The organism is Candidatus Chloroploca sp. Khr17, from assembly GCF_004138165.1.
Lineage (GTDB): Bacteria > Chloroflexota > Chloroflexia > Chloroflexales > Chloroflexaceae > Chloroploca.
Genome location: NZ_RYFF01000016.1, coordinates 1 through 114,067 on the forward strand (window position 1 = coordinate 1; position 114,067 = coordinate 114,067).

Here is a 114,067-nt window from a genome sequence, read left to right on the forward strand (position 1 = left end):
GGGGGGGGGGGGGGGGGGGGCAGCGGGAGTTGCGCCTGACAGTTTGGAGGCATTGGCCGCCTTGATCGCTGCGAGCTTGGCCGCCTTCTCTTCAGGGGTCAGCTTACGGGCCTCGGCGGGTGGGGCAGCGGGCGGCGCAGCAGGGGCTGTCGGTGGCGGGGCCGCCGCAGCGGCAGCCGCGAGCTCGGCCCGGCGCGCAGCGATACGGTCAACGAGGTGCGGCGCAATGCCAATGACATCGGGGCGGCGCTTGATATTGCCCTGAAGTTTCTTGTACGCCCCGGCCTTCGCCTCTTCCCACAGCGTTGGCGCAATGCTTTGATAATAACTAACCGGGCGATTAAGCTCCTGCTTATACACCGTCAGACTGGCATGGTCAGCCGTGGACAACTCGAAATGGTGATCCATCTTGATTGCATCAAACGGACAGACTTCGGCGCAGAAGCCGCAACTCATACAGGCATCATACTCGATAATGAACTCGGCGACGGAAGGAACAGCTTTACCGGTCGTCGGATCCTTGGCCTGGGTCATATGAATAACCTGAGGCGGACAGATCCGCTGACACTGGAAACACGACGTACAGAACTCGTGCCCGGTCTCATCATCAAAGAGCAAGATCGGCATATTGCGATACGCCTCGGGCAAATTGGGGCGTTCATCGGGATACTGTTCGGTAAACGTCCCGTGAATATCGCTAAAATCGCGATTCTGGCGAAACGACTCACGCCAGTGTTTCCAGACAACCCCAAGGCTATCGAGCAACCCCATACCGGGCACAGCGCGGCGGCGTTGCGAACCACGCGCAACCTCAACAACCTCGCCACGTTGGATCGTAATGGTCATGAACTATCGCTTTCCAGTGGTCAGGCGCAGCAACACCCTACCGATCGACTTCACCCATCACAATATCAATGCTCCCCAGAATCACCACAACATCGGCGACCTTATAGCCACGACACATATCACCGAGGGGGGTCAGATTGATAAAAGAGGGAGCACGCACCTTATAACGATAGGGTTTGCCACTGCCATCGCTAACCAGATAAAACCCGAGCTCGCCCTTGGGCGACTCGATCCGGGCATAGACATCGCCAACGGGGGGGCGCACATTCTGGCGGGCTTTAGGATTAATATGGCCGCCCTGCGCATCGGGCAATTGTTCGAGCACCTGTTCAAGAATGCGTCGGCTCTGACGCATCTCTTCGATACGAACGAGGAAACGGTCATAGACATCGCCGACGGTGCCGACGGGGACATCAAAATCAAAGCGATCATAGACACTATAGGGTTGGGCCTTGCGCACATCATAGGGAATACCCGAACCACGGAGGACAGGACCCGAGACACTATAGGCAAGCGCAAGGTCACGGGGCAGGATACCGATTCCCTCGGCGCGTTGCATCAGGATCTCATTTTCACGCAAGAGGCGTTCAAGTTCATCAACAAACGCGGGCATCGCCTGCAGCAACTCCTTCAAACGCGGGATAAAATCGGGCGGAAGATCGCGCACGACACCCCCAAAGCGGAAATAGTTGCACATCAAGCGGGCACCCGAGGCTGACTCAAAGAGATCGAGGATCTTCTCGCGTTCACGCATCCCAAAGGCGAGCTGAGTCTGCCACATCCCCATATCATTAATCAGAAAACCGAGCGCACCGGCGTGATTAAGAATACGGGTCAACTCAACCATCATCACCCGCAGATACTCGGCGCGTTCAGGCACCTCAATGCCGACCAGTTGCTCAACCGCCATCGCATACGCCTGATTATTTGCCATTGAATTAAAATAATCAAGGCGATCGGTATAGGGCATATTCTGAAGATAGGTATTTTGCTCAGCAATCTGCTCGTGATTGCGATGCAAATAACCAAATACCGGCTTGAGATCCGTAATCGTCTCACCATCAACGGTAACGATCATACGGAAGACCCCGTGGGTCGAGGGATGTTGCGGCCCAATATTAATCTGGAGTTCTTCGGTCTTGAGCATAGCAGTTCTTTGCTTGGAGATCGGCCATCAGCGCCCAACCAGGGGTTACTCATCGGCACCGATATACTTATCGCCCTGTTTCGGAAAATCCTTCCGCATCGGAAAGCCCTCGAATTCATCCCACATATAGATACGTCGCAAAAAGGGATGGCCGACAAAGACAATGCCGTAGAGATCAAACGCCTCGCGTTCGTGGAAATTCGCCCCGGGCCAAGCGGGGGTCAACGAAGGCACCTCGGGATGATCGCGGGGAATACGCACCTTGAGGGTCAGGCCCTCACCGCCTTCGACATGGTAAAAGCGATAGACGAGTTCAAAGAGATCATCGGCGAGGTAATCAACCACGGCGATATCAGAGAGATAGGCATACCCGAGCAGATCGCGGAGATAACAGGCGGCCTCGACCAAGCGACTGGGCGCAACGAGCGTATCACTAGTCATGAAAGCGCCAGGTTGGGGCCCATGGGGGGGTGCAGCAGCAACCTGCAACGGAACTACTTCGAGCACAGCACCGGGGAGATCGCGGGCCATACGCTCACGCAATTCTGCAGCATCAAGCCTCGGCATTGCCCACCTCACCACGTTTCAGGTCATCGGCGGCGATTTCGGGGGCCATGCCACGCGCCTTGAGCGGATGTTCCAATTCCACCGAGGGATCCATAATCGGAAAATGGCGGACAATCTCGGGATGCTCGAGGCGGCCACTCTTCATTTCACCAAACTCAGGCGCGGTATACGAACTCACCAGGGGCAAGCCACCAACGGGATCAACGAGGTGACCATCGATCTCGAGGCCCTGAGCACCAAAGGTAGGCACAGGAAAATCGGTGGTCTGGGGCTTGGCACCTTGGCCATACCAGCGCACACGCCCGAGTTTTTGGCGATCAATCTGATCCTGCAGGGTGATCAACGCGTGGAGCAGAGCCTCGGGGCGAGGAGGGCACCCAGGTACATAGACATCAACAGGGACGAGCAAGTCAATCCCGCGCAAAACATTATAGCCATCGCGGAACGGCCCACCAGAGGTTGCGCAGGCCCCCATCGAAATCACATAGCGCGGCTCGGCCATCTGGTTATAGAGGCGCACCACCTGCGGAGCCATCTTCTTGGTGACCGTCCCGGCGACAATCATCAAATCGGCCTGGCGAGGCGAAGCGCGAAACAACTCGGCCCCGAAACGGGCGACATCATAGCGACTCAACCCAAAGGCCATCATCTCGATCGCGCAGCAGGCCAACCCAAACGCCATAGGCCAGATCGACGAACGCCGCCCCCAATTATAGAAGCGGTTGACCGTAGACAAAAAGACACCTTGTCGCTCAAGATCGAGTTGCAACTCGTGCTCATTGGTCATAGGGAAAACGATTTCCAGGGGCATCACCCGGCGCGGTGCCGGAGCGCGAACCCAATGTTAGATCCACTCAAGAGCGCCTTTGCGCCACTCATAGACCAGACCAGCAAAGAGCATCAACAAAAAGACGGTTGCCACCAGAAAGCCATAGAGACCCATCTGGTTGAAGGCCACAGCCCAGGGGTAAAGGAAAACAACCTCAATATCGAAGATCACGAAGGCAAGGGCATAGAGATAGTATTGCACCTTGAACTGGACGCGAATATCGCCAATTGCCTCAAGGCCACACTCATAGGTAGCCTGTTTAATCGGGGTTGGACGTTTTGGACGGAGCAAAAATGCGAGCACCAGTGGTGCGAGAGGAAAAGTCACCGCTGCGACAAAAAACAATCCGATGAAGGCATAGTTAGCAAGCACGGTCGCCACCTTCCCTAGTATTGCCCTCTCCGGTGAAAACTAGCGCAAGTATAGCACAGATTGTCATTGGGCCGCAATGGAGGCCTGCAACGATCCATGGCATTAGAATGCCCTAGAGGTACGATAGCCGCTTTTATATTTTTCTGGAATGATATTGATATTTTATTATAGGCTTAAGCGAGCTGTAATTCAATACGGCCAACCCGTACCACATCGCCCGGATGGAGTTCAGTTGCAGCGCGGACTTCGAGGCCATTGAGGAAGGTACCATTGGTACTATTCAGATCCTCAAGCGACCAGACATCACCCTTAAGGATGAGGCGGGCATGCTCACTAGAAAGAAAGGTATCGTTGAGCGAGATATGCGCATCAGTACTACGCCCAATAATGGTCGTCGGGCTCAGGGAAAAGCTCTTGCCAACGGGCACTCCCGGCTGACTCGAACTACTCACCACCAGATAGCCATAGCGTGAGGGGGGCAACGAGCCAACCGACGTACGCACCTGCAAATCGCGCGTGACCACACGGACAACCTGCCACAGAAAAAGATAGAGCAGGAAGACCACGGCAAAGCGTAACAGAAAGATGATCACACTGATTGAGATATTCGCAAAATCAAACATAGCGGGTAGAGAACAACCTCAGATAAGCAATGGCGCACACATTCCGCTTGCAGGCAGCCCTGATGGAACAGCAAACTCAGGCATCACGGAAGGTCAATTCAAGCCCGCCAAGCGAAATGACATCACCATCACGTAGTTCTTTTTCAGCAACGCGTTCGCCATTGACAAAAGTACCATTCGTACTCTCGAGATCAAGAAGCCAGAAACGGCGCTGACGATAGCGCAGTTGCACATGATGGCGTGAGACTCGGGCATCTTCAAGGATAATATCATTATCTAGGCCGCGCCCAAGCGAAACACCGGTACTCTGGATTTCGATTGGTTGAGGGCCATGCGGCGACTGAAGCAAGAGCAACGCGTGAGTACGGCGCTGGCCTGCGGGGCCAACCCCACTGATAATCTGGGTCGTCTCGGCACTTTGACTGGTTGCCATTTCGGCGACCACCTGAATACTGCGGCGGGGGACAGCCTGATCCTCAGCGAGCGACACCCTGGGATGTTCAAGCATCGCAAAATTACGTTCCTGGGCAAGTTCACTCAAATAGCTTGCCATCTCTTGTTCGAGTTGGGCCTGAACGGGTTGAAAAGCGGCAAAATCCTGAGGATTGAGATAGGCTTTATAAAAGCTCGGTACAATCACCCGGCTAACACTGATCGTTTGCTGGCTCTCCATAGCGCGTTCGAGGCGGCGGGCAATCTCCACCGGCTGGACAGCACTCCGAAAGAGGCGCGCCACCGACCCCTCGACCATCTGCTCCATAAACTGTTCAAAGCGACTGAGTGCCGACATCGCATGATCCTAGGCTCTGACAGGTTCACCGAGATAAAAAGGTTCAAGGGTAAGTGGATCGTCATAGGCACCGGCCAGATGGCGTTGCCAGGCAAGCTCGGCGAGATAGCCCGGACGGCGGAGGGCCGCCGCCGGTTCGACGAGCCAGGCATCATCACCAAGGGCCTGGCGAAGAAACGCCACACTCGTAGCATCAAGATCGCCACAGAAGAGAGTCGGGCCTTGAACCTGGGCGCAGAGCTCGGCCAATGAGCGGTTGGTATCGGGTTCCTGGCGCAGAGAACCACTCGCATCAGGCACAAAGCGTGCCGTCGCAAAACGGTCGCGCCCAAGGCGGATCAGAGGGCAGGTTGGCAAGGCAAAATAGGCATACTGATAGGCGAGCAGATCGAGGGTACCGAGCCCGATCAGGGGCAAGGAACGAGCGAGCACAAAGCCTTTCGCGAGGCTCAACCCAACGCGCAGCCCGCTCCAGCTACCGGGGCCAAGGGCAACCGCGATCACCGACAGGGCAGAGGGCAGCATCCCTGCATGGCGGAGGAGCAGATCCAATTGGGGCAACAACTGGGCGGTATGATTGCGTCCCGACTCCCAGACGCACTCGGCACGGAGACCGTGCTCATCATAGAGAGCGAGGCCCGTCAGGGCAGTTGAGGTATCAAGAGCTAAAAGCATAGGTACATCAGCGCGGTGCGGAAGCAGATCCAGCACAGCATGGCCTAACTAAATGTTGTTTCCTTAAAGGCATTCAGCAACTCAACATAGCGTTGACCAAACGGAGCCATCCGAAGCTGGCGTTTTGTCTCACTCAGATGTTGCAAAAAGATCGCCAGGTAGGTCTGGGGGAGCATAGGAGCGGCGGGTTCAGGCCATTCAATCAAGCAGACCCCCTCACCGGACCAGAGTTCATCGAGGCCAAGCGTCGCCAATTCGGCGGTTTCAGCGATCCGATAGAGATCAACGTGATAGATCGGCAGACCGGCAAAGCGCGGACTGGCGCGATACTGATTCACCAGGACAAAACTCGGACTGGTGACCAGATCATCAGAGCCAAGGCCACGGGCAACACCGCGTACCAATTGGGTTTTGCCTACACCAAACGTCCCAAGCAAGAGCAAAAGATCGCCGGGCAGGAGCAATTCACCAAGGCGCAGACCAACACGTTCGGTTTGCGCCGGGCTATGACTAATAAAATCAACCTGATTAGCGGCCTGGATAGCCGAAAGACGATGATCGCTCATTGGCTCTATTGTAGCACGAAAGCGACCTTGATGGCTCACCTGGCGTCTTTAGCAGCAGGGATGCTGCTAAAGACGCCTTCGTCGGTGGGGCGTGGAGCGGCTGCGCCGCTCCACGCGAGTTTTAGGTTCGTTTTGGCGGCGAAGCCGCCAAAACGAACCTAAAACTGGGGTTTACTGCCAGCGCCCTCGCTTTAGCAACCAAGCCAAGCTTACCGAAGCCGCCAGCGCAAAGGAGGCAAAAGCGCGGCCAAGAGAGCGGTCGCGACCACAAGTTGGGTCGTGGCAGCGATCGTCTCTGCGGTACGAGGGAGTTGAAAAAAAAACAGCGGAATAAACCAACTGAGCGCAAGTGGATACCAAGGCGTCTGGGGGCGCCAGCGCATGACGACGGGGGCAACACCAATAGCAATGTAGATCACCGACATTGGATAGATCAGCGTATTGACGAGCAGGGCGAGACCAACCGGGTCGCCACGACCATACCGATACCAGAGGAAGCAGGCCATCCCGCCAAGGAGCCACCCGGCAGGTGGAAAAAGAAGTGGACGATCGGGCAAAGCGGCACGATAGGCAGACAGACCATTGAACCAGGCGCTATAGATCTGCGGCCCAGCGACAAACGCAATGCCGCTCCAGAGTATGATGGTGATGAAGGCAAAGGTGCCAAGCACGTACCAGCGATGATCATAGAGCGCCATAGCCAGCAGGCAGAGAGCAGGCAACACGACAACCTGAGGCTTGAGGATCGCGCAGGCCAGCAAGAGACCGGCAAGGCGATCGCGGCCATGTTGATAGAATGTTGCGCCCCACAAGAGCAGCACCAAAGCCAGGAGCGTCGTCTGACCAATGAGGAGACCCTGGACAAAAGGGAGCCAGAGGACAAACCAGGGCAGGCTCATATGCCCAAGCACATAGCGTGACCAGTATTCAAAGCCAGCCACAGCAAGCAACTGGAGCAGGATACCACTGAGCAAGGAAGGTACGAAGGCGAGAGGCCAGACCAGTAGCAGCACTGGCGGTGGATAGGCAAACCAGCCTGCTTCATAGGCCGAGCCATCAGCCATCACAAAGGCACCATACGGGTCACCACCAGCAAGCCAGTGTTGCACAGCCCCCATCAGTGAATGCCAATCACCCAACAGATTATTCATACTTGCCTTTGCAATGATGTATAGCAACCCTAACGGTCTTGTAAAAGCATTTATGTGCTTACTCGCGGTTACGCCGCGAGTAAGCACATAACACCTTCATATGAGGTCATAGTAGGAGACACCGATAGTCACAGGTTCGCGTAGGACTAGCGCACTATAGGCTAGATCTTGCGAGTGCGAGTATACTAAGAGATGATGCTTGTTTGCTCGGAGCAACTCCGTCGCGGCAACTCTGAGTCTGGCCCGCGGATCGGTAGAGAAGGCTCACGTTATGCGATTTTTACTTGACCAGCGATCATACGAAGAGATGCAGGCACGGCGCTATCACTCGCGAGATTGTTATGTGCGCGGGCAGGAATACTTGCACCATCTTTATATTGACGGTGTCAAGTATACCATTGCCCGAGCTGTCTATGCCTGTTACACCGAAGCACAGAATCGCCAGGATCAGGATGCGATCCTGCATCTAGCGATGCACATCAGTGAACTTGAGCAACTGATCAACGAAATCCGAACGCGTGGCGACACCGTAACCTCACTACGCTCGATTGGTGACTCTCCGCCAACTGAGGATGAGGCTCGTCCACAACTAAACAACTCCTTCTTGCCTCCCGAGCCACAGAATCTTGAAGAGACCGGCCTCAACCGCACATTTCTGACCGAGCACTTTTTGCGCATTCTCTACAACAAAGGCCGGATCACCGGGCGGGATCTTGCTGACAGCATGTGTTTGACCTATCACATTGTGGAAGAGATCATTCTCGATCTGCGCAAAGTAGAACACATTGACATTATCGGGCAACGAGGTTTTGGCGACATCAACTACGAATACATTTTGACCCCACGCGGTCAAGAGGCCGCGATGTCGGCGATGGCCAAGGTGCAGTATGTTGGGCCAGCGCCGGTAGTGCTCGCAGACTGGGTTGCCTCGGTGAAAGCCCAGACGGTGCAGAACGTCAAAGTGACCCGCAAAAACATCCGCGATGCTTTTCAAGGGCTCGTCATTGATGAATCGATCCTCAACTCGGTCGGGCCAGCCGTCAATTCAGGCACCTCGGTCATGCTCTTTGGGTATCCAGGGAATGGCAAGACCACCATTGCCGAGCGCATCACCAAATTAATGGGTGACGACATCTTTATCCCACAAACAATCTATTCCGATGGGGCCGTGATCAAGATGTACGATGCCATTGTGCATGAGCCGCCAAAGCATCCTTGGGATGACACCACAGAATATGATCGACGCTGGGTACGCATCAGCCGTCCGGTCGTCATTGTTGGTGGCGAATTAACGCTTGACCAATTGAATCTGATCTACAACGAGACCTCAAAGCTCTACGAAGCACCGTTTCAGATGAAAGCGAATTGTGGCATCTTTTTGATTGACGACTTTGGACGGCAGCAAGTGCGCGTTTTTGACCTGCTCAACCGGTGGATCGTACCCTTGGAAAAACGCTACGACTTTCTCAACACCGTCACCGGGCAGAAGATTCAGATCCCCTTTGACCAGTTGATCATGTTCTCGACCAATCTCGACCCCAAAGATCTTGGGGATGAGGCACTCTTACGGCGCATCAAATACAAATTCGAGATCATTGACCCAACGGAAGATCAATTTCGTGAAATCTGGAAGATCATGTGCAAGGTACGCAAGGTGCCATATGATGATCGGAGTATTGACTATCTGATTGCGAAATGGTACAAACCTGATGAGCGGCCATTTCGGATGTGTCAACCACGTGACATTCTTGATCAGATCGTCTCGATTGCGCGCTACAATATGGAAACGCCAACCTTGAGCGCGGATCTGCTAGATGCAGCGTGTCTGACCTACTTCCCCAGCAAAGAGAAGAAGAGCTTTGGGGCGAAAATTCGGCTGGATCTGTAAGTTAGGCGTCAAGATACCGTTTCATTGTCATGCTAAGCCCCTACCCGAGTTCTTTGTGCCAGAAGATACAAATTTCATATAGCTTCAAGATCCTGACGTTCTAGAAGGTTTTTCGGGCTATCTAATGCCGTGTGATGGCTTTCACAAGCCAAATCTAACTGATCACAAGGTTCGACAAGTGCCGATCTTTCAGTTATAATTCCCTCACAGAAGCGTGTTTGATACGTACGTCCCCACTCCAATGCTAACAAAATAGCCCAGACGTGGCTGTTATGCAACCAGAAGAACCTGGTTGTGCCGTAGCAGCATCGTCGCTTCAACACCTGTGCAACAGGCTAGAAAGCAATATAGCCTCCGGTGTACTCCGAAATAGGGAGATGATAGTGTGTCTGCCGTGTTTGAGTGTGCATTATAACGGAAGGACGGGACGATGACAGGGGTTCTCACGCTCTATCGGACGTCGGTTGGAAAAAAGGTAATCATGGCCCTGACGGGGTTCATTCTGGTTGGCTTTGTGGTTTTCCACATGTATGGCAATACCAAGATGTACCAGGGGCCCGAAGCATTTAATGCCTACGCTGTCGGGTTGCGTGAACTGGCCTATCCGGTGTTTGGCTATGAGCATCTCTTGTGGATTGCCCGTCTGGTGCTGATTGGGGCCGTGATTCTCCACATCTGGTCGGCAACAGCATTGACGATGCAGAGCCAGAAGAGCACGAGTGCAAACGCGGTCAGCGGGACACGGCGGTACGGTGAGCAGAAGCGCCAGACAAGCTATGCGGCCTATACAATGCGCTTTGGTGGCATTGTGTTGCTGCTCTTTATCATCTATCACATTTTGCACCTGACCTTCGGGATGGTTGGCTACGGACCGGGTGAGTTTCAGCATCCCAATTATCTGGGTGCCCATCCTGAGTACTTTGTCTACAACAACGTTGTCGTGGGCTTCCAGAATCCCCTCATCTCGGGCTTTTATATGCTCGCAATGGTGTTTCTGGGGATGCACCTCTATCATGGGGTATGGAGCATGTTCCAGACCTTGGGGCTGAATAGCGTGAAGTATACAGGCGTACTACGTGGGCTGGCGGTCCTGGTTGCGGTGGCTGTCGTCATTGGCAATCTCTCATTTCCGATTGCCGTAATGGCAGGCATTGTCGGGCCGGCAGTCTAAACCTATATACGGTGAGGAGTTTCTTTCGATGAGCGATACGAAAAACGAGACGACGACGCGTACAGGGGTACGTCAGATCGAGTTTGTGAAGGGTCTCGAGTCTGGTGCGCCCGGTGGGCCGATTGAGCAGCGTTGGGATACGCATCGGTTCCAGATGAAACTGGTCAATCCGGCGAATCGCCGTCGTTATAGTGTGATTGTTGTTGGTTCAGGTCTCGCGGGTGGTGCCGCCGCTGCGACGCTTGGTGAGCAGGGCTATAATGTCAAGTGCTTCTGCTATCAGGATAGCCCGCGGCGTGCCCATAGCATCGCTGCGCAGGGCGGGATCAATGCGGCCAAGAACTACCGCAACGATGGTGATAGCATTCATCGGCTCTTTTATGATACCGTCAAGGGCGGTGACTTTCGTGCCCGTGAGTCGAATGTTTATCGACTGGCCCAGGTGTCGGTAAATATTATTGACCAGTGTGTGGCCCAGGGTGTGCCTTTTGCCCGTGAGTACGGTGGCTACCTCGACAACCGTTCATTCGGTGGGGCGCAGGTATCGCGCACGTTCTATGCACGAGGGCAGACGGGGCAACAGTTGTTGCTTGGGGCGTATCAAGCGCTTGAGCGCCAGATTGCGGCTGGCGCGGTCAAGATGTTCCCCCGCAACGAGATGCTTGATGTTGTGGTAATTGATGGCTATGCCCGCGGCATCATTACCCGTGATATGGTCACCGGCAAGATCGAGCGCCATGTGGCCGATGCGGTGGTGCTCGCAACTGGTGGCTATGGCAATGTCTTTTACCTCAGCACCAATGCCAAGGGCTGCAATACGACGGCGATCTGGCGCGCCCATCGCCGGGGGGCCTTTTTTGGCAATCCGTGTTTTACGCAGATCCACCCGACGTGTATCCCGGTGACGGGCGATCATCAGAGCAAGTTGACCCTGATGAGCGAGTCGCTGCGCAATGACGGGCGGATCTGGGTGCCCAAGAAGGTCGGTGAGACCCGCGATCCGCGTCAGATCCCCGAGAATGAGCGCTACTACTACCTCGAAGAGCGCTACCCAAGCTTTGGGAACCTGGTACCGCGTGACGTAGCTTCGCGCAATGCCAAGCAGGTCTGTGATGAAGGGCGCGGCGTTGGCCCTGGTGGGCTCGGCGTCTACCTCGACTTCTCGGATAGCATCAAGCGTCTTGGCAAAGCAAAGATTGTTGAGCGCTATGGCAACCTGTTTGATATGTATGCGCAGATTACCGGTGAAAACCCCTACGAGACGCCGATGCGCATCTATCCGGCGATCCACTATACGATGGGTGGCCTCTGGGTTGACTACAATCTGATGAGCACCATCCCCGGTCTCTTTGTGGCTGGCGAAGCAAACTTCTCGGATCACGGGGCCAACCGCCTTGGCGCGTCGGCACTGATGCAGGGTCTCGCGGATGGCTACTTTGTGTTGCCCTACACGATTGCCAACTTCCTGGCCGGCATTAAGCCAGGTGGCATCGATACCAATCACGCCGCTTTTGCCAAGGCCGAGGCCGAGGTGAATGACCGCGTCAAGAAGTTCCTGTCAATCAATGGCAAGCGTACGGTCGACGACTTCCACCGTGAGCTTGGCAAGATGATGTGGGACGAGTGCGGTATGGCGCGCAACGAAACTGGCCTCAAGAAGGCCCTTCAGCGTATTCCCGAGATTCGCGAGGAGTTCTGGCAAAACGTGCGGGTGCCAGGGGAAAGCAACGACCTCAACCAGGAACTGGAGAAGGCCGGTCGTGTGGCCGACTTCCTTGAACTGGGCGAATTGATGTGCATTGACGCCTTGCAGCGCAGCGAGTCGTGCGGTGGTCACTTCCGCGAAGAGAGCCAGACGCCTGATGGTGAAGCGTTGCGCGACGACGAAAACTTCAGCTATGTCTCGGCCTGGGAATACACGGGGACCCTGTCGAAGCCCGAATTGCATAAAGAACCGCTGGCGTTCGAGTATGTGAAGCCGTCCCAGCGCAGCTATAAGTAAGAGGGGATTTCTGATGAAGGTTACGCTCAAGGTCTGGCGTCAGAAGAATGCCAAGACGCCAGGCGAGTTCAAGACATACCCCGCCAACCATGTGAGTCCAGACATGTCGTTTCTTGAGATGCTGGACGTGGTGAATCAGGAGTTAATCCTAAAGGGCGAGGAGCCAATTGCCTTTGATCATGACTGCCGTGAGGGTATCTGCGGTATGTGTTCCTTGATGATCAACGGTATTGCCCATGGCAAAAAAGCCGTGACGACATGCCAGTTGCACATGCGCAGCTTTAACGATGGGGATACGATCACGATCGAGCCATGGCGAGCCATGCCGTTCCCGATCCTCAAGGATCTCGTGGTTGACCGGGGCAGCTTTGATCGCATCATCCAGGCAGGGGGCTTTATCAGCGCCTCGACCGGCTCGGCACCTGATGGCAATAGCATTCCCGTTGCCAAACCAGACGCCGACAAAGCTATGGATGCAGCGGCGTGCATTGGTTGTGGTGCGTGTGTCGCCGCTTGCCCGAACGGCTCGGCCATGCTCTTTACTGCCGCAAAGGTGACGCACCTGGGCTTTTTGCCCCAGGGCCAGACCGAGCGCCACCAACGCGCCGTGAACATGATCGCGGTGCATGATGCCGAGGGCTTTGGCAACTGTACGAACATTGGCGAGTGTTCGGCAGTCTGTCCCAAAGAGATCAGCCTCGATACGATCTCGCGGCTGAACCGTGATATTGTGGTCGCAGCCCTGAAGGGCATTGAACCAACCGTGGAGACTGCGGCCGCAAAAGCAAGTTAGCTGAACAGTGCATAAAACAGCGACGGCGGGGTGTTCCCCGCCGTCGCTGTTTTATGTGCTTGCGACTGCTTCCAGGATCGCAATGGTTTCACGGGCGACCTGACGATACGAAAACCGTGCGGCCTGGGCCAGGCCTTGCGCCGACAGTTCGGTACGCAAACGGTCATCACCAAGCACACGGGCAAGGGCAGCAACCCAGCCAATCACATCATCGGGGGGCACCCGAATGGCCGCCGGGCCAACAACCTCGGGCAGGCTACTGGCATTGCTGACCACCACAGGGGCACCGCAGGCCATCGCTTCAAGCGGCGGGAGACCAAACCCTTCGTAGCGCGAGGGAAACGCAAAGACCGTACAAGCCTGATAGAGCAACGGGCCATCTTCCGTTGGCACATCAATCCGGCGTACGGACGTTGTCAGTTCGAGTTCGGCGATCAGGCCATCTAGATCAGGAAAGAGGCGGCGATCGTGGCCGAGCAGACGCCCGGCAATCGCCAGAGTGGCGCGCACACCGCGTGCGCGGAGCAACGCAAAAGCTTGCAACAGCACGGTCAGATTTTTGCGGGCATCCAGCCCCCCCACATAATAGATGAATGGTTCGGTCAACCCATAGCGTCGGGCAACCTCTGTTCGGGCCGTTTCTTTATCCCCAGGTTGATACTGATCGCCTGCCGCCAGCAAGACCGGTGTTACCCGTGCAGAGGGCATGCGCAAGTGCGTTACAATATCATCGCGGCTGCGCATGGAAAAGGTGAGGACATGCTTGCTCTGGCGCACGGTGCGTTTCACCAGTGACATATAGGCACGCACATGCAACCCGCCGCGATACTCGGGCAAGATCAGCGGAATGATATCACCTACCGTTGTCACAACTGGCACCGAAGCATAGAATGGTGGCGCAAAATAGGGCACAAAGAGCACAGCAGGTTCACGGCGATCGGCCAGGCGCTGAACCGCCCAGGGAAGAGTCAGTTGCTCAAAGGCAAGTTTCGCAAGATTAGCTCCCAGACGCGTGGAGGGCGGACGGACACGCAACAGCTTTACACCATGTGGGGGCAAAGGCACAGCGGAAGCAGGCGAAGGGGTGAGCAGGATATAACGATGCTGCGGGGCGACCTGGGGTAGCCAGCGCACCAACCCGTGCAGGTACTGACCACTCCCCACATTTGGTTCGGCCCAGAAGCTCCCGTTAATCAACACCTGCACAGACATTGCTCCTGGGGAAACGGGCAAGCCCGTGCCTCAATAAGCCTGAACATCTCATCACATCTCATCTGGCACAAGGATACCATACTATGCAACAGATGCCCTCATACCAGGCACTGCTCAACCGCATTGATCTCCCCCGTCTCATCACATGGGCATTGCCCCTCTGGGGGTTGGTCGTGATGCTAGCTCTGGTTGATTACCCAGCGATGCATCGTGATCTCTGGGCTGACGAAGCATTTTCAGCGAGTTACACGTTTCATACAACGATTCGGGAGGTGTTGGATGACGTGCGCAAGAATGAAGCAACCCCGCCGCTCTATTTTCTGCTGCTCTGGGGATGGGCTCAGATAGTTGGGCATGACGAGGCGAGTCTCAGGGCTTTTTCACTGGCGGCCGCAGCGATCGCAACGATGCTCTTTGCTTTGCTCGCACGGCGACACCTCGCCTTGCCGGCCAGTTTTTTGAGCGTGACCGCGTTTGCGCTCGCCCCGATCTTACAGAACTACGCCCTTGAAGTCCGTGGCTACACGCTGACGATTCTACTCGGTGTGGTCAGCCTCATCACCTTCGAAAACCTCTGGCGGCATCCCGAGAGTAGTCGTGCGCAGGCAAACTATCTGGCCAGTGCCCTGGCCCTTTTTTTTACCTCTTACTTTAGCCTTGCACTCTTAGCTGCACAATGGCTCTGCTGGTTCTGGCAATTGCGTCCACCTGCCACGCTGAAACGTCGGCTCACCGACTGGGCTGTCTTGCATCTCGTCATGGCGTTGGGCATTGCCTGGTGGTTGCCGAGTCTGGCGTACCAACTTGCGGTAGCCCCTGATGTAACTGCCGACTGGAGTAGGGGGCCAGGCGATTATTATATGCTGCTGCTCAGTCTTGTTGTGGGCAGTCCTCAAGCAGGGAACTGGTTCATCTTGTGGCTGCTCGGTGCAGCTGCCAGCATCGTACTTATCCTGGCCGGCGCTTCGCATCATGATCAAGCCATCAGAGGAGTGGTCTTTCGGGCAACAGTGCTGCCGACTCTTCTGCTCTTCGGCTTATGTGTCACCCTTGAAGTAACAGCCTACCGCTATCTAAGCCTTCTCTTGCCTGGGGCGATGCTCGCGGTTGGGGCGGGTTTCAGTGCCTTGCGCACCCGTCGCGCCCTGCTGGCCTGGAGCCTTCTGAGTCTTGTTGCGATCGCGCTGCTTTTGCCACAATTCATCCCAACGACACAGGCAAGCCAACCACTAAAGCCCTGGCAAAAACTGAGCAGCATTGTTGAACAGAATCTTGCGCCAACAGGTGATGTCGTCATCTTTCATCCGCCGTGGGATCAGCGCATTTTCACCTACTACGCCGGTGACGTGGAGGCACCCTTGCTTGGCGCATATCACTACGATGAGTTCTATCACATCCAGGGTTACACACTGCGCCAGACCTGGCGAACCGAGCAAGCAGTGCCACTGATCGCGTCACACCGGCGGGTATGGGTTTTTTACAACCAGATGTTTCACACCATACCGCCGCTCGATCTACCCTATCGTGAGGCAAGAAGATGGCGTGAAGGCAAGTTGGAACTCATCCTCTACGTTGTTGATGAACCTTAGCTTGGATTTTAGATCGATCACCGCAAACGGTCAAGCTCCTTTGAAACAGGTCTTACGCACGAGAAAGGTCTGTTTGCCTGATCCGGTGCTGGCTCGCACGCAGGGTGCCAAGTTCATGGGCGGCATACTCCGTGGCACGGAGGATGCGATCAAGCCCGGCCCGCACTTCGAGGTCAAGATTTTCTTCTTGCAAGAGCTGCGTTTCACCCATAATAACGGTGAGATGCTGGCTGATATGATGTGCCGACGCACGCATCGCCTCTTGCTGCAGGCGGAGACGCTCACGTTCGCGTTCGGCTTGCAAGAGACAGGCGTAGTCATTGGCGCGAACAAGCATCAGGTGTAACAAGTCTGCGTTGATGGGCCTGGAGAGATAGGCGAAGGCACCTGTGCGCAATGCTTCGAGGCCGAAAGCATCCCTTTCAGGGGCATCAAGAACCAGCAGAGGCACGGCGGGAGAGCGTTCCTGTTGCAGGGTGCGCAAAAACGCCAAGCCACTCCCATCAGGAAGCATCTGGGCAATGAGGATAACGGCGGGATGCTGCTGTCCCAACTGTTCACGGGCGTCAGCCTGGCTATGAGCAACGAGAAGAGCAAAACCTTCTTCATCTGCGACCGTGCTTCGTGATAGCTCGATAAGGGAATCGTCTCCGACCACGAGCAGTTGTGCCTGCATGATGCTTCCTTTCGCCGTAGGACGTGATGAGGGGCTAGGATGGCGAGATTGCTTGAGCGTACCACGCTTATATTACCAGAAAAAGACGAGGGTTAAGAAGTTTTTACAATTCAGGCAGTAACTGACATACCGGGCAAAAGAAGGTACTGCGCTGGGCAATGACCACGCGTTCGATGGTGGTTCCGCAGCGCTGGCAGGGTTGTCCAGCGCGATCATAGACAAGAAAATAGTCCTGTTGCTGTCCACGACGGCCATAGCCATTGCGGTAATTGCGCAACGAACTGCCCTCGTGTTGAATAGCCTGGGTAAGGATGTCACGGATCGCCTGATGCAAGGCTGCAACGCCATTGGCATCAATCGCAACAGCAGGCATCAAGGGGTGCAGGCGGGCAAGCCAGAGGGCTTCGCTGGCATAGATATTGCCCATGCCAGCAATGAGGCGCTGGTCAAGCAGCAAGGGCTTGATTTTGGTGCGGCGTCCGGCCAAGATATGGGCAAGCGTTGCCGCCGTAAAGGTCTCTTCGAGTGGCTCGGGGCCATGAGCCGCATCGAGTGCGCCCAAGCCAGCAGGATCAAGCAGGCGCACCCGACCAAATTTGCGCTCGTCATCAAAAAAGATCCGCCGCCCATCATCAAGGCAGATGATCAAATGCACATGCGTACGCGCCGGTTCTGCGGGATCATGGACCGTCAGGTTGCCCGACATACGCAGGTGGATCGCCATTGTCAGATCGTTCGCGAGGTGCAGCAAGACCCATTTGGCACGTCGAGCGACCTGCATAATGCATTGCCCGCTGATCATCGCAGCAAAAGCTTCAGCAGACAACGGCTCAAGCATGCGCTCCCAATCGAGGCGTTCAAGGCCAACGATGGTACGTCCTGTGACCTGTGAGGCGAGGGAGCGGGCGGCAATTTCTACTTCGGGTAATTCTGGCATAACCTTCCTCTCACTACTCACGCCACTCGACGTCACCGTCGGCCCAGTGTTCTTGTTTCCAGATCGGTGCAATCGCCTTGATCCGATCCATGATATACTCGGCGGCCTCGAACGCTTCGTGGCGATGCGGTGCGGCGACAACCACGAGCACCGCAGTCTCACCAATGGTGAGTTTGCCTACCCGGTGATGCACGGCAATGTGACCGACCTTCCAGCGGCTTTTTGCCTCATCAGCAAGCTGGGCCAGCACCGGCACAGCCATTTCGGCATACGCTTCGTAATAGAGCCAGGCCGTGGGCCGACCGCCAAAATGATTGCGCGCCACACCAGCAAACGTGACGACGGCACCATCTTCGGGTGTCGTCACATACGCCACCAGTGGGGCAGGCTCAAGTGGTTCAGCAGTAATAAGGAACGGCTGCATTGGCATCCTCTGTGCCACCACTGACGGGTGGAATAAAGGCAACTTCATCATCCTGATGGAGTTGCGCAGACGGCTCGACGAAGGTCTGATTCACCGCAAAGAGCAGGCGACCGGTATAGCCAACCAGGCGGGGATAGGTCGTGACCAGGGTTTGCCAGAGCTCGGCGACCGTGGCGTGATCAGCGACCTCGTAGGTTTGTTCAGCCTGGCCCACAATATCGCGGTGACCGGCGAAAAAGCGTACACGCACCGTGATCATGGCGATTGCTCCGCATATGCTTGGGGGCCAGAACCTGTTGGGCGCAGCGCCTCGGTCTCGACCCGACGCCAGAAGGCGCTGAAACGTCGCGGGGCTGCACCACGCCAGGGTACCAGAGGCTGAGGTTGATAGACAACAACCTTGAACTGACTGCGCAACTGCTGGACATACTGCTTAAAACGAGGGGCAACGCTCGTGGTCACGTGGATCTCATCGGCGGCGTGGGTCACACAAAACGTACGGATCGTCGCAACGACCTCACCCCGATAGATAAACCCATTCCGGCCTTCAAGCGCCTCAAGCGCCGACTCGTAGAGAAAAAAGAGCCGCTTGAAACTGAGGCGGGCCTCACGCAGGAAGGGTTCATCAAAGACAAAGATCGCCGGTGCCTCGGGACGGGCCACAAGCGCCGGATCAACCGAACTGAGGCTATCACCATGCAACCAGACAATGGCATTCGTCATAGACATCCTCACTCAGCAAAGAGGCGAGCCGCGAGTTCTTCATAGCTTGCATCAAAGGGACAGCCCTCGCGAGCAAGGTGGCAGGTAGCGCAGTAGGCCCCACCACTGAAGCGCTCGACATTCTCGCGGTTGAAGAAATAGGGCTTGTGGCTAAAGGTACTGGCGATCCATTGCCACGAGAGACTATTGGAGGCAGGGTCGCCGTCGAGCAAATGACGGTAGAAGAGCGCGGCTCCATCGCGCCAATCGATGCCACGCCAATGTTGCAGATAGGCGGCGACCCACATCCGGGCATGATTATGCATATAACCGTTGGTATAGAGCTCACGCAGCGCTGTATCAAGGCAGACCAACCCGGTCGCAGCCTGTTCGACATCGGCAGGCACACCTCGCTCACGGCGCAGGGGCACTTTAGCTGGCTCAAGATCCTCGTGAACGGCCTCGCCTTTTTCGGCATACACGAGTTGCCAGAAGGCACGCCAGGCCAATTCATTGACAAACTTGGCGAGACCGGGGCCGGGGGCAAAACGGGTCACCAGGTAATCACGCACCTCGGCGAGCCCAAGGATACCGTGGCGAAGATAGGGCGAGAGCAAGGAGACGCCACGACGGACGACATCATTGCGGGTACGGGCATAATCACGCGGATCAAAGCTACTCAGGCGATGCAGCGCAGCACGACGACCGCCAGGGGTAGCCGCAGGCTCGGCTGGGCCATCATAGAGGCCAGCGAGGGCTTCGGCAAGATAGGCGGCACGCTCAGCGCGGGTTGGGTGCTCGGTTTGCAGACGCATCATAGTAGCAGGATACCATACTTCAAGGTTGAGGCAGTGATTGCCTTGCTTGATTTGATACGTGCGCATCTGGGCTGCCGAAATCAGGACGGGCAAAGAGATGGCGCTGGGTCGCGAGCTGTTCAGCATCAAAGGGGCGCAAGGTCGCAATCAACGCAAGCAACTCGGCCCGCGTAAAACCCGTGGCCTCAATGAGCGTAAAGGCGGTTGGATCAATAAGATTGGGCGGTATGGCAACATTGGCTGCCTCGGCGTCACTAACAGGATCAGGGTCACGACGGAGCGCGACGCGATACCGTTGGTTGAGTCCGGGTTGCAGCGTGACTTGCCAGGGGCCTACCGTTACCTCTTCACCTGTCAACATCTCGTCATAGCCAAAAAGCAGCATCAAACGCTGCGCTTCGCCAAGATAGATCAGCGCAATGGGCATATCGATGAAATCCGTACCAGTCAACCACAACAAGAGCGCCCGATCCACCGCTGGAGGCGAAGTTGGCAACCAGGGCGGCGTAGCGATTGTAAGCATACGGTCAGGATCGGTGACAATCCGTTCTTGAATCAAGGGCAACGCGGGATCGGCACTTGCGAAACGTGGCGCTTCGCTAAACTCACCAATGCCAGTCCATGCTCGTTCAATCGCAAACGCGGCACGAATCTGCTCGGCATTGAGGATAAAACCCTCATCGATGAGGCGCCAGGTCACGCGACTCGTCTGGGTTCCACCAGCGGGGCCAAGCAACTCGGTCGCGCTCCGCAACAGGCCGTGTTGCAGATCAAAAGCCAGCAAAATGACCACCTGATGAGCACTCTCGGCGTCATCGGCAGGCGGCAAACCAAGTGGGCTCGTGCCAGAAAAACTGACAATCTGCACCATCCGCCCGCCGTCTTGTTGCCGTCCAAGCAAGCGCAGATCAGGCGAGGTTTGGGCCTGACGTAGATAATGAAGCGGGATCAACCATGGCCCGGTGAGGAGGCGCTCATCACGGGCACGCACCTGACCCGCCGCATCAACATCCTGATCAAGCAAGATCGGATATTCTTCACTCCATCCTGAAACCAACGACCCATAGAGTGCAGGCACATAGGCTGGATCAATGGCATAGGAAAGGCGGCGCGCCCCGTCGCCAATCTGAAGCTCATACGGTGCCCCACCGTCGCGGTGGCTCAGCTGCAAACGATGACGGGCCGGCAGGCGGGGATCAAGCCACATCTCGGCACGCATAGGGGCGACGAGCTGATCACTGAAATACCAGAGCGTTTCGTACCGTGCATACCAGACCCCATTCTGTTGTTGCGGGGTTGTATACCGTTCGATGGCCCGACTAATGAGGGCCTGAACATCAACTGGCTCGCGCACGGTACGCTCAACGACCTGCACTGGTTGGCGGAGGAAGCCGGGCAAGACCAGGATCGCAATGAGCACAAAGACACTGACAGGCACCAGAGCCATCCGCGACGCACGCCAGTTGAAGGCATGGCGCTCTGCGGGTGGCGTCGCCATCTGCACAAGTTTGTGGGCCAGCGCAGCAGGCAGGATCTGGTCACGCAGCGCTTCGCGGAGGGCCGCTTCGAGGGTCGGCAACAGCTTGCCCCAGGTCTGATCAAACGTGCGGCAGAACGCACAGGTCGCGAGATGCCCGCGCACCGCCCCTGTCTGGCGTGAACCAACCGACGGATCAGCCAGCACCACCCGCACCGGCGCGCACAACTCACTGCTGACCCGGTCAGTCAGCGACATCCCGGCGGCAGGCCCGAGCGCCCGTGCGGCGGCAATCAGGGCCTCGCGTGCGGCGGCTGGTTCCATCCCCAGCACCGTTGCAAGCCGAGCGCCATCATACCCACGCAACAGATAGAGCGTCAACACCATCCGTGCTTGCAATGGCTGACCAAGCAGACTCCGATAGAGGGGTGGCAGATCGACAGGCAAACGGAGTGGGCGCTGCTTTTGTGGTCGGGCCTGCTCACGGTCGGCCACGATCAGCACACGCGCCAGGAGCGCTGGCTCATCAACGGGCAAATCAGGCGGATCAGCCAGGAGATCCTTGATCAGCGCCTTGAGCAGCCTGGACGCCTGACGCTCATCGCCAGCCGCAACAAGGGCCACCTGATAGAGCGTATGCCCATAGAGCGTCAGCGTCTCTTCGATAAACTCAGCAGCGATAGTCATGATCAACGACTCAAGACTGCACCAGCGCGGTCAAAGCGGCGCCCCGAACGGGCCCCTGGCACCGGTACCGAAGCCAGGATCTCATCGAGAATCGCCGAAGCAGTCACACTCCGCACTCGTGCAGACGGACTAACAATCATACGATGGCCGAGAACCGGACCGACCAGGGCCTTGACATCATCGGGCGAGACAAAATCGTGGCCGCGCATCGCTGCCCTAGCCTGGGCCGTACGATAGAGGGCCAGCGAACCACGGGCACTCGCCCCGAGATAGATATCATCGTGATGGCGGGTCGCCGTCACGAGCGCGACAATATACTCCTCGATGAGATCATCAACATAGACCTCTTTGAGCGCCTGCTGCAACGCAATCAACTCATCAATCTCGGCAACAATCGGCAGGTTCTCGAGGGGATGCATCTGACGTTGGCGTTTCAAGATCGCGATCTCATCAAGCCGATCAGGATAGCCAAGATGGAGACGGAGCAAAAAACGATCCAGTTGAGCCTCGGGCAACGGAAAAGTACCTTCATACTCGATCGGATTCTGGGTGGCAAGCACAATGAAGGGCGAAGGTAAGGGATGGGTCTCACCATCGACCGTAATCTGGCGCTCCTCCATCGCTTCGAGCAGAGCGCTCTGCGTCTTGGGTGTCGCCCGATTAATCTCATCAGCGAGCACAATCTGGGCGAAGACCGGGCCAGGACGAAACTCAAAGTCGCGGCTTTGCTGATTAAAAATAGACACACCCGTCACATCAGAAGGCAGCAGATCGGGTGTAAATTGGATACGCTTGAATGTCCCGCCAATCGAGCGGGCAATGCTCTTGGCGAGCACGGTTTTACCGGTACCAGGCACATCTTCGAGGAGCACGTGGCCCCGGCAGAGCAGCGCGACAAGCACCAATTCAACAGCCTGCTGCTTGCCAATAATGACGCGCTCGACATTCTGAAAGATACGCTCGGCAAACTCCTTAATGATGACCATGTAGCCTCAAAATTCGCAAAACATCTTCACATAGGATGCACAGGGGTCTCCATGCAGTATACCACAGTGGGATTGGCGCTGCGGGGTATGCGGTGTGAGGGCATTAGCCCTCGCAACGCATTCCTATATAGGCGAGATGCCTGAACCAGAAGCTTAACGTAAGACAAGGACATCTCGCACAAGCGCTTCGGGCACATCATCGCGGATGACGACGTGGCCGATGGCCGTAGGCAAGACCCAGCGAACCCGGCGAGCCTGGACTTTTTTGTCACGGAGGGTAAGGGCGAGGATAGCCGAGGGATCAAGTTCAGGGGGCATGGTGGTAGCGAGACCATAGGCGCCGAGGACGTTTTGCTGGCGCTGGACGAGATCGGCGCTACAGAGCTTCATCGCAAGCGCAAGGCGGGCAGCGGCGTGCATGCCCATTGCCACAGCCTCGCCGTGCAGCAAGGTGCCATAGCCCATCAATGCTTCGACGGCGTGACCGATGGTATGGCCGTAGTTGAGGGTAATGCGTTCGCCCTGTTCGCGTTCGTCGCGGCTCACCACGCCAACCTTCACCGCCACGGCCCGCCGAATGATGGCGGTCAGGCGCATCGTCAGGTCGGCATCATCAGGCGTCCAGCAGCCTCCAGGTGCCGCCACACTCCAACCACGCTCAGCAGCAAGCGCTTCGAGTTCAGCAAAGAGTCCGGCGTCGCTGATCACACCATGCTTGATCACTTCGGCCCAACCGGCACGCAACTCGCGGGGGGCAAGCGTTGCCAGGGTTGCTGTGTCGGCGAGCACAAGCTGTGGTTGATGAAAGGCCCCAATCAGATTTTTGCCAAGTGGGTGATTGATCCCGGTCTTGCCACCAACGGCGGCGTCAACCATTGCCAGCAGCGTCGTCGGTAGCTGGATCACGGCAATGCCACGCAGCACACTGGCGGCGGCAAAACCGGCCAGATCGCCGAGCACCCCCCCGCCCAACGCCAGGATGGCATCACGCCGCTCGACACCGCCACCGATCAACCAATCGTAGAGCAACCCCAGTTGCGTACTACTCTTACTGGCCTCACCCGAAGGAACGGTCGTGAAGTTCACGGCGAAGCCTGCCGCACGCAACATCGCCACCAGGGGCATCCCATACGGTTGCGCCACCACCTCATCACAAACCAGCCAGAGCGTCCCACGCAAACCGAGGTTCTTCAACCGTTCAGGGAGGAGCGTCAACGCCTGGGCTTCGACCACCACCGGATAACGGGCATGTTCCATCGTCACCATCAACGTCTCGGCAGCATTATCCATAGACTGTTCAACCAGCAACTTTCTCTATACAAAAGGGACGGATGCTACGACACTACTCATTGTACAATGAGTAGCATGACATGGCGCAGGCCCTTGAACATAACCGCGAGCAAACCTGTAGGGCGATTGCCTCATACGAAACCGGATACAACAAGGCGCTCTATCAGGGCACCCGCAAGGGGTGCCCCTACAGGCCGGGGGCCGGGCCCGGTGTACGGGCACCCCTTGCGGGTGCCCTGGCGGGTGCATACACGCAAGATGCAATCGCCCTAGCAAACCTGCCAGGTGTGCACCGCCGCGATCCTTGGGGGAACGGCACCGGGTCCCGCCGCACACCTGGCAGGTTTGAATCAGATTTGAGGGCGCAGCCCTCAAGCATGCATGTTAGGGCACGAGCCCTGAAAAGGAACCTCCCATGAGCACCACCACTGAGGTGATCGAGGTGCCCATCTGCGGCATGGATTGTGCCGATTGCGCGGCGCATGTGCAGCATGCACTGGCGGCCATGCCAGGCGTGGAACATGCCACGGTGCTGCTATCGGCAGAGCGGGCGGTTGTTCGCGGTGATCCGGCGCTGGTCACGTTGCCGGCGCTACGGGCGGCGATTGAGGCTGCGGGGTATAGCGTGCCTGATCCCGAAGCTGCCGGTGAAATGAGTGCGGTGCGTGCATCTGGGGCAACGCTGACACGCCAGGTCTTCACCATCTTTGGCCTGATCTTCGGTGCCGTGGTGCTGATCGTGGTGGTTGGTGAATGGCTCGGTCTGCTCGAGGCCGTAACCGAAGTCGTACCTTTCTGGCTCGGAGCGAGCCTGGTACTCGTGGCTGGTTGGCCGGTCTTTGCCAATGTGCTTCGTGCGGCCTGGCGTCGCCAGATCATTGCCCATACGCTGATGACCGCCGGAGTTATCGCGGCCCTTGCGGTTGGTCAGTGGGCAACGGCGGCTGTCGTGGTCTTTTTTATGCGGATCGGCGATTATGTCGAACATCTGACCGCTGAGCAAGCCCGTCGAGCGGTGCGCAAACTCAATGAACTAGCCCCACAGATGGCGCTCGTTGAACGCGACAACGGAGAAGATCAGGTTCCTGTGGCCGAGGTGCGTCCAGGTGACATCGTTATCGTCAGACCCGGTGGGCAAATTCCGGTTGATGGTATTGTTGTGAGTGGTCAAGCACTGATCAATCAGGCCGCGATCACGGGCGAGGCGATGCCGGTCGAGGTCGGGCCTGGGGTGCAGGTCTATGCGGCGACGATTGCGCAACTCGGCAGCCTGCGGGTGAAGGCGCTGCATGTCGGGGCAAACAGCACCTTTGGGCAGGTCATTCGGATGGTCGAAGAGGCCGAGGCAAACCGGGCGCATGTGCAGCGCCTGGCGGATCGCTTTGCGGTCTGGTTTCTCCCAGTGGTGCTTGGCCTCGCCCTCCTGACGTTGCTCGTGCGGCGTGATCCGCTGGCAACGGCGGCCGTCCTTGTTGTGGCCTGCTCGTGCTCGTTTGCCCTGGCGACCCCCGTCGCAATGCTGGCCTCGATCGGCAATGCTGCACGACGCGGGTTATTGATTAAAGGAGGCCGCTCCATCGAATTGCTCGCCCGCGCCGATGTGCTGCTGGTAGATAAGACCGGTACGTTGACGATGGGGCGTCCGACGCTGACCCACATTGTGCCTTGCCACCCCGCGTGGAACGAACGTGATCTGCTGGCGCTCGCCGCCACGGCCGAGCGGTATTCAGAGCATCCGCTGGCCGAAGCGGTACGCGAAGCGGCACGCCAGCGCAACCTGCCCCTCGCAGCCCCAGACAATTTTAGCGTTGTGCCAGGGATTGGCATCAAGGCAACGATCAACGGGCAAGAGGTCATGATCGGCAGTGCCCGTACGCTCGTTGGTGAACAGAGGCTGACCCCCGAAGTAGCACGGCGTGAGGCTGAAGGCGGCAGTTTGCTCTATATAACCCTGGACGGTGAATTCATTGGGGTACTGGTCGCCACAGATACCGAACGGCCCGACGTGGCGCTGGCACTGACAACCTTGCGACAGATGGGGCTGCGCGAGATCGTGATGTTGACCGGCGATCGTGAAGCAACGGCAGCAACCCTCGCCGCGCAGCTTGGCATTGCCTACCGAGCCCAGTTATTGCCTGACGACAAGCTCGCACTGGTGCGAAGCTATCAAGCCGAGGGGCATACGGTCATCATGGTTGGTGACGGCATCAACGATGCCCCGGCGCTGGCGCAGGCCGATATTGGGATCGCGATGGGCGTGACCGGGATTGACATCGCGATTGCAGCCGCCCCGATTACCTTGATGCGTGACGATTGGACATTGCTTCCCGAATTGCTCGCCCTTTCACGACGGACGATGGGCATTGTGCGTGGCAACCTCGGGTTTACCGTAGCCTACAATCTGCTTGGCCTAAGCCTAGCGGCCCTGGGCTTCTTGCCGCCAATTGTTGCCGCCGCAGCCCAATCGTTACCTGATCTAGGCATCATGGCGAACTCGGCCCGGCTCCTCCACAAAGACTCAGCACATAACGTTCATACGGCTGTTCAGGACGAATATCAACCGCACCCAGGGCCACAATCCGCCCATAGATAGCAACAACATACTCACGGCAGATTGCGATCGCCCGCGCCGCCTGAGCATCAGTCAGGCCGATCGCCAGCGTGCAGTGGGGGATCCACGTCTCGGGGGCATAGTGGCTGCCCACTGACATACCGGTAGCAACAACCGTCTGATAGAGCGTCTGTTGGATTTGCAAGAGGGCAAGCGTGGGTGTAGGGGCAAGAAAGACAATGCCATCACGAGCGAGAAAGGTCGCCGCCGTAGCAAAACTGATCTCGAACGGGGCAGTGGTAGCTGCGATGGCGCTAAGGAGGGGACGTAGCGTATAGGTATGCAACTGAGAACCGGCAAGGACTGTGACATGAGGACGCATACCATACGCATCAAGTCGAGGCGTACCAAGCAAACGTGACAGCGTTGCCCACAAGTCACGTACCGCAGCCTCGGCGTGGCTATCCAAAAAAAGCTCGATAACACCTGTGTGCATCGCCTTACATTTCAGTTGGTGGCATAGGGAACTTGCCGCTGTACGCATATTATACCCGCCAGCGTCAACATCGGATAGTTGCAAAATGACAGGGATGCGCTACAATACGCACGTGATCAAAAACAAGTCACTCACTTGCTGAATGGGCGACGCAGATGCGTTCGGCCCAATTAGTGTTGATAGCCACTGTTATCCTTCATACGATCCAGACGTAGCAGAACACGATGATCCTGGGCCCAGGATCATGGATCAGAGCGAGCAGAGACAACGAGAGCGCTATGCAGAAATCAGAGCCGTTGATCATCCAGCCGCGGGTACACCTGATTGCGGCGGGTACGAATTATGGACGTTTTGCGATTGAACCACTCGAACGTGGTCATGGGAGTCCTCTGGGCAATGCATTGCGACGAGTTCTTTTTTCGTCGATCCCAGGGGCTGCCATCACGCGGATGAAACTGGGCGGGGTCATTCACGAATTTTCGACCATCCCAGGGGTCATTGAAGATGGCACGCAATTGGTCTTGAATGTCAAGGGCATCCGCCTGCGCTCATATTCTGAGCGTGCCGTCACGATGCAACTGGTCAAGCGCGGCCCTGGCCCAGTGTTTGCGAGCGATATTGATGCACCGAGCACCGTCGAAATTGTCAATCCTCAGCATTATCTGTGTACGATTGACGATGAGGCAATGCTTGAGATGCAGTTGACCGCTGAGCGTGGGCGTGGTACCAGCCTTGCCGATAATAATAGTGGTCTCAGTATTGGCGAAATTGCGATTGATGCGCTCTTCAATCCTGTCCCACAGGTCAATTTTCTGGTTGAGCAGGTAGGGGAGAGCTTTGACACCATCTATGACCGGTTGATTCTTGAGATCTGGACAGATGGCACCATCAAGCCCGGTGATGCGCTGGGACATGCTGCGCAGGTGTTGACCCAGCATTTCGGGCGCATTGCGATCTTTGATCAACCTGAACCATCGGCTGAAGTGGTCGCTCCTGTGGGCCGTGCGATCCCTGCTGATGTGTATAATCGCACGATTGACGAACTAGGGTTGAGTACGCGTACGTATAATAGTCTGCGTCGTGCTGATATTACGACGATCGGGCGCCTGCTTGAACTTGATGATCGCGCCCTCCAGGGTATTCGCAACCTGGGGCCGAAGGGTGTCGAAGAGATTCGGCTGCGTCTCGCCGCCTTTGGCTACCTTGAGACTGGCGATCAATTTGCCCTCGAAGGCAGCGAACACGAGGGACACGAGTTTTTGTCTGACCATACCGAACCATCTGAAACCTCGTGAGTCATCATTCCCGATCCGTTTAGCCAGATTTTCGCGGAGAGGATGCCTTCCTCTCCGCCCCTTATGCACAGCATAAGCATAACCAGGAAGCACACGACACCGTGGTGCTCCTATTTCCCTCACCAGTGCGTGCTACTACCTGCTCGTGTATCCACATCGCAGTCTCGTACACTCCATCGTGTGCGTTTTGTCTGGTGTTGTCCAGATGAAAGGAGGAAAGAGCGCCTATGCCAAGAGGATCAAAGAAGGGGGTTGTGCCTGACGAAAAGGAGGCCCAACTGCCAACGCCGCCTACCCAGGCGAGTGAACAGGCTGGTGGGCCAGAGCTAGCGGCAACCACAGGCGGCAGTGGGGTGCTGGAGATTGGCCCCGAAGGGTTTGGTTTTTTACGCGGCCCGCGGTTGCTGCCCGGTGGCAACAATGATATCTACGTGGCCCAATCACAAATCCGGCGCTTTGCCTTGCGCACGGGCGATGTCATTGCGGGACGCGTCCGGCCCCCGCGTGAAGGGGAGCGCTATCCCTCGTTGCTCTGGGTCGAGCATGTCAATGGTGTCTCAACCGAGGTAGCGCAACAGCGCCCGATCTTCGAACGGCTCACCCCGATCCATCCCCACGAACAACTGATGCTTGCGACGGAACCTCAGATTCTCTCAACGCGTTTGATCGATCTGATTGCCCCGATCGGGCGCGGTCAGCGGGGTTTGATTGTTGCCCAGCCCAAGGCCGGCAAGACAATGCTGCTCAAAGCTATTGCCAATGGTCTCACGACCAACCATCCCGATTTGAGCTTGATTGTCCTGCTCGTCGGTGAACGCCCCGAAGAAGTAACTGATATGCGGCGCTCGGTCAAGGGCGAGGTCATTGCGGCAACCTTTGATGAGCCGGTCGAGGATCATATTCGGGTCGCCGAGTTGACCCTCGAACGCGCACGTCGCCAGGTTGAGCATAAACGCCACGTGGTCGTTTTGATGGACTCGCTCACCCGGCTTGCCCGAGCCTATAATATCGCGATGCCGTCGAGCGGGCGGACGCTGTCGGGGGGGATTGACCCGGTCGCCCTCTATCCACCCAAACGCTTCTTTGGTTCGGCACGGGCGATCGAAGAGGGTGGCTCGTTGACGATCCTGGCGACCTGTCTGGTGGATACCGGAAGCAAAATGGATGATGTGATTTTTGAGGAGTTCAAAGGCACCGGCAATATGGAACTTAATCTCGACCGGAAGCTGGCCGAGAAACGCATTTTCCCTGCGATTGATATCAATCGTTCGGGCACGCGCCGCGAAGAGTTGCTGCTCGATCTGACCACGCTGCGTCAGACCTATGCCCTACGCCGGATGGTGAGCATGATGGGCGACAATGATGGCACCGAGTTGATGCTCACCCGCATGGCGAAAACGACCTCGAATGCCGATTTTCTTGCCACCCTCGGCAAACGCGATTAACGACGTCTACAATTTCATGTCATGGTGAGAAAACCCTTTCCAGTGCGCTCTGGCTTGATCCTGTGTCTCCTGATGAGCTTGATCCTGGGTGCGTGTGGTCTAGTGCCTGCATCCGGCGCTCTTCCTATGCCAACTGAACCGCCTCGGCCCACCGCCGCAGCATTGCCGAAGCACAGCCTGCCTGTGATTGAGCCAGCCGTGCAGGTGCCAACGGTGACCGAGCGGCCCACGGCAACGCCCGTTCCTACGCGGGTGCCGCCAACACCAACGGCGACACCTCAACCTGACATACGTCCTGTCGTGGGCTTGCAAGTTGGGCATTGGAAGATCGAAGATCATCCTGATGAGCAGGCTGCCCTGCGCAAGTTTTCTGGAGCCTATTACCGCGGCTACGATGAGTGGGAAGTCAATTTTGTCATCGCCGAGTTGACCCGCGATCGCCTTGAGGCTGAAGGGGTCGTTGTCGAGTTGTTACCTGCAACCGTACCGATTGGCTATGAAGCTGATGTCTTTGTGAGCATCCACGTTGATGGGGTGACCGGGGCGCAGGCGGCGACACGCCGGGGCTGGAAGGTGGCAACACCCTTCCGGGCTTCCCTCGCCTCACAACGCCTTGAAGCAGCCATTGCGACAACATATCCTGCGGCGACAGGCTTGCCGGCTGATCCGCTTGGGCCATCGTATGATATGCGGGCCTACTATGCCTTTGCCTATTATCGCTACTGGCACAGCCTTGCCCCAACAACGCCAGCCGTCTTGTTGGAGGGAGGGTTTATGACTCATCCTGATGACCGGGTGCTGATCTTTCAGCAACCCGAACGGATGGCAACAGGTCTAGCCAAGGGCATTCTGGCGTACCTGGAAGCGTACCACCCGGCCGATCCAGCCGATCGAGCCTCGATCGGGCCAGCCCTGTTGCGTCCGATCGCCGCCGATACGCCGATCTTCCCGCGGGCCGACGAACGCCAGACACCGCTTCTGCGCGTTGGCCCTACGCAGCCACTCGTCCAAGTTGCCCAGAGCCGCGAAGCTGACTGGTATCTCGTCTTTACGCACGGCGGTGCCTGGGATCTCGGCTGGATCAGGGCTAGTGCCGTCCGCGACACCGGCGAACCACTTGAACCACCCCACCCACGTCCGTGAGCCACCGTATGGAAGCTTATATCTTCCACATAAAAAACAGCCAGCAAAGCTGGCTGTTTTTATGTACAAAACAACAACAGCTTACGCACAAGCCGCGTCGTACAACTCGGCAACTTTCGCCCAGTTCACTACATTCCACCAGGCATCAACATAGCCGGCACGCTTGTACTGATACTTCAGGTAATAGGCGTGCTCCCAGACATCCAGACCAAGGATCGCCTTCTTGCCCTCCATCACCGGGGTATCCTGATTCGGCGTGCTTGTAATCGCAACCGTGCCATCAGGATTGACAACCAACCAGGCCCAGCCTGAGCCAAAACGACCGATGGCAGCAGCCTTGAACTTCTCTTTGAACTCACCAAAACCACCAAAAGCCGCTGCAATTGCGGCACCAAGCGCACCAGTCGGCTCACCACCAGCATTTGGCCCCATCGTCTCCCAGAAGAGCGTATGGTTCCAGTGGCCGCCACCATTGTTGCGTACCACCATACGAATAGCCTCGGGCAGCGCATCGAGGTCGCCAATCAACGCTTCCAGACTCTTGTCCTGCAGATCGGGATAATGAGCAAGCGCATTATTCAAATTGGTGATATACGTATTATGGTGGTTATCGTGGTGAAAATGCATTGTCGCCTCATCAATATGAGGCTCAAGTGCAGTATAGGCGTAGGGCAAAGCGGGCAATTCGAACGGCATAGATTCATTCCTTTTGATATTCAGAAGAGATTACACAGGGATACGATAGCGGCAGCAATGTTCACCGCAGGCAATCGAACTTTCACGGACAAGCGGCACACCAAGGAGGGTCTCGTAGAGGCGTTCTTCCTGGAGACAGATCTGGCTGTACTTGCGGGCAACACAGTCAATCGGGCAATTGTACTCGGTCAACACGAAAGAGCCATCATCTTCTTCGACCCACTCACACATATAGCCCTGCGCAGCAAGCAGGTTGGCTAACGTTTCGACCTTTTCACGCCGACTCTTATCAGCAAGGTGGGGGCCAAGCTCGTGCAACATCCTCTCGTGACGTTGTTCAAGCACCTCTTCGAGCACCATCGCGCCACCGATATGTTCGAGATATTGCAACAGATCAAGCACCAGACGGTCGTACTGTTTGGGAAAGCGCGCTTCGGCTTCGGGTGTCAGCACATAGAGATTAGAAGGCCGCCCGATCTGACGACGCAAGCCCGAGACAGACACGAGCTTGTCACGCTCGAGAATGGCAAGATGCTGGCGGATGCCAACTGCGCCGATGCCCAGGTGCTCGCTCAACTCCAGCGCAGTCATCTCACCATAACGACGTAGCAACTGGAGAATGCTTCGTCGTGTGGAACCCTGCTCTTTACGCTCAGTCGTGATGGTGTCCATTGCTCTACGGCTTTCATGCTGATGCACTGTCGCTGAAACGTGACTGGCACCGCCTACCATGCATTACGAAACCTATAACGAGTATAACATTGTCATTTTGGCACTGTCAAGGTTGAGGTGCGCAGCGAAACTTGCCGCATAAGGATGGGGTTTGTATAATGAACGCGATGGATAACGATCAACCAAACTCCCCTCCACATGCCTCTCGGCTAGCAGGTTCAAGGCCTGCCTGGCTGACGCGCCTTTTGCTGTTGCTCATTCTGTTGCTGGGAGCCTATTTTCGCACCCTTAGCCTCACCGATTGGGATGCGGGTACCGGGCAGCATCCTGATGAGCGCTTTTTTGCCGATGTCACCTCCAATGTCCGTTTGCCGGCGAGTCTCGGTGAGCTCTATGATTCGTCGCGGTCGCCGCTGAATCCGCGGAATAATGACCGCTTTCCGTTTTTTGCCTATGGCCCCCTGCCTGTCTGGATGGCCCGTACGGCTGCCGTTGCCCTGACACCCGCTGCGCGCCCCGATGGAACGCCTAATTTTCCGGCGCAAGTGCCGAGTATCAATGGGCCACCTCGTGCTGGCCTTGATCCAACGCGACCACAAGAACGCCGCACCGATCTCGGCCCCCTCGTTGATAATCCCGAGGCAAGCTTTGTTCGCCTGACCCCGCTGATTGCCCTGGTCAACCCCGAGGGGCGCAATCTGACGATGTATGGCGATATCCAGAAAGTTGGGCGGAGCCTCGCGGTGCTCTTTGATCTCGGTTCGCTGCTCCTGATCTATTTGATCGGGCGGCGTCTCTTTGGGGTGCGCGTTGGTCTGCTTGCGGCCCTGCTTGGGGCGATGGCCGTGATGCCGATCCAGCAGGCCCATTTTTTTGTTGATCCGATCTTTTCGACCTTTTTTGCGCTGTTGAGCATCTACTGGATTGTGCGGATGGCCCAAGGCGGTGGCCCGCTCGTGGCAACGCTCGTTGGTTTCAGTATCGGCGCGGCGATGGCCAACCGGATCACGATGGCGACCCTCGGTGGTCTGGCGATCGTCGCCGCACTGATTTCGGCGGCCCGCTTTGTGCAGACGCAACGCAGCCAGGCGGGTCAAGCCACGTATCTCCCGTCACTTGTGTGGCCTCTCTTGACCCGCTTTTGGCGACGCGATTTTCCGTTGCTGGTGCTCGCCGGGGCGATGACGCTGCTCAGTTTTCGGACGCTTTCGCCCGATGCGTTTACCGGGTCGCGCCCCGATTCGCCCGTGGTGGTGAGTGATGGGCACGGTGGCGCGGGGTTGCTGCAGGGGGCGGGGTTTCTTGATGTGCGCCTTGAGCCGCGCTTTCTGTCGGGGCTCAGCAGTGTGAGCGGCCTTGTGAGCGGCGAAGTCGATTTTCCACCGTCGCAACAGTGGGTTGCCCGCACGCCGTACCTTTTTCCCTGGAGCAATATGGTGCTCTGGGGGATGGGGCCAGCGCTGGGCCTGGCCGCCTGGGGCGGCTGGCTTGCCTTTGGGCTTGGCGGGTTGCGCCGGGTGCTCTGGCCGCGCCGCGACGATCCGCTGCTCAGTGCGGCATGGGTGCCGTTTGCCTGGGTGACCTTCTATTTTCTCTGGCAGGGTGGGCAGTTTGTCATTACGCTGCGCTATCTCTTGCCGATCTATGGGCCGCTGATCATCTTTGGCGCCTGGGGCCTCGTGCGCCTCTGGTCGTTCCGGCACACGCCGCTTACGCTGCCCCGACTTCCCGTGGCGCTGCAACGCCAGGTGCCACCTCTGCTGCTCTTCTCGGTCATCCTGCTGACGCTGGGTTGGGCCTATGCGTTTACGCGCATCTATGCCCAGCCTCACTCGCGGGTGATGGCGGCGCGCTGGCTCGCTGATCATGCGCCGCCCGGTTCGTATGTGATGTCGGAGACCTGGGACGATGGGTTGCCCCTCCAGGTTACGCGGGCCTCGTGGGGCCAGACCTTCCAGGGCATTTCGTCGGCCCCGTATGCCGAAGATGAGTTGCGCAAATATGTCGGTGGCCTCGGCAGCGATGGGCGCTTCGAGCCGGGTCTGCTTGATCAACTCGATCAGGCCGACTATATTACGCTCACCAGCAATCGTGTCTATGATAGTACGTCGCGCCTACGGATGCGCTACCCCGCCTTGATGCGCTACTATCAAGCGCTCTTCAATGGCGAACTTGGCTTTCGCCTCGTCGCTGAAGTCACGTCCTACCCACGGATCATGGGGATCGAAATCCCTGACCAGGCCGCCGAAGAGGCGTTTCATGTCTATGATCATCCGAGGGTGCTGATTTTCGCGAAGACGCCGGCCTATTCACGTCAGCGGGCCGAAGCCTTGCTGATCAACGATGTGCTTTGGGGTGAGGTCTACAAGTCGTCGGTACGGGTGGCCGACCGCAATGTGACGGCGGTGCGCCTGACTGATGCGCAGTGGCCGCGCTATGCCGCAGGTGGTACCTGGGCCGAGTTTTTTCAACGGCCGGCGTTATTCACGGCGCTCGCGCCGCTCTTCTGCGTCATCATCTTGCAACTGCTCGGGCTGGCGACCTTTGCGCTCGGCTTTCGCTGGCTGCGCTGGCTGCCTGATCGCGGGTATAGTCTGGCAAAGATCGTCGGCTTGCTGCTCGTTGCCTATACCGCCTGGTTGATGGGGAGCCTAGGCAATCGTCCTAGCATCCCTGGGCGTGGTGGCGAGGATGCGCTCGGCTGGGGACCCTTTCCGCTCGCCTTTGGCCCAACGACGCTCTGGCTGGTCGCGACGCCGCTGCTGGTCGCCGGGGCGCTGGCAGCCTGGTTCAACCGGGCGAGCCTGGCCGACTTCTGGCGGACGCGCCAGAGTGCCATTCTTGGGGCTGAGTTGGCCTTCCTGAGCTTTCTGCTGCTCGGCTTGCTCCTGCGTTGGTTCAACCCCGATCTGTGGCACTACGCCCGCGGTGGCGAAAAGCCAATGGATTTTGCCTACTTCAATGCAGTGCTCAAGAGTGCGGCTTTTCCACCGTATGATCCCTGGCACGCCGGCGGGACGATCAACTACTACTATTTTGGCTTTGTCCTTGTGGGTGCCTTGACCCACCTGAGTGGCGTGGTGCCGAGCATTGCCTACAATCTGGCGGTGGCGACGATCTTCGCGCTCACGGCGGTCGGGGCCTGGGGGCTTGTCTATAACATCCTGGCCCAACCCGCCTCGGTGTCAGAGGACGATCATCTGGCGAAGACCGGGGAGCGACGCGCCATCGTCGCGGCCCTACTTGCCCCGATCTTGCTGCTGGTCCCGGGAAATCTCGCCCAGGCGCTCTGGTATCTCAATGGCTACGCCGCTGAGCAGGCGACCAGGGGGCGCGGCGAATGGGCCTACTGGGACGCAACGCGCATTGTTGAGGGCACCGTCAACGAGTTTCCCTTTTTCACCTTTCTCTTTGGCGACCTGCACGCCCATATGCTTGTGATGCCGTTGAGCATGGCGCTGCTCGGGCTCGCAGTGGCCTATCTGTTGATGCTGCCACGTATGCAGGTCGTGACGAGCAAGCCTGTTTGGCGCGATCTGGGGGGCGTGGTTGGCCTAGTGGTGCTGATGGGCCTCTTTGCCGGGGTCATCAGGGCGACAAATACCTGGGATTATCCCTCGTTTGTCGGGTTGACCGGTTTGATCATGGCGGGGGCCGGCTGGCGGGCGAGTCGCGCTCAGTTGCGTGGCGAGCAGGCACGGTGGCTCTGGACCCTGATCTGGGTTGCAGTGCCGCCGTTGCTGATGGTGATTGCAGGCAATCTCTTGATCATGCCCTTCACCTCGAATTTTGCCACCGAATCTTCCGGGGTCGCCCTATGGCGCGATGATCGTCACGCCAGCCTGCTGCTGCAGGTCGCACTGGCACAGCGCACGACGCTCGGCGAATTCTTGTTGCTCTATGGGCACTGGCTGGTCGTGACGCTCGTGGCTGGCGCGATGCTCGCGCGGCGCTGGCTCAAGCCTGTGCCGCTTGCCATAAGCGCCGGGTTGCTTGCGGTGCTTGTTGTCGTGATGGTCAGCCTCAACCTGCCTGCGATCCTTTTGCTCGGGCCACTGGTTGGCATGGGCATCTGGATGCTCTGGCGGATGCGCCGGGCGCCCTACGATCTCGTATTACCGATGCTCTGGCTGGTTGCCGCACTTGGGCTTGGCGTGCTCGTCGAGGTCGTGGTAGTCAAGGGCGATGTCGGGCGGATGAATACCGTCTTCAAATTTGGCCTGCACGCCTGGATGCTCTTTGCACTTGGCGTCGCCGCGCTGATGCCACGTCTATGGGAGCCTGGGCGCAAGGCGAACCGCGCAACGGCGTTGATCCGAGGCACCTTCGTGGTACTCGGCGCGGCGGCGCTGGTCTATCCGCTGACAGCGACGCCAGCACGGATCGGTGATCGCTGGAACCCCGAAGCCCCCCGTGGACTCGACGGCGCAGCGTTTCTGCCGTGGATCACCGCCGAACGCCACGGTAGCGCCTTCGCCCTCAACGAAGACGCGGCGGCCATTGCCTGGCTCCAGACGCATGTCGCCGGAACACCGGTGATCCTGGAGGCGCATCAACCCTCGTACCAATGGGCCGGGCGCGTCGCAACCTTCACCGGTCTCCCCACGATCCTCGGCTGGGAATGGCACCAGATCCAGCAACGCAATGCGGTCAATGCCAACGCCGCGATTGCCTTCCGCCAGCAAACGATCGAGACCATCTACACAACCACTGACGCGCCCGCAGCGCTGGATCTTCTCCGTGACTACGGCGTGAGCTACGTCTATGTGGGCAGCGTCGAACGCGACCGCTATGACACCGAGGGCCTGGCAAAATTCGCGACGCTGACGGCCTCTGGCGAGCTTGAGCGGGTCTTTGCTGAAGGCCAGACGGCGATCTATCGCGTGGTGAGCCCTGGGACACCTCAGATGCTGACGAGCGACCGCGTGCTGGATCCTCCAGTAATGGATCTCACCCCGCCGCTGCTGCTGGATACCTCGGTCAATCAGTTACCTGCGGTTGATGAATTTGCCTGGAACCCTTTCGTCCGCGAGAGCTCGGTGGCCTCGTTGTTGCTCTGGATCGTGGTCTTCTATGGCATAGCGCTGCTCGGTCTGCCAACGGCGGTGATCATCTTTGGGCACTGGCGCGACGGCGGGGTTGTCTGGGCGCGCGTGCTCGGCGTGCTCTTGCTTGGATACGCCGTCTGGCTACCGACCAGTTTGGGGCTATGGAGTTATAACTACCAGGGCGTCCTTGGCGGCCTGATCCTTGTCGCCGGCGTCAATCTGGGCTTGCTCGGGTGGCTTGGGCGGGGCACTGAAGCAACCCTGAGCGGTCGCATCAGGGCAGGGCTACGGCAAATGCTGGCGATCCTGCGGACAAAGCGCCGCGGCATTTTCTGGAGTGAAGGGGTTTTTCTGGGTGGTCTGCTGGCGCTAGCGCTGGTACGGGCGTTCAACCCGGATCTTTGGCATCCTATCTGGGGTGGTGAGAAACCGATGGAAGCCGGCTTTCTCTATGCGATCTTGCGCAGCCCGGTGATGCCGCCTTTTGATCCGTTTTTCAGTGATGGATACATCAATTATTACTATTACGGCTTCTACCTGCTCTCACTGCCGATCAAGCTCACCGGCACAGCCCCGGCGATTGGCTTCAACCTGGCGGTCGCGACGCTCTTTGCGTTGACCGTAGCGGGAGCCTTTGCCATCGTCACCGAGTTGACAGGGCGGGTGCGCTACGGATGGCTAGCCGTGGCACTCGTCGGCATCCTGGGCAACCTGGCGAGCTTTTTTGCGACAGGCTGGTCGCGAGGCGCAGCGGCGGTGTGGCAGGTCTTCCGTGGTGGCAGCCTGTCTACCTTCGGGGAGCGCCTAGGCGATTGGTACATTGGGCCGAGCCGGGTGATTCCCAATACCATCAACGAATTTCCTGCGTTTACCTTTCTCTTCGCCGATCTACATCCCCATATGATCGCGCTGCCGATTGCGTTGCTGCTTGTGGCGTGTGCCTTTGAGTTAAGCCGGTATCGCCCTGGGCATCCTGGGGCAGAACGCTTCCCGCAGGCTCTGCGGCTGGCGTGGTACACGACGCTGGTGGTGAGCGCGTTGAGCCTGGGCACGCTGGCGGTGACGAATGCATGGGACGTGCCAATCTATGCGCTGCTGCTTGGTCTAGCGCTGCTAGGTGGCGCGTGGCGCTCGGTGGGGCGGGGCGAACGAGGCATGCCGTGGGCAGCACTGGGGCAGGCGCTGGTCGTCGCGGTGCTGGTCAGCGTAGGCGGCTTGCTGCTCTATGCACCCTTCTTCGACCACTACTGGGCTCCGGTCGGCGGGATAGGGGTGGTGGAATGGGCTGATGGCACGCAGATCCGCGACTACCTGGTCATCTACGGCTTCTTTCTCGCGACGCTGATCCCCGTCTTGCTCGGTGGCTTGCAACGAGTCTGGGGGCACCACCGGGTTGCCCGTGATCGCCCGGTGGTGCCAGCCCTTGGCCTCAGTCAGCGCCTCGCGATCGGCATCTCCGCCAACTCGCTGCTCTATCTCGTAGGCCTGTTGCTCCTCATTGCGGCTCTTGTGCCGCCGCTGGGGTTGCGCGCAGCACTGGCATTGCTCTTGCTGGTTGGCCTCTTCCTACTCGGGCAGCGCAGGCTCACCAACGCAACCTGGTACGGCTTTGGGCTAGCCTGGGTTGGCCTGGCTGTCTCGCTGGGTGTCGAACTGGTCTATATTCGCGATCACCTTGCCGGGGGCGATTGGTATCGCATGAATACGGTCTTTAAGTTCGGGTTTCAGGTCTGGATCTTGCTTGCGCTCGCAACCGCGATCAGCCTGCCCAACCTGTTGCGGGCGTTACGGCGCCTGGGCGACAAACCAGCACAGACGGCGGCGCTGGCAGTGCTGGGGCTCTTGCTAGCCATGATGGCGGTCTACCCGCTGGCTGGCATTCCCTCGCGCGTTGCGAACCGTTTTGACGTACAGACAGGGCTGACCCTTGATGGCAGCGCCTTTTTGGCGCAGGCCGGATTTGGGTATAGTTGTGCCTCATTTGGCGGCTGCGCCCCTGGCATGAACGAGGCCTTTATTGATCTTCGAGGCGACGCCGAAGCGATTGCCTGGCTCAACAAAGAGATCAGTGGCACACCAATCGTCGTGCAATCAAACCTCTCTTTCTACCGGGGCTATGGCATTCGCATCGCCGCCAATACAGGCCTGCCGACTGTCGTCAGTGCCTTGCATGTCAACGAGCAGCGTGATCCACAGGTTGCCGCACGGCGCGATGCCGAGGTCGAGCGCTTTTACAAAAGCCCCGATGTCGAAGAGGCGTTACGCTTCCTGGCGCGCTACAACGTTGACTATGTCTATGTGGGCGGGGTCGAGCACGCGATCTATCCTGTCGAGGGGCTGAGCAAATTCAAACAGATGGAAGGCATCTACCTCGACCCGGTCTTTGCCACCTCAGCCGTGCAGATCTATGCGGTACGAGGCGTACCATCAAGCTATGCGCGCCCCGAGGCCGAAGTTAACAACAGTGGGGCAACTAGCCAGCCTGGAGTGCCGATCACAGCGCCTGGGTCAGATCTAGCCCAGCTTGAAGCAGCGCATCGCGCCAACCCGACCGATGGCCCCACCGCGTTTGGTCTTGCTGAACGCTACCGCAATCTAGGGCGACTCGACGAAGCTGCGCGCATTCTGGAGGCACCCGCCCTGGCGAATCCTGACGACATTGGCGTGCTGCACCTCTGGGGCGATATTCTGGCGGACGCCGGACGCTACCGCGAGGCCGAAGAAGCATACCTGCGGGCGGCGCGCCGTCAACCAACCGGAGGCAACTGGAACAAGCTCGGTGCGGCTCTGTTGAGCTGGGGTGAGTTTGACAAGGCCGAGATCGCGTTGAGCCAGGCGGTGGCAGCAAACCCGAATGAGCCTGAACCCTATTTTCGCCTCGGCCAACTCTTTCGCGAAGTAGGCGACCGCGACCGCGCCCGGGCCATGCTTGAAACCTATCTCCAACTCGCGCCCGATGGCCCCTGGGCCGCCGAAGCGCGCCAGTTATTGCAGGTTGAGTGACCGTGCTAGACATTCTTATCTGGTGGATCACAATTCAATTGATCGGGTTGATCGGTCTGCCGATCACCGGAAGCATATTCCGAGTCCTGCCTGATCGTGGCTATGCCTATGCCAAAGCCCTAGGGCTGTTGCTCGTCGGCTATCTCGCCTGGCTCTTGGCGATGCTGGGTCTAGCCCAGTTTGGCAGGCCCGTGCTGGTCGTTGCAGCACTCGGTATTGCCATCGTGGGCATCTGGCTCCACGGGGGGGTTCGGGCTGCATTGGAACGAGCCAGGAGCTTTTTCGCAGCGCGTTGGCAGGCGGTGCTCGCTTCTGAGGCCATCTTTCTTGGCGCACTGCTCGCGACGGTCTGGATGCGCATGCACGACCCGACGCCCTTTGGCACCGAGCGCCCGATGGATTTTGCCTTCTTCAACGCGATGCTGCAAAGTGGCAGTTTCCCGCCGGTTGATCCGTGGCTGGCCGGGTTTAGCATCAACTACTACTACTTTGGCTATCTGTTGATGGCCGCGATGGCCGCGCTGACCGGTCTCGCGCCCGGGGTTGCCTATAATCTAGCACTGGCCCTGATTGTCGCGTTGACAGCCCAGGGCGTCGCCGGTACCATCGCCAATCTGATCATCCTGGCGCATCCAGATGCGCAAGACGATGCGCCTCGCCGCACATGGCCGCGCCTGCGAGCGCGGATCGTCTTCCCGCTGCTCGGCGTGATCTTTGTTTTATTGGCAGGCAACCAGGCCGGGGCGGTGCAGGTGCTGCTCGGGGACGAACGCACCGTCGCCCTCGACAGTCAGCAACTCGGCTCGGCACTTGGTCAGGCCATCGGCGGCAGCGACGAGATTCGCCTGACTACGCCGGTGGTCACAGGTGAATTCGGCTCATTTGATCAATGGCAACGCAACGACAAACTCGCTGACTTCAACTGGTGGTGGCCGTCACGAGCGCTCTGGGACGAGTACGGCGACGCGGGAGGCGTGCGGCGCTACAATATTACCGAGTTTCCCTTCTTTAGCTTTCGGCTCGGCGATATGCACCCCCATGTGATGGCGCTGCCCTTTGGCGTCCTGGCAACTGCACTCGCCCTGGCGACCCTGTTGCGCCCCGGTTTACCAGGAATCACGCGTAGTGACCTGGGCATGCTCGCACTCAGCGGCCTGATCCTCGGCAGCCTCTACACCATCAATAGCTGGGATCTTCCAGCCTATCTGTTGCTCTACGCTGGCGCAACAACGCTGGTGGCCCAACGGCAACCGGGGCCACTGCCGTGGCTGGCGCTGGGACGAACCTTGCTCGTGGTGAGTTTCGGTGCGTACCTGCTCTTTCTCCCATTTCACCTGACGCTGCAACCCCTCGTTGGCAGTGCGGCACCGCTCATTGATTTTCCCGTGATTGGGCGCATCACAAGCATCATTGCGCCCTACACCGCCGGGCGCAGCGGGCTCCACGCCTTCGTCATCAGCTTCGGGCTCTTTGCCTTACCGATGATTGTTTTTCTGTATCAGCGTACATTGGCGTTCCAAAAAGAGCAAGCCGATCCGCTGGCTACGGCTAAAGCAAACCCGCCCCTGTTGCCACGGCTGCTCTTTTGGCTACCGCTGATCCTGGTGCCCATCGGTCTCATTGCGCGTTTTCCGTTGCTCCCTCTGGGCGGACTGGCCGTACTGGCGATGTGGGCCGCAATGCAGCAAACCCGCCGCCCCGCCGCGAGCTTCGCGCTCCTGGTGACGGCCCTCGGTTGCGCGATCATTTTTGGCACCGAGCTCATCTTTATCCGCGATGTCTTTGGCAACCGGATGAACACCATCTTCAAGTTCTATTATCAAGTCTGGCTGCTCTGGGGAACGCTGGCCCCGTTTGCGCTCTGGTGGATCGTGCGCGAGGCACACGGGGCGAGCCGCGTGGTCGCCTGGACAACGGCGGGTCTCACCGGAATCTTACTTGCCGGGGCACTGGTCTACCCGACACTGAGCCTGCGCGACCTGGGGCGCGGCCCCCTAATCGGGCTCGAAGGGCGCACCCCACGTGAACAGAGCGAGGCCGGCTTGGCCTCGATCCGCTGGTTACGCCAGCACGTACCGCGGGGCAGTGTCGTACTCGAAGCAGCGGCGGTCGAAGATCTGGCGACCCAGCGGTGTGGCGGCTCGTACGACGTGCGTAGTGAAGGCTGGGGCGGGGTCGCTTCGACCACCGGGCATCCGACAATTCTGGGCTGGGTTGGGCATCAACAGCAATGGCGCGGGGGCGATCCGCTTGCGATGGCCGAGTTAGGGCCGCGCTGTGTTGATGTCGACACGATCTTTCGCACCACCGACACCACCACGGCCCACGATCTGCTCACCCGCTACCACGTCACTCACGTCTACCTCGGAGCGCTGGAGCGCCGCCTCTACCCCTCCGAGAGTCTGGCCAAATTTGAACTGCTTGGCGAAGCAGTCTTTCAGCAAGACGAGGTCAGCATCTACCAGATCCGCTAAAGCGCTTACATCTCGCCATACAACTCGAGCAACTCACGCCACTCGCCGTTCAACTCCTCGCGCCGGGCGGCATAATAAAAATGCACCTCGCCCTGTTCATCAACAAAGACGAGATCGACCTGGCTACGCATCGGGCGGAGGTAGCCCAAATTGCCCCACCAGCGGATCTTCTCTTCATCGAGAGGCAGATCCTGCTGATACATCCGTGCGGCATACTCCCGCACCGTACCGGGTTCAATATCCTGCAGGCGCCAGGGCACGCCACTGACATCGCCGGTACGCAGATTGCGAAAGACATACTGCCACTCACCATCTTCGCTGCGGGTCGCACTGATGACCTCAATCCCGGTGCGCGGGCGAGCAATGCGAATCAAACCGAGCCATGCATCAGTCAACTTCTCAAGCGGCACACCAGGATAACTCTGCTGACCGGTGCCGTCCTTATCCTTCATCATCAGGTCAAAACTCGGCTGCCCATAGGCATCGCGATGAATACCGGCCAGACCGCCGCGACCCTTCCAGCGGATCCGGCGTTCGGCCCAGATATCGGGTTCAAAAAGCACAGTGCTATCAGTGAAAAGGGGCTCATCACCCACCACAAGTTGTTGCGGGACATCATCAGCCGGATCAAAGGCCTGCGTCTCTTGTTCAATCGGCTCACCAGTACGTTCCGAAAGCAACGCCATCCAGCCATCACTAAGGCCCCAATCGCTCACCCCAAAGAAGACATGGTCAATCACGCCATTGGCATCGCGATGCACCAGATCATACTTGGTACGGCTGCCCTGACGATACGCCCGCCAGAGCCCGAGCCGCCCCCGCCAGCGCACCTGGCTCTGCAGGTCAACGCGACCATCGCGCAGATCTTCGTGGCGACTGATCGCATACGCCCAGAGGCCCTGAGCGCGGTCGCGGGTCACCCCGGCGGTCGTGCGCAAATCACGCACCTCATAGAGCCAGACGCCACCACGTTTCTGGCAGGTAACAATCTCGACGCCCGAGCGGGGCAGATCGAGATCCTGCCCATTATCGAGAGGGGACGAAGCGCCTTCAGCGAGCGCACGCCGACAGAGTTGAATAATCTCACTGCGATCGGCAATCGTCGTCTCGCCATCACGACGCACATAGATCGTGCCATTGAGTCCGACATAGGGAGGAGGTTCGCTCGCCTTCACTTCGACGCGCATAACATCCTGGCCCTCGTAACTCATCAACTCAAACGACAAATACGGATGTGGGGTCACCTGTTCGACAACGCTCTTGCGGAGCATCTCGCTCACATAATCGGGGCGAGCCACGCCAAGCACCTTGCCTCCGGGCTCACAGCCAAGCACAAGCACACCGCCACCGGCATTCGCCAGGGCAGCCACATCAGTCCAGAGCAAGGCTAACGTCGCAGGATCATCACCGATAGCCCGCAACACCTGGCGTTCGGTAGAACCACCGAAGCGCACCGCATCAACCGCCCACTGCTTCTGATCGCGCTTGGGCACGCGCACACGGTCAAAATCCTGGCTCGCAAAGAGGTCGCGCAGCGCCTCAAAGCTATTGTTGGGCAAAAGCAACTCGATATAGCGGTCGCCAATGCCGTGTTTATGCACCACCTGCCCATCACTCTGCGGCAAGCGACGCAGGCGGTGGGCATCGCTCCCCTGAATGCAAAACATACGCCGGTCATAGTGTTCTGTTTTGCCATTGTAAAAGCCCGGCGACGTGAACTTCTCGTGATCAGTATAAAAATTAACAAACTCGAGGGCATGCAAATGCAGACTCTGCGAGACCGCAATCCGCGACTGCCCACTCGTACCCATCCGCAGCGTCTCAGTCACCACACCATTGGATCCATTGATATGGGGGGCAATGACAATCCCGCCTGCCCGTGCAATAATCTCGTAGGCATCGGTCACATGGCGGGTATTCGAAATGCCACAGACGCCACCCTTCAGCTGTTCAGCCGGAACACCGAGTTGCAAAAGCGTCGTCTCGATCAGGCTAATCGGGCGATTCGGGGGAAAGATGCCCAACACATGCGCCCCAAAGTGGGACGTAAACTCGAAGCCCGGCAGCACCGTGATCTTTTTGAGCAAACGGCGATATTCATCGATCCGCGCTTGTTCATCGGCGGTCAGGCGTCCGGCTGTCTCAAGGGCACCCAAAAAATCAAGCTCGCGCTGAAACTGCTCGTACCCGTGAACGGTATTGTGATCCGTGAACGCAATAATCTCTAATTCACGGCGCTCAGCTTCCTGGAGAATATCGAGATACGTAACTTCAGGCTCTACATAATCTTCTGATGCTGGGGTATGAATATGCAAATCCGCACGCATCCAGCGCATACCACTACGAACTTCGGTAGGGAGACTCATAAGTTTTTAACTCCACAATTAATCTCTTGCTTCTCTTCAACTCTTCACCTTCGCCAGCCATCTTGCCTCGCGCCCCATCATTTTGTTTCATCAGGTGGGCACCCCGGCTTCTGGTTTGTGGCTCTTTTTGCTGCAGGTTTTGCTTTCGGGCCTGTACCGCAAAGGGATAAAGACGGTACGACCAGGAGCCTCCTTTCTGGTGGTTTTGTGACGACAAGGGTCGTTTTATGCTTGCAACCATATTTTGCTTCTCACGTATCATACCCGAAAGCTTCACGAACGACAACATGCTATAATTCTTTCTATGATATGGTTCAAGCAGATGGTACAGCCTGACCTGATCACCCGCGAGTCTGGCCCAACGTCACGCCCGGGGGCCTTGACGATGTTGCGCAACGGTCTCTGCTGGTCTGGTGGTGCGGCATGCCTTGCGAGCTTGATCTACTGGCAAGTAATCCTGGCTGAAGGAGCCTATTTCGGCCCACGTGCGGTTCAACTGATCTATCGTTTTGGCGCACGACACTATGATCGCGTCCGCGCCTCGTGGCAACCCGAAGCAGATGCCCGGTTGCAGCCCTGGCTGGCCCTGGCCCTGGCTGGTTGTGACCAGCCGCTTGTGCTTGATGTTGCCACAGGCACCGGGCGGGTGCCCTTCTTGCTTGCGAGCAGGCAGCCCTATGCGGGCTATCTTGCGGCCCTCGATCTGACCCCGCAGATGCTCTGTGTCGCCCGCCAAAAGCTTGTACCCTATCTTCACCCTGCCCAGATCCTCTGGCATCAGGGCGAAGCGAGTCGGCTACCCTGGCCCTCGGGAAGCTTTGATCTGGTCACATGTCTCGAGGCCCTTGAGTATTTTCCGCAACCCAAGCGCGCCCTGGCAGAAATGGTACGGGTGCTGCGCCCCGGCGGATGGATGCTGCTCAGCAAGATCCCTGATGCCTGGGCACGCTATTTGCCGGGGCGAGCCCTGACCAAACGGCAACTCGTTACCCTGCTGACGGAGTTGGGGTGTGTTGATGTGCATGTGCTGCCCTGGCAACCTGGTCATTATGAACTGGTTATCGTTCGTACAAAGATAGCTAATTTCGCATGACAGACGGATCTGATACACCTTCATCGAACCCTCTACTCTTTGGGCGTTATCGTGTCCAGACCCAACTGGGCACCACACGCCTGGCCGCAGTCTATGACGCGACCGACGAACGCCTCCAACGTCGGGTGCTGCTCCATCTCTTGCAAAAGCACCTCGTTGGGCAAGAGCTCCTGCGGACACGGTTTATCACGCAGATCAACCAGATGGCTGCTTGTTCGCAGCAGACGTTGCTCGAAGTTTTTGACCGAGGTGAGGTCGGTGGGCGACCCTTTATGGTGACAGAGTACTGTACCGGGCGAGCACTCTATGGCCTGGGGGCGCTGGGTGTTGAACAGGCTTTGCGCTTTATGCGCCAGATCAGTGCGGCGATCGTCGTCTGTCAGGCTCAACGCAGCACTGAAAGGCCCACTGGCCTCTACCATCCGCCCATCAGCAGCCAGAATGTGCTCATTGTTGATGAACAGCGGGTCAAACTCGTCGAGAACTGGCGGGCACCCCACGAAGAGTTGAAGCGTGACCAGGCGCATTACCGTGCGCCCGAGTTGAGCGAAGGTTTGCCCGACAACCCTTCTACGGCTGTCTATGCGCTTGGGATTCTGCTCTATGAAATGCTGACTGGCGAGCGCCCGATCACGGGCACCGATGCCCATACGATTGCCCTCGCCCACCAGCACGCCCAACTGCCCCCGCTCAGCCGCCTACGGCCCTCACTCTATCTGCCAAGTGTTGAGCGCCTGCTGGCTCGCGCAACCGCACGCCTGCCTGAACAGCGCTTTCCTGATGTGCAGAGCTTCGCCCACGAACTCGAGACCGTCTGGCGTGATCTGAGCGCCGCTACGTACCGGATGAAGCGGGCAACGCCCCCGCATCCGCTGCCGAGCCAACCCACACCCAGTACGACAACAGCAGCGCCGTCGAACCAACCCGTCGCCCGTCCACCGCAGAGCAAACGTACCCGCCAACCACCAACCACACAGGTGCGTCAGGTTGATCAAAACCGGTTCCGCCAGCAGGATCGCCGCCGCAACCTGGTTGGCTGGCTCGTCATGATGGCCCTGCTCACGCTAGTTGTTCTTGGCTCCTATTTCGGTATGCGCGCCCTGTTTGAACGATTGAACTTCACGCCCAGTCTTCCTGACATAAATCTTACCGAGTGGTTGCCGTGGATCAATCAGGCCGAAGAAGCTGAAATGTATATCGTCACGATTGAGGCTGGACTCAACTTACGTAGTACACCCGATGCAAAGAGCAATACCAATGTCATCGCCGTCGTGCCCAAGGGCACCCCCGTGCGCAAGCTTGAGGGACCTCGGCGTGTCGGCGATATTTCCTGGTTACGGGTTAGCGTCGAAATACAGGGACGCCAACGTGAGGGCTGGGTGTCGCTCGCGTATCTGCAACCACAGTGATGAGGGAAGGTGATGAGAGAGGAACGAGGATCGCGCGTCATCCACGGCAAACGGGTTATGCTGCGCCCCTGGCAGCGTGGTGACACCCTGGCCCAGGAACTTTGGCCCCGTTATACTGAACCTTTTCATTCGCTCTGGAATATTCCAAGTTCCAACGGCTTTGATCTGCTCAACGGGCAGAGTGTGCAGCGGTATGTGTGGGCCATTGATGACCGCCATCGCCATATGATCGGGCGCATTTCGCTGCGTGACATCGAACCCGCAGGCGCAGGGTCGCGCCTCGGTATCTCGATCGCCCAACCCTATGTGAGTCAGGGTTTCGGCACCGAGGCGCTCGAACTCTTTCTTGACCACTACTTTGGTCCGCTCGGCTTCAAGCAACTTTCGCTCGATGTCGCGGCCTTCAATCGTCGCGCCGTACGCTGTTACGACCGCCTCGGCTTTCAGTATATCGACAGTGAATGGCGCAGTGCCGGCAATGACCCGGCCCTCCGCCTGCTCGCCGAACCACAATACGCCGACCTGACGGTCTTTTTTCGCCGGAACCGCTTTGAGACCCTGGTCGAATTCTACGAGATGCTCCTGACCCGGGAAGAGTGGTTTGGCCTGTTACGGTAATGCCCGTGTGCTATCCTAAAGGCAGCAGTAATGCGTAGGAACCCAGGGAGTCTGCTATGTCACTCATTGCCGGGAATCTCGCTGTTGTCCAACGGCTCCTCACAAGCAACGGGATGCCGTGGGCTGTCTTTGGCGGTGCGGCGGCCTATCTGTATGGCCCACGGCGGCCTATTCAGGATGTCGATCTGCTGGTCGCCCGTGGCAAGTTGCCCACCGTCATCGCCTTGCTCAAAGCTGAAGGCAAAGCCGTGCAATTCGATGGTCAGCGCATCCTCTGGCGCGGCATCAAGCTCGTTGATGATCTGACGGTGCGCCAGGACGGGCAAATCCATCCGCTCCAACTCGACCAACCGATGCAGCAACACGTGCGGCAGATGCCCCTGCTGGGTGCCCAGGTCCCCGTTGCCAGCCCTGAAGACATTATTGCGCACAAACTGCTGCTCAATCGTGGTGCCGCCGAAGGCAAACACGACTACGAAGATGTTGTCGGCATTATCCGCCGCCAGACCCTCGATCATGCCTACTTGATCGCACGTATCCGCCTGCTCAACGCCGAAACCTTGCTCCGCGAACGCCTGGCAGCCCTGGAGATCCTGGTCTAACGTTCAGACTTGCTTTGGGCAGCAAAAAAGCCAGCAATGCTGGCTTTTTTGCTGCCCAACCCACAAGGTACGCTATGCGCGTGTGTGCTGCGGTGCAGCAGGCAACAGCGCCAGATGGCGCGCCCGCTTGATCGCAACCGACAAACGGCGCTGCATCTTGGCCGTCACACCCGTGCGGCGCCGGGGCAGGATTTTGCCCTGAGCCGTAATATACTTCTGCAACCGCTTGATATCTTTGTAATCGGGATCAATGCCAAGCTTGGTAAACTCACACTCGCGGCGACGACCCCGCACACGCCCCCCCGAAGATCCACGTCCACTCTTGAACGTCATAACGTTCTGACTCCTTCACCTGAACCTACGAGCTTCTGCCCAAAAACGAACACACTGCCTGATAGTATACCATAAGTTTACGGTTCGATCGGCAAGCGTTGTTGGCCGATCGAACCGTAAACCCCTACCCCCCGCCCATGGCGGTCAGGCTCCCCCAGACAAGCGGTGAAACGAGGATGGCCTCAGGATCATCATCAGCAATGGTACGGGCACGTTGGATCAGGGTACGCTGACTCGCCGCCAGCGCCGCCGGGGCATCGGTACCCTGGCTGAGACGGTCGTAGAGCGGCGGTAACATCTCAGGCAACGCTCGATCGTAGAGTTGCCAGAGGCTCGCAATGACGTCACGTGCGCCGCTCGCCAGAAAGGCGCGTCCCAGGTTCAAGACTTCTTCGCCGGGCAAGACTTCGCTCACCATGGTTTCACACGCCGAAAGCACCACCAGCGCCCCATCCAGTTGCAGCCGCATCGCCTCGTCTGCCTGCAAATCGGCGTCCCATAACTTGAGATGCGCCAGCAAGCCTTTGCTCGCATAGACCTGTCCGTGCATGGCAAAGTGGATCAGGCCAAACTGTCGCAATGTGCCCGCGGCGGCGGCACGCAACAGGTGTTCGCGGGTGGCCGCCTCGTTCTCCCAGCGCTCGGTCGGGCCTTGCCAGCGCTCGGCCACCAGATCGAGCGTCAACCCCACTCCCGGCAACGCTTTGGCACGCTCGCCAAACTCACTGACGCCTACCAGCAAGCCAGCACGCTGCGCTGCCTGCCGTCGGTAGAGCGTTGACCAGGTGCCAAGCGCCGGCAGGATCTGGATCGTCGCACATTCGACCAACCAGCGGCCCTCCATGCGCAAAGTGGCCCACGGGATCGCATGGAGCATCCCGGCGGGGACGATCAACAGGCGTTGCGCTGGTTCCAGCGCGCTCCAGACCTCGCGAGGGATCAAGCGCTCACCCAACGTCTCCAGGGTAGTCCAGCATGTCGCTGGATCGCCAAGACCTCCATACGTCGTCATGCGACGCGCTGGTTGCGTCGCCCGTTGAAGCGCCTGCCGCAAGGTCTGGTCATCCGCAATCGGGTAAAGGGCGAGTCGATCAATCGTCACAACGACGGCAAGCAGCCCACTTGCAACCTCAAGGTAAAAGAGCGCCATCCATCCTTCCGGATACGCCACCGACCACGCCGCACGTAGCTCATCAAGATCCGGCGTCACTTCGGGTGGTTGGGGCAGGGGTACCTGGTGACGTGCCCGCAACAAGAGGTCAACATAGCCATCCAATGCGGCATCAAGTGCGGCTCCGGTCATCTTCTGGTTAAGAGCCTCGCGGAGCGTGGCACTATTGCTCACCAGTTCACCCTGAAATTCCTGCGGCACCCATACCTGCGAACTATTCATCTGGCGCCGCAAGGCCAGCGCCCGCTGCGAGTCGGCCAGTTCAAGCACGGCCTGCGGATCATCGAGCTCTTGGGCAAGGCGCAATGCAGCGTTGAAGAGATCCATTGCCATCTGAAAGATGCCACTCGATGCGTGCTCGCTCGCCAGACGCCGCCGCAGGTCGGCAATGAGGCGAACGGCTGCGCGATAGTGGCTCAGAGCGCCCGCACGATCGCCCATGGCCTCGACGCAACGACCAAACCCATAGAGCGCCCGCCAACGATGGTTCAGCCGACTCTCAAGATGAGGCAAGGCTGCCTCAAAGAGTTCACGGGCAATGGCGACATCACCGGCGCGCAACTGGATCCAGCCCTGTTCGATCATGCTCTCGGCAGCCGAGGGCAGATTGCCTTCGCGGCGCACGATCGTTTCGGCTTGCCGAAACCGCTCCAGTGCCGCCTCGCTGGATCCCAGATCATCAAGGGCGTAGGCTTGCGCTTGCAACACCTCGCCATACTCAAGCCGGTTGCCCAGTTGCTGTAATTGCTCGGCCACTGGCTCAAGCAACGCCAGGCTCTCGTGCGGACGTTGCAGCAGCCGCAGAGCCAGGGCCTGATTGCGTCTACTCAAGATCCCGAGGGGCCGCAAGCCGAGACGTTCGAAGCTTGCTTCGGCACGCCGATACGAGGCAAGGGCAAGCTCAAAAAGGCCACTGTAATAGGCACTATTGCCAAGATTCAGGTCGCATTCCGCAACATGCGACGCCCGCCCAAGGGCATGAAAACGGGCGCGCGCCTGACTAAAAGCGGCAATGCCCTCATCATAACGGCCCAGACCATTGGCCGCGATGCCAATCCGCTTTTCGCAATATCCGATGTTCTGCTCACTGCCGTAGCGGGCAAAGATCCTGGTCAAGGCATACAACTCATCAATGCATCCGGCCATATCTTCACGACGCAACGCAATCATCGTCGCCTCAGCCCGCGTAATCGCCACATCAAACCCGTACCCGAACGCCTCAAACCAGGCCCGTGCCCGCGCAAAGGCATCAAGAGCGTCATCGAGCCGACTGATATTTGAGAGCGCGATCCCGCACGAACGCGCAAGGCGGGCATGATCAGCCAGGGTGCCTATCTCCTCGAGGGTCGGCTGGAGCTCCTCAGCCAGGGCCAACGCCTCATGCTGGCGCCCGCGCAGATTCAGCAGCGCAACCTCCTCCATGCGCGTGCGGAGCACTTCATCATGCAGACCAGCCTCGGCAAACGCCTGAACCAGTTCACGGAGGGCGGCCAGCGGATCGGCGATCTGTTCAAGCATCCGCAGCGCCTGAATCCGTGCGCGCTGGACATAGAGTCCCGCGATAGATAACCCGAGCGTCGCACAGCCTTCGCGGGCAACCTCCAGCATCGCCAGCGCCGCGTGGATCTGATCGCAGCGCAGCAACGCAATCCCAAGCGTCATCGCCGCGTGGGCCTGCTCTTCGGGTGTACCATCAACCGCGACGTGCCAGGCTCTTTGCGCCAGTGCGAGCCCGCGTTGCGGCGCACGCGCGCTGATTGTCAAAATGCGGGCGCATGCCAGCGGCGTATGGGGGTGATCAAGGGTTAGCTGTAGCATCATTCACCGCTGTAACATCCACGGAGAACCCTGGCGTCGTAGCGCCCGGACAAAAAACACCAGCATGCCAACGAGCGTGATGGGCACAATAATAAAACCCAGCACCGAGCTAAAGAGGGCCAGAATGTTGTGCTGCATCGCATTCAAAATCAAAAACCCTGTATAGGCCAGATAATAGCCAAACAAGAGCACCCCTTCGCCACGCGAAACGGTATAACCAGTAAAGAGAATCGGCAGGCAGGCGAGCGCCACCAGAAGCATGACCGGAAGATCAAAACGCAATGCCTGAACAGGAATATCTACCCCATTGGGCATCAGCAAGCCGGTCAAACCCAGGATGGCGAGAATATTGAAGATATTGCTGCCAATCACATTGCCCACCGCAATATCGCGTTGACCCCGCAGAGCAGCCACAAGCGAGGCCGCAACCTCGGGCAGTGAGGTGCCAACCGCAATGATCGTCAACCCGATGATCAACTCGCTCAACCCGAAAAAGCGCGCAATTGCCACGGCCCCATCGACCAGCCACTGCGCCCCAAGCGCAAGCAACCCCAGACCGGCAACGGCAAAGAAGATATGCAGCACCAGTTGCCGTGGCTTCTCAGGCAGGACGTGGTGTTCAAGTGCCTTACGCTTTTCCTCTGCTTCATGATCGCAGCGACTCTGATAGATCAAAAAGCTTAAATAGGCCACCAGAGAACTCACCAGGATCAACCCATCAATGCGCCCGATATGTCGATCAAACGCCATCACAAAAATCAGCAGCGATATGCCGATCATCAGTGGAACATCAAGCCGGATCAACTGACGATCAACTGCCAGCGGCACAATGATCGCCGAAACGCCGAGAATGAAGAGCACATTGAAGATATTGCTACCAACCACATTGCCCAGCGCAATAGCCGACTGCCCATCCATTGATGACCGAAAGCTCACCGCCAATTCCGGCGCACTCGTGCCAAACGAGACCACCGTCAACCCGATCACCAGGGGCGAAATTCCAAAGACAGCGGCAATATGTGATGCCCCCCGTACTAACAGTTCTGCACCGGCTAACAATAAAATAAAGCCTATCGCAAATAAGCTAAGCGTCACTATACTCATAAATCGGTCTGACTACCTCCTTATTCCTTTATAGACAGCCTAACCGATTCACTGTCCAGCGTCAAGGCTCGCGACTAAAGCGTGCCAACCGCTCAGCGCCTCTGCGCCCGTTTTTTAACGCAGAGACGGGGAGGCAGAGAGGCGCAGAGGAAACGTACACGTTCACGACCTCTGCGCCTCTGCGCCTCTGCGTTAAAACCGCGTCCCCAGACGCTCTGCGGCCAACACAACGACCTCGGGCAAGACGAGCCCCGGAATAAAAACATTCCCACTGCGGATGCGCTGCAGCCGAATCGTAGGATCCTGGGCCATAGCCCGTGCTTGCTCACCCGTCAACCAAGTCAGCAGGGTCGTGAACTGTTCGGGGCGCATGGATTGTTCGAGCCCGGTGAGGACAGTGCGCGCAAGGCCGACCAGATCACCGCCGGACTCTGGGCTCAGTGTTGACGGGGGCAGAGCGATAATCATTGGCGTTGGCCCATCTGGTTGCACCAGCACCCGAATGAAATCCTCGCCTGGCCGTGGGCCACTCGCATCAAACCCAACCACACTTCCCGTCGTGACACCGCTGATCGGGATCTCGCGGCTGTCGGTAATCTCGACCCGCGCCCCGATGTCAAAGCCAAGCCCTTCGTACCAGACAATCCCTGCTTCGTTTGTATGCTCTGCCATACGCTCCTCTCTCTCCTTACCCAGCGCGCTTGCGCCCCGAGACGATCAGCAAGACGGCGGCTATTTCCGGTTCACCAATGTTGACCGGCAAGCCAGGTACCCCGGTTGCCCCTGACACGGTCTTCAACTGAACGGTGGCGGCATCCACCAGCGGCATCCAGGCAACCTCTATGGCCTGATCCGCTGCCTCAAGCAGATAGGCCGCGATCCGCACATCAGCAAAGCCCCTCTCTTCTACGGTACGCCGCAGCGTGCCTCCCAGATCATCAGCCGGTTCTGGCGGCTGCATCGCGCTCGGCACCGATCCGGCAGGCCAGGTACGCCGCCGGATCCAGTAGTCGCCGGCCACCGCAAGGACAACCGTTCCTCTAGGTCGCAGCGTACGCTGGATCTCGTCCAACACACCTGCGCGATCAGCAAAGAGGTGGAGCGCCGCGATACACCAGATCAGATCAACCTGCGCCGTGCCAAGCGGAAGATGGTGAGCATCGGCAACGAGGTAGGCCACACCTGAACTCTTGCGACACGCGATCTGTGTGCGATCATGATCAAGCGCCAGCACCCACGCACCGGGTTGAGCAACAGACGCAAGCCACGTCGTTTTATGCCCATCACCAGCAGCAAGATCAAGGGCAACGACGGCCCCCTCAGGGCTGGCCTGGCGCAAAGCCACCCGTACAAGCGCTGCGTATGGCTCGTGCAACACGGCATAGTCGTTCATGCTGGCTCCGGTTTTCCAGGAACGCGAAAAAATGATACCATACTGCTATGACTTCACCAATTGAAATCATTCAACTCGTGGCCTACGATGGCCCCAACATTCTTTCGCCCTCACCCGGGGTGATGCTGCTGGTGCGCTCGGATCAACATTGCGGCAACCGCATGCGTGCCGCCATCAAAGATGCGGCGCAGTTTATTGGCCTGGTGCTTGCCAATCTCGACGTCACTGCCGAAGCCAACGCCGGGGGGGTGCTGATGACAGCAACTTTTGATACCGCCATGCCCGGCATTGGTGCCGCACTCTGCGCGTATGTCGTCACCGGCATGAACCACGAAGCGCTGGGGGATGAGCAGTGGGATCGCAACGCCCCCCTCTACACCTTGCAAGCCCGGCGACGGCGCGAAGCACTCCCTGTGGCGATCCTCCAGTTGATGGCCGAAGCGTACCAGCGCGGCTTGCCAACCTTTATGCGCGAGGATGGCTCCCTACAGATCGGCTATGGCGCAAAGGGCTGGAGCATTGATCCCGAACAGTTGGCTGGATCTGGGGGAAATCCGCCCCCGGTACCCTGGGATGACCTTGGTGTCGTGACGGTGATCGCGGTCACCGGCGAAGAACAACGCGCCGCAACCGTGAGCCACCTGGTCAATGCATATCAGTCTATGGCCCAACAGGTAGTGAGCCATGCTGCGGCCACCTTTGACGAAGCCCGTCGCTTGCTAGCCGATCCATCGGCTGAGGTCGTTATCCTTGGGCTAGCAACCGGTGACCTGGTGCGGCGTGGGTTACCCTTTGACCGCTGCGAGCTCGCCTTCATCACTGATCGGGCAGGCGCACGCCCGCCTGAAGCCGTGAACGACGAAGCATGGGTGCGCGCCCTCGGCTTGCCCATGCTACTCTCGCCACAACCTGTACGGCTCAACCTGACTGACCCTGGCTTGCAATCACTGGTGCCCTATGCGCCCAATGGTGTGCTTGCGCTAGGCTAGCGCCTACACCCCACCGCTGCGCAGCAGACTCTTAATGGAAAGATTACCCTTGGGATCAAGGCGCATCGCCTGGGCAAGAAAGAGTTGCGCCGTCGTCAGGGCATCATTCAACGCATCGTGCTCACCGTATACCGGCAAGCCCATACTGGTAGCAAGCGCACGCAACTGAATTGTGGGGGCAGGTTGCTCGTGGGCAATTTCGCCGAGAATCTGCGCCCGATCATGGATCCGCATGGCCAGACGCGCCGTATCAATGATCGGCCCGGCCAACCGTCCTCCATAATTCGTGCGCAAAGCTCGATTCAAAAAACCAACATCAACCTGAGACACATGCACCACCAAGATGCGCCGGGCCAGATGATCGATCAGGGAGGGCAACACGGCGTCAAATGTCGGCGCCTCGGCCACTTCCGCACGTGTCAGGTTATGAATCCGAATCGAACTGGCATCAACGAGAAAGCCTTCAGGCGGGCGAACCAACGTGCGCCAGCACGTATCGAGGCGAATACGGCCCCCTTCAATGCCAACCAGACCAATCGCCAACAAGACATCATGTCGCGGATCGAGACCACTCGTCTCGACATCAAGCACCACATAACTCGCATCGCGCCAGTGCGAACGAGGATCAGGCCATGGCCCTGCTTCATACGCCTGTAAAACAGCTGGTCGTTCGCGTTTGCGGAAGAGATCCCAGTTCCGTAAAAATACCATATTCCCCCCCGGTTTGATGGCCTCTATGCCCCGCAGTCGTTGCGTAAGCAGGGGTAAATGGGTATCTACGCTTACTCTGGAGACCCATTTACCCCTGCTGAGAGGAGGTGTGGAGGGCACTGCCCTTCCAAAGAAAAAAACTTCGTCTGCGGTAATGTCTCAACGCTCCACCGACCACAAACAACCTGTCACTTCTAGTTCTACCCAACCCTAGCCCAAGCGTCCCGTCTGATAGGTCATTGCCACGGAACGTTGGATCCGGGCAATAATCTGCAGTGACTCTTTCAATTCACGGCGTTCAAGTGGACTCAACTGCGGAAAGACGACCAGATTTGTTGGTTCCTCACCACGGGCAACCTGGTGCTGCTGATGACGCAACCGCAACAGACTCAACAATTCAAAGGCATCGGCAAGCCCTTCGGCAGCCGGCTGGCTCACGCTCGCGGTTGGCCACGAGGCCTGGAGCCTGGAAAGCGTACCCGTTTCTGAGCGACCTGCTTCGAGGGCAAAGAGCCGGGCCAGATCGACGACCATGGCCGTACCGCGTGTCTTGAGATCAATGCGTTCGTCGTCAAGGGCCACCGAACGGAAGAAGGTCAGCGGTGGTGTCGCACGCAGGGCTGCCCGGGCCAGGCGGGCCAGGAAGATCGTATTGCCCTGAGTACGTGCGATCACCGGACGCAACCCCGCCTCGGCATCCAGATCGCCGTACAATTGACGGTAATCAAAAAAGATCGAACTACGCAGCAGTGCCTCTTCTTCGGGGACATCGATCCAGCGCCGGAACATCGCCTGCCAGGAAGCAAGCGGTTGACACCACTGCGGATTGGTCGCCATCACATCGCCGGGACAGCGCGGAAAGCCACACGCCACCAGGCGCTCGACCATCATATGGGCAAGCGTACGAAAATAGGCTGGTGCCCCGGGGGGTGCATCATCAGCATAGATCAGCGCATTATCCTGATCGGTGCGCAGCGTCTGCTCAAGGCGACCCTCACTGCCCAGCACGATCCATGCATACGGTGCAGGCGGCGACCCAAGCTCCATTTCGATATCACGCAAGAGACGGCGATGCAAGGCATCATGCGCCACAGCGACCACCCGCCCGATATCGGCAACCCGTGCTCCCGCATCAAGCAAGCCACTGACGGTCATTGCCACCTGATCCGTATAGTTGCGCAGTTCATCAAGCCCGGTCGCCCGATCAACCTGGCGGGGCAAAAAGACGGGGCTGCGACTCTGGCGGCGCAGGATATCGGTGTTGGTCACCATCCCAACCACAACCCCCTGCTCGCTTATAGGCAGGTGATGGATCCCCCGTTCGAGCATCAACAACAGCCCCTCGAAGGCCAGGCTGTCGGCTGACAACGAAAGCGCCGGAGCCGTCATCACCTCACGTACCAGCGTATCAGCCGGGAGACCGGCGGCAAGTACGCGATTTCGCAAATCACGATCAGTAATAATACCCGTATTATGATCAAGCACCCCAATGGGCGGGAGATCAACCAGGAGACAGGAAATACCCTCTTTGCTCATCAATTGAGCTGCTTCACGGACCGTCGCGTCGGGTGAAATCACCATCAGCGAACGTCGCACGAGATCGCCGAGGCGCGTCTGAAAGAGGGCCGGATCGGCTCGATCCTGGCGCACCTTCAGCGCGAAGCCGAGCCGATCAAAAGCGACGGCCGCAAAAAAGCGATGAAAGGCCGGATTTTCCTCACGAAGGCGATGAAACAGTTCAGAGGGGAGCAGATAGGCCAGGGTCTCGGTATGGGCGCGTACCGTCACCGCCGGAGCTTGATCGCGGATCAACGACGGGTACCCAAAAGCCTCACCGGGACCAAGCGTATCAAAAATCTCAATCTCGCTCCCAGTTTCGCGCAACAGATCAACGCCACCTTTGCGCACAACATATAAAAACTTCGCCGGAGCACCGCCGAATTCAAGAATTGTCTGACCAGCGGTAAAATACTCAATCTGCATCCCCCGTGCGGATCGTGCGACGGCTTGAGGAGGCAATTGATCAAAAGGTGGATAACTGGTCAAAAAAGACGTAATCTCTTCCATAAAACGCAACAACCTTTACCCGGCTCAACGCAGAGTGTATATGTAGTGCGGCGCTGACCGTGACACAACACACGCCGGTGCCCCAGGTACAGGCTTAATAGTTCTGTCCCGAGTCACCGGCGCATGCAAAGCAACCTCTTATCCCTGGCCGCACAGAAGGCTAACGACGCTCAATAAGCAAACGGATAGCAGTACGTTCTTCATCGTCAATCGCAACGTCAATAAACGAAGGGATACAGATGATATCAATGCCCTCTTCATTCAGATAGCTGCGAGCAATTGCCACGGCCTTGATCGCTTGATTCGTAGCCCCGGCCCCAATCGACTGAACTTCAGCCATCCCGCTCTCGCGGATCACACCGGCAATTGCCCCGGCGACGGCACTTGGTCGTGAACGAGTAGACACCTTTAAGACTTCGGCGGAACGCTGGACCTCACCCGTAGATGGTGAACTGGCTCCAACAGCGCGCGCAATGGGTAATGACTGAGCATTAGTCATTCTGTCCTCCTGAGGGTCGGTTGTTAATGATTCGATCGGCAGGTCATCAGACGGCATCCCAAGGCTCATAGTGCCCAGTCCTCCTTCCGGTTACGATGCTGTCTACAGAACATGCGGTACTCAGATTGTACCATGCTACCGTGCATAATCAACTGCACGAGTCTCGCGAATGATCGTCACCTTGATCTGGCCCGGATACTGCAGACTCTCTTCGATCTTTTTGGCGACATCCCGGGCCAGGTGGATGCTAGCAAGATCATCAATCTGGTCAGGCTGAACAAGAACGCGAACTTCACGCCCAGCCTGCACGGCAAAGGCCCGTTGCACCCCCGGAAACGATGTTGCCACGGTTTCCAAGGCTTCCAGGCGCTTGATATAGAGATCAAGCGTTTCACGGCGTGCCCCGGGTCGCCCGCCCGAGATCGCATCAGCGGCAATGACCAGAAAGGCCTCGATAGTCGTTGGCTCTTCATCGTAATGATGAGCCGCAATGGCGTGGATAATGCTGGGTGAACGACCCAGCCGGCGTGCAATATCTGCCCCGATGAGCGCATGCGGTCCCTGGACTTCGTGGTCGACCGCTTTGCCAATATCATGCAACAGGGCCGCAGTCTTGGCGACCGTAATATTCGCCCCCAACTCAGCAGCCATATGCGCTGCCAGCAGTGAGCATTCAAGCGAATGTTGGAGGACATTTTGCCCATAGCTTGTGCGATATTTCAGTCGCCCGAGCAACTTGATTAAATCGGGATGCAAGCCCTGTACATTCGCTTCATACGCAACTCGTTCACCCTCCTCACGCATAATATGTTCAATCTCAACCTGGGTCTTCTGCACAACCTCTTCGATGCGTGACGGATGGATGCGTCCATCTTTCAACAAGCGGGTCAAGGCAACCCGCGCAACTTCACGCCGTACCGGATCATGGCACGACAGCGTCACGGCCTCGGGGGTATCATCGACAATAATATCTACACCAGTGAACTGCTCAAAGGCACGAATATTGCGGCCTTCACGACCAATAATGCGCCCTTTCAACTCTTCGCCCGGCAAGTTCACCGTAGAAACCGTTATTTCTGCCACATAGTCACTTGCACAGCGCTGCACAGCCAGTCCGATAACTTTCCGTGCCGTCTTTTCGGCTTCTTCTTTGGCCTGTTGCTCAATTTCACGAATGAGCCGCGCTGCATCATCACGGGTAACTTGCTCAACCTGCGCCAGAATGATCTCGCGCGCCCCGTCACGCGTCAGTTGCGAGATCCGCTCAAGCTCTTGCACTTGCTCGTGCTTGAGACGCTCTGCCTCCTGGTGCAATTGCTCGGTCTGTCGTTCACGTACCTGAAGTTGCCGCTCACGACGTTCAAAGCTTTCCAGTTTTCGGTCGAGGTTTTCCTCCTTGCGCTGAATGCGCTCTTCCTGTTTTTGCAGGCTTTGCCGAGACTCGCGCAGTTCTGCTTCCGCGTCATTGCGCACTCGCAGCGCTTCGTCTTTGGCCTGAAGTAAAAGTTCTTTCTGCTGGGAACGCGCCTCTTCGAGGAGGAGGCGAGACTCAGCCGCTTTGCGCTGAACCAGGGCGTTGGCTCCATAATTCGTCCACGCGATCCCTATGCCCAGACCAGCGGCTATACCCCCTACCAGGGCCAGCGCAGCCCAGTATAGCTCGATCACAATAGCCTCCTATGCGGTTGTTAATGTGCACGATACGAGGCAACCCACGATGAAGCCACGCTGTGCGAAAATTGAAGGTTATGGATTTACGCTGCCATAAGTATGCTCATAATACTGATCTAGACTCCTGATGTCAAGAATTTCCTTGCGATCTGAAGGGAAATTCCCCTAATTGGCCCCCGGTTGCCCCGCTGCGCCGCTTCTGCTATAATCCAAGTGAGGCTGAGGCCCTGCTGCCAGCAGTTGTTTTGGCTCTCTTTCGTTGCACTATCCTGTGCTAGATGACACCTATGCGCCCGATTTGTCGGGAATCTACCTGACAAGCTGAGGAGGCTGTTTCGATGTTTTTGCGACCATGGCGGGCCACGTCGCTCGTTGCTCTTTGTTTGCTGCTCTTGCTGATGCTGGCAACGTGTACCTCTACGAGTCCCCTTGCCGGTTCAGCACTCTATGTCCAGCAGATCACCAGTAGTCCACAAGAGTTCAGTGGGCAAGAAATTACCGTTGATGGGGCCTACCTCTGGCGCCCCGGCGATCCGACCATTTCGGTGCTGGCCCTCGGTGTCAGTACCCTTGACAATGGCCTCGATGCCGAACCACTCGGTGAGGCGATCTGGGTTGAGGGCTTCCCTGCCGAGGTAACTGAACACCTCCATCGCCCCGGTGATGCGGTCTATGGCTTTGTGCGCGTGCGCGGTCGCTTTGACTCGGGCGGTAGCTTTGGCCCCAATGGGCAGTTTCAACATCAACTGACGATCACCTCGGCGGAACCAATTGAACGCATTCGTCGCGTCGAACATCGGATTGAAGATCAACCCCTCGGTGAGGGTAAGGTCAGTTTTTTTGAACTTCAGCGCAATCCGCAACAGTACCACGAGCAGACGATTACGACCCGTGGGTATTATTTCTGGAATTCGGTCATCTATGTGCTCGCTGAAGGTGTGAGTACCGAGGAAGGTGGGGCCGGGCCGCAACCGCTTGGTGCGCCTATTTGGATGGAGGGCTTTCCGCCTGATCAGTCGGCCAATCTGAATGTTGGACCCAATAATAGCTTTGTCTGGGGTCTCGTTGAGGTGACCGGTCGCTTCCAGACCGGTGGTGGCTTTGGACGTGATGGGGCCTACGAGAGTGTCTTTTTTGTTGAGTCAGCCGTGGCTTTGCCACAATAGGAATTTGTGCCGGCCAGATGTACTATTTTATTGAGCCAATGGTCGAGGATGATGTGCCCTACGTTCAGGCCATTGAACAGCAAAGTTTTACGACATCCTGGTCGGCCAATACGTATCGCCGCGAAATTCGCAATACCCAGAGTTGCCGCTATGTCGTTGCTAAGGCGAGCGGCGCTCCCCCTACGTCGCTTAGCAAGCATGGCGGGGTACCCAATGCACAGCGGACAGGTATCTTCAGCCAGCTTGTCAGCACGCTTTTGCTGGGTATGCCCGCTCAGTTGACCCCTCAGGTCACCAACCCTATCGTTGGCTACGGGGGGCTCTGGGTGACCCTCGAAGAAGCCCATGTGACAGCCATCGCGGTCGATCCGATCCATCGTGGTCGCGGCATCGGTGAACTGATGCTCACGACCTTGATTGACCACGCCTATGAGTTGTCGGCACAGATGCTTACCCTTGAAGTACGGGTAAGTAATCATACCGCCCAACAACTCTACCTCAAGTATGGCTTTCAGGTCGTTGGAAGTCGTCGACGCTACTACACCGATAATGGCGAAGATGCACTGATTATGTCCACCGATTCAATTCACACACCCGACTACAAAAATCGGCTACGTGACCACCGCCGCCACCTCTTGGCCCGCCTCCAGGCCCAGAGTAAACCGTAGGAGAGGCAAAGCCCGCTGCAGTGCGGGTGCTTCACCCCCTACCGAGAGGCGATGAGTCTGCGCACCTCGTTCGCAAGTGGGCTGCGCCTCAGGTCATCTGCAACCACCTGTTTGGTGTAGACCTGGTCGGCGAGCTGCCGGTGGAGCTCGGCCATCTGGTCACGTCCACCCACCCGATCACGAAAAGCCGCATGCTTCAAGAGCAAGGCAGCCTCGTTGTGCGGGGCTAGTTTGCCCGCAAAGATATGCTGCGGTACCCGCGCCTCAAGCCCGAGCCCGTTGCAGCGATCCATAACAACGGTATCACGATCATGACGGTAGCGTGGGTTGACAATAGCCTGATCGCCGTAGATATCGCGGTAGTAACTCACCGGGTATGAACCGAGCCGGGCCAGGATCTCGTTGATGCGCACCCGGTGTCGTTCATTGGCAAGGTGCAGATAGTCCCAGATCACAAAGTCAACCCCGGCATCAGCCGCTGCCCGTAAAACGCTGCGAATGTTGCTGTTGGTATCGTTGACATAGGGCATGATCGGAACAAACGCCACCCCCACCGGGATGCCTGCCCGCTTGAGTTCGGCCAGCATATCGAGACGCACCGCCGGCGCGGGGGCTTTGCCTTCGAGCCGTGACGCCATGTGCTGATCAACCGTCAGCAGGGTCGTCACAACGAGCGCAAGGCTCTGTTCGTTGATCCGCTGCAGCAGCGCGAGATCTTCGAGGATCAACGGACTCTTGGTCATCACCAGGGTCGGGCGTTGCTGATCAGCCAAGATCTGCAACGTCTGACGGGTCAAACGGTAGGTCTGCTCGGCAGGTTGGTACGGGTCGCTCAACGCGGTGATCGCAATCAGGTCGCCCTGGTCAACGCCAGCAAGTTCGGCGGTCAGGTGTTCGGCAAGATCAACCGGCACCCGAATGGTTTCATTCAAGGGTCGTTCACTGTAGACCCAGCTATCACAATACGGACAGCCAAACTCGCACCCGTTATAAATACTGAGGGTATAGCTCGAAAGAAAAAATTCATTGATGGTTGGACGCCGCACACTCAGGGCTGGCATGCCTTTGAGCGGTTCCCGAACATAGTAGGCCATACAAACCTCAACTAGAAAAGGTCTCAGCCTGCGGCACGTGCGGCAGCCAATTCCTGGATCAGTTCGGCGTGAATTTTACCATTCGAGGCCACCATCCGTTCCTCAGCGGGGTGCCACGGTTGCCCCTGCCAATCTGTGATCATACCACCGGCTTCTTCAATCAGCAAAGCCCCTGCGGCAACATCCCACGGACTCAAGCCCAATTCCCAGTGAGCATCGGTACGCCCTGCGGCAACATAACAGAGATCCAGGGCCGCTGAACCTGGGCGGCGGATCTCCTGCGCTTTGAGCAACATATGATTGTGTTCGCGCAGATTATTGTCGGGTTGGGTGAAGCGGTCGTAGGGAAAGCCGGTGGTCAAGAGGGCATCATAGAGCGCATCGACCTGTGAGACGCGCAAAAGCCGCCCATTGCAATAGGCACCCTTGCGACGTTCGGCTGCAAAGAGCTCATCGCGGCACGGGTCATAGACAACCCCGATCTGCAAACGCCCCTGATACAGAACGGCTAGTGAGACACTGAAGGTTGGATTGCCATGCAAATAGTTCATGGTGCCGTCGAGCGGATCGATCAGCCAGACATAGTCGCTCGGCCCTTCGTGCCCGCTGCCCTCTTCGGCGATCAGGGTATGGTCAGGAAAACGTTGCTTGAGCGCCCCAACAATCAAGGCTTCACTGGCCTGGTCAATATCAGTGACGAGGTTGGCCCGTCCTTTCGCTTCAATACGACGTTCCGAGCTCAACCCGGCGCGCAAGAGTGCCCCGGCACGCAAGGCGAGATCAATGACAAAATGCAACATAGGTATTCCTCCAAGAGGCTATTATACCCTCAATTTGCACCCGTAGAGATTCCGCGCTACAATCGAGCCTGTTATGCACGTCTGTTCCGTCATCATTATCAGCTTCAATACGGTCACGTTGTTGCGCACGTGTCTGGCCTCGTTGCGTGCATGCCAGCTGGTCCTCGAAGTGATTGTCGTTGACAATGACTCGCACGATGGCAGCCCAGCGATGGTACGCACCGAATTTCCCGAGGTGCGGCTACTGGCCCTCGACCGCAACCTGGGCTTTGCAAGCGCAACCAATCGTGGCCTTGCCGCCGTGACTGGTACGCCACCCTTCTGTCTCTTGCTCAACCCCGATACGGTTGTGCATCCCGGGGCCATCGAGACGCTCGTGGCTTTCCTACAGGCCCATCCTCGCGTTGGCCTGGTTGGGCCACGCCTCTTGAATCCCGATGGCACCCTCCAACCGGCAGCGTTTCGTTTCCCGACGCTGGTGATGACCTTGCTCGATCTCTTCCCTCCCGGCGAAGTCTTGCCAGGCCGCCTCTATGGGTCATGGTGGCATGGCCGCTATGCTCACGAAACGGGGACGACACCCTTTGCCATTGATCATCCGCTCGGGGCGTGTATGCTCGTGCGCCGCGAAGTAGTTGCCACGGTGGGGACACTTGATCAACGCTATTTTATGTATAGCGAAGAGATCGAATGGTGCTGGCGGATCAAAGCAGCAGGTTGGGCGATCTGGCAGGTTCCCGCTGCCACTGTTACGCATGTCGGTGGCGCGGCGACTAGCCAGGTACGCCCGCGCATGTTTGTCGCACTCTGGCAGAGTCGCCTCCAATTCACCGCACAGCACCGTTCGCCGCAGTCTTTGCATGCCCAGCGAAACCTCGTACGCCTCGGCATGCTCCGCTTGACCCTGCTTGCCTGGTTGGCCTATGCCCGTGGCAGGCTCTCATACGAGAACCTGCGCAGCAATTTGTGGGCCTATGGTACCGTTTTCCGCCTCTAAAAGCCCGAATCACATCTTGCAGAGAAGGTATTCCAATGCTATAGTAACAAGCGCAGAGAGTAGTCTCGATCTTGACCAGGCAATGGCAATCAGCTACTCATGCATGGATGCAGTTGCAGAATAGTATGATGAGGTCGCTCACGAGAATTTTCCCGGTGCTGTGCCCCTGGCCTGGTTTGGTTGTGTCGTGATCCGCTTGTGCGAAGACTGGCAGTTAAAGACTGCCCCTGACTACGATAGTCGTCGCCTGGCATGCTCCCTCAATCACATGCACATCATGGTGGTAGCCAACTCTCGCTCTACCAGATAACCAGAAACGTTGCCTCGTGCTGGCCCCGAAGTATCTCTCTCCGCACCTCACCTCACCCACACAACAGGAGTAAGTTAGTAACCAATGTATGAGCAGAGGCGACCTGATGTCGCGGTCTTTATCGACTTCGAAAACGTCTATGTCAGTGTCCGTGATAAGTTAAATGCGAATCCCAATTTCGAAGCGATAATGGATCGTTGTAGCGACCTCGGACGTGTGGTTATTTCACGGGCATACGCCGATTGGTATCGCTATCCACGGGTCACTAGTGCGCTCTATGCCAATGCGATAGAGCCTATCTATGTGGCTACCTACTATTACGATAAGGATATGGGCCGCACAGGGCGGGCAATTAAGAATAGCGTTGATATGAATCTTTGTATCGATGCTATGAAGACCCTGTTTGTCAATACGAATATCAGCAAGTTTGTCCTTGTCACTGGGGATCGTGATTTTATCCCGCTGGTCAATAGTATTCGGCAGCAAGGCAAAGAGGTCTATATCATTGGCATTGGCGGTGCGGCCAGCACCCACCTCGCGCAGAGTGCCGATGAGTTTGTCTTTTATGAGCAACTGGTAGGCCGTCAGACCGGTGGTTCAGTGATGGCAACCGCGATTGCCAATCGGGCGACGGAGATCAACCGTGGTCTTGATGCCGCCACCTTCGAGCCAGCACCCCGTGAGCGGAGCCGTGAACCGGTGGCTCCCGAACCAGTGGCAACCCCAGTCCCACCACCTCCAGTCCCAGTCCCAGTGGTGGCTGAAGTTGATATCTATGCCGTACTGGTTGAAGCAATCCATCTCGTCCGCAAGCGTGGCTATGTCTCGACCCTTGGCTCGATCAAACTGGTGATGAAAGAGTTGATGGGCGGTGACTTCAAAGAGAGCCGCTACCGCGATGTGAATAATCGCCCCTTTGCCAAGTTCAAAGACTTTGTCGTTGATGCCGAAAAGCGTGGCAAAGTGCAGATCTTTACGAGTGGGACGGTTAATGAGGTCTTTCTTCCCGGCGAAGACCCCTACAAACTCTCGCAGTTTGCCGCTGCGCTGACCGATGAATTACCGCTTGAGCCGGTCATTGATCCTTCACTAAACTTGAATGGCCGCAGCGAACCGCTCCCGATCGAGCCACCTGAACCCGAGCCACCTGCATCAAGTAGCCGCCGTCGCCGCCGCCGTTCCCGCCGCCCGCAGAATGTGACCCATCCATCAACCGAGGGGGTCAATCCACTGCTGGCCGCTGAAAGTGCGCTCAATTTTGATAATCCTGACTATGCAACCCCAGTTGATGATGATGAACTGCTCGCGCTTGATCAACTGGAAGAGGCGGCTGAAGTCGTTGCTTTCTTTGAAGAGCACGCCCCCGATGAACTGATGGGTGCTGATCTGCGCGACCTTCCCTCCGCTGAACCACCCGTGGCCGCTGAGTCACGAGATTTCCTGGCGTTCGACAGCGCTGGTTCTGATGATGCAGCCTGGGAAGCAGCAGCCAGTGCGCTTGCCGCCCAGTTGCTCGCCCCAGCCGAGGTTGACTGGGAAGCGATGGCGTCTGAACCGCAGGTTCCTCACGAAGAGGCCTGGGAAGCTGTGGCTCACGCGGTTGCCGCTGAGGATCAGGCCCGCCAGGCAACTGATCTTGAAGAGGTTCACCCGAGCGAAGCCACGCCCGTAGCTGAACTCGCCGAGGGGGACGCTGGGTATGCGCATGATGCGGTGGCGGTTGCCACGCACCCCGAGGAGGTTGCCGAGGCCCACCCCGAGGAGGTTGCCGAAGGACGAAAGCCTGCATCCACCGAGGTTGACGAGACGGAAGACGCCCCTGAGGGTGAACAAGAAGCGTTTGAGCCAATCTTGTTTACCGATGAAGAGTGGGACGTCTTTCGGCAGATGATGGCGAGTTTTGCGAAGCCGACCTCATTCCAGCAAATCTTCGATACACTACGTGGCTGGCGCAAAGAACACAACCTTGTACGCACCAATGAGCAACTCCGAACCATGGTCAAGCAAGCCATCAATAATGGCATCCTTGAACGGAGTGGCCGTGGCAAACGTATCTACTACGTGCTCAAAGAGGAAGCCCCTCTCGCCGCAGAGTAGAAATGACCCGTACGATGGTGCGGAAAAGTGCCCCCAAAGCTCATCAGTGCTCTGGGGGCATTTTCGCAGAAGGTGGGAGACTTGCGGGAGGGTACCCCGACGTTGCCTATGCTGATCAAAATTTGTGGCTTACGTACGCAAGAGCATATGCGTGTAGCCGCGCTGGCAGGTGCTGATATGCTCGGGCTTGTGTTTGCGCCGAGTCGCCGCCAGGTAAGCATAGCCGAGGCCGCGCACCTTGTGGCTGCACTTCGCGCAGGCCCGCCCCCTTACCCACGCCTGGTTGGCCTCTTTGTCAATCGCACACCTGCCTTCATTCAAGAGGCTGCCGAGCACCTGGATCTGGATCTGGTGCAACTCAGTGGTACCGAGCCCGTCAGCGATGCCACAGCGATCAAGCGCCCGATCATCAAAACGGTGCGCCTTGACGGTTCAGTTGACGAAACAGCCTGGCTGGAACTGGCCGAGCGTGAAGCGGAAGGAGGCAGTGTAACCCTGCTGATTGATGCCCATGTTCCCGGTCATTATGGTGGTACCGGCGCCCTGGCCGATTGGAGTCAAGCGCGTGAACTGGCCGCACGAGTACCGGTGCTTCTGGCGGGCGGGCTGACACCAGGGAATGTCGCGGCGGCGATTGCTGCAGTGCAACCATATGGGGTCGACGTGAGCAGTGGCGTTGAGACCGATGGTGGAAAAGATAGCGCAAAGATCGAGGCTTTCATTGCAGCAGCACGTGCCTCCTAGTAAGTTCTCATTGCTTCGTCTTCTCCTACGGCTCAAAGCGCTGGTGCTGGGGCTTGCGGTTGTCATCTTGCTCTTGCGCCGTCTGGTGATGCACTTCCGGCGCATTATTCTCCGTCCCACGGGATATACCACCGGCCAATTTGATCCGGCCCTGATCCAGGCGCATCAGCGCCGCATTGTGCTGAGCGATCTCCATATGGGAGGAGGAGATCTGCTTGATGATTTTCAAACTGATGCGAGCTTTGTGCGTTTTGTTGATCAGTATGTCAAAAGTGATGAACCAACGGATCTTATTTTGGCCGGAGACACCTTCGAGTTTCTGCAGGTACGTCTGCCCGATCTGCGGGATGACGAGTATAGCGATAGTGCCGCTCGCCAGCGCATGGAGGCTATTCTTGAGGCGCATCGCCCGGCGATTGAGGCCCTGGCACGCTTCATTGCACAGCCGCGCCATTGCCTCACCATTCTCGTAGGGAACCACGACTTCGAGTTGCACTTTCCGAGTGCCCGGCAGTGCCTCTGTGAGGCGCTGGGGGTCAAGATTGATGATCGACGGTTGCGTTTCGGGCTCCACTATCATGGCGGTGGTGTCTATATTGTGCATGGCAACCAGTTTGACCCGTGGAACCGCTTTGTTCACTTTAATGGTGTCAGTGAACCATTTGAAATGATCCGTGGGAGTCAACTCGTCAAAGAAGTCATCAACGATCTGGAAGATGATCCTCTTCCATTTGCCCATTTGATTGACAATATCAAGCCCTCGTCTGCACTCTTCTGGTATCTGCTTGCCCTACCGCGGCTGCGGAACCAGGCGTCCCGACGTTTTTTGGCGCGTGGAGTGACCGGGTTTCTCCAGGTTGTCGCCTGGCCGGCCTCACATCAGTTGTCGCCAGTCGGTGTTGAAAGCCTGCCAGAAGCCATGCCAGACCTCCCGATCCTGCATCGGCTCTGGGCGGCAGTGGTACGGTTCCGCCGTGGGCGGGTGGCACGTCGGCGCGAAGTGGCGCGCCAGGTTAGCAATGTAGCGGGGGCGGTCAACCCTTCTGCTGAAGTACTGATGCAACTGCAGAGTGAAGCAACGCGCCAGATTGCCCGCGAACAACGCACCTTCAGCGATCAGTCAACCCGCGCCATGCTTGAAATCGCCCGTCGCCCCGCACATCAGCATGACACGCTCTTTGTTTGTGGTCATACGCATCTTGCCCGCATCGTGCCCCTTGGCCTTGGTCAATTTTATGTAAACACTGGCAGTTGGATCGAGATTATTCTCGATATTACGACGATGCGACGTCAAGAGCAGCGCTTTCCCTTCCTCGAAGTAACCTACCCCCAGGGATCACGTCCGGTGGGGCGCCTGCTTGTGTGGGACGATGCTGATCGCATCGCCCATCCGTGGCATGAGGAGGTGACGCCGGTACGTGGGCGGACGGTACGCCCATAAAAAGATGTTCCAAAGTAGCACTCTTGGGGTATAATTGGGGGGAGTATGTTCGTGCTACGGTCGTAGTTCGTACTTCAGTACAGGTTTGTGCCGTCTATATATGAGGAGGAATCAATGAAAGGTTGGCTACGTCTCCTTGGTCTTGTCGCATTTGTGGGGCTTGGCATTGTGATCTTCCGAGCTATTCGCCAGTATCGCGAAGATAGCGCATTTGATGTTCCACAGGCAACTTCGCTGCCTGGTGAAGGGAGTCGGCGGGTCATTAGTCCTGAATTGCTCAGCATTCTTGCTGATCCAGGCGACAAAGGGCCGGTTGAACTGATCACTGATAGCAGTGGCAAAGAATGGCTCGTGAACCGGCGCAACGGCTTCCGCTACCCGGTTGAAGATGGCATTCCCATCATGCTGCTTGAAGAGGGTGAGAAAAACAAGGACGAAGGTCTGATCCAGAAGTAAGCCTTGTCCGCGTTTTGTTGAAACGTAGGGGTACAAGAGGTGGTTGCCAGAGGCAACCACCTCTTGCGCCACCCCCTACTTTACCTTGAGAGAGAGTGTAACTGCTATGATCCCAGGCTCAGCCGAAAGCATTGGCACAGGGCGTTTTGGCCCTTATGGTGGGCGGTATGTGCCCGAGACGTTGATGCCGGCAGTGACAAGCCTAGAGGCAGCCTATCAAGAAGCCGCTGCCGACCCGACGTTCTGGGAAGAGCTTGATCACCTGCAGCGCACCTATACGGGGCGACCAACGCCGTTGACCTTTGCGGCACGCCTGACCGAGCAGTGTGGGGGGGCCCGCATCTATGTCAAACGTGAAGATCTGGCGCATACGGGTGCCCACAAGATCAATAACGCCCTTGGGCAGGGCCTGCTGGCCCGTCGGATGGGCAAGCGGCGCATTATTGCCGAAACAGGCGCGGGCCAGCACGGGGTCGCGACGGCGACTGTCTGTGCGCTGCTCGGCCTCGAATGCGTAGTCTATATGGGTACCGAAGATATGGCCCGCCAGAGTCCGAATGTCTTTCGGATGCGCTTGCTGGGGGCCGAGGTACGCGGGGTCGCGAGTGGTTCGCGTACATTGAAAGATGCGATTAACGAAGCGATGCGCGATTGGGTAACCAATCCCGATAGCTACTACCTACTCGGGTCAGCGCTGGGCCCACATCCTTACCCAACGATGGTGCGCGATTTCCAAAGTGTCATTGGGCGTGAGGCCCGGGCCCAGATGCTCGCAACCGTCGGGCGGTTGCCCGATGTGATCATTGCGTGTGTTGGGGGTGGCTCGAATGCGATTGGCATTTTTGATGCCTTCCGTGATGATCGCGAGGTGGCGTTGCGCGGCGTCGAGGCCGGTGGCCGGGGAACAGTGCTTGGCGATCATGCCGCACGCTTCCTCGCGGCCAGTCCCGGCGTGTTGCAAGGAACCTACTCGTATGTGTTGCAAGACGAGGCCGGCCAGATCGCCTTGACCCATTCCGTCTCGGCGGGGCTTGATTATGCCAGCGTGGGGCCTGAACATGCCTGGTTGCACGATACCGGGCGCGCAACCTATACCTCGGCTGACGATGAAGAGGCCCTTGATGCCTTTGAGACTTGTTCCCGCCTCGAGGGCATTATTCCAGCGCTCGAAAGTGCGCACGCCGTCGCCGAGGCGCTGAAACTCGCGCCAACGATGCACCGCGATCAGATTATCTTGATCAATATGTCGGGACGAGGTGACAAAGACATCTTTACCGTTGCTGATGCGCTAGGAGTCAAGATCTGATGAAGATCTGCGTCATCCTCAATCCAGCCGCCGGACGCGGGGTGGCCGGTCAACGAAGGGCCGAGCTTGAGGCTGCCTTGCGCCGGGCCGATCTTCCTTATACCCTGGTCGCGACTCATAGTCGTGGTGGGGCAACTGAGCTTGCCTTCCAGGCGATCGACCGGGGCTTTGATTGCCTGGTGGCGGTGGGTGGCGATGGCACGATCAACGAGGTCGTCAATGGCATCATTGGCAGCCGCCAGCGTGACCTTGGCGATGCGACGCTGGGCATTATTCCTCTCGGTACCGGCAGCGATTTTGTCAAGGCTCTGGCGGGTTTTAACGATGGCGACCTCAATAGTTCGGTGCAGCGGATCACAGCGGGGGTGACACGACCGGTTGATCTTGGGCAGATTGTGGTAGAAGCAGGCAACCAGGAGTTGCACCGGGTCTTTATCAATGGCTTCGGGGCTGGCATTGACGCCCAGGTTGCCGTTGAGGTGCCCAAAATTACCTGGCTGAGTGGCATTGGGGCCTATATCGTCGCCTCGATGCGCGCCCTCGCGACCTATCGCCCTGGCGTGATGTCGGTTCGCTACGATGGCAAAGAATTCCGCCGCAAACTCTATTTTGCGACGATTGGCAATGGGCGGTTTCAAGGCGGCGGTTTTTTGATGACCCCGTCGGGCGTCATTGACGATGGCCTGCTTGACCTGTGCGCCGTGCAGAGCCTGCGGTTTGACCAGGTGATCCGCTATTACCCCAAGCTAATCGAGGGAACCCATGTCAGCCTGCGGGTGGTGACGACGGCCCAGGCGCGTTCACTGAGCATTGCCTCGTCACGGCCTTTCCCCGTTGCGACCGATGGCGAGGTCGTCGCGACTGATGCCTCGGCTGTGCATATCGAGGTCATGCCTGGTGCGATCAAGTTGCTCGCCTGAGTGCTAGAGGGCTAAAGCCAATAGCTTGCAAATAAGGCGGCTATTTTGGCGCAAAGGCGCAAAGTTTTTCGCGTAGGTGAGCTTAATCCTTCGCGTCTTCGCGTGAGCTTATTTGATTGAAAAGTATTGGGGCTAAAGCCCTAAAAAACTGATCGTTTTGAGATCGGCGAGGCATCCTGTACGGCTTTAGCGTGGCGTCGCAAAATCTTGCGTCCAGTAATATTTGTAGAGGCTCGCCTCGTTGTGCGTATAGCCGACCCCGATTTCGGTGAGGGCACAGTTGAGCATGTTGGCGCGATGACCATCGCTGTTATACCAAGCCTCGGCAACCTGCTGCGGACATGTATAGCCCGCCGCGATATTCTCGGCGGCTCGGCTGTAGGTGTAGCCTGTGGCACGAATGCGATCCCAGGGTGATGACTCATCAGAGCCGGTGTGCGAGACAAAATTGTTGTACGCCATATCGTCGGTATGGCGCTGGGCCGAGGTCGTCAACAGGGGGCTGAGGATTAACGGAGCACATCCAGCCTGCGCACGATAGGCGTTCGTCGCCGCAAGAACCTCGTTCACAAAAAGTTGCTGTTCGGGAGGGATAGCAATTGGATCGAGTTCAATCCGCGCAAGGAAGGGAAGATAGACCGTTGTCGCAAGCGTGAGAGGCACATCAGTTATCGTCACGGCTTCGGTTGCAAGCGATTGCACACTTGAGGTGGCATACAGACCATGCTCAGGCCCACCTGCCCCTGCTTGCACGACGGGCAAGATGAGCAGGAAGAGCATGAGGAGATGTGAGGTGATCCGTTGATACACGAACTGGTTACTTCTGGTTTTCATAGAAAATACCCCGGGCTACGTTGAAACAAGATGAAGGGTAGTACTACTTCTAGTATAGCACCGCAATGGTACCAGGAACATCCCTGCTATCATCGCAACTTGCCGCTGCTCGGCTTCTGTACTATGATGAAACAGCGTGTGCTACCTAGCGAAGAGAAGGAACGACAAACCCAATGAGTACGACCATCTTGCTCATCCGCCATGGTGAGACCGATTGGAATATGATAGGCCGTTGGCAAGGCCACGCTGATGTGCCACTCAATGCGATCGGGTTGCAACAGGCTGAACTCGTTGCCAACCGTCTCGCGACTGAGGGCCACCGTTTCGATGCGATCTATAGCAGCGATCTTGCCCGCGCATCCGCAACCGCCAGGGCGATCGGGGCGGACGTCAAGGTTGACGTGCAGCTGCTGCCGAGCCTCCGCGAGATCGATCTGGGAACCTGGAGCGGGCTCACCTACGAGGAGATCAAGGCGAAGTTCCCCGAAGAAATAGCCCTGCTCGACCAGAACATCGACATGCCCCGTGGTGGCGGTGAGTCGCTGAGCGATCTCCGTAACCGGGTAGTCGAGGCAGTTACGGCGCTTGGCAACGCGCATCCAGGGCAAACGCTCGCCGTAGTCACGCACGGTGGGTGCATCCGTATGTTGCTTGCGCACGCGGATAATTATGCTGGTGACGGCTTCAAGCGCTTTCCCCATATCGGCAACACCTCGATCAGTGTCATCGAGGTTCAGGGCAATCACTGGACAATGGGCATGGTGAATGATATGAGCCATCTGACCGCCACCAATGAAGCCGAACTCATCTCAGCCCCACCTGACGACGCGGAACGGCCCGCCTTGTAAGCGGGAGAAAAACCCATGCCTGGCTGGGGCAAACAGCCAGGCAGATTCTTGGAGGCCGACGACCCCCAGCAAAGGAAGCGCAATGACCTCGGCAATGCAGAGCGACAAATATACTGTCGAAACCCCCGAGGTGGTGACGATTGAATATGTGGTAGCCGGGGTTGCCTCGCGGTGCCTCGCCGCAACCGTTGATACAACTTTGATCCTGTTGCTTCAAGCTACACTCAGCCTGGTGATGGTTCCGCTCGCGAGTAGCAACGATTTTGGCACAATCATCCTCGCGCTCTGGGCAACGCTCGCCTTTGCGCTGCTCTGGGGTTACTATGTCAGCTTCGAAATGCTCTGGTCAGGGCAAAGCCCAGGCAAGCGCATCTTTGGCTTACGGGTCATGCGCGAAGGCGGACGGCCCCTTGATTTCAGTGCGGCGGTGATCCGCAATCTCGTGCGGATTGTTGATTTCTTGCCGTTTGGGTATGGCCTGGGCGTCATGGTTATGTTTGCCGATCACCGCGCCCGCCGTCTCGGCGATCTTGCGGCGGGAACGCTCGTCATCCGCGAAGATTACCCCTTGTCGCTGGAACAGATCGCCCGTGGCCTTGCCCCCGTGGTGGTACCTCCACGCAACAGTGCAGCGCCGGCATCACCGTTGCTGCCCAATCTGCACCAGGTCGGCCCTGACGACTACACCCTCGCCGAAGCCTTCTTGCAACGCCGTGAAACTCTTCACCAGGACGAACGCCGGTTGCTGGCAACTGAACTAGCTAATGCGCTTCGTATGCGCCTCGACCTGCCTTCTGATGGTGATCCCGAACGTTTTGTTGAGCACTTTGTGCGTGAGTACCGGATTTTTTATCTGGTTCGTCAGGCGTAACTTCTTTGCTCGCGTGAAAACAGCCAGCAATGCTGGCTGTTTTCACGCGAGCAACAAGGCTCGTTGGTGACACGCGGCTCAATCAGCGTTGGCGACAAAACGAAAGCCGATGATGACCTTATCTTCGGCGCGCAGGACACCAATAATGTCGGGGGGATCAAAGCCAAAGTCGGTCATATTGATTTCGCTGCTGGCATTGCCGATCAGCTGCGCACCATCGAGCTGGCTAGTGACGGTAAAGGTGACCGAGTTGGTCACATCACGTACCGTCAAATCGCCGGTAATCATCAGGGTAAGCTCTTCGCCATCAGTGTATTGCTCAGGCAAGCCCTCGATCAGCGTAGGCACAAAGGTAGCGAGGGGAAAGCGAGCCGACTCGAGCCAGCGATCACGGATTGCATTGTCACGACGAGGGCTATCCGAGGCAAACGCACTGATATCAATTTCAATCGGCCCTACCGTACTGTTTTGCGGGTTGGCACGATCAAGCTCTATTTCGCCATTGATCTGCTGCGTTCGGCCTACCGCGAGCGCATACCGGTTGCCCTGATTCAGAAAAACCTCGCCAACCTCATACGTCACCTCGGAGGAGGCAGGATCAATGCGAAAGAGCTGTACTTCACTCTCTTCACTGGTCGCTGGCGCGGCGGTAGGCGTTGTTTCATCTGACTGAGCCACTGGTTCAGTTGGGGTGGTTGCCGCCGGGACAGTGGTAGGGACTGTCGTCGCGACGGCAACCGGGGCCTCGGTTGCGACCGGGGCTGCGGCTGGTGCGCTGCCACATGCGGCAAGCAACCCCGCCAGCAAGACAATCACGATCATCTGTAGACGCATCAAAGCCTCCTGATATCGGTAGCATACGTTGACATGCTCATTTCAACGTACACCGCTTCACAAGTTGCGTCAAATGAGCATTTGCTGAGAAGATGGCGCAGGCCGCCAAGATCAACAACATACATCCAGTCGCGCGGCCCTCACGTACCTACTACGATGACGAAACTTGTCATGCGTTCCGACGGCAGCAAAGCATCGCTGCCGTCGGGACGTATAAAACCCTGGCGAAGAAACAAAACCGGCCTGAGCAGTGTGTGAAATAAATTTCCCGGTAGCACCGCCGACCACGAATAACACGCACGAATAAACGAATATGGGCTGCCCCATGCGCTCTTCGTTTATTCGTGGACGGCTGAGGACGCCAGAAAACTTCGTTGACAGACTAGTGAGTGCTATAATAAAAACAATGCCTATGTTGACACAATCAAAAACAGCTATGCAATCTAGACAGACACATCGGCGCGAACCGACCACGCGCGCCGCACGCATCTACTGGACGCTCGGCAATCTCTTGCTGGTGAGCGGCCTCTATCTGCTCGTCTATGTGGGTGGCCTCTACTTCTATGTTGAACACCTGCGCCTCGCAGCACGCGGTGATAATGATATCGAGGTGCCTGCGCTAGTGATCAATGCGCCGAGCATGGCAGTGCCTGATCTGAGTAGCCTCAATGAAGCCCGTTCGACCAGCGTACCTACGGGCAGTGGCTTGCCGTTGATCGATCCACCTGATCCAGGGGTGCTGACGTCACCACTTCCCGCGCGATTGCCGACGGATCATGTCTCGTACGTCGAGCGTCTGGTTATTCCGAGCATTCAGGTTGACGCAAAGGTGATTGAGGTTGGCTGGGATGTGATCGAGCAAGGCGAGCAACGCATCGCCGTGTGGCAGGTGGCCGAATTTGCCGTGGGCCACCACAAAGGCTCGGCGAACCCTGGTGAAGACAATAATATTGTACTGGCCGGGCACGTCGGGGGCTATGGCAAAGTCTTTCTCGATCTCTATTATGTGCAACCTGGTGATCCGATAATTGTGTATAGTGAGGGTCGCGAGTACCTCTACATTGTCACCGAACGCCTAGTCGTTGATGAAGAGGGCGTGCCAGCTGAGCAGCGGCTGACGAATGCGCAACTGATCGGCCCGACCGATCGCGAAATGGTCACGATGGTCACCTGCTGGCCGGCGACTGGCCCCAACCGCTTTACCCAGCGGGTGATTGTGCGCGCCGAACCGCCTGGCAGGGCGTATGGTGAGCAACCCTGACGTTGAGCGGCGTCAGGGCTACCGCTGTTGGGCGCGGCACCGCCGTGCCCCAACAGATCAAAAGGCGCCTTTGCCTTGAAGGACAACGCTGATCGTTTTGAGTAAAATTTGCAGATCGAGAAAAAAAGAGTAATTCTGAATATAATAGAGATCATCTTCGGTGTGGAGGTGCATCGGGCGGTGGCTACGGCCATTGATTTGCCACCAACCGGTCATGCCGGGGGGGACACGAAAACGCTGCCATTGCCACGGTTCGTAATCAGCCGCGACGACCGGCACTTCGGGGCGTGGCCCAACGAGGCTCATTTCGCCACGTAGGACATTGATCAACTGGGGCAATTCATCAAGGCTGCTCCGACGCAAAACGCGCCCAAACGGAGTGACGCGGGGATCGTCGGCTAATTTGTAAATCACCCGGCCATCTGCATCGTGTGTGACCACCTCTTGCCAGCGTTGCTCGGCATGCTCGTACATACTGCGAAACTTGAGCATACGAAAACGCCGCCCCTGTTCGCCCAAGCGTTCTTGCAAAAAGAAGATCGGGCCAGGTGACTCGAGGCGAATCCGTAGCGCAATGACCAGCATAAGCGGGGCGAGCAGCAGGAGCAAGAGGCTGCTTGCCGTCAGATCAAAGAGGCGCTTGAGGACACGCTGGGGATAGGTGAGGGCTGGTTCGCGCAGGCTGATCAAGGGAATGCCGCCCACTTGCTCGACAGGGGTACGGGCAAAAGCGAGGTCAATCACATCGGGGATCATATGCACCATCACGGGTTGCTGCAACAGCTCCAGCGAGATATGGGCAACCAGCGCGTGTTCTTCGGGTGAGAGCGCAAAGATAACCTCATCAATCTGGTGTACCTTCACCAGATCAGGTGTCGCCTGCACCACGCCCAGGTAGGGCAACGCGATCTTTGGGTCAGCCGTTGCATGTACATAGCCAGCGACGAGCATCCCCGACCAGCGTGGAGTCGCAAAGGTCTCGGCGAGACGCTCGGCGGTACTTGCCTCGCCCACCACCAGCACCCGCCGATGCAACGTCTGTGGCGTGCGTCGATGCAGATAAAAGCGGATGCCGATGTGGATCAAGACAAGGGTACTTAGATTCAGGCCAGCAAAATAAAGAAACTGGAGCCGTGAGACATCGCGAAGCGAGAGGTAGAGCATGCCGGCAAAGGTGAGGGCAGCAAGGGCAAGCGAGGCGACTAGCCAGCCAATGGCCTCGACGAGACTACTGCGCAAAATCCGCCGGTGCGGGCCAAGCAACCCAAAGATGATCGTCCAGAGGATTGCGACAGCGAGATAGAGGACCCAGGGAAGGGCGGTTTGCGCTGAGGTGATCTCGCGGCCAAATTCAAGATAGAGACGCAACTGCGAGGCAACCCAAAGACAGCCCAGGGTTACGATGATATCAAGCACTAGAATGAAGAAGGCTAAACGTGCCTCGATCCGTTCGCGCATACCACATGCCCTCGTTCTACGTGTGAGGGCGCGACGCCCTCGCTCCCCTGATACGTGTGCAGCATTACCCGCGATGCGTGATCTTCTGACGAAGAATCAAGCCAAAGAAACGTGGAATGCCCAACAAATAACGTCGCCAAAGCCGACGTGGCTCGTACCAGAGCCGACAGAGCCATTCGAAGCCATGGTCAGTGAGCCAGCGCGGTCCACGTGGCACCGTCTCGGCGAGATAAGCAAAGAGCGCGCCAACGGTCATCACCACAGGCACTGCAAGGTCAATGCGGCGTACTGCAACCCAGCGTTCCTGGGTAGGCATGCCCATCCCTACCAGCAACAGCGAAGGCTGAAAAGCGGCGATGGCCTCTAGCGCGGCAGCTTCGACCGTCGGGTCAGTGCTAAGATAGCCGTGGTGACTGGCAACCCGTAGACCGGGATGATGCTGGAGAAGGCGGGCAGCTGCGGCTGCGGCGACGCCCGGTTCGCCCCCAAGCAAAAAGATACCATAGCCATGGGTCGCACAGCTTGCTGCCAGACGATGAATCCAATCAGGGGGAGTAAAACGTTCAGGGAGCGGCCTGCCAAGCAACGCAGCCCCGAGGCGCAAGCCCTGACCATCACAAAAAACCAAATCAGCCTGAGCAAAAGATTTTTTGAAGACAGAATCATGCTCGGCAAGATTTACCGCGTAAATGTTCGCATAAAAAACAGTACGTTTTTGCGTGCAAGCAAGAGCATATTCAAACCAGGCGAGCAACTGGCCGAGGCGTACAGGATGCACATCAAGCTGCCCGATCCGCTGTGGATCAGGCAAACGCATCGCCTCGTCTGGTGAAGGTGAAGGATCGGATCGCATAGGCGGTCTCATTGTTTAGGCAAAGTTTCAGGCTGCTTTACCGTGCTCGGGCGGGCCTTCTTGTCCTGGAGATTGAGCCAGAGGGCGAACAAGCCAGCAATGATCGGCGGTACAAACGTCAACACATGCAACAGCACCCCAAAACTGAGAGCGGGGGCCTGTTCAACGCCGAAGAGCGCGAGGGAAAGGATGCAGAGGTACTGGAAGAGACCGATGCGCCCAGGGGCTGAAGGGACATTGATCCCGGCCATCAGCACAAAGAGGACAAAGAGGGACGCAACGAGTGGCACATCAATGGACAGTGCCCGCAAGACCAGATAATTGGTCAACGTAGCAGTGATCCAGACCACGGCTGACCAGAAGAGGATCTGCCAGCGCCCGCGGGCATCGGTCAACACGTGCAAACTTGCGAGAAGATTAGCAAGCAGAGCATCAGCGCGCTGCTGGAAGCGCTGGGGGAGCCAGCGAAGCACCGAGGCCGGCAGTGGCAGACCACGTCGGTAGGCGACAAGGCCAGCAAGCACCGCAGCAAAGGCAAGCCCGGTCGCAACAAGCATCAGATATGCTGGCTGACTAACCCAGGCTGGCAACGGCATCAACAGAACCAGCAGCACAAAGATCATGGCATAACAGAGCATATCCACGACCTTCTCGAGCGCCACCGTACCGAGGACAAACGACCGCGAAACCCCGAGTTCACCCGCGAGATAGACGCGACTCACATCGCCAACGCGAGCCGGCAAAAGATTATTGATCATCTGACCAACGAGATGCAAGCGCAACGCCTGCCACAGACTAATCGGCGCACCACGCTCACCCAGCAGCACCTTCCAGCGGGCGGCCTTGGCAACGTTATTGAGCACCACACTGCCGAGCGCCAGCCCAACAAAGAGCAGACTCGCCTCACCCAACGACTGCCCAACGCTTGCCAGATCAACCCCTTTGAACGCCAGATAGATCGTCACAAGGCTAATCACGAGCCCGAGGCCCAGGCGGAACCACTGCTGTCTCTGGAGCCGCCACATTGCCATCTCCCTCTCCTCGTGGGGATCTGCCAGGCACGAGAGCGCATCCCAATGCGGTACATCGGCATACGCAACCTGACGCATCAGCGACAGATGGAACTGAGCGCAGTATACCACCAAACCTGAGGTAACCGTTCACACTTGGGGTAAAGCGCCACCCTGGGAGCGCGGGCGGCTCGCCCGCATCCAGACCAGAGCGGGCGAGCCGCCCGCGCTCCCAGGAGAAGTGTGAGCACTTACAACCTGAGCCGGGTTTGACGGGAGACACATGCTTCTGCTACAATCTGCCGTCAGGCCACTAATCAGGCGGTATCATTGTGATTTTAGATCACAAATATAAATAAAAATCGCACATCTTATGGATCAACACAACGAACGCCCTTTGCTCTCAATCATTATGCCCTGCTACAACGAGGCTGCGACCCTCCCGCAGATCCTCGAGCAGGTGTATGCCATTGAGCTAGAAAAAGAGGTCATTGCGGTAGACGATCATTCGTCGGATGAGACCCTGGCCGTGTTGCAAGCAGCAGCCGAGCACTACCCTCGGATGCGCGTGATCAGCCATCCCGCCAATCGCGGCAAAGGAGCAGCGGTGCGGAGCGGGCTCGCCCATGCGTGCGGCAAGATCACCATTATTCAGGATGCCGACCTGGAATACGATCCGCATGATTATTATGCGCTCGTCAAGCCCATTGTCAAAGGCCAGGTTGATGTCGTCTACGGCAGCCGGTTTATGGGGAGTCACACCGGCATGTACTTCTGGAATGCCATTGGCAACAAAGGGTTGACCTTCCTGACCAATTTCCTCTTCAACTGCTGGATCTCGGATATGGAGACCTGTTACAAAGTGATGCGCACCGACATCATTCGTGATCTTAGCCTGGAGAGCAACGACTTTCGTCTCGAACCCGAGATCACCGCCAAAGTCTTAAAGCGAGGTCATCGCATCCTGGAAGTGCCAATCTCATACATCGGGCGCACCTATGAAGAGGGCAAAAAGATGAAACCGAGCCAGGGATTGTATGCCATTCTGGCCTTGTTTCGCTATCGCATTACAGATTAGATTTGACGCAAAGGCGCAAAGGCGCAAAAGGTGTTGAGAGCGTAACTGAAGGCCAAGCGGAGATAGATCAAAAACAGACCTCACAGGTCTTCAAGACCTGTGAGGTCTTACGTTAGCCATCGGTGAGGGCGGCAAGCGTATGCAGGGCGATCATGCGCTCTTCGTTAGTAGGCACGACCCAGGCTGAAACGGCACTGGCAGCGGTGGAGATCCGTGGACCGTGGTGGGCATTCGCGACCGGATCAAATGCGAGGCCAAGCCAGGCCAGGCCGCGACAGACACGTTCGCGGAGGCGACCCGAATTCTCGCCAATGCCCGCCGTAAAGACGACGCCATCGAGCCCACCCATCACCGAGGCCAGGGCACCAGTTTCACGAATAATCCGGTAGACAAAATAATCAATCGCCTCGGCGGCTCGCGGGTCATCGCTGGCCTCGAGGTTGCGCATATCGCTGCTGACCCCAGACAGTCCAAGAAAACCCGATTTTTTATAGAGCAGATCCTGGATGGCGCTGGCATCCATAGCCCTGGCTTGCATCAGATAGAGCAAGACCCCCGGATCAATCTGGCCGCAGCGGGTACCCATGGGCAAGCCATCGAGCGCCGTAAAGCCCATCGTGCTATCCACACTACGCCCGGCCTTGAGAGCGCACATACTCGCCCCGTTGCCCAGATGCGCCACAACAACGCGACCCTGAGCCAGCTTGGGGTCAAGCTCGGGCAGCGTGCGGGCAATATATTCATACGAGAGACCGTGGAAGCCATAGCGACGCACACCCTCATCATAAAAAGCATAGGGCAACGCAAAGCGGTCGGCCTCGACGGGGTGCGTGCGATGAAAGGCGGTATCAAAACAGCCAACATTCGGGACACCAGGCAAGAAGGCCATGGTTGCTTCAATCCCGGCGAGATTGGCCGGCTGGTGCAACGGAGCGAGGGGGATAAACCCGTGCAGATCGTGCAAAACCACGTCGTCAATGACGACGGGGGCACTATAGCGCGCCCCACCGTGGACGACCCGGTGGCCGATACCGAGCAGACCAGCCTCGGGCAAACGGGGATCAAGCCATGCGGCAAGCTGTTCGAGCGCATAGGCATGACCTTTGCCCGAGGGCGGATTGGCCCAGGTGGTCTCAAGGAGCACCTCACCGGCCTGATCGGTCATTTTGAAATGGGGCTGTGTCCCGATACCCTCGATCTGACCCTGATAGCGTACGGTCAGCGTAGTACCGACATAATCAAAGATCGTACACTTGATACTCGACGAGCCTGCGTTGAGTACCAGAATGACTTTGCTCATCATTGAAATCCTTATGGTGCGCGGGCGTAGCCTGAGAGGCGATCCCTTGCCAAGAGGGTTGACCTGTGTTGACGCAAAGGCGCAAAGGCGCAAAGCTACGCATAGACTTACATCAAACCTCTGCGCCTTTGCGCCTTTGCGTCAAAAAACCAGCTTCTTTGAAAAGGATAACGCCTAGACTGGTGATTTCAGGGTCGCACGGCGAGCATAGACAAGCAAGACAGCGACCGCACACGAGGCCAGGCGTGCCCGGAGCGTATCGGCGCGACTGGTGAGGATAATCGGCACCCGTGCCCCCATGATCACCCCGGCTGCTTCGGCACGGGCCAGGAAGGTGAGTTGCTTGGCAAGAATATTGCCAGCCTCAAGGTTTGGGACGAGGAGAATGTCGGCCTGACCAGCCACGGGCGAGACGATCTTCTTCGTACGGGCGGCCTCCATATTAATCGCATTGTCGAGCGCCAGAGGCCCATCAAGAATGCCGCCGACAATTTGGCCACGGTCGGCCATCTTGCACAGGGCTGCGGCATCAATGGTAGAAGGGATCTCGGGGTTGATCGTCTCAACGGCCGACAGCACCGCAACCTTTGGGTGTTCGATGCGCAACACCTGGGCCAGTTCGATCGCATTCTGGCAAATATCGGCCTTGGCCTTGAGGTTAGGGGTGATATTCACCGCACCGTCGGTCACAATCAAGGGTTTGGGATAGGTCGGCACATCCATGATGAAACAGTGACTGATGCGGCGCTCGGTACGCAGACCAGTCACCTTATTGACCACCTCGGCCAGCAGCTCATCGGTGTGCAGGCTGCCTTTCATCAAGGCCTCGGCGGCACCGAGCCTGATCAGTTCCACAGCCTTGGCTGCCGAAGCATGGCTATGTTCCACATCAATAATCTTGTACGGGGTCAAGTCAAGCCCGTGTTCTTCGGCGACAGCCCGAATCCGAGCCTGAGGGCCGACCAGCAAGGGAATAATCAAGCCCTTCTCGGCTGCATCAATTGCACTGGAGAGCGAGACATCGTCACAGGGATGGACAACCGCAACGTTGATGGGATCAAGATCCTTGCATGCATCCATCAACATTTCATAGCCATTAAAAGCATTGTCTTCGGGAAAATCGTTTGCCTGATGATACAGACCCATGGTAGTACTCCTGACTATATCGTGAGTCGTCTGGTATACTAGCGACTGGCACACCAGACTAAAGAGCGTAGGCAAAGTCTGCGCCAATCTAAGCGTACTGGTTCAAGTTACAGCGTAGGTGGGGCGCTGGATGGCACAACCTAGCCACCCCACCCGCCCGTTCCTCAAGCTTGCCAGCAAGGAGTTTGCATATGCCCGTCTCGATCCAACAGGTGCGTGAGCACCCGACCACGCTTGCGTACCTCAATGCTGCCAACGAAAACTTGCGGCAGATCGGCTACACTGAACACGGTGTACGTCATGCGACCCGCGTAAGCAAAGCGGCGCACAGGGTGCTGACCGGGCTAGGGTATCCTGAGCGTGAAGGTGAACTAGCGGCCATTGCCGGGATGCTGCACGATATTGGTAACCTGATCAATCGCCAGTTGCATGGTCAGACTGGGGCAATGCTGGCGAAGGAGTTGCTTGGTGAACTGGGGATGGAGTTATCAGAAATCCTTGTCATTATTTGTGCGATCGGCAATCACGAAGAAGAGTATGGGCATGCCACGAGTGCGGTCGCGGCGGCCTTGATTCTTGCCGATAAAGCCGATGTGCATCTTTCACGGGTACACGAACCTGATCCGGCGAAGCATGACATTCATGATCGGGTCAATCTGGCGGTCACTCGCTCAACCCTTGAGGTGCTTGCCGACGAACGACGCATTGTGCTGAATATGACGATTGATGCGTCAATTGCGACTGTCATGGACTATTTTGCGATCTTTCTCTCGCGGATGGTGATGTGTCGCTCGGCGGCGGCTCGTTTGCAGTGCAAGTTTGGGCTGGTGATCAATGGGACGGAGCTTGAATAAGCGTTGCCTTATTTGCAATCTTGTGAAATCTGGCTCATAATCATGGCATGGCTGTACCGCATCACCAACAGATGTCACGGCTGATCCGGCTCGCTGCGCATCGTACCTGGATCAGTGCATTCCTAATTTTTCTCTTGCCAGGCACATTGCTTGCCTGTATTCTGCACTGCTCAGTACCGTTTCCCCTGGTTGCCCCTGTTGATGAAGCGTCGCCCTTTGTTTGCGGCCACACACTTGCGCTTGCCCAGAACCTCTCCCCGGCGCTTAGTCCAGAACTGATTCAGAGCCTGACGCAAGGGAACTTAGCCCTTGCGGCGCTGCTGATCCTGGCTCTGCGCCTGCAAGATAGCCTCAGAGCGCATACACCCCTCTGGCAGAGGCGGATCAACGACGCTCCGCCGGTGCCGCCTCCCCGTCGGCTGTGTCAGCGAGCTTGCTGATGATTTGACGCAAAGGCGCAAAGGCGCAAAGGGTAAGGGAGAAAGCAAACAACGATGCGAAACACAATAAGCGTGATCCTGCTGGCAATCAGCAGTCTGATCCTGGCGGCCTGTGGGGCTGCCCCGACGACAACACCTGCGGTAGCCCCTGCGACGGGGATGGCGCTTGAAATACGTGATGCCTGGGTACGGCCCGCCAGTCTTGCTGCGATGCCGATGGAGGGCACTGCTGAGAGCGGAAGCGGGCATGGGACGATGGAGGGCACTGCCGAGAGCGGAAGCGGGCATGGCACGATGGATCAGACAACGGAACATGGGGCTATGTCGGCAGGAACGACGACGGCAGGGTATATGGTCATCAAGAACAGTGGCAGCGAACCCGACTATCTTGTCGCAGCCGCTGCCGACATTGCCGAGACCATTGAACTGCACAATGTCTTGATGGAAAACGATGTCATGCGCATGCGCCCGGTCGAGAAGATCGAGGTTCCTGCCGGCGGCGAGGTGGAACTACGTCCGGGTGGGTTTCACGTGATGTTCATTGACGTTACCAGGGATGTGAAGGAAGGCGAGAGCATTCCGGTGACGCTGACATTTGAGCGAGCAGGAACCGTCGAGGTAAATGCCGTTGTACGTCAGCCCTAAATGTTCATGTGGATGGGGCGCTAGCGCCCCATCCACATGAACATTTAGGGCTGACGCCGTTAAAACCTGTTGCTTTGAGGTGTTGATAATGAAAAAATTCTCCTTCATCCTGCTAGGGATGCTGCTCTTGTTGCTGGCTGCTTGTGGACAGAGTGCGCCGCAGTTTCGCGGGACGGTACTGGAGCCAGCTGAGCCAGCCTTTGATTTCACATTGATTGATGAACAGGGCCAACCATTTACGTTGAGCGAGCAGAAAGGGCAGGTGGTTGTGCTCTTTTTTGGGTTTACGATGTGCCCTGATATTTGTCCGGCGGCGCTGGCCGATCTGTCGGCGGTGAGTCGGGAACTCGGGGCGGATGCCGAGGCGATTCAGGTCGCCCTGGTCAGCCTTGATCCTGAACGCGATACGAGCGAACGCTTGCAGCAATATGTCACGGCGTTTGATCCGCGCTTCAAGGGTTTGCGCGGCGATGAAGCAACGCTCGCGCCAATTCTGAAGTCGTACGGGGTCTTTTCCGAGCAGCGCGCATTGCCGGATTCGGCGATGGGGTATACCATCGATCATTCGGGGTTTATCTACGCGATTGACAAAGCCGGGAACTGGCGGATCCTCTTTGCCCACGGTACTCCGGTAGAAGATATTACCGCTGACCTGCGCCTACTCGCCCGTGAGGGAGGCTGAGGTGCAGCGTCGGTCTCTACTGCTCAGTCTGGTGGGGCTCGTTCTGCTGGTTGGCGTGGGCATTGGAAGCATCTGGTGGCTGAATATGCGTGACGAAGCCCAACGCACGCTAGTGATTAGCGTGCCACCCGGTACGGCAGTGCGGCTTGCCGCCGGGGACGAAATCGAACTCTTTCCCCAGGAGATCGTCTTGCACCTGAGCGAACAGGATACGCTGGTGATCCAGAACGACGACGACGAGACGATCACAATTGGGCCATATCGGGTGGCCCCTGGGCAGCGCTTTATCCAGCACTTTGCCGGCCCCGGGACGTTCGATTTGGTCTGTTCGCTCCATCCGAGTGAGCAACTGCGCATCGTAGTAAAACGGTGAGAGGACGTTGAAAAAAGCCAGCATAGCTGGCTTTTTTCAACGAAGCGCATCAGAGTGGTGCCGTCAACAAAGCATCGAGTTCGGTGCCGACAGGATAGATCGCCTCGCCGGGGGGGACAAGCAAAAGCCCGTTGGCGCCGAGCAGCGACATCAGGCGAGAGCTGCCTTGGCCGCCGGTTGTTCCCGCCACCAGATGCACGCCTTCTTGGCGAATGGTGACCCGCTGATATTCGGGGCGATCGTGGGAGGGGCGGATCGGGGTGCTGAGGCGCACGCGCACCCGTGGACGCCAGGGATGCGGATCGCCCTGCAAGGCGCGGAGGGCAGGGCGCACAAAGACTTCGTACGAGACAAGCGAAGAGACGGGATAGCCGGGCAACCCGAAAGCGAGCTTGGAACCCACCGTGGCAAACGTGGTTGGCTTGCCCGGCTTGAAGGCGATGCGCCCAAAGTGAACCGTGCCAAGTTCGGCGAGCAGGGGCTTGATTAGATCGCGTGAACCCATGCTGACGCCGCCGCTGGTGACAAGCACATCAGCCGCTTCGAGCCCGCGGAGAAGGGCGTCGCGCTGCTTGGTGTGGTCATCAGGGGCAATGCCGAGGGAGAGAACCTCGCAACCCGCCTCGCGCAACGCCGCCATCAAGGCGTAGCGATTCGAGTCATAGACTGCGCCAGCAGGGCGAGGTAAGCCTGGCTCGATCACTTCATCACCGGTCGCCAGCACCGCAACCCGTGGGCGGCGATAGACCTGCACCCTGGTCAGGCCAAAGGTAGCGAGCAAGCCAAGTTCCGGCGTGCCAAGCACGGTGCCGAGCGACAGGATCGTCGCGCCCTGAGCGGCATCCTGGCCCACGGTATGCACATGCTGACCAGATTGCAACGTGTGGTGCAACGTCAGCCAGCCAGCGTGCTCCTCGGCGAGTTCGACAGGAATCACCGCATCGGCACCAGCGGGCATTGGCGCACCCGTCATGATGCGCACGGCTGTGCCTGGTTCGAGCGACACCCCGGCAGTCGAGCCAGCCGTCAACTCGGCGATGATACGGCGCGGCTTCAGGCCATCGTCAGTGCGCAGTGCATAGCCATCCATCGCCGCCTTGGGCACATCGGGAAGATTGAGCGGTGCCTGGATCACTTGGGCAAGCACACGCCCATCGGCGGTCAGCGCATCAACTTCTTCGGCTTCGAGCGGCAGCACCCGGCCCATAATCACCTGCTGGGCCTCGTCAACTGACACCATCGGATAGGGCGACTCTGGCATGCCATTCCTCACGCTGGCAGGGTTTGATCGTCTGCGCTGCCTTGATGGGGCAGCACACGATCTATTGTACCATCGCTGGCCGGTTCAAGGGGCAAGACAAAGCGCATCGTCGTGCCGTCGCCGAGCGTGCTTGTAACATTGATCGTACCGCCGTGGGTTTCGATGATACGGCGGGCAATGGCAAGACCGAGGCCGGCCCCGCCGGCGCTACGTGAACGGGCGCGATCAACGCGATAGAAGCGGTCGAAGATATGGGGAAGATCGGCGGGCGCAATCCCGTGACCTGTATCGCTCACCGCAAACGCAACACCCCCATCAGCCACCAGCTGTGCCGCAAGGGTTATCTGGCCGCCGGTAGGGGTATGGCGCAGCGCATTGCCGACCAGATTGCCGAGCACCTGACTGATCCGCTGGGGGTCGGCCAACACCTCGGGCAGCGGATCGGCGGCTTCCACGTGCAACGCGACCGCCTGCTCCTCGGCCTGGCGAGCAAACGAGCGTGCCGTATCGTATAAGAGTTGGGCAGGAGCGCAGAGTTCGGGATAGAGCGCGAGCTGGCCGGCATCAGCCAGGGCAAGCAAGCGCAGATCTTCGATCAAGCGTTCGAGCAGGGCAACTTCGCCGAGCAGACCAGCGATCTGCGGTTGATCAGGCTCATAGACGCCATCCTGCACCCCTTCGAGGCGACCTTTGATAATCGAGAGCGGGGTACGCAACTCGTGGGCAACATCGGCGGTCAACTGACGCCGTTGCTGGTCAGCCGCAGCCAGGGCATCAGCCAGTTGATTGAAACTCAGCGCCAGATCGGCCACCTCGCGCACGCGGCCCGGCTCTACCCGCACCTGCATATCACCTGCCGTCAGCGCCCGGGCCGCCTGGTTGAGTTGCGCAAGGGGCGTGCTGATCCGGCGCGAAAAGAAGATTGCCAGGCCAAGCAAGATCCCGGCCAGGGCCAGACCGGCGGCACCAACCCCGCGGGCAAGATTAGCGAACCCGAACGTCCGACCTTCGCCACTGGCATAATCGATCACCAGCGCCCCCACGGTCTCATCGCGCAACTGAATAGGAATCGTCAAGAGAACCTGCCCATCGGCTGAGATCATCTGCACAGGATTGGCAGGCACAATGGCAACACCAGAAGCAGTCACTGTGCTTGACAGAACATCTTCGGGAGGAACAGGCCCAAGCGGCAGCGTCGCGCCACGTGGCGGTCGATCTGGCATGCTTTCAGCCGAAGCCATCATCGGCATCATCGGCATCATTGGTTCAGCCCCAATGCGACGTGAGACAACCTGCCCATCGGCATCAAGCAGCGTAATGCTCTGCCAGCGATCATCGCGCAACTGGCGCTCGATCACATCAAAACGTGGCTCGACCCCCTCCCACGAACCCTCGCGGCGATAGACCTGGGCCAGACGTGCAGCCTCGCCGCGGGCGACAAACTCGGGCGGGGCCCCCCAATCATCGTGCCCACGCTGAAAGCTGAGCACAGCAACCCAGAAAAAGAGCAGCATGCCACCAATGCCCAGCACAATGACCAGGCTAAAAGCGGTGAGCATCAGACTAAAAACACGGGGTTGTTTACGCATATGTTTTCACAATTCAAGACATTTATACCCAACCCCATAGACAGTGACAATATACTGGAGACCCTGGGGATCAGGCTGAATTTTGCGGCGCAGATTTTTAATATGGGCATCAACCGTGCGATCGTACCCAGCATAGCTCAGATCAAAGACCAGATCGAGCAACTGACTACGGGTAAAAGGCCGTCCGGGTTCACGCGCAAGCACCGCAAGCAGGTCAAACTCGGTAGCCGTGAGATCGATAGTGATCGCATTGCGACGGACGATGCGCCGTTCGAGGTCAATGCTCAACTCGCCGATCTGGATAAGAGCAACCGGGGAAGGAGTATCTTCGGTACGGCGCAACACCGCGCGCACGCGGGCGACAAGCTCACGGGGGCTAAAGGGCTTGGTCATATAATCATCGGCGCCGAGCTCGAGGCCAATCAAGCGATCCGCCTCTTCGACGCGGGCGGTCAGCATAATGATCGGCAATTTGCGGGTCGCCTGATCTTGCCGCAGCGCCCTGGTGACATCGAGGCCGTCCATCCCTGGCAGCATCAGATCAAGCACTAGCAAATGTGGGCGCTCGGTACGGGCAAGGCGTAAAGCCCCAGGCCCATCATCAGCCATCAGCACACGAAAGCCCGCACGATCAAGGTAATCGCGGGCAATCTGGACAATGCCAGGTTCATCGTCTACCACCAGGATTGTTTTCATCGTTCCGCTCTCATCGCGACTTTGTCATAAGACCTCACAGGTCTTGAAGACCTGTGAGGTCTCAGGCCGGTTTTGTTTCTTAGGCATGGTTTCAGAATGGCCCGATCAGCTTTACCGTTTGGTAGCACCGGCTTCCAGCCGGTGGGGCTTCCTGACCGGCTGGAAGCCGGTGCTACCTTCGCTGCGAACGGTCAAGACCGGCTGGAAGCCGGTGCTACCTTCGCTGCGAACGGTCAAGACCGGCTGGAAGCCGGTGCTACCTTCGCTGCGAACGGTCAAGACCGGCTGGAAGCCGGTGCTACCTTCTGCCAACGATGCGCGTTGGCAACGCCTTTGCCCCCCACCCCCGGCCCCGCCCCCACGAGGGGGGAGGGGAGGTTTCGCGCAGCGCGCGGGTGCTTCGCCCTTACTCGACCCGCGGATCGTGGCCTGCGGGCGTCAAAGGTTGAGCTGGCGGGGTGCCACCACCATTGGCATTGCGCTGCTGGAAGAGCCGCAACAAGAGCCAGGCCAGCAAACCCAGGGCAACCAGTTTGCTCAGCGCGTTGAGCAACCCAAAAAACATACCAGCCATCCCAAAGAGGCCGGATCGCCCGTGATCACGGGAAGGATGAGCCATCTGCCCCATGTCCATCCGCATGTCGCCACGATCCATCCGTTCGCGCATATCCTCATTGCGCTCCTGCTGACGTTCAAAGACAAAAGACGACGGCCCGGTATTTCCACGGTCGCCGCGCACGCTCGACCCTTCTGAGGGTACCACCAGAACACCGGACGGTGGGGCTGTCTGCTGATATCTCATTGTGCGCATTTGCATCATGGTACCACCAAAAAAGCCACCAAGGGCAACCATCAAGGCCAACCCGGCAAGACCAAGGGCGAGCCATCCGAGCCAGTTTTGCTGTTTCAATGCTTTCTCCTTGTTGCGCTGGCACAATCAGCCAGCTAAATGAAGGTGTTTCTCGGGCCTCTGCCCTCCCGCTGAAAGGAGTATGGATAGGCCTCGCGGACGATGATTTGCGTCCTGACAAGAGGTATAGTACGGAAGAATTGTGAAGGAGTTATGAAGATCCTGGGGAGAAAGATGATGAGCGCACCTACGGTGAAATGCTCGGTGTATATCGCAACGAGTGTTGATGGATTCATTGCCCGCCCTGATGGGAGCATTGATTGGTTGCAGCGGCCTGAGTATGCGCTGGCTGAGTTGCAAGGGTTGCGCTATGAGGATTTCATTGCTACGGTGGATACGATCGTGATGGGACGCAAGACGTTTGAGCAGGTGCTCACCTTTGATCACTGGCCCTATGAGGGGGTGCCGGTGATTGTGCTGACAGGTGGGCAATTGGCTGTGCCAGCCCAGTTAGAGGGCAAGGTGCGCCTGATGAACGGGACACCGGCAGAGCTTGTTGCGCGACTGGGTGCCGAGGGCAAGCAACATCTTTATATTGATGGGGGCAAGACGATCCAGCGTTTTTTGGAGGCCGGGCTGATTGACGAGCTAACGATCACCCGTGTCCCAATCGTACTCGGGGCAGGCATCGGACTCTTTGGTGATCCTGTGCCTGAGCAACGCCTACACCTGCTTGGATGCAGTGTCTCGGCGAATGGTTTTGTGCAGGTCAGGTATGCAAAAGTGAGGTAGATCCAGACCGTCTCATCGCCGCAATAGTTGTCAAGATGCCAGGCTGAGAGCAGAGTCTCAGGCGTCCCGACGGCAGAGATGCTTCGCTTCGCTCAGCATGGCAAGGCTGCGCGCATGCCAGAAAATTTCGCGGCCTGGGAGCGCGGGCGGCCCGCCCGCTTCGGAAGCAAAAGCGGGCGGGCCGCCCGCGCTCCCAGGGAGACCAGCAAACGTCGTTGACAGACTACCTTCGTTTCGTGTTTCCTCACGAGGTGGGATCAGGTAGAATCATGCCATGCGTAGATGGAAGATTCTCTGGCTCTTGCTCTTGCCACCGCTGGCGGCGCTGCTGTTGTGGCAGTATCAGGGTGTTACGGTTATGTACCCTGCGTCACTGCATAGCTTTGATCAACTGGCAGGCTTCGAGCCGGTTGAACGCAATGCGATTGGCGCGTATCGCTGGAGTGGCCCCGAGGCGCGGTTGAGTCTGCCGGTGCGGGCGACGCAGCGCAGTGCGTTGAGCTTGCGCGGGGCTGTGGCACCAGGGGCCACTATTGCGCTCAGCGTTGGCGCGACACCACTCGTCACACTTGTAACTGACGAAGGCGAACCAGAGCTGCGCCACTATCATCTGCTCAGCCCGCTGCCTGCAGATCACCTCGGGTGGGTTGATCTGCACCTGCGCGCCGAGCCGCCAGCAGTGGTCGAGAGCCGGCAGATTGGGTTGGCACTCTTTGAAGTTGAGGTACGTCCATTTGATCCGGCGCTTCGTCTGCCGCCAGGCTTTGCCTGGCTCGCCCTGAGTATCTTGCCCGTGCTGCTGGCTCTGGGCCTTGCAGGGCTGGGCCTGACGCGGGCGGTGACAATCGCCAGCGCAGCCGGGGTTGCGCTGGTCTTCGCGTGGGCGGTGCGTCCCGAATTGACGGGTTCCTTCTTGCGTGACCTCCAGGCCTTCGCTGATCCGCTCGTATTGCGCTGGTGGCTGGCCCTTCAACTCATTGGCCTGGCCGGGCTTCCCATAACGATGCTCGCCTTGCGCTCACTGCCGCTCGCCGGGTATCCGCTTGCTAAAAGCCTCGGTCTCTTGTTGGTCACGCTCGTCGCCTGGGTTGGCGCACTGATTGGCCTTGCGCCATTCGAGGTACCGCTGGTGATAGGAGCAGTGCTGGCGGTAGCCCTGGTTGGCATCGGCGCGTGGATCATCGCCCAGCGCCGGGGGCTTGACTGGCCGCGCCTCAGCTGGCAGGCCATCGTCGGCTGGGAATTGCTCTTGCTGGTCGGCCTCTTTGCCGGGTGTATGTTTCGCTGGCATGGGTCAGTTGGTCCGGCCCTGACGGGTACCGAAAAACCAATGGAGGTGATGATCATCAATGCGCTCTTGCGGTATGATCAGATTCCTCCGGCCTCGCCCTGGTTTGCTGGGTATCCGTTCAACTACTACTACCTCGGCTATGTCGCGATTGGAGCACTGGCGCTGCTCACAGGAACACCAGGCGCATATGCATTCAATCTTGGCTTTGCGGTCGTCGTCGCGCTGATCGTTGTCGGGGTTGCCTATCTTGCCGTCGCGCTGGTGCGGCTAACGCACGTGGCAACGCGGCCAGTGCGTCAGGTAGAAGCCCTTGCCGTTGGATTGCTCGCGCTGATCTTTGTCATTCCGCTTGGCAGCCAGGCGTCGGCGATCCAACTCGCGGTTGGCACGCAGAGCTGGTGGGTACTCGATATCGATCAGCTTGGCGAAGCATTGCAGCAACGGCTCGCCGGGGCCGAGACGATCACGCTCAGTCGGCCAACGGTGCGCGGATGGCAAGAACCAGCGTGGAGTGAACTGACGGTCGATCCGTGGCCTTCGTTTGCTTGGTTTCGGCCTTCGCGGGTGATCTTCGATGAGATGCCGCTGCCTGAAGGCGGCGTTGAGCGGCGGCAGGCGATTACCGAATTCCCCGCTTTTACCTTTTATCTTGGCGATCTGCACCCGCACACCCTGGCACTCCCGATTGCCCTGCTTGGGCTCGGGTTGGCGCTGGCGCTGGTCGCAGGTGGCACCCAACCGCTCACAGCGGCGGTCGCGGGGATCGTGGTCAGTGCGCTCTACTGCATCAACTCGTGGGATGCCCCAACCTACGCGCTGCTCTTTGGGGGAGCGATGGTGATAGGCGCATGGCGCACCGGTGAAGCGCAGCGCTGGCAACGGCTGATCATCGCGGCCTGTTGCTTTGGTATCGCGGCAATGCTCACCATTGCACCATTTCTGCTCACCTTCACCGCGCCAGCAGGTTCGGTGCTTGATGAAAGCCTGGCCGACCTCCCGATCATTGGGCGGCTGGCAACCATGCTGGCCTGGTCACAGCATCGGTCGCGGCTGCTCGGCTTTGTGGTGATGTTCGGGCTCTTTCTCGTGCCGATGCTGGCTGCTGCCTTGCGTGGTCCTGGTAAAACCGAGGCGCGGTCGCCGCAGGATCAAGGCGATCATCTCGCGCAAGCCAGGTACACGTATGTCCCGGACTGGCTTGTGCGGGGAGTGATCTGGGGTGGCATGATCACGCTGGTGGTCGGCCTGGTCATCGGTTTCCCTCTGCTCTTCCTGCTCCCCCTGATCGTGCTGCTCGCCTTACGAGCCTGGCAAGCCCAGAGTACGGGATTAAGCGTGGCCTTCTGGGCGGCCGCAGTCGGTAGCGTCGCGCTCTTTGTGCCCGAAGTGGTCTATATTGAAGATCATCTTCAGACCATCATGAGCCGTCAGAATATGATCTTCAAATTTTACTATCAAGTCTGGCTCATCTGGGGCATCGTCGCCGCCTATGCCGTCTGGTGGCTGATCGTGCAGATCGGGCTTGAGCAAAAGCAGGTGCATGATCAAGCGAAGGCAAGCCTGCCCGTATGGCGCACGTGGCTCAGACGAAGTAGCCATCTGGCGTGGATGCTCCCGTTGATCATCTTGCTCGCCGGGGCATCGATCTACCCAATTGGCCTGGCCCGCTGGACGGAACCGGTACTACCGGGCGAGCGCACCTTTGACGGGATGGCCTTTTTGGGGCAGACCGCCCCCGACGAACTGGCTGCGATCCGCTGGCTCGAGGCCAACGTGGGCCTCGAGGAACGGATGGTGAATGGCTTCTGCAACTGCGAATACGAACGACTAAACCGAGCCTCGGCGTTCAGTGGCGTGCAGAGCGTGCTAGGCTGGCTTGTTGGTCACGAGCGGCTCTGGCGCAGTGGCCTTGCCGAGCAGATGGCGGTGATGGATGAACGGCAGCGTGACATACCAGCGATCTACCAGGCGGCTACCCTCGAAACAGCCCTCGAATTGCTGCATAAACACAACATCAGCTACATCTATGTGAGCCCGCTTGAACGTGAATTCCATGGCACGCAAGGCGAGCAACTCTTTGCCGAGCACTTTGAACTGGTATTTAGTCAGGGGGAGTTTCAGATCTATCGTAGGAAGTAGGAAAGAGGAAATAGCAAGTAGGAAACATGGAAACTTATTAAAGGCTGTCTGAAAAGGGTGTCAGCATCGTTCTCCACCACGTGGCAAGTCCTGGGAGTGCCGGCTTCAGCCAGCTAAAGCCGGCACTCCGGAGCACAACCCGTCAACTTTTCAGATAGCCTCTGAGGAGGCTGTGGACGTTTCTGAGTAGTAACGTAGCCTGAACCATGCCTTACCAATAATAAGCACGGTGCTCGCGGTAGAAGACGAGGCAGCGGGCCAAACCCTCGCGGAGCGAGACCTGGGGCATCCAACCGAGGCGCCCGCGGATGAGGCGATAATCGCCGTAGTAGTCGCCGATATCAATCGGCTTGCGGTCACTCGGGAAGGGAATGATTTCGTACTGACCTTCCCCATAGATTTCGACCATCAGTGCGGCGAGATCACGCAGATTGATCGTCTCATCGCTGCCCAGGTTAAAGATCTGCCCATGGGCATTGGGACTCGCCGCTGCGAGCAAGAGCGCCTCGACACAATCATCAACATAGGTGAAATCGCGGATTTGTAAGCCATCGCCCCAGACCTGGATCGTCTGGCCTTCGATCAAGTGCTTGATCCAGATGCCAAGAAAAGTCTGACGGGCATCTTTTACCCGCATCCGTGGGCCATAGGTATTGGTGAGCCGCAAGGCGCAACTGCGAATTCCATAAACATTATTGTAAAGAATATGATACCACTCGCCAGCCATTTTGTTGATGCCATTGACATCAACCGGGTGCAAGGGGTGGCGTTCATCAACGGGCAGATAGTCCGGCTTGCCGTAGATCTGCCGGGTTGACGCATAGACAACGCGAATAGCTTGATTATGCTTGCGACAACTTTCCAAAATCGAAAGTTGCGAACGTACATTAATTTCAAGATCGGTATACGGATCGCGCATCGAATCCATATGGCTCGTCTGGCCAGCCAGATTAAAGAGATAATCCTGGCCCTGGACAAGATAGTTCATCGAATGCTCATCGCGCACATCAGAGAAATTGACCCTGACCTGATCTTCGAGACCGGTGAGGTTATGGAGATTGCCGCCATATTCGGGGATGAGCGAATCGACGAGCGTCACCGTCGCCCCGAGTTCAACGAGGCGCAAAGCCAGATTTGAGCCGATGAAACCAATGCCGCCGGTAATCAAGACGCGGGCCCCATTGAAACTATCGGCATAGGGAGAGAGCGCATTCATCATTAGACGACTCCTTGACGCACCACTGCGCAGACCCGCTCGATCTCGGCGCGGGTCAACTCGGGAAACATTGGCAGCGAGAGAATGCGTCCGGCGAGATCCTCGGTCACTGGCAAGCTCACGGTGCCATCATAGAGTTCGGCATACGCGGGATGCTGATGGGCGGGGAGGGGATAGTGTACATCGCAGCCAATCCCGGCGGCGAGCAACGTCTGACGGAGGTGCTCACGAGCGGCGTGATCGGGCAGCGTGATGACAAAGAGGTGATAGACCATGCCTGGTTCATCAACAGGCAAAGTCAGCGGGAGATCGGCGAGCAACTGGCGATACCAGGCAGCGCGTTCGCGGCGCGCCTGATTGCCTTGTTCGAGATAGAGCAGCTTGACGCGGAGGATCGCGGCTTGCAACTCATCGAGGCGAGAATTACGGCCCCCGACTTCAACCGTCTCATACTTCTTGCCCCAGCCATACATCCGCAGGCGGCGCAGCGCCTCGGCGAGCAGGCGATCATCGGTTATCATCGCCCCGCCATCGCCAATGGCCCCCAGATTCTTGCTCGGATAGAAGCTAAAGCAGGCGAGGTGGCCCCAGGCCCCGGCACGCTGCGGCTGGCCCTGGTCATCAAGGAGAAAAGCGCCGTGCGCCTGGGCGGCATCCTCCACCACCACCAGATCGTGGCTGGTTGCAATATCCATGATGGCCGGCATATCAGCCATGCGTCCAAAGAGATGCACCGGAATGACGGCACGGGTCGCCGAGGTAATGGCCGCCTCGAAGGCCGCTGGTGCCATATTCTGGGTCACAGGGTCAACCTCGACCAGTACTGGAAGCGCCCCAACCTGCAGGATAGCCGCAACCTGGTACATGCATGCATTAGCGACCGTAATAACCTCATCACCGGGACCAATGCCCAGGGCAGCAAGGGCGAGATAGAGCGCCTCGGCCCCACTGGCAACACCGACACAATGGCTCGCCCCGCAATAGGCCGCAAACTCAGCCTCGAACGCGGCAACCTGCTCGCCCAGGATGTACCACCCACTCGCGAGCGTGCGGGCAATCGCCGCATCAAGTTCAGGACGCATCGCCTCATACTGACGTTTCAGGTCACCAAAAGGAACTGCTCCATTCATCATGTGCTTCTTCTCCACAAAATGCTTTGGGTGATATTATACGGTATATGCGAATACTAATCCTAATTCTGGTGATCATCAGCCTCTTGGTCGCAACCGTACCGTCGAGTCATGCCGAGCCCGATCTTGGATTGGCAACGAGGCAGCCTACGCAGTTGACGATGTTTGGGATGAACACCTACTTTACGGGTCTTGAACGCTTCTGGAATGACGGTGAGGCAGGCATTGCCACCCTCGTGGCCGAGGGGCGCCAACTTGGTGTAGCCTGGGGCCGCGAGGAACTGAGTTGGGCCAACCTTGAGCGGGCGGGCAAAAGCCAATGGGATTGGGCCTTGATGGATCGCCGCATCCTAGAGATGGCCGAAGCCGGCTATGGCATCGTCGGCATGCTCTTGACCACACCCCAGTGGGCGCGCATCGCCGATTGCGAGCAACGCCGCACCCAGTACGCCTGGGCAGGTGTTTTTGCCGAAGCATACTGGTGCCCCCCGGCCAGTACGCAAGATTTTGCCGACTATGTCGCGACCGTAGTTGAGCGCTACGATGGCGACGGGATCAATGATGCGCCCGGTTCACCACGCATTGCTGTCTGGCAAATCTGGAATGAACCGAATGCCTGGGAGACGTGGCCGGGCTCGCCAGCCGAATATGCCGCGCTACTCGAAGTGGGCTATCTAACGGCCAAAGCCGCCGATCCAACGGCCATCGTAGCAACCGGCGGGCTCTATGTTTTTGATGGGGGCTGGAACGACGGCATCGGGCATCGTGATGGACTAAGTTTTATGAACGATGCACTGGCTGCCCGCCCATCAACCTGGTTCAATTTTGATGCGCTAGCGATCCACCCATATATGCCTACAGCTGCGCCGGATGGGGCAGGTATTTTTGGCAGCGTGACCCTATGGGGCCGCCTGACCACCAGTCGCAACTGGCTCAATGAGCAGACGGCCCGGCGCGGCGGGCCAGTGCGCCCAATCTGGATCAGCGAGGTCGGCTGGTCGACCTGTACGGCTGCCGATCCTGGCTGCCTCATTGGGGGTGCCGCACGCAACCGGAGCGCCAACAACCCTGAGGACCAGCACGTCTATTTTGGCCCCACGGCATCACGCGCACCGCTGCATAGCTGTCGTGACTGCAACCTTCGGGGCGACCTGAGTGCGCTAGTGGGCAAAAGCGAGGATCAGCAGGCGAACTATCTGGTGCGCACCTACGGGATCGCGCTGGCGCAGGGCATCACCCATCTCAACTGGTTCCAACTGGAAGATAAATTCGACGGGGCTGCCCAGAACTTCTGGCAGCAGGCCGCGCTTTTGCGTACCGTCAGAGAAGGGTACGCCCGCAAGCCAGCGGCCAATGCGTATGCCACCCTGATCGCTCAACTTGGCCCCGAACCACAGTTTGCGGGCTTTGGGCCACTGCACACCTTTCAGCACCAGGCCGATGCGCTGAGTAGCGTCGCACGCTTTCACCTGCGCTTTACCACACCCGACCAGCAGACGGTCGATCTCATCTGGCGGAACGACGGCCTCGAAGATGTCGCCGTCCCGCTGCAACCTGGAACGAGCGCGAGTCTCTTCAATCGTGACGGCCAAGCCGTCGCGCTGCCGATCCAGGATGGACAGGGCATCATTCGTCTGAGCGAGAGTCCGGTCTATCTGCGCCAAGGAGTGCCTGCGGTGCTGCAGCATAGTCCAGCGGCCATCGCGATCATGGTACGCCCAGGCACAGGGCCACAAAACATCAGCATCGCGCTCAGAAACACAGGTTCAGGCACGATCACCTGGCAAACCGCGCTAGACGTGGCGTGGGCAACCGTTGAGCCAGCAAGTGGCAGCGGCTACAGCAGTGATCTGCTGCTGACGGTGAACCCTGGGACGTTGAGTGAGGGAACGCACACCGGCACCTTGCGCATCACCAGCAACGCCGGCAACGCGAGCATCCCCCTGCGCGTAATCGTCAGTTCACAACTCAACCGGCACTATTTGCCGCTTGTGGGGCGGTGATGATGTACGGATCTACGGGTTCGAGGGCGATATCACCAGGCCTGTGGGCGCAGCAGCAATGAGGCGGAGCGTTCCCGGAACGGGCGGATCAAGGGCAGGGCTGATGCAACGTCAGCTCTCGGGGGTCACCGTCACCGTCAACGGCTCGGCTCTTGCGTGCCAAGCCCGCCTGCGCGGGCTGGATGAGGCCACGCAGGCGGCCTTCGCGACCCGTCGCCGAGGGCTTCAGCCCGACGGTGCTCCGGTCAGGTGGACGTTGCAGCAGCCCTAGAATCAAGGGCTGCTGCGCCCCTACTTCGCACGCGGTAGTGCTATACTGAGCAAACACCTTTGGGGCAGTCTCGAGCATTATGTGGAGAACGCGATGAAGCGCTATCACCAATTTCGGCTTGCCATGGCCCTGCTCGTCATCCTCACCCTCATCCTGCCTTCCAGCCATCCCATTCTTGCCCAACAAACTGAACCCCGTATCCTGTGTTATCAGCCCCCCGAAACCAATTTCCCTGATGACTGCCAGAACCTTGCGGCAGCCGGAAAGTTAGAAGATCCGCCGTGGTCGGTGGTTATTGTCACGGGAGCTGAATTATCACGCTGGGATCTGGCCGACTTCGTTATGTTTGCCATTACACGGGGCAGTGCCAGTTCGCTTGAAGGAGAGATCACGCGGATCCGAGAGTATGTAAGTGGCGGCGGCAATCTGCTGCTGCTTGACCCAGCATTTGGCGAACAACTTGATCCGAGCCTCGCTGCACCAAGAGTCAACACGCGGCTCAACCGGGCCAGCGAATTGACGCGGGCAGGACTCTTCACGCCTATTGTGGGCGAGCCAGAAGCAGCCAAAAATCTGCCCCCCGCTGGCTTTGGCATTGTGCCCATTGCGACCCTTGGCGAGGCATGGATCCCGCAGACGCGGGCGGGGTTTGGCGCATTGAGCAGCACGACGTTGGCAAGTGCGTTGCTCGACGATGGCCGGGTGATTATGGCACCTACAGGCCTGACGAGCATTGATTTTGCCACAACGGCGGCCAAATGGGCTTGCTGCCTGCAGATCGCCTTTGGCCCCAATATGAGTGTTACGGCCATTGAGGTGACCCAGGCGATCCAGGATCTCAACAATAGTGTGGAATTGCTCGCCGGCAAACGCACCTATGTACGGGTACACGTTACGTCACCTCAAGCACGCAGCGGAGTGACCGCAACCCTCAGTGGCCGCAGAGGAGCGACAGTTTTTGCGAGCCTGACCCCGATCAACCCCGGCGGCACAATCACGGTCAAGCCTTCGCCGAATCGCGGGCTGATCAACGATAGCTTTCTCTTTGAGTTGCCCGCCAGTTGGACAAATGGCATCGGTAGCCTTGAATTGACAGCACGCCTCGATCCAGCCAATACTGTGCTCGATCCAGTCTTGAGCAACAACCGCCGCACCGTCACGGTCAATCTGCTGCGAGGCCCGGTGATGCGCCTGCGGATCTACAATGTACGCTATACCATCGGCAGCAGCACCTATCAGGCCTCTAACTTTCATGTCAATGCACTCGAATCGTGGTTACGGCGCGCCTACCCGATTGCGCAACTCAATGCAACTCGACGCACCTACAACTATACACCGAGTGGTCTGCCCAATGTTGACTCGCTCAATTCACGGATGGCCGTAGCTTGGTTGTTCGATCGCATCTTTGGTGGCATGTCATCGAACACCTTTTTCTATGGCATGGTTGACGATGGGGGGGGCTTTATGCGCGGCAAGGCGCTCGGTATTCCGGGCGAGATCTCCTCGGGCCCTACCGGTACACCTTCGGGAAGCTGGGGTTGGGACACCGATGGCAGCTATGGCGATTGGTACGGCGGCCACGAGATCGCCCATAGCCTTGGGCGCTCGCACGCCGAGTTCTGTGGTGCCGGTGGCGGTGTCGCTTTCCCCTATCCAAGCGGGCGCATTAGTCCAGCCTTGACCGGCAATACGGCGATCTATGGTTTTGACATCACGACACGGGCCATCTATCCACCCGATTGGCGTGATGTGATGACCTATTGCAATAACCAGTGGGTCAGCGACTTTACCTATGAAGGCCTTCGGGCCCGCTTTGCCACACTCAATAGCTTTGCGCTCACTGAGGCTCAGTTGCAACAAGGAACCTTTGCCCTTGTCACGGGCAACGCCAAACTCGTCCCTGGCACAGGACAATTTGACCAGATCAATGTCATCGAAGGGAGTGCCGAACTGCCGACGGGCGAAGGTGACTGGTCGATCGTGCTGCTGAGTGCCAGTGATCAAGAGCTTGCAAGCTACCCCTTTACCCCGGCACGGGTCGAAGATGACGATAGCCCGGAAGAGCCCGCTCTCTTCGCCGAAATTATCCCGTGGAACCCGGCAACCGCCCGGATCGAATTGCGCCAGGGCACAACCACCGTTGACACCCGCAACGTGAGTGGCAATGCCCCGACCGTGACGATTACCGAACCAACCGGCGGTAACCTGACGGGCGATAGTGTCACCGTGCGCTGGACTGGCGAGGATCTTGATGGTGATGAACTGAGCTACACGGTGCTCTATAGTTTTGACGCCGGTGATACGTGGCGGCCAGTTGCGACCGATCTGGCGGCAACCGAACTGACCGTCAACCTCACAAATCTGCCCGGTGGCGAAAGCAGCCGTTTTCGTGTCGTTGCCTCCGACGGCGTTCTGACTGGTCAGAACGACTCGGCGACCTTCGGCCTCCCCAACAAAGCGCCTCAACTGACGATTGTCACGCCCAACGAAGGTGCTACCTATTACCCGGCCCAACCCGTAGCCCTTGAGGCAAGCGCCTATGATCTCGAGGATGGCGAACTGAGTGGCAACGCCCTTGCCTGGAGCAGCGATAAGGATGGCGAACTTGGCAATGGCGGCTTGCTGACGATCGACAATCTTTCGACCAATACTCACGTAATCACCGTCACCGCAACTGATACGCAAAGCAATACGACCAGTCTCACTCGCACCGTCACCATCGCCTCGGCCATTGATGTCCCGCTTGCCACCGAACTCGAGCTAGCCCCCGGCGTCATTGGCGTTGCGACGATGCTCGCCGGCCCTGCCGAAACAACCGTGGTCAGCACCCGCGCACTGGGCGATAGTGACCAAGCCCTAGACTGGGCCGCGCAGAGTAGCGCCTCGTGGGTGACGCTACGCAAAGGTGAAGGCGCGCTCGCCGATAGGATTACCGGCAGCACACCGGAAGATTTTGAAGTCGTGGTTGATCCTACGGGCCTGCCCATCGGAAGCTACAACTCAACCATCCTTGTCACTTCCGGCCAACTCTCACGCACGATCACCGTCAATATGATCATCGAAGGAAGTCGGGTCTATTTGCCAAGCGTGCAGTCGAATTAAGTAGTGTGTGAACTACATTTCCCGGTCGCGTCGCCGACCACGAAGGATCCTCACGAAGAGACGAAAACAGGCGGTGTAACGCAATGATTCGTTGCTTCGTGGCCCCCATGCGTGGACGGCTGAGGACGCCAGAAAACTTAGGTTACAGACTAGTGATTAGTCTGTAACTTGAGTTTTCTGACATGCTCGCAGCCTTGTCATGCTGAGCGCAGCGAAGCATCTCTGCCGTGGGAATGCCTGAGACCCTTCGCTGCGCTCAGGGTGACAAGCTATCGGAAAACTTAGTTGACACACTAGTGATTAGTGTGTCAACTAAGTTTTCTGGTAGCGCCGCCGTCCAGAATACTGATCACGAAGAAACGAATATGGTCGTTGCGGTGCGGTATTCGTTTCTTCGTGCCCCCATGCGTGGACGGCTGAGGACGCCAGAAAACTTCATTGACGCACCAGTGATTAGTCTGGGAAATAAGTTTTCTACTCTGCTGCCGAAGAGAGTGCCGACTTCAGTCGGCTTCCGGCTCAGCCGACTGAAGTCGGCACTCCCATAGACCCGATGGACGATTGAATATTCATGAGCCGGCTAAAGCCGACACTCCAGCATACCAGGAAACGTCGTTGAGTGAGTACAAAGCTCATGCAGGCGGGCCTGAAAGCACGCCATATGCGGAATAGATCGCCCGCGCTGCGCAGGATCAGTGGCGGTTGCCTGCTCAATCAGGGTGCGTAAAGCTGGTAACGGGTAGGTGTGGGCAGTCAAGGCGGCCAGCAGTTTGCCAAGACCGTAGACATCAACAAGCGGCGAAGGTGGCGCGGGGTCAGCGCCCATACGCTCAGGCGCAAGATAGCCCGGTGTTCCATAGACAGCGTAGCGACGAGGCGCGGCGAGCCGTTCGGCAGCCCCGAGATCGATGAGCCGTACGTAGGGTTGGTTCGTGGACGCATGCTGCACCAACACATTCGCCGGATGTAGATCGTGATGCAGAATGCCATGCCTGTGCAAATGGCTCAGTGCATCGGCGAGTTGCTGCGCAAGCTTGATCGCCCAGGCGGGATCACGTGGTACCTGCCGCCGCACAAGCAACTGCGCCAGGCTTTGACCCGGTTCATAGGCGAGCGCCAGCGCAACCCGCTGCTGCGCACCGGCACCGCGTAGCCCCAGATTGCGCTGGCCCAAAGCCTCGGGGAAGCGCTGCCGATAGAGGCAGACTAGGTGCGGGTGACGCATCTGCGGGGCCGCCAAAATGGTATGCTCAGCATACAGGCTGGTTGCTGTAGCCGACGAGGCTAGCTTTAGTGCGCCCAGCCCCCAGCGCTGCGCTCGGCGCAACGAGATTCGACCTGTACGGAAACCAAGCTGCACCAACAAATGCCGCGAGCGCTGGCCTCCTCGCTCGTGATGCGCCGGAAGAGCCAGGTAGGTCGTCGCCTGGCCTCCACGCCCCAGGCGCGCTATCAATTGAAAGCCATTGATGATCGAAGCCATAACCGCAACCCTATGGATGATTTGACGCAAAGGCGCAAAGGCGCAAAGAGTGTTGAGAGCGCATCTTTGGGCCAGGCGTACGACGTATGGTTGTGCCAAAGATAGATCAGAAAACTTCGTTGAAAGCCTAATTATGCATTCACATCAAGCAGCAGCGCCAAACGAAACTCAGGCCCGATGAACAGAGGCTCATCTTCAGCTACAATTTCCGGGGTACCAGGGTTGAGCCGCCGGGCAAGCGTGCCCAAAAACGTACCACCGATGCTCTCTAGATCGGTCACCATCACCTCGTTGCCCACAAGACTCAGGCGGGCATGCAGAGGGTCAACACCAACCCCCTGGAGAGACAGATCGCAACCGGGGTCGCTCCCTATCGTCCAGTGACGGCCAGTCAGGAGCATAGTAAGGCGGCGCTCACCTTGCCAGATGGTCACGGTCAAGCGCATTGGAACCTGCTCAAGCGGGTTCCGCCGCGCTGTGGTCAGGGTGAGAAAGGCTGGTAGTGTTTCTTCGCTGTTTTGCCGTATTGCTTCTGAACCCCTGAACTGGCGACGGGTCAGATCGTGCCCGAGCTTGAGACCCACGCCAAACCATGTGATCAAGCCTGGAACCAAGATCCAACCCGCCCGCAGATCGGCCAAGATCATGCTGCTCATAAACCACCCTGAAACGAGCAGACTCACCCCCAAGCCTATCCCGACAAGCCTGTGAACAATGCGCATCGGCCCTTCTCCTTCACCCAAGACAAAGTCTGTCGGTTGCCCTGGGCTGATCTGCCAGCGCATCCGTTGATCATGTACCGTATGACAATGCACAAAGATGCGCCTAGCTCAGGGCCGTTGTTTTGACGCAAAGGCACCCGCAAGGGCACCCGCAAGGGGTGCCCGTACACCGGATTCGGCCCCCGCCCCGGTACGTGCACCCCTTGCGGGTGACCCGTTGTATCCGATTTCGTATGATGCAACAACCCTGCACCCCTGCATTCCTGATGTTGACAGCCTGCCCCTGAACGGGCTATGATTGAAACACAGCGATGATCCAGAAACCGTGATCTTACCTATGACTCAGTCACTTGACCGTGCCTTTGACCTGCTCGAGGCGCTTGCCACGAATGACGACGATATCAGCCTTTCGCAGCTAACCGAACGTACCGGGCTACCGCTCGGCACTGTCCATCGCCTCCTCAGCAGCCTGGTGAGCCGGGGCTATGCGGCGCAAGATCGCGAGACGCGCCTCTATGGACCAGGGCCACGCTTGCTCGAAGTAGCGGCACGGGCGTCGCAAAGCCGTCGCTTCAGTCTCAACCGTATTGTGCGCCCCTGTTTGCAAGAATTGACCCGCACCACCGGCGAGACAAGCAATTTGCTGGTGCTCCACGGTGACGAAGGCGTCTATAGCGAACAGGTCGCCAGTCCACATCTGGTGCGCATGTTTACCGAGGTTGGGCAGCGCGTACCCCTCTACTGTACGGGTAGCGGCAAGGCGATCCTTTCCGGCTTTTCACCCGATCAACTCGAGAGCTATCTTGCGCACACCCAGTTGCGCCCCTGGACGCCCAAGACGTTTGTGACGATAGAAGGGCTACGCAATGAATTGGCCCGCTCACAGACGCGCGGGTTTGCGCTCGATGATGAAGAGCGTGAAGCTGGTGTCTGTTGTGTCGCGGCACCAATTTTTGACCGCATGGGTCGCTGTGTTGCCGCAATCAGCATTTCAGGGCCAATTATGCGCATGACCCTCGATCGTGCCCTTGAATTAGGATCAGTTGTCAGCGAAGCCGCCACCAGTTGCAGTGTGCAACTGGGCTATCGCCCTCCGCCGCCTCCGTCAACCTGAGAGGCTGTCTGAAAAGGGTGTCAGCATCGTTCTCCACTGCGGACGAGCAGGCCTGTGAGGTCTGGTTGAGCGGATTCATTTCTTGAAAACCCATAAGTCGGCACTCTAGCGCAACCCGTCGACGTTTCAGACAGCTTCTGAGGGCATATGCAAGCAAACCAATTCTTCAGCACGTCTCTTCTCCAGTCGCGCCAGGGGGCGACGATCACGCAGATCCTGGCGGCGGGGATTACGTCCGTCGATCCAGCGGCCGCCGTTGCACGTTACCTCCGTCGCGAGGGCAACACGTTGCAGGTCGGTGAGCGTCGCTTTGATCTAACGACGCTTGACCATATCTTGCTCGTCGGCGCAGGCAAGGCAGGGGCACCAATGGCCTACGCAGCGGCGCAGGTGCTGGATGAGCAACTCAGCGCAGGGTTGGTGGTCGTCAAAGATGGTCATCTGGCAGAGCCGCCGCAGCCGACGCCACCCTGTTTCGCCAGGCTACACCTGGTCGAAGCCGGCCATCCCGTCCCCGATGAACGTGGCGTCGCGGCCGCGCAGGCGATGGTTGACCTGCTCGCCAAGTTGACCGAACGCGACCTCGTGCTGGCCGTCATCTCCGGGGGCGGCTCGGCGCTGCTGACCCTGCCAGTGCCGGGGGTGAGCCTCACCGATCTCCAGCAGCTCACCGCAGCGCTGCTTGCCTGTGGTGCAACGATTGGCGAGATCAACACCTTGCGCAAGCAACTCGACCAACTCAAGGGGGGCGGCCTGGCGCGTATGGCTGCGCCGGCAACCCTGGTCACGCTGATTCTGTCGGATGTGGTGGGCAATCCACTCGAGATTATTGCCTCGGGACCGACGGTTCCCGATCCAACAACCGCAGCCGACGCGCTGGCGATCCTAGAGCGGTACGATCTGGTGGAGCAAACACCGCCCGCGATCCTCGCCTATCTCCAGAGTCGCAACACGGGCACCAGATCACCTGAACCAGCACTAGGCGATCAGAGTTTCGCACGGGTCACCAACCTGCTTGTCGGCGACAATCGCCAGGCCGCCCTCGCCGTGCTAGAGACGGCACGGCAGGCTGGCTTTGCACCGCTCTTGCTCACGACTTCGCTCGAAGGCGAAGCCCGCGAAGCCGGGCGGATGCTCGCCGCCATCCTGCGCGAAATTGCCCTCAGTGGCAACCCCTTGCCGCGCCCGGCGTGCCTCATTGCCGGCGGCGAAACCACCGTGACGCTGCGCGGCAACGGGCGCGGCGGGCGCAACCAGGAACTGGCCCTCGCTGCGGTCAACGCACTCGACGGGTTATCCAATGTCGCCTTGATCGCCCTGGCGACCGATGGCGGCGACGGCCCCACCGAGGCCGCTGGTGCCGTTGTCACCGGGGCCACCGCCGGGCGCGCCCGTGCGCTTGGCCTTGACCCCGACGCGTTCCTCGCCAACAACGACGCCTACCACTTCTTTCACGCCCTTGATGATCTGCTGCTCACCGGGCCAACCTCAACCAACGTCAATGATCTGACGCTGCTCTTTGCATGGTGAGGGTGAGCCTCCGGCGGGGGCTTTGGGGCCTGCGGCCTTCAAGGATCTCGCGTATGCTGGCGAAAACGGCCAGCTTCGCTGGCCGTTTTCGCCAGCATACGCGAGGGTTTTGAGGACACCAGCCCTACGGCAACGCCAGACTTCGCACCGAGGCGTGATCGAGCAGGACACCGAGATCGCGTCGGTCGGGCGCGTAAAAGGTGGGACTTCGTAGGTCGATAGTCTCGGCTGGGGCTGGAAGCAGCAGATGGAACGTGCGCCACTCGGGGGCAAGCGTGATGGTTGCACACTGGCGTTGGGCACAGATGGTCAGCGGCACAGTCGCGCCGTCGGGATGCGGCGCAGCGGCACGCAACGTCAGGCGCATCAGACCAGCTTCGGCGTCCAGCGGATCAAGACGTAAGCTGGCCCGCCCGTTTGTCCAGCGTGCCAACGCGCCTTGCTGCCTTTCGGCAGGATAGACGCCGCCGACATACCCGAGATCAAGCCCGGAACCTACGTCGAGCGTGGGCAACGGGGCCGGCTTCAACATCTGAAAACCCCAATCAAGCGCCCGCTGTTCTTCCAGAAACTGCCCTTGAAAAGCCAGCCGCGCCTCGTCTTCGCGGCCTTGCTCACGCAAGAAATCGCCCATCATCACACTCGCGCCAACATAACCGGGGCGGTTTTCACGCGCCAATTGATAATAGCGCTCAGTCGCGGCCAGATCACCCTTCCGCCGGTGCAGATCGCCAAGCACCAGCCAGCCATCGGGCGTGGGCGAGGCTCGCAGCGCCGCCAGATACATCGCGGCAGCCGCCTCATCGCGCCCCGCCGAAGCGTGCCAGTCCCCAGTTTGCCGATAAGCACTCCGCTGTGCGCCTTGCGCGGCCCAGGCCCACGGATAATAGGCCAGAAAAGCGAGCACCATCAGGCTCAGCGGCAGCGCAAGCGCAGCCATGGCGGGCAGGCGCAGCCGTTCACCGCGCCAGAAGCCATCGAGCGCCAGGGCCGCGAGCGGGATCAGCACCATAAAAAGGAAATGCCGATAGCGCCACTCGGCGTGGGTCACCATGGTCGCCGCGAGAAAGATCAGCAGCCACAAGAGCATCGGCAACGCCAGACCTTCGCGCCGCGCCAGGGCCAGCGCAACCCCAAAGGGTGCCGCAGCCATGATCACAAAATAGAGCAGATCATCGAGCAAAAGCGAGGCGAGAAAGATCAGCGGTGGCGGATCGCTATTATAGTCAGGCAGCAAAAACCGATCCTCAATCGGCTTGACTGACCAGAGCCTGATCCATTCGGTGGGGATTTTCCGCAGAAAGATCAGCGGATCTTCGCGTAGGCGCTCGAGGCCGCGCTGGGTCGCGAAATCGGCTCGTTCCGCCGGACTGGGGATCGCCTTTAGCTGCGCATGGATCTCGGGGATCGTCTCGCGTGGCTCGTAGTAGACCCAGAGATCGCGGGCACTGCCGGTCTCGATCAGCACACACTCACCATACGCAAGGCAATTGCGGATCGTCCAGGGCGCAATCACGAGCGCCGTCACCACCGCCATCACCAGGGCAGGCACAACGGCGGCCACGCGCAGCCGTCGCCTCCGCCAGAGATCGAGGCCCACGATCCATGCCATAGCGACCGGCAAAAAAGCCAGACCCGCCGAACGGGTAAGGCAGGCCAACCCCAGCAGCGCACCGGCCAACCCGACCCGCCAGAGGCCACCCTTGCGACGCCAGCGAGCAAGCGCGAGCCACGAACCGGTAAAAAAGAACGTAAAGAGCGTCTCGCTCATATAGAGGCTGGCAAACGTCGCGTAGGTTTGCAACAGCGCCGCGATGGCAGCGGCAAGCAACGCAGGACGGCGCGAACCTTCGGGCGCGAGCTCGCGGGCGAGCAGATAGATGAGCCAGACCACCGCAACACTCAAGCCCAGATTAGGCAGCGCCGCCAGGTGAAGATCGCCATCAGCCAACCAGAGCGACCCGGCCAGGAAGAGCGGGTAGAGCGGCGCACGCAACCAGGGCCAGCTTTCATAGAAGATCCAGCCGCGCCCACCAAGCAGATCGCGCACAACGATCAGATATTCGACCTCATCATTGGCCGGCAAGTGCAATGGTTGCGCCCAGAGGATCAACCGCCAGATCAGGGCAACCAACAGGATAAGCGCCAGAGGCGTATGATGACGCAGAGCTTGCATAAGGCTTCATCATACCACATCCTTACGGAAGGGTAGGGACTGACACCCAGCCATTGCGATAACGATTGCCCATCACATCCTGGAAGCGCGTCTCAAGCTGGATCAGCGCGGTGCCCTGGCTGCCCGGCGTCACCACGGCTGGCACCTGATACGTGCCCAATGCCCCCGGCGCAACCCGTGCTGGTTGGATGATCAGAGCACCATTTTCCAGTTGACACGGATCAGCAATTTGAGCACAGACATCAGCCGGGAAGGTCAATTGGGGCGGCAGGTTGACGGTCAAGGTCGGACGCAGCGCCGTCGCGAGAAGTGCCCGATTCTCGTACGTCAAGGTCAAGGCGACCGTCGGCGTCACCTCCGCCGTCATACTGGCCCCCGTCACAGTCGTCAGCAAATCTGGCGCAGGCGGCGGCGGATTGACGGTCAGCGGCAACTTCACGCCATCAGCAAGCGCATCAAGCACATAGGCATTATCCTGATACGGGGTACAGACCACCGAGCGCCACCAGCCTGCCTCGGGATTGGCAAACGTATCGCGTTCCCATAAGGCCTCACCAGAGACCGGATTAGCAGGCGCAAGGCCGCCTTGGAGGGCACGTGGATCAAAGAGATCAGATGGACGATAGAAACGCACTCTGAGGCGGATATCCACCTGGCGATCAAGATCATACTGTTGCAACGTCAATGATGCCGTCGCAGGTGGCACATAGAACCACTTCGTCAAGCAGAACTCATCGTTGGCATAGCGCGTTGCATAGCGGGTGACATAGTTCTTCACCGTTGTCTGGGACATCCCCAGGGTGATGATTTCGCCGGTGGCGGTATCAACACGGGGTGCTGTAGTAGCCTGATCATCACCAGCAGCATACCAGCCTGCCCGCACCGCCCAGTTGTTCATATCATCGCCCTCGGTCGCCGAGCGCAGGATGTAGCGCCCACAGGCCGGTGCCGGAATCGTCCATACCGTCTGCCACTGCTCAGCGTTCGACGTCGGGGCAAAGATTTGCTGACCTAGTAGCGAACCATCTGCACCCGGGCCGGGCATGTTTACCGCTGGCCCGAGCTCGGTGTCTGGCCCGTAGAGCTCAAAGAAGGTATTGCCAGCATCGCTCAGGTTAGACGTTACCGTCATAGATGGAGTATTGAGAATAGTATCGAGTGTGTCTGTACTGTTATGCAAACCAGGACTGAACAACTGAATGCTCAACGGGCGATCTGCTTCCCAGCTACAGGGCACCCCGATAAAGGCATAGCTATAGCCTTCACGCCCGTCGGCCAAAGTGACATTGTTGATATAGTAGTACCCACGTTCGGCTGGAATATTAGGGCCAGCTGTAAACATATACCCAACGTAACCAGTGACATCATTCGGCCATGTGATCTCATTGTACACAATCGTGATCGTCGCGATATTCGGGTCGCCCAGCGTAGCATTTGTTGACGGATTCGTCAGGCCAAGGCGAATCGTCTTGTAAAGTTGGCTACTTGGGCGGCCATTGATGATGACGTCAATCGTCTGCGTGATCTCGCCGGTGGCAAAGGTTAGCGAGCCAGGCGTAAAGGTGTAGTCGGCAGCGTCAGCCGTGCCACCTGTTGCCAGGTCATAATCAATGGTCACAGGCTCAGTTGGCGCAACATCAAGCACCACATCAAGACGCACGGTTGCCGTTCCGGTATCCCCAATCGTCACCAACGCCTCGGCCTGGGCAAACCGCACCGTTGGCGTCGTTACAGGATCTGGTAGCACCCAGCCAAGACCCTGGCGATTGCCAAGCACAACTCGCTCGGTTGGTGCTGCACTAATCAGGCGCACGGCAACAAAACGATTCGGTTGCTCAAATGCAGGTTCTACCGCAAGCGTAATCGTACTGGTGATAGCATTTGGCACGATGATAAGGGTATCAGTCGCAGAGACCGAACTCGTGCCATCAAGGGTGTTAATAAGAATGATTTCAAACCCAATCTCAATAGCATCGCTAATCGGGCGCGTCAAGGTCAGCGGATAGCGCAGCGTACCACCAATCGCAGGCCCGGCGTCGCCAATCGAAACCCGCGTGCGTTCGTTATCAGTATTGGAGAGCGCAAAGCTCGCTGGAACGGGTTGAAGACCGGCGTAGTTCGGATCAGCACTGACGGCCGGTTGCACCTCGATGTTGTATGCCTGCAGGCCATCAAAGAGATCGTCATCAACACCAGTGATCGTCACGATCTGTGGCACAGCCCAGTTCGTCGCATCAAAGACGAGCGGCAAGCCATTTGCGGCACTGACAGCGCCCTCAGAAATATCGCTGGAGGTCACATCAATGCTTACTGAAGCAGTTGGCTGACTGGTCAGGCGCAGAGTCATCGTCACCGCATCGCCATCTTCACTCGTAAACTGGCTTGATGGCGCAACGACCTCAATGCCGGCGACATCGTTGTCGGTAATGCTAACCGTGTAGTCGGGCCAGGTACGGTTGTAGTTGGCATCAGTACTGGCACTGCTGATCTCAATGATGCCGGTATGTGGCGACGGCTCAACGATCGCATCGTCAAGCGCCGTGACCGTCACATTTTGAGACTCATTCCACCTATCTACGGTAAAGACCAGGGTTGTGGGTGCTACGTCAACCTGAGCATCCGGCGTGAGCGTGATCGTCACATCGGCAAGTGGTCGGCTCTCAAGCGTAAGACTAAAGACACCCGTATTGTCAAGCGCAGTGGGATCTTCACTCAGCGCGATCGTAGGCGGCAGAACAGTCAGGCCTGCAGTGTCATCCTCGCTAACTGTAACCTCCACCACCGGAGCATTCAGCGCCGCATAGACGGGATCGCTCGTGGTGATCGTATGGGTAATAGCCAACGTTCGCTCACCGCGAGCGATGTCATCATCGAGCGCTGTGACCGTCACCGTCTGAGGCGTCGCCCAGTCTGTATCGGTGAAACTCAGGATGGTTGGTATAACGGCAAGGGTGGTTGGCTCGTTGAGATTCAGGCTAACCGTTGCAGTCGGCTGGCTCGTCAGTTCCACGGTATAGGTAAAGACCGCCCCCTCCGCAAGGGTGACCGCGCTCTCACTCAGGATAAACCCGGCGTTGTCGTTGTCCGTGATCGTCACCGCCACCGCGTCAACCGCCAACCCTGCATACCCCAGCGCCGTGCTCGCCACCGCGTGCGTGAGCGTCACCACCCGATTGCCTTCGGCAATTGCATTCTCGGTTGCGGTCACCGTCACCGTTTGCGGTGCCGTCCAGTTCGCCGCCGTGAACGCCAGACTGCTTGCACTCGTCGTCACCCCACCCGGCACCGTCAGGTTCACCGTCACCGTCGTCGTCGGCTGGCTCGTCAGCGC

The 114,067-nt window shown here is 58.1% G+C and carries 94 protein-coding genes; 41 read left to right on the forward strand and 53 right to left on the reverse strand.

Annotated elements, in window-relative coordinates:
• The 10 genes from EKD05_RS11425 to EKD05_RS11470 all read right to left on the reverse strand — a co-directional run.
• Positions 1–846: 4Fe-4S dicluster domain-containing protein (locus EKD05_RS11425; protein WP_129672763.1), on the reverse strand; the 846-nt coding region annotated here is incomplete at its 3' end.
• 37 nt (positions 847–883) lie between these two features.
• Positions 884–1,993: an NADH-quinone oxidoreductase subunit D gene (locus tag EKD05_RS11430; protein ID WP_129672765.1), complete on the reverse strand. Its 1,110-nt coding sequence runs from the start codon at positions 1,991–1,993 to the stop codon at positions 884–886.
• Positions 1,994–2,038: 45 nt separating this feature from the next.
• Positions 2,039–2,560, reverse strand: a complete 522-nt coding sequence (locus EKD05_RS11435) for an NADH-quinone oxidoreductase subunit C (RefSeq protein WP_129672767.1) — start codon at positions 2,558–2,560, stop codon at positions 2,039–2,041.
• The gene (locus EKD05_RS11440) at positions 2,547–3,347 is read right to left on the reverse strand and encodes an NADH-quinone oxidoreductase subunit B (protein WP_129672769.1); all 801 of its coding nucleotides are present in this window, start codon (positions 3,345–3,347) and stop codon (positions 2,547–2,549) included. The genes EKD05_RS11435 and EKD05_RS11440 overlap by 14 nt, the downstream gene beginning before the upstream one ends.
• A 57-nt stretch (positions 3,348–3,404) precedes the next feature.
• Complete coding sequence (locus tag EKD05_RS11445) at positions 3,405–3,761, reverse strand: NADH-quinone oxidoreductase subunit A (RefSeq protein WP_129672771.1); 357 nt, start codon at positions 3,759–3,761, stop codon at positions 3,405–3,407.
• A 173-nt stretch (positions 3,762–3,934) separates the two neighbouring features.
• Positions 3,935–4,384: an FHA domain-containing protein gene (locus tag EKD05_RS11450; protein ID WP_129672773.1), complete on the reverse strand. Its 450-nt coding sequence runs from the start codon at positions 4,382–4,384 to the stop codon at positions 3,935–3,937.
• Positions 4,385–4,460: 76 nt separating this feature from the next.
• Entirely contained in the window at positions 4,461–5,174 is a 714-nt protein-coding gene (locus EKD05_RS11455) for a DUF3662 and FHA domain-containing protein (RefSeq protein ID WP_129672775.1), read from the reverse strand.
• Between the two features lie 9 nt (positions 5,175–5,183).
• Positions 5,184–5,849, reverse strand: a complete 666-nt coding sequence (tsaB, locus tag EKD05_RS11460) for a tRNA (adenosine(37)-N6)-threonylcarbamoyltransferase complex dimerization subunit type 1 TsaB (RefSeq protein WP_129672777.1) — start codon at positions 5,847–5,849, stop codon at positions 5,184–5,186.
• Positions 5,850–5,893: 44 nt separating this feature from the next.
• Complete coding sequence (gene tsaE, locus EKD05_RS11465) at positions 5,894–6,415, reverse strand: tRNA (adenosine(37)-N6)-threonylcarbamoyltransferase complex ATPase subunit type 1 TsaE (protein ID WP_129672780.1); 522 nt, start codon at positions 6,413–6,415, stop codon at positions 5,894–5,896.
• 209 nt (positions 6,416–6,624) lie between these two features.
• A complete protein-coding gene (locus tag EKD05_RS11470; RefSeq protein WP_129672782.1) occupies positions 6,625–7,566 on the reverse strand; it encodes a glycosyltransferase 87 family protein in 942 nt (313 codons plus the stop codon).
• A gap of 271 nt (positions 7,567–7,837) precedes the next feature.
• Here EKD05_RS11470 and EKD05_RS11475 point away from each other — a divergent pair, with 271 nt between their 5' ends.
• From EKD05_RS11475 to EKD05_RS11490, 4 genes are all read left to right on the forward strand, one after another.
• Positions 7,838–9,454: an ATP-binding protein gene (locus EKD05_RS11475; RefSeq protein ID WP_129672784.1), complete on the forward strand. Its 1,617-nt coding sequence runs from the start codon at positions 7,838–7,840 to the stop codon at positions 9,452–9,454.
• Positions 9,455–9,884: 430 nt separating this feature from the next.
• The gene (locus EKD05_RS11480) at positions 9,885–10,625 is read left to right on the forward strand and encodes a succinate dehydrogenase cytochrome b subunit (RefSeq protein ID WP_129672786.1); all 741 of its coding nucleotides are present in this window, start codon (positions 9,885–9,887) and stop codon (positions 10,623–10,625) included.
• A 28-nt stretch (positions 10,626–10,653) separates the two neighbouring features.
• Positions 10,654–12,627: a fumarate reductase/succinate dehydrogenase flavoprotein subunit gene (locus tag EKD05_RS11485; protein ID WP_129672788.1), complete on the forward strand. Its 1,974-nt coding sequence runs from the start codon at positions 10,654–10,656 to the stop codon at positions 12,625–12,627.
• Between the two features lie 13 nt (positions 12,628–12,640).
• Entirely contained in the window at positions 12,641–13,420 is a 780-nt protein-coding gene (locus EKD05_RS11490) for a succinate dehydrogenase/fumarate reductase iron-sulfur subunit (protein WP_129672790.1), read from the forward strand.
• Between the two features lie 51 nt (positions 13,421–13,471).
• On the opposite strand, the gene EKD05_RS11495 is transcribed toward EKD05_RS11490, so the two are convergent.
• Positions 13,472–14,632 (reverse strand): glycosyltransferase family 1 protein, encoded by a 1,161-nt coding sequence (locus EKD05_RS11495; protein WP_240695745.1) that lies wholly within the window; start codon positions 14,630–14,632, stop codon positions 13,472–13,474.
• An 83-nt stretch (positions 14,633–14,715) separates the two neighbouring features.
• Here EKD05_RS11495 and EKD05_RS11500 point away from each other — a divergent pair, with 83 nt between their 5' ends.
• A complete protein-coding gene (locus EKD05_RS11500; RefSeq protein WP_129672795.1) occupies positions 14,716–16,221 on the forward strand; it encodes a glycosyltransferase family 39 protein in 1,506 nt (501 codons plus the stop codon).
• Positions 16,222–16,273: 52 nt separating this feature from the next.
• Here EKD05_RS11500 and EKD05_RS11505 read toward each other — a convergent pair whose 3' ends face one another.
• The 9 genes from EKD05_RS11505 to aroB form a co-directional block, all read right to left on the reverse strand.
• Positions 16,274–16,897: a response regulator gene (locus EKD05_RS11505; RefSeq protein WP_129672797.1), complete on the reverse strand. Its 624-nt coding sequence runs from the start codon at positions 16,895–16,897 to the stop codon at positions 16,274–16,276.
• A gap of 103 nt (positions 16,898–17,000) precedes the next feature.
• The gene (gene mutM, locus EKD05_RS11510) at positions 17,001–17,834 is read right to left on the reverse strand and encodes a bifunctional DNA-formamidopyrimidine glycosylase/DNA-(apurinic or apyrimidinic site) lyase (protein WP_129672799.1); all 834 of its coding nucleotides are present in this window, start codon (positions 17,832–17,834) and stop codon (positions 17,001–17,003) included.
• 13 nt (positions 17,835–17,847) lie between these two features.
• Entirely contained in the window at positions 17,848–18,258 is a 411-nt protein-coding gene (locus tag EKD05_RS11515) for a molybdenum cofactor biosynthesis protein MoaE (RefSeq protein ID WP_129672801.1), read from the reverse strand.
• Positions 18,233–18,517 (reverse strand): molybdopterin converting factor subunit 1, encoded by a 285-nt coding sequence (moaD, locus tag EKD05_RS11520; RefSeq protein WP_129672804.1) that lies wholly within the window; start codon positions 18,515–18,517, stop codon positions 18,233–18,235. The genes EKD05_RS11515 and moaD overlap by 26 nt, the downstream gene beginning before the upstream one ends.
• The gene (locus EKD05_RS11525; RefSeq protein ID WP_129672806.1) at positions 18,514–18,981 is read right to left on the reverse strand and encodes a hypothetical protein; all 468 of its coding nucleotides are present in this window, start codon (positions 18,979–18,981) and stop codon (positions 18,514–18,516) included. The genes moaD and EKD05_RS11525 overlap by 4 nt, the downstream gene beginning before the upstream one ends.
• Before the next feature lie 8 nt (positions 18,982–18,989).
• On the reverse strand, positions 18,990–19,778 hold the full coding sequence (locus EKD05_RS11530; RefSeq protein WP_240695746.1) for an FAD-binding domain-containing protein: 789 nt from the start codon (positions 19,776–19,778) through the stop codon (positions 18,990–18,992).
• A 19-nt stretch (positions 19,779–19,797) separates the two neighbouring features.
• Positions 19,798–21,942 (reverse strand): hypothetical protein, encoded by a 2,145-nt coding sequence (locus EKD05_RS11535; protein ID WP_129672808.1) that lies wholly within the window; start codon positions 21,940–21,942, stop codon positions 19,798–19,800.
• A 2-nt stretch (positions 21,943–21,944) separates the two neighbouring features.
• The gene (locus EKD05_RS11540) at positions 21,945–22,928 is read right to left on the reverse strand and encodes a MoxR family ATPase (protein ID WP_129672810.1); all 984 of its coding nucleotides are present in this window, start codon (positions 22,926–22,928) and stop codon (positions 21,945–21,947) included.
• A 153-nt stretch (positions 22,929–23,081) separates the two neighbouring features.
• The gene (aroB, locus tag EKD05_RS11545; RefSeq protein ID WP_240695747.1) at positions 23,082–24,218 is read right to left on the reverse strand and encodes a 3-dehydroquinate synthase; all 1,137 of its coding nucleotides are present in this window, start codon (positions 24,216–24,218) and stop codon (positions 23,082–23,084) included.
• A gap of 415 nt (positions 24,219–24,633) precedes the next feature.
• Between aroB and EKD05_RS11550 the strand changes: the two genes are divergently transcribed.
• The gene (locus EKD05_RS11550) at positions 24,634–26,811 is read left to right on the forward strand and encodes a cation-translocating P-type ATPase (RefSeq protein WP_129672812.1); all 2,178 of its coding nucleotides are present in this window, start codon (positions 24,634–24,636) and stop codon (positions 26,809–26,811) included.
• Here the strand turns inward: EKD05_RS11550 and EKD05_RS11555 are convergent.
• Positions 26,702–27,265, reverse strand: coding sequence for a 2'-5' RNA ligase family protein (locus tag EKD05_RS11555; protein WP_165360698.1), 564 nt, complete (start codon positions 27,263–27,265; stop codon positions 26,702–26,704). The genes EKD05_RS11550 and EKD05_RS11555 overlap by 110 nt on opposite strands.
• Positions 27,266–27,543: 278 nt before the next feature.
• Between EKD05_RS11555 and EKD05_RS11560 the strand changes: the two genes are divergently transcribed.
• The 3 genes from EKD05_RS11560 to EKD05_RS11570 all read left to right on the forward strand — a co-directional run bounded on the left by EKD05_RS11560 (position 27,544) and on the right by EKD05_RS11570 (position 31,148).
• On the forward strand, positions 27,544–28,560 hold the full coding sequence (locus EKD05_RS11560; RefSeq protein WP_129672816.1) for a DNA-directed RNA polymerase subunit alpha: 1,017 nt from the start codon (positions 27,544–27,546) through the stop codon (positions 28,558–28,560).
• Positions 28,561–28,814: 254 nt separating this feature from the next.
• Positions 28,815–30,005, forward strand: coding sequence for a transcription termination factor Rho (gene rho, locus EKD05_RS11565; protein ID WP_240695748.1), 1,191 nt, complete (start codon positions 28,815–28,817; stop codon positions 30,003–30,005).
• A gap of 126 nt (positions 30,006–30,131) precedes the next feature.
• A complete protein-coding gene (locus EKD05_RS11570) occupies positions 30,132–31,148 on the forward strand; it encodes an N-acetylmuramoyl-L-alanine amidase (protein WP_129672820.1) in 1,017 nt (338 codons plus the stop codon).
• 81 nt (positions 31,149–31,229) lie between these two features.
• Here EKD05_RS11570 and EKD05_RS11575 read toward each other — a convergent pair whose 3' ends face one another.
• Entirely contained in the window at positions 31,230–31,844 is a 615-nt protein-coding gene (locus EKD05_RS11575) for a superoxide dismutase (protein WP_129672822.1), read from the reverse strand.
• Positions 31,845–31,874: 30 nt separating this feature from the next.
• Positions 31,875–32,516, reverse strand: coding sequence for a metalloregulator ArsR/SmtB family transcription factor (locus EKD05_RS11580; protein WP_240695749.1), 642 nt, complete (start codon positions 32,514–32,516; stop codon positions 31,875–31,877).
• Positions 32,517–32,683: 167 nt separating this feature from the next.
• On the opposite strand from EKD05_RS11580, the gene EKD05_RS11585 reads away from it, so the two are divergent.
• Both EKD05_RS11585 and EKD05_RS11590 read left to right on the forward strand, forming a co-directional pair.
• On the forward strand, positions 32,684–40,567 hold the full coding sequence (locus tag EKD05_RS11585) for a DUF2298 domain-containing protein (RefSeq protein ID WP_129672824.1): 7,884 nt from the start codon (positions 32,684–32,686) through the stop codon (positions 40,565–40,567).
• 2 nt (positions 40,568–40,569) lie between these two features.
• Positions 40,570–43,041, forward strand: coding sequence for a DUF2298 domain-containing protein (locus EKD05_RS11590; RefSeq protein ID WP_240695750.1), 2,472 nt, complete (start codon positions 40,570–40,572; stop codon positions 43,039–43,041).
• Between the two features lie 5 nt (positions 43,042–43,046).
• Here EKD05_RS11590 and EKD05_RS11595 read toward each other — a convergent pair whose 3' ends face one another.
• Positions 43,047–45,407 carry an RNA-binding domain-containing protein gene (locus EKD05_RS11595; protein WP_129672828.1) on the reverse strand — a complete coding sequence of 787 codons (2,361 nt, stop codon included), beginning with the start codon at positions 45,405–45,407 and terminating at the stop codon, positions 43,047–43,049.
• Positions 45,382–45,696 (reverse strand): hypothetical protein, encoded by a 315-nt coding sequence (locus EKD05_RS25735; RefSeq protein ID WP_165360699.1) that lies wholly within the window; start codon positions 45,694–45,696, stop codon positions 45,382–45,384. The genes EKD05_RS11595 and EKD05_RS25735 overlap by 26 nt, the downstream gene beginning before the upstream one ends.
• A gap of 33 nt (positions 45,697–45,729) precedes the next feature.
• On the opposite strand from EKD05_RS25735, the gene EKD05_RS11600 reads away from it, so the two are divergent.
• Genes EKD05_RS11600 through EKD05_RS11615 form a run of 4 tightly spaced genes read left to right on the forward strand, consistent with a single transcriptional unit; the run spans position 45,730 to position 49,129 of the window.
• Positions 45,730–46,500, forward strand: coding sequence for a class I SAM-dependent methyltransferase (locus tag EKD05_RS11600; protein ID WP_165360700.1), 771 nt, complete (start codon positions 45,730–45,732; stop codon positions 46,498–46,500).
• A complete protein-coding gene (locus tag EKD05_RS11605; RefSeq protein WP_129672832.1) occupies positions 46,497–47,909 on the forward strand; it encodes a protein kinase in 1,413 nt (470 codons plus the stop codon). The genes EKD05_RS11600 and EKD05_RS11605 overlap by 4 nt, the downstream gene beginning before the upstream one ends.
• Before the next feature lie 12 nt (positions 47,910–47,921).
• A complete protein-coding gene (locus EKD05_RS11610) occupies positions 47,922–48,527 on the forward strand; it encodes a GNAT family N-acetyltransferase (protein WP_129672834.1) in 606 nt (201 codons plus the stop codon).
• Between the two features lie 56 nt (positions 48,528–48,583).
• Complete coding sequence (locus EKD05_RS11615) at positions 48,584–49,129, forward strand: nucleotidyltransferase family protein (protein WP_129672837.1); 546 nt, start codon at positions 48,584–48,586, stop codon at positions 49,127–49,129.
• A gap of 72 nt (positions 49,130–49,201) precedes the next feature.
• On the opposite strand, the gene rpsR is transcribed toward EKD05_RS11615, so the two are convergent.
• From rpsR to EKD05_RS11640, 5 genes are all read right to left on the reverse strand, one after another.
• Positions 49,202–49,462, reverse strand: a complete 261-nt coding sequence (gene rpsR / locus EKD05_RS11620; protein ID WP_097654429.1) for a 30S ribosomal protein S18 — start codon at positions 49,460–49,462, stop codon at positions 49,202–49,204.
• Between the two features lie 124 nt (positions 49,463–49,586).
• Positions 49,587–52,454, reverse strand: coding sequence for a CHAT domain-containing protein (locus EKD05_RS11625; protein ID WP_129672839.1), 2,868 nt, complete (start codon positions 52,452–52,454; stop codon positions 49,587–49,589).
• Entirely contained in the window at positions 52,455–53,555 is a 1,101-nt protein-coding gene (locus tag EKD05_RS11630; RefSeq protein ID WP_129672841.1) for a calcium/sodium antiporter, read from the reverse strand. It lies immediately after the preceding gene.
• Between the two features lie 192 nt (positions 53,556–53,747).
• Positions 53,748–54,227: a hypothetical protein gene (locus EKD05_RS11635; RefSeq protein WP_129672843.1), complete on the reverse strand. Its 480-nt coding sequence runs from the start codon at positions 54,225–54,227 to the stop codon at positions 53,748–53,750.
• Positions 54,228–54,243: 16 nt separating this feature from the next.
• A complete protein-coding gene (locus tag EKD05_RS11640; RefSeq protein ID WP_129672845.1) occupies positions 54,244–54,948 on the reverse strand; it encodes a class I SAM-dependent methyltransferase in 705 nt (234 codons plus the stop codon).
• Between the two features lie 47 nt (positions 54,949–54,995).
• Between EKD05_RS11640 and EKD05_RS11645 the strand changes: the two genes are divergently transcribed.
• The gene (locus EKD05_RS11645) at positions 54,996–55,937 is read left to right on the forward strand and encodes a DUF4938 domain-containing protein (protein ID WP_129672847.1); all 942 of its coding nucleotides are present in this window, start codon (positions 54,996–54,998) and stop codon (positions 55,935–55,937) included.
• A gap of 3 nt (positions 55,938–55,940) precedes the next feature.
• Here EKD05_RS11645 and EKD05_RS11650 read toward each other — a convergent pair whose 3' ends face one another.
• The 4 genes from EKD05_RS11650 to rny all read right to left on the reverse strand — a co-directional run bounded on the left by EKD05_RS11650 (position 55,941) and on the right by rny (position 60,882).
• Entirely contained in the window at positions 55,941–56,648 is a 708-nt protein-coding gene (locus EKD05_RS11650; protein ID WP_129672849.1) for an exonuclease domain-containing protein, read from the reverse strand.
• 210 nt (positions 56,649–56,858) lie between these two features.
• Positions 56,859–58,715, reverse strand: coding sequence for a DUF294 nucleotidyltransferase-like domain-containing protein (locus EKD05_RS11655; RefSeq protein ID WP_129672851.1), 1,857 nt, complete (start codon positions 58,713–58,715; stop codon positions 56,859–56,861).
• A 160-nt stretch (positions 58,716–58,875) separates the two neighbouring features.
• Complete coding sequence (locus EKD05_RS11660; RefSeq protein WP_165360701.1) at positions 58,876–59,214, reverse strand: stage V sporulation protein S; 339 nt, start codon at positions 59,212–59,214, stop codon at positions 58,876–58,878.
• A 135-nt stretch (positions 59,215–59,349) separates the two neighbouring features.
• Positions 59,350–60,882, reverse strand: a complete 1,533-nt coding sequence (gene rny, locus EKD05_RS11665) for a ribonuclease Y (RefSeq protein WP_129672855.1) — start codon at positions 60,880–60,882, stop codon at positions 59,350–59,352.
• Between the two features lie 341 nt (positions 60,883–61,223).
• Here rny and EKD05_RS11670 point away from each other — a divergent pair, with 341 nt between their 5' ends.
• Together EKD05_RS11670 and rimI are read left to right on the forward strand one after the other, a co-directional pair.
• A complete protein-coding gene (locus EKD05_RS11670) occupies positions 61,224–62,051 on the forward strand; it encodes a hypothetical protein (protein ID WP_129672857.1) in 828 nt (275 codons plus the stop codon).
• 17 nt (positions 62,052–62,068) lie between these two features.
• Positions 62,069–62,719, forward strand: coding sequence for a ribosomal protein S18-alanine N-acetyltransferase (gene rimI, locus EKD05_RS11675; protein WP_129672859.1), 651 nt, complete (start codon positions 62,069–62,071; stop codon positions 62,717–62,719).
• A 38-nt stretch (positions 62,720–62,757) separates the two neighbouring features.
• Here the strand turns inward: rimI and EKD05_RS11680 are convergent, their stop codons facing one another.
• On the reverse strand, positions 62,758–63,813 hold the full coding sequence (locus EKD05_RS11680; protein ID WP_129672861.1) for a radical SAM protein: 1,056 nt from the start codon (positions 63,811–63,813) through the stop codon (positions 62,758–62,760).
• 23 nt (positions 63,814–63,836) lie between these two features.
• Positions 63,837–64,613 carry an inositol monophosphatase family protein gene (locus EKD05_RS11685; protein WP_129672863.1) on the reverse strand — a complete coding sequence of 259 codons (777 nt, stop codon included), beginning with the start codon at positions 64,611–64,613 and terminating at the stop codon, positions 63,837–63,839.
• 73 nt (positions 64,614–64,686) lie between these two features.
• On the opposite strand from EKD05_RS11685, the gene EKD05_RS11690 reads away from it, so the two are divergent.
• The 7 genes from EKD05_RS11690 to EKD05_RS11720 all read left to right on the forward strand — a co-directional run bounded on the left by EKD05_RS11690 (position 64,687) and on the right by EKD05_RS11720 (position 72,884).
• Positions 64,687–65,610 carry a glycosyltransferase family 2 protein gene (locus EKD05_RS11690; RefSeq protein ID WP_129672865.1) on the forward strand — a complete coding sequence of 308 codons (924 nt, stop codon included), beginning with the start codon at positions 64,687–64,689 and terminating at the stop codon, positions 65,608–65,610.
• A 394-nt stretch (positions 65,611–66,004) separates the two neighbouring features.
• A complete protein-coding gene (locus tag EKD05_RS11695) occupies positions 66,005–68,017 on the forward strand; it encodes an NYN domain-containing protein (protein WP_129672867.1) in 2,013 nt (670 codons plus the stop codon).
• A gap of 147 nt (positions 68,018–68,164) precedes the next feature.
• Complete coding sequence (locus EKD05_RS11700; protein WP_240695751.1) at positions 68,165–68,761, forward strand: phosphoribosylanthranilate isomerase; 597 nt, start codon at positions 68,165–68,167, stop codon at positions 68,759–68,761.
• Between the two features lie 10 nt (positions 68,762–68,771).
• Complete coding sequence (locus EKD05_RS11705; protein WP_205703924.1) at positions 68,772–70,202, forward strand: metallophosphoesterase; 1,431 nt, start codon at positions 68,772–68,774, stop codon at positions 70,200–70,202.
• 114 nt (positions 70,203–70,316) lie between these two features.
• Positions 70,317–70,658, forward strand: coding sequence for a Trm112 family protein (locus EKD05_RS26705; protein WP_129672871.1), 342 nt, complete (start codon positions 70,317–70,319; stop codon positions 70,656–70,658).
• A gap of 106 nt (positions 70,659–70,764) precedes the next feature.
• Complete coding sequence (gene trpB, locus EKD05_RS11715; RefSeq protein WP_129672873.1) at positions 70,765–71,964, forward strand: tryptophan synthase subunit beta; 1,200 nt, start codon at positions 70,765–70,767, stop codon at positions 71,962–71,964.
• On the forward strand, positions 71,964–72,884 hold the full coding sequence (locus EKD05_RS11720) for a diacylglycerol kinase family protein (protein ID WP_129672875.1): 921 nt from the start codon (positions 71,964–71,966) through the stop codon (positions 72,882–72,884). Before trpB ends, EKD05_RS11720 begins: the two co-directional genes overlap by 1 nt.
• Before the next feature lie 186 nt (positions 72,885–73,070).
• Here the strand turns inward: EKD05_RS11720 and EKD05_RS11725 are convergent, their stop codons facing one another.
• Positions 73,071–73,718 (reverse strand): CAP domain-containing protein, encoded by a 648-nt coding sequence (locus EKD05_RS11725; RefSeq protein WP_240695752.1) that lies wholly within the window; start codon positions 73,716–73,718, stop codon positions 73,071–73,073.
• A gap of 173 nt (positions 73,719–73,891) precedes the next feature.
• On the opposite strand from EKD05_RS11725, the gene EKD05_RS11730 reads away from it, so the two are divergent.
• Together EKD05_RS11730 and EKD05_RS11735 are read left to right on the forward strand one after the other, a co-directional pair.
• Positions 73,892–74,566: a histidine phosphatase family protein gene (locus EKD05_RS11730; protein WP_129672877.1), complete on the forward strand. Its 675-nt coding sequence runs from the start codon at positions 73,892–73,894 to the stop codon at positions 74,564–74,566.
• An 82-nt stretch (positions 74,567–74,648) separates the two neighbouring features.
• Positions 74,649–75,437, forward strand: a complete 789-nt coding sequence (locus tag EKD05_RS11735; protein ID WP_129672879.1) for an RDD family protein — start codon at positions 74,649–74,651, stop codon at positions 75,435–75,437.
• Between the two features lie 78 nt (positions 75,438–75,515).
• Here the strand turns inward: EKD05_RS11735 and EKD05_RS11740 are convergent, their stop codons facing one another.
• A complete protein-coding gene (locus EKD05_RS11740; RefSeq protein WP_129672881.1) occupies positions 75,516–76,271 on the reverse strand; it encodes a YceI family protein in 756 nt (251 codons plus the stop codon).
• 436 nt (positions 76,272–76,707) lie between these two features.
• On the opposite strand from EKD05_RS11740, the gene EKD05_RS11745 reads away from it, so the two are divergent.
• Positions 76,708–77,532, forward strand: a complete 825-nt coding sequence (locus EKD05_RS11745; protein WP_129672883.1) for a sortase — start codon at positions 76,708–76,710, stop codon at positions 77,530–77,532.
• A 57-nt stretch (positions 77,533–77,589) separates the two neighbouring features.
• Here EKD05_RS11745 and EKD05_RS11750 read toward each other — a convergent pair whose 3' ends face one another.
• The 3 genes from EKD05_RS11750 to EKD05_RS11760 form a co-directional block, all read right to left on the reverse strand.
• On the reverse strand, positions 77,590–78,990 hold the full coding sequence (locus EKD05_RS11750; RefSeq protein WP_129672885.1) for a sugar transferase: 1,401 nt from the start codon (positions 78,988–78,990) through the stop codon (positions 77,590–77,592).
• 64 nt (positions 78,991–79,054) lie between these two features.
• Positions 79,055–79,843 carry a WecB/TagA/CpsF family glycosyltransferase gene (locus EKD05_RS11755; RefSeq protein ID WP_165360702.1) on the reverse strand — a complete coding sequence of 263 codons (789 nt, stop codon included), beginning with the start codon at positions 79,841–79,843 and terminating at the stop codon, positions 79,055–79,057.
• An 8-nt stretch (positions 79,844–79,851) separates the two neighbouring features.
• The gene (locus tag EKD05_RS11760) at positions 79,852–80,874 is read right to left on the reverse strand and encodes a lysylphosphatidylglycerol synthase transmembrane domain-containing protein (protein WP_165360703.1); all 1,023 of its coding nucleotides are present in this window, start codon (positions 80,872–80,874) and stop codon (positions 79,852–79,854) included.
• 352 nt (positions 80,875–81,226) lie between these two features.
• On the opposite strand from EKD05_RS11760, the gene EKD05_RS11765 reads away from it, so the two are divergent.
• Positions 81,227–81,931, forward strand: a complete 705-nt coding sequence (locus EKD05_RS11765; protein ID WP_129672891.1) for a glycosyltransferase family 2 protein — start codon at positions 81,227–81,229, stop codon at positions 81,929–81,931.
• 112 nt (positions 81,932–82,043) lie between these two features.
• Here EKD05_RS11765 and EKD05_RS11770 read toward each other — a convergent pair whose 3' ends face one another.
• Entirely contained in the window at positions 82,044–83,231 is a 1,188-nt protein-coding gene (locus tag EKD05_RS11770; RefSeq protein ID WP_129672935.1) for an acetate kinase, read from the reverse strand.
• A 174-nt stretch (positions 83,232–83,405) separates the two neighbouring features.
• Positions 83,406–84,377, reverse strand: a complete 972-nt coding sequence (locus EKD05_RS11775; RefSeq protein WP_129672893.1) for a bifunctional enoyl-CoA hydratase/phosphate acetyltransferase — start codon at positions 84,375–84,377, stop codon at positions 83,406–83,408.
• A 191-nt stretch (positions 84,378–84,568) separates the two neighbouring features.
• Here EKD05_RS11775 and EKD05_RS11780 point away from each other — a divergent pair, with 191 nt between their 5' ends.
• From EKD05_RS11780 to EKD05_RS11800, 5 genes are all read left to right on the forward strand, one after another.
• Complete coding sequence (locus tag EKD05_RS11780) at positions 84,569–85,231, forward strand: HD domain-containing protein (protein ID WP_129672895.1); 663 nt, start codon at positions 84,569–84,571, stop codon at positions 85,229–85,231.
• Positions 85,232–85,278: 47 nt separating this feature from the next.
• Positions 85,279–85,671, forward strand: a complete 393-nt coding sequence (locus EKD05_RS11785; protein WP_129672897.1) for a hypothetical protein — start codon at positions 85,279–85,281, stop codon at positions 85,669–85,671.
• A gap of 54 nt (positions 85,672–85,725) precedes the next feature.
• Positions 85,726–86,316 carry a copper chaperone PCu(A)C gene (locus EKD05_RS11790; RefSeq protein WP_129672898.1) on the forward strand — a complete coding sequence of 197 codons (591 nt, stop codon included), beginning with the start codon at positions 85,726–85,728 and terminating at the stop codon, positions 86,314–86,316.
• Between the two features lie 88 nt (positions 86,317–86,404).
• Complete coding sequence (locus tag EKD05_RS11795) at positions 86,405–86,998, forward strand: SCO family protein (RefSeq protein ID WP_129672901.1); 594 nt, start codon at positions 86,405–86,407, stop codon at positions 86,996–86,998.
• Position 86,999: 1 nt separating this feature from the next.
• Positions 87,000–87,371, forward strand: a complete 372-nt coding sequence (locus EKD05_RS11800; RefSeq protein WP_129672903.1) for a hypothetical protein — start codon at positions 87,000–87,002, stop codon at positions 87,369–87,371.
• Positions 87,372–87,420: 49 nt separating this feature from the next.
• On the opposite strand, the gene glp is transcribed toward EKD05_RS11800, so the two are convergent.
• From glp to EKD05_RS11820, 4 genes are all read right to left on the reverse strand, one after another.
• Positions 87,421–88,632 (reverse strand): gephyrin-like molybdotransferase Glp, encoded by a 1,212-nt coding sequence (gene glp / locus EKD05_RS11805; protein WP_240695753.1) that lies wholly within the window; start codon positions 88,630–88,632, stop codon positions 87,421–87,423.
• Between the two features lie 8 nt (positions 88,633–88,640).
• The gene (locus EKD05_RS11810; RefSeq protein ID WP_129672907.1) at positions 88,641–90,221 is read right to left on the reverse strand and encodes a HAMP domain-containing sensor histidine kinase; all 1,581 of its coding nucleotides are present in this window, start codon (positions 90,219–90,221) and stop codon (positions 88,641–88,643) included.
• Positions 90,222–90,227: 6 nt separating this feature from the next.
• Entirely contained in the window at positions 90,228–90,917 is a 690-nt protein-coding gene (locus EKD05_RS11815; RefSeq protein WP_129672909.1) for a response regulator transcription factor, read from the reverse strand.
• A 406-nt stretch (positions 90,918–91,323) separates the two neighbouring features.
• Positions 91,324–91,827, reverse strand: coding sequence for a hypothetical protein (locus tag EKD05_RS11820; RefSeq protein ID WP_129672911.1), 504 nt, complete (start codon positions 91,825–91,827; stop codon positions 91,324–91,326).
• Between the two features lie 174 nt (positions 91,828–92,001).
• On the opposite strand from EKD05_RS11820, the gene EKD05_RS11825 reads away from it, so the two are divergent.
• On the forward strand, positions 92,002–92,559 hold the full coding sequence (locus tag EKD05_RS11825; protein ID WP_205703926.1) for a dihydrofolate reductase family protein: 558 nt from the start codon (positions 92,002–92,004) through the stop codon (positions 92,557–92,559).
• Between the two features lie 274 nt (positions 92,560–92,833).
• Complete coding sequence (locus tag EKD05_RS11830; RefSeq protein WP_129672913.1) at positions 92,834–95,989, forward strand: DUF2298 domain-containing protein; 3,156 nt, start codon at positions 92,834–92,836, stop codon at positions 95,987–95,989.
• 211 nt (positions 95,990–96,200) lie between these two features.
• Here the strand turns inward: EKD05_RS11830 and EKD05_RS11835 are convergent, their stop codons facing one another.
• Together EKD05_RS11835 and EKD05_RS11840 are read right to left on the reverse strand one after the other, a co-directional pair.
• Positions 96,201–97,205: an NAD-dependent epimerase/dehydratase family protein gene (locus EKD05_RS11835; RefSeq protein ID WP_129672939.1), complete on the reverse strand. Its 1,005-nt coding sequence runs from the start codon at positions 97,203–97,205 to the stop codon at positions 96,201–96,203.
• Between the two features lie 2 nt (positions 97,206–97,207).
• Positions 97,208–98,335: a DegT/DnrJ/EryC1/StrS family aminotransferase gene (locus EKD05_RS11840; RefSeq protein ID WP_129672941.1), complete on the reverse strand. Its 1,128-nt coding sequence runs from the start codon at positions 98,333–98,335 to the stop codon at positions 97,208–97,210.
• A 47-nt stretch (positions 98,336–98,382) separates the two neighbouring features.
• Here EKD05_RS11840 and EKD05_RS11845 point away from each other — a divergent pair, with 47 nt between their 5' ends.
• The 3 genes from EKD05_RS11845 (at position 98,383) to EKD05_RS11850 (ending at position 103,711) form a co-directional block, all read left to right on the forward strand.
• A complete protein-coding gene (locus EKD05_RS11845; protein WP_129672915.1) occupies positions 98,383–100,338 on the forward strand; it encodes a BACON domain-containing protein in 1,956 nt (651 codons plus the stop codon).
• 103 nt (positions 100,339–100,441) lie between these two features.
• Positions 100,442–100,609, forward strand: coding sequence for a hypothetical protein (locus EKD05_RS25740; RefSeq protein ID WP_165360704.1), 168 nt, complete (start codon positions 100,442–100,444; stop codon positions 100,607–100,609).
• Between the two features lie 93 nt (positions 100,610–100,702).
• Positions 100,703–103,711 (forward strand): fibronectin type III domain-containing protein, encoded by a 3,009-nt coding sequence (locus EKD05_RS11850; RefSeq protein ID WP_129672917.1) that lies wholly within the window; start codon positions 100,703–100,705, stop codon positions 103,709–103,711.
• A gap of 580 nt (positions 103,712–104,291) precedes the next feature.
• On the opposite strand, the gene EKD05_RS11855 is transcribed toward EKD05_RS11850, so the two are convergent.
• Together EKD05_RS11855 and EKD05_RS26340 are read right to left on the reverse strand one after the other, a co-directional pair.
• Positions 104,292–105,194 (reverse strand): protein kinase, encoded by a 903-nt coding sequence (locus EKD05_RS11855; protein ID WP_129672919.1) that lies wholly within the window; start codon positions 105,192–105,194, stop codon positions 104,292–104,294.
• 131 nt (positions 105,195–105,325) lie between these two features.
• Positions 105,326–105,916, reverse strand: coding sequence for an FHA domain-containing protein (locus EKD05_RS26340; RefSeq protein ID WP_205703927.1), 591 nt, complete (start codon positions 105,914–105,916; stop codon positions 105,326–105,328).
• A gap of 337 nt (positions 105,917–106,253) precedes the next feature.
• Here EKD05_RS26340 and EKD05_RS11865 point away from each other — a divergent pair, with 337 nt between their 5' ends.
• Positions 106,254–107,030 (forward strand): IclR family transcriptional regulator, encoded by a 777-nt coding sequence (locus EKD05_RS11865; protein WP_129672921.1) that lies wholly within the window; start codon positions 106,254–106,256, stop codon positions 107,028–107,030.
• A gap of 147 nt (positions 107,031–107,177) precedes the next feature.
• The gene (locus tag EKD05_RS11870) at positions 107,178–108,560 is read left to right on the forward strand and encodes a glycerate kinase (RefSeq protein ID WP_129672923.1); all 1,383 of its coding nucleotides are present in this window, start codon (positions 107,178–107,180) and stop codon (positions 108,558–108,560) included.
• Positions 108,561–108,684: 124 nt separating this feature from the next.
• On the opposite strand, the gene EKD05_RS11875 is transcribed toward EKD05_RS11870, so the two are convergent.
• Together EKD05_RS11875 and EKD05_RS11880 are read right to left on the reverse strand one after the other, a co-directional pair.
• A complete protein-coding gene (locus EKD05_RS11875) occupies positions 108,685–110,736 on the reverse strand; it encodes a glycosyltransferase family 39 protein (protein WP_129672925.1) in 2,052 nt (683 codons plus the stop codon).
• A 22-nt stretch (positions 110,737–110,758) separates the two neighbouring features.
• Positions 110,759–114,067, reverse strand: a 3,309-nt coding sequence (locus tag EKD05_RS11880) for a Calx-beta domain-containing protein (RefSeq protein ID WP_305038301.1), incomplete at its 5' end; no start/stop codon positions are given.

Coding starts and splice junctions, on each gene's coding strand:
- EKD05_RS11430 (WP_129672765.1), bottom strand. CDS start 1,993: ATGCTCAAGACCGAAGAACTCCAGATTAATATTGGGCCGCAACATCCC.
- EKD05_RS11435 (WP_129672767.1), bottom strand. CDS start 2,560: ATGCCGAGGCTTGATGCTGCAGAATTGCGTGAGCGTATGGCCCGCGAT.
- EKD05_RS11440 (WP_129672769.1), bottom strand. CDS start 3,347: ATGACCAATGAGCACGAGTTGCAACTCGATCTTGAGCGACAAGGTGTC.
- EKD05_RS11450 (WP_129672773.1), bottom strand. CDS start 4,384: ATGTTTGATTTTGCGAATATCTCAATCAGTGTGATCATCTTTCTGTTA.
- EKD05_RS11455 (WP_129672775.1), bottom strand. CDS start 5,174: ATGTCGGCACTCAGTCGCTTTGAACAGTTTATGGAGCAGATGGTCGAG.
- tsaB (WP_129672777.1), bottom strand. CDS start 5,849: ATGCTTTTAGCTCTTGATACCTCAACTGCCCTGACGGGCCTCGCTCTC.
- tsaE (WP_129672780.1), bottom strand. CDS start 6,415: ATGAGCGATCATCGTCTTTCGGCTATCCAGGCCGCTAATCAGGTTGAT.
- EKD05_RS11470 (WP_129672782.1), bottom strand. CDS start 7,566: ATGAATAATCTGTTGGGTGATTGGCATTCACTGATGGGGGCTGTGCAA.
- EKD05_RS11475 (WP_129672784.1), top strand. CDS start 7,838: ATGCGATTTTTACTTGACCAGCGATCATACGAAGAGATGCAGGCACGG.
- EKD05_RS11480 (WP_129672786.1), top strand. CDS start 9,885: ATGACAGGGGTTCTCACGCTCTATCGGACGTCGGTTGGAAAAAAGGTA.
- EKD05_RS11485 (WP_129672788.1), top strand. CDS start 10,654: ATGAGCGATACGAAAAACGAGACGACGACGCGTACAGGGGTACGTCAG.
- EKD05_RS11490 (WP_129672790.1), top strand. CDS start 12,641: ATGAAGGTTACGCTCAAGGTCTGGCGTCAGAAGAATGCCAAGACGCCA.
- EKD05_RS11495 (WP_240695745.1), bottom strand. CDS start 14,632: ATGTCTGTGCAGGTGTTGATTAACGGGAGCTTCTGGGCCGAACCAAAT.
- EKD05_RS11500 (WP_129672795.1), top strand. CDS start 14,716: ATGCAACAGATGCCCTCATACCAGGCACTGCTCAACCGCATTGATCTC.
- EKD05_RS11505 (WP_129672797.1), bottom strand. CDS start 16,897: ATGCAGGCACAACTGCTCGTGGTCGGAGACGATTCCCTTATCGAGCTA.
- mutM (WP_129672799.1), bottom strand. CDS start 17,834: ATGCCAGAATTACCCGAAGTAGAAATTGCCGCCCGCTCCCTCGCCTCA.
- EKD05_RS11515 (WP_129672801.1), bottom strand. CDS start 18,258: ATGCAGCCGTTCCTTATTACTGCTGAACCACTTGAGCCTGCCCCACTG.
- moaD (WP_129672804.1), bottom strand. CDS start 18,517: ATGATCACGGTGCGTGTACGCTTTTTCGCCGGTCACCGCGATATTGTG.
- EKD05_RS11525 (WP_129672806.1), bottom strand. CDS start 18,981: ATGACGAATGCCATTGTCTGGTTGCATGGTGATAGCCTCAGTTCGGTT.
- EKD05_RS11530 (WP_240695746.1), bottom strand. CDS start 19,778: ATGATGCGTCTGCAAACCGAGCACCCAACCCGCGCTGAGCGTGCCGCC.
- EKD05_RS11535 (WP_129672808.1), bottom strand. CDS start 21,942: ATGACTATCGCTGCTGAGTTTATCGAAGAGACGCTGACGCTCTATGGG.
- EKD05_RS11540 (WP_129672810.1), bottom strand. CDS start 22,928: ATGGTCATCATTAAGGAGTTTGCCGAGCGTATCTTTCAGAATGTCGAG.
- aroB (WP_240695747.1), bottom strand. CDS start 24,218: ATGGATAATGCTGCCGAGACGTTGATGGTGACGATGGAACATGCCCGT.
- EKD05_RS11550 (WP_129672812.1), top strand. CDS start 24,634: ATGAGCACCACCACTGAGGTGATCGAGGTGCCCATCTGCGGCATGGAT.
- EKD05_RS11555 (WP_165360698.1), bottom strand. CDS start 27,265: ATGCACACAGGTGTTATCGAGCTTTTTTTGGATAGCCACGCCGAGGCT.
- EKD05_RS11560 (WP_129672816.1), top strand. CDS start 27,544: ATGCAGAAATCAGAGCCGTTGATCATCCAGCCGCGGGTACACCTGATT.
- EKD05_RS11570 (WP_129672820.1), top strand. CDS start 30,132: ATGCCAACTGAACCGCCTCGGCCCACCGCCGCAGCATTGCCGAAGCAC.
- EKD05_RS11575 (WP_129672822.1), bottom strand. CDS start 31,844: ATGCCGTTCGAATTGCCCGCTTTGCCCTACGCCTATACTGCACTTGAG.
- EKD05_RS11580 (WP_240695749.1), bottom strand. CDS start 32,516: ATGGACACCATCACGACTGAGCGTAAAGAGCAGGGTTCCACACGACGA.
- EKD05_RS11585 (WP_129672824.1), top strand. CDS start 32,684: ATGGATAACGATCAACCAAACTCCCCTCCACATGCCTCTCGGCTAGCA.
- EKD05_RS11595 (WP_129672828.1), bottom strand. CDS start 45,407: ATGAGTCTCCCTACCGAAGTTCGTAGTGGTATGCGCTGGATGCGTGCG.
- EKD05_RS25735 (WP_165360699.1), bottom strand. CDS start 45,696: ATGTTGTCGTTCGTGAAGCTTTCGGGTATGATACGTGAGAAGCAAAAT.
- EKD05_RS11600 (WP_165360700.1), top strand. CDS start 45,730: ATGGTACAGCCTGACCTGATCACCCGCGAGTCTGGCCCAACGTCACGC.
- EKD05_RS11605 (WP_129672832.1), top strand. CDS start 46,497: ATGACAGACGGATCTGATACACCTTCATCGAACCCTCTACTCTTTGGG.
- EKD05_RS11610 (WP_129672834.1), top strand. CDS start 47,922: ATGAGAGAGGAACGAGGATCGCGCGTCATCCACGGCAAACGGGTTATG.
- EKD05_RS11615 (WP_129672837.1), top strand. CDS start 48,584: ATGTCACTCATTGCCGGGAATCTCGCTGTTGTCCAACGGCTCCTCACA.
- rpsR (WP_097654429.1), bottom strand. CDS start 49,462: ATGACGTTCAAGAGTGGACGTGGATCTTCGGGGGGGCGTGTGCGGGGT.
- EKD05_RS11625 (WP_129672839.1), bottom strand. CDS start 52,454: ATGATGCTACAGCTAACCCTTGATCACCCCCATACGCCGCTGGCATGC.
- EKD05_RS11630 (WP_129672841.1), bottom strand. CDS start 53,555: ATGAGTATAGTGACGCTTAGCTTATTTGCGATAGGCTTTATTTTATTG.
- EKD05_RS11635 (WP_129672843.1), bottom strand. CDS start 54,227: ATGGCAGAGCATACAAACGAAGCAGGGATTGTCTGGTACGAAGGGCTT.
- EKD05_RS11640 (WP_129672845.1), bottom strand. CDS start 54,948: ATGAACGACTATGCCGTGTTGCACGAGCCATACGCAGCGCTTGTACGG.
- EKD05_RS11645 (WP_129672847.1), top strand. CDS start 54,996: ATGACTTCACCAATTGAAATCATTCAACTCGTGGCCTACGATGGCCCC.
- EKD05_RS11650 (WP_129672849.1), bottom strand. CDS start 56,648: ATGGTATTTTTACGGAACTGGGATCTCTTCCGCAAACGCGAACGACCA.
- EKD05_RS11655 (WP_129672851.1), bottom strand. CDS start 58,715: ATGGAAGAGATTACGTCTTTTTTGACCAGTTATCCACCTTTTGATCAA.
- EKD05_RS11660 (WP_165360701.1), bottom strand. CDS start 59,214: ATGACTAATGCTCAGTCATTACCCATTGCGCGCGCTGTTGGAGCCAGT.
- EKD05_RS11670 (WP_129672857.1), top strand. CDS start 61,224: ATGTTTTTGCGACCATGGCGGGCCACGTCGCTCGTTGCTCTTTGTTTG.
- rimI (WP_129672859.1), top strand. CDS start 62,069: ATGTACTATTTTATTGAGCCAATGGTCGAGGATGATGTGCCCTACGTT.
- EKD05_RS11680 (WP_129672861.1), bottom strand. CDS start 63,813: ATGGCCTACTATGTTCGGGAACCGCTCAAAGGCATGCCAGCCCTGAGT.
- EKD05_RS11685 (WP_129672863.1), bottom strand. CDS start 64,613: ATGTTGCATTTTGTCATTGATCTCGCCTTGCGTGCCGGGGCACTCTTG.
- EKD05_RS11690 (WP_129672865.1), top strand. CDS start 64,687: ATGCACGTCTGTTCCGTCATCATTATCAGCTTCAATACGGTCACGTTG.
- EKD05_RS11695 (WP_129672867.1), top strand. CDS start 66,005: ATGTATGAGCAGAGGCGACCTGATGTCGCGGTCTTTATCGACTTCGAA.
- EKD05_RS11700 (WP_240695751.1), top strand. CDS start 68,165: ATGCGTGTAGCCGCGCTGGCAGGTGCTGATATGCTCGGGCTTGTGTTT.
- EKD05_RS26705 (WP_129672871.1), top strand. CDS start 70,317: ATGAAAGGTTGGCTACGTCTCCTTGGTCTTGTCGCATTTGTGGGGCTT.
- trpB (WP_129672873.1), top strand. CDS start 70,765: ATGATCCCAGGCTCAGCCGAAAGCATTGGCACAGGGCGTTTTGGCCCT.
- EKD05_RS11720 (WP_129672875.1), top strand. CDS start 71,964: ATGAAGATCTGCGTCATCCTCAATCCAGCCGCCGGACGCGGGGTGGCC.
- EKD05_RS11725 (WP_240695752.1), bottom strand. CDS start 73,718: ATGAAAACCAGAAGTAACCAGTTCGTGTATCAACGGATCACCTCACAT.
- EKD05_RS11730 (WP_129672877.1), top strand. CDS start 73,892: ATGAGTACGACCATCTTGCTCATCCGCCATGGTGAGACCGATTGGAAT.
- EKD05_RS11735 (WP_129672879.1), top strand. CDS start 74,649: ATGACCTCGGCAATGCAGAGCGACAAATATACTGTCGAAACCCCCGAG.
- EKD05_RS11740 (WP_129672881.1), bottom strand. CDS start 76,271: ATGCGTCTACAGATGATCGTGATTGTCTTGCTGGCGGGGTTGCTTGCC.
- EKD05_RS11745 (WP_129672883.1), top strand. CDS start 76,708: ATGCAATCTAGACAGACACATCGGCGCGAACCGACCACGCGCGCCGCA.
- EKD05_RS11750 (WP_129672885.1), bottom strand. CDS start 78,990: ATGCGCGAACGGATCGAGGCACGTTTAGCCTTCTTCATTCTAGTGCTT.
- EKD05_RS11755 (WP_165360702.1), bottom strand. CDS start 79,843: ATGCGATCCGATCCTTCACCTTCACCAGACGAGGCGATGCGTTTGCCT.
- EKD05_RS11760 (WP_165360703.1), bottom strand. CDS start 80,874: ATGGCAATGTGGCGGCTCCAGAGACAGCAGTGGTTCCGCCTGGGCCTC.
- EKD05_RS11765 (WP_129672891.1), top strand. CDS start 81,227: ATGGATCAACACAACGAACGCCCTTTGCTCTCAATCATTATGCCCTGC.
- EKD05_RS11770 (WP_129672935.1), bottom strand. CDS start 83,231: ATGAGCAAAGTCATTCTGGTACTCAACGCAGGCTCGTCGAGTATCAAG.
- EKD05_RS11775 (WP_129672893.1), bottom strand. CDS start 84,377: ATGGGTCTGTATCATCAGGCAAACGATTTTCCCGAAGACAATGCTTTT.
- EKD05_RS11780 (WP_129672895.1), top strand. CDS start 84,569: ATGCCCGTCTCGATCCAACAGGTGCGTGAGCACCCGACCACGCTTGCG.
- EKD05_RS11785 (WP_129672897.1), top strand. CDS start 85,279: ATGGCTGTACCGCATCACCAACAGATGTCACGGCTGATCCGGCTCGCT.
- EKD05_RS11790 (WP_129672898.1), top strand. CDS start 85,726: ATGCGAAACACAATAAGCGTGATCCTGCTGGCAATCAGCAGTCTGATC.
- EKD05_RS11795 (WP_129672901.1), top strand. CDS start 86,405: ATGAAAAAATTCTCCTTCATCCTGCTAGGGATGCTGCTCTTGTTGCTG.
- glp (WP_240695753.1), bottom strand. CDS start 88,632: ATGCCAGAGTCGCCCTATCCGATGGTGTCAGTTGACGAGGCCCAGCAG.
- EKD05_RS11810 (WP_129672907.1), bottom strand. CDS start 90,221: ATGCGTAAACAACCCCGTGTTTTTAGTCTGATGCTCACCGCTTTTAGC.
- EKD05_RS11815 (WP_129672909.1), bottom strand. CDS start 90,917: ATGAAAACAATCCTGGTGGTAGACGATGAACCTGGCATTGTCCAGATT.
- EKD05_RS11825 (WP_205703926.1), top strand. CDS start 92,002: ATGATGAGCGCACCTACGGTGAAATGCTCGGTGTATATCGCAACGAGT.
- EKD05_RS11830 (WP_129672913.1), top strand. CDS start 92,834: ATGCGTAGATGGAAGATTCTCTGGCTCTTGCTCTTGCCACCGCTGGCG.
- EKD05_RS11835 (WP_129672939.1), bottom strand. CDS start 97,205: ATGAATGCGCTCTCTCCCTATGCCGATAGTTTCAATGGGGCCCGCGTC.
- EKD05_RS11840 (WP_129672941.1), bottom strand. CDS start 98,335: ATGAATGGAGCAGTTCCTTTTGGTGACCTGAAACGTCAGTATGAGGCG.
- EKD05_RS11845 (WP_129672915.1), top strand. CDS start 98,383: ATGCGAATACTAATCCTAATTCTGGTGATCATCAGCCTCTTGGTCGCA.
- EKD05_RS25740 (WP_165360704.1), top strand. CDS start 100,442: ATGCAACGTCAGCTCTCGGGGGTCACCGTCACCGTCAACGGCTCGGCT.
- EKD05_RS11850 (WP_129672917.1), top strand. CDS start 100,703: ATGAAGCGCTATCACCAATTTCGGCTTGCCATGGCCCTGCTCGTCATC.
- EKD05_RS11855 (WP_129672919.1), bottom strand. CDS start 105,194: ATGGCTTCGATCATCAATGGCTTTCAATTGATAGCGCGCCTGGGGCGT.
- EKD05_RS26340 (WP_205703927.1), bottom strand. CDS start 105,916: ATGCGCATTGTTCACAGGCTTGTCGGGATAGGCTTGGGGGTGAGTCTG.
- EKD05_RS11865 (WP_129672921.1), top strand. CDS start 106,254: ATGACTCAGTCACTTGACCGTGCCTTTGACCTGCTCGAGGCGCTTGCC.
- EKD05_RS11870 (WP_129672923.1), top strand. CDS start 107,178: ATGCAAGCAAACCAATTCTTCAGCACGTCTCTTCTCCAGTCGCGCCAG.
- EKD05_RS11875 (WP_129672925.1), bottom strand. CDS start 110,736: ATGCAAGCTCTGCGTCATCATACGCCTCTGGCGCTTATCCTGTTGGTT.